At 65.5% G+C, this 82,919-nt stretch carries 61 protein-coding genes and 1 tRNA gene; 30 read left to right on the top strand and 32 right to left on the bottom strand.

What is annotated here, in order from left to right:
* The 4 genes from AC07TU_RS20015 to AC07TU_RS20000 form a co-directional block, all read right to left on the bottom strand.
* Positions 1-78 (bottom strand): hypothetical protein (locus AC07TU_RS20015; RefSeq protein WP_495188374.1); only part of this gene is annotated, 78 nt, incomplete at its 3' end.
* A gap of 36 nt (positions 79-114) precedes the next feature.
* Complete coding sequence (locus AC07TU_RS20010; protein ID WP_495189698.1) at positions 115-1,071, bottom strand: UDP-glucuronic acid decarboxylase family protein; 957 nt, start codon at positions 1,069-1,071, stop codon at positions 115-117.
* 722 nt (positions 1,072-1,793) lie between these two features.
* A complete protein-coding gene (locus AC07TU_RS20005) occupies positions 1,794-2,030 on the bottom strand; it encodes a hypothetical protein (protein ID WP_495189697.1) in 237 nt (78 codons plus the stop codon).
* Positions 2,031-2,149: 119 nt separating this feature from the next.
* On the bottom strand, positions 2,150-3,007 hold the full coding sequence (locus AC07TU_RS20000; protein ID WP_495189696.1) for a metallophosphoesterase family protein: 858 nt from the start codon (positions 3,005-3,007) through the stop codon (positions 2,150-2,152).
* 10 nt (positions 3,008-3,017) lie between these two features.
* On the opposite strand from AC07TU_RS20000, the gene AC07TU_RS19995 reads away from it, so the two are divergent.
* From AC07TU_RS19995 to AC07TU_RS19985, 3 genes are all read left to right on the top strand, one after another.
* Entirely contained in the window at positions 3,018-4,079 is a 1,062-nt protein-coding gene (locus AC07TU_RS19995; protein ID WP_495189695.1) for a M48 family metallopeptidase, read from the top strand.
* A gap of 85 nt (positions 4,080-4,164) precedes the next feature.
* Positions 4,165-4,398, top strand: a complete 234-nt coding sequence (locus AC07TU_RS19990) for a hypothetical protein (protein ID WP_495189694.1) — start codon at positions 4,165-4,167, stop codon at positions 4,396-4,398.
* A 122-nt stretch (positions 4,399-4,520) separates the two neighbouring features.
* Positions 4,521-4,841, top strand: a complete 321-nt coding sequence (locus AC07TU_RS19985) for a hypothetical protein (protein ID WP_495189693.1) — start codon at positions 4,521-4,523, stop codon at positions 4,839-4,841.
* A gap of 77 nt (positions 4,842-4,918) precedes the next feature.
* Here the strand turns inward: AC07TU_RS19985 and AC07TU_RS19980 are convergent, their stop codons facing one another.
* Together AC07TU_RS19980 and rpsU are read right to left on the bottom strand one after the other, a co-directional pair.
* A complete protein-coding gene (locus AC07TU_RS19980; RefSeq protein ID WP_495189692.1) occupies positions 4,919-5,515 on the bottom strand; it encodes an FKBP-type peptidyl-prolyl cis-trans isomerase in 597 nt (198 codons plus the stop codon).
* A gap of 94 nt (positions 5,516-5,609) precedes the next feature.
* Positions 5,610-5,816, bottom strand: coding sequence for a 30S ribosomal protein S21 (rpsU, locus tag AC07TU_RS19975; RefSeq protein ID WP_066573326.1), 207 nt, complete (start codon positions 5,814-5,816; stop codon positions 5,610-5,612).
* A 213-nt stretch (positions 5,817-6,029) separates the two neighbouring features.
* Here rpsU and AC07TU_RS19970 point away from each other — a divergent pair, with 213 nt between their 5' ends.
* The 9 genes from AC07TU_RS19970 (at position 6,030) to AC07TU_RS19930 (ending at position 14,991) form a co-directional block, all read left to right on the top strand.
* Positions 6,030-7,511: a S41 family peptidase gene (locus tag AC07TU_RS19970; protein ID WP_495189691.1), complete on the top strand. Its 1,482-nt coding sequence runs from the start codon at positions 6,030-6,032 to the stop codon at positions 7,509-7,511.
* Positions 7,512-7,638: 127 nt separating this feature from the next.
* Complete coding sequence (locus tag AC07TU_RS19965; RefSeq protein WP_495189690.1) at positions 7,639-8,937, top strand: MFS transporter; 1,299 nt, start codon at positions 7,639-7,641, stop codon at positions 8,935-8,937.
* Between the two features lie 4 nt (positions 8,938-8,941).
* On the top strand, positions 8,942-9,580 hold the full coding sequence (locus tag AC07TU_RS19960; protein ID WP_495189689.1) for a PIG-L deacetylase family protein: 639 nt from the start codon (positions 8,942-8,944) through the stop codon (positions 9,578-9,580).
* Between the two features lie 67 nt (positions 9,581-9,647).
* A complete protein-coding gene (gene recJ, locus AC07TU_RS19955; RefSeq protein WP_495189688.1) occupies positions 9,648-11,402 on the top strand; it encodes a single-stranded-DNA-specific exonuclease RecJ in 1,755 nt (584 codons plus the stop codon).
* Positions 11,403-11,460: 58 nt separating this feature from the next.
* Positions 11,461-11,535 (top strand) — tRNA-Glu (locus AC07TU_RS19950).
* 294 nt (positions 11,536-11,829) lie between these two features.
* Positions 11,830-12,882, top strand: coding sequence for a class I SAM-dependent methyltransferase (locus AC07TU_RS19945; protein WP_495189687.1), 1,053 nt, complete (start codon positions 11,830-11,832; stop codon positions 12,880-12,882).
* A 38-nt stretch (positions 12,883-12,920) separates the two neighbouring features.
* Complete coding sequence (locus AC07TU_RS19940) at positions 12,921-13,487, top strand: acyltransferase (RefSeq protein WP_495189686.1); 567 nt, start codon at positions 12,921-12,923, stop codon at positions 13,485-13,487.
* The gene (locus AC07TU_RS19935) at positions 13,484-14,482 is read left to right on the top strand and encodes a phytanoyl-CoA dioxygenase family protein (RefSeq protein ID WP_495189685.1); all 999 of its coding nucleotides are present in this window, start codon (positions 13,484-13,486) and stop codon (positions 14,480-14,482) included. The genes AC07TU_RS19940 and AC07TU_RS19935 overlap by 4 nt, the downstream gene beginning before the upstream one ends.
* A complete protein-coding gene (locus tag AC07TU_RS19930; RefSeq protein ID WP_495189684.1) occupies positions 14,479-14,991 on the top strand; it encodes a DapH/DapD/GlmU-related protein in 513 nt (170 codons plus the stop codon). Before AC07TU_RS19935 ends, AC07TU_RS19930 begins: the two co-directional genes overlap by 4 nt.
* A gap of 158 nt (positions 14,992-15,149) precedes the next feature.
* Here the strand turns inward: AC07TU_RS19930 and AC07TU_RS19925 are convergent, their stop codons facing one another.
* The 10 genes from AC07TU_RS19925 to AC07TU_RS19880 are packed head-to-tail and all read right to left on the bottom strand — an operon-like array spanning position 15,150 to position 25,721.
* A complete protein-coding gene (locus tag AC07TU_RS19925; protein WP_495189683.1) occupies positions 15,150-16,967 on the bottom strand; it encodes a DUF885 domain-containing protein in 1,818 nt (605 codons plus the stop codon).
* Between the two features lie 60 nt (positions 16,968-17,027).
* A complete protein-coding gene (locus tag AC07TU_RS19920; RefSeq protein ID WP_495189682.1) occupies positions 17,028-18,710 on the bottom strand; it encodes a GMC family oxidoreductase in 1,683 nt (560 codons plus the stop codon).
* Positions 18,711-18,730: 20 nt separating this feature from the next.
* Complete coding sequence (locus AC07TU_RS19915) at positions 18,731-19,561, bottom strand: sugar phosphate isomerase/epimerase family protein (RefSeq protein ID WP_495189681.1); 831 nt, start codon at positions 19,559-19,561, stop codon at positions 18,731-18,733.
* Positions 19,558-20,127, bottom strand: coding sequence for a gluconate 2-dehydrogenase subunit 3 family protein (locus AC07TU_RS19910; protein ID WP_495189680.1), 570 nt, complete (start codon positions 20,125-20,127; stop codon positions 19,558-19,560). Before AC07TU_RS19910 ends, AC07TU_RS19915 begins: the two co-directional genes overlap by 4 nt.
* Entirely contained in the window at positions 20,124-20,939 is an 816-nt protein-coding gene (locus AC07TU_RS19905; RefSeq protein WP_495189679.1) for a 3-keto-disaccharide hydrolase, read from the bottom strand. Before AC07TU_RS19905 ends, AC07TU_RS19910 begins: the two co-directional genes overlap by 4 nt.
* A complete protein-coding gene (locus AC07TU_RS19900) occupies positions 20,936-21,859 on the bottom strand; it encodes a hydroxypyruvate isomerase family protein (protein ID WP_495189678.1) in 924 nt (307 codons plus the stop codon). The genes AC07TU_RS19905 and AC07TU_RS19900 overlap by 4 nt, the downstream gene beginning before the upstream one ends.
* Positions 21,859-22,242, bottom strand: coding sequence for a c-type cytochrome (locus tag AC07TU_RS19895; protein WP_495189677.1), 384 nt, complete (start codon positions 22,240-22,242; stop codon positions 21,859-21,861). Before AC07TU_RS19895 ends, AC07TU_RS19900 begins: the two co-directional genes overlap by 1 nt.
* 43 nt (positions 22,243-22,285) lie before the next feature.
* Positions 22,286-23,428 (bottom strand): Gfo/Idh/MocA family protein, encoded by a 1,143-nt coding sequence (locus AC07TU_RS19890; RefSeq protein WP_495189676.1) that lies wholly within the window; start codon positions 23,426-23,428, stop codon positions 22,286-22,288.
* 2 nt (positions 23,429-23,430) lie between these two features.
* A complete protein-coding gene (locus AC07TU_RS19885) occupies positions 23,431-24,480 on the bottom strand; it encodes a sugar phosphate isomerase/epimerase family protein (protein ID WP_495189675.1) in 1,050 nt (349 codons plus the stop codon).
* Complete coding sequence (locus tag AC07TU_RS19880; RefSeq protein WP_495189674.1) at positions 24,477-25,721, bottom strand: MFS transporter; 1,245 nt, start codon at positions 25,719-25,721, stop codon at positions 24,477-24,479. Before AC07TU_RS19880 ends, AC07TU_RS19885 begins: the two co-directional genes overlap by 4 nt.
* 123 nt (positions 25,722-25,844) lie before the next feature.
* Between AC07TU_RS19880 and AC07TU_RS19875 the strand changes: the two genes are divergently transcribed.
* Positions 25,845-26,846 (top strand): LacI family DNA-binding transcriptional regulator, encoded by a 1,002-nt coding sequence (locus tag AC07TU_RS19875; protein WP_495189673.1) that lies wholly within the window; start codon positions 25,845-25,847, stop codon positions 26,844-26,846.
* Here the strand turns inward: AC07TU_RS19875 and AC07TU_RS19870 are convergent.
* Together AC07TU_RS19870 and AC07TU_RS19865 are read right to left on the bottom strand one after the other, a co-directional pair.
* Positions 26,836-28,245: an amidohydrolase family protein gene (locus AC07TU_RS19870; protein WP_495189672.1), complete on the bottom strand. Its 1,410-nt coding sequence runs from the start codon at positions 28,243-28,245 to the stop codon at positions 26,836-26,838. The genes AC07TU_RS19875 and AC07TU_RS19870 overlap by 11 nt on opposite strands.
* Positions 28,246-28,375: 130 nt before the next feature.
* Complete coding sequence (locus AC07TU_RS19865; protein WP_495189671.1) at positions 28,376-28,690, bottom strand: hypothetical protein; 315 nt, start codon at positions 28,688-28,690, stop codon at positions 28,376-28,378.
* 239 nt (positions 28,691-28,929) lie between these two features.
* Between AC07TU_RS19865 and AC07TU_RS19860 the strand changes: the two genes are divergently transcribed.
* Positions 28,930-29,745: an aldo/keto reductase gene (locus tag AC07TU_RS19860; protein ID WP_495189699.1), complete on the top strand. Its 816-nt coding sequence runs from the start codon at positions 28,930-28,932 to the stop codon at positions 29,743-29,745.
* 24 nt (positions 29,746-29,769) lie between these two features.
* Here AC07TU_RS19860 and AC07TU_RS19855 read toward each other — a convergent pair whose 3' ends face one another.
* Complete coding sequence (locus AC07TU_RS19855) at positions 29,770-32,136, bottom strand: glycoside hydrolase family 95 protein (protein WP_495189670.1); 2,367 nt, start codon at positions 32,134-32,136, stop codon at positions 29,770-29,772.
* Positions 32,136-33,539, bottom strand: a complete 1,404-nt coding sequence (locus AC07TU_RS19850; RefSeq protein WP_495189669.1) for a hypothetical protein — start codon at positions 33,537-33,539, stop codon at positions 32,136-32,138. The genes AC07TU_RS19855 and AC07TU_RS19850 overlap by 1 nt, the downstream gene beginning before the upstream one ends.
* Before the next feature lie 100 nt (positions 33,540-33,639).
* Here AC07TU_RS19850 and AC07TU_RS19845 point away from each other — a divergent pair, with 100 nt between their 5' ends.
* Entirely contained in the window at positions 33,640-34,902 is a 1,263-nt protein-coding gene (locus tag AC07TU_RS19845) for an alpha/beta hydrolase family protein (protein WP_495189668.1), read from the top strand.
* Here the strand turns inward: AC07TU_RS19845 and AC07TU_RS19840 are convergent.
* Together AC07TU_RS19840 and AC07TU_RS19835 are read right to left on the bottom strand one after the other, a co-directional pair.
* On the bottom strand, positions 34,899-36,311 hold the full coding sequence (locus AC07TU_RS19840) for an alpha-L-fucosidase (RefSeq protein WP_495189667.1): 1,413 nt from the start codon (positions 36,309-36,311) through the stop codon (positions 34,899-34,901). The genes AC07TU_RS19845 and AC07TU_RS19840 overlap by 4 nt on opposite strands.
* 79 nt (positions 36,312-36,390) lie before the next feature.
* Positions 36,391-39,282 (bottom strand): TonB-dependent receptor, encoded by a 2,892-nt coding sequence (locus AC07TU_RS19835; RefSeq protein WP_495189666.1) that lies wholly within the window; start codon positions 39,280-39,282, stop codon positions 36,391-36,393.
* Positions 39,283-39,420: 138 nt separating this feature from the next.
* Between AC07TU_RS19835 and AC07TU_RS19830 the strand changes: the two genes are divergently transcribed.
* Positions 39,421-40,788, top strand: coding sequence for a glycoside hydrolase family 28 protein (locus AC07TU_RS19830; RefSeq protein ID WP_495189665.1), 1,368 nt, complete (start codon positions 39,421-39,423; stop codon positions 40,786-40,788).
* A 155-nt stretch (positions 40,789-40,943) separates the two neighbouring features.
* Here AC07TU_RS19830 and uxaC read toward each other — a convergent pair whose 3' ends face one another.
* From uxaC to AC07TU_RS19800, 6 genes are read right to left on the bottom strand one after another with little or no spacing between them, the layout of a single operon-like run.
* The gene (uxaC, locus tag AC07TU_RS19825; protein ID WP_495189664.1) at positions 40,944-42,368 is read right to left on the bottom strand and encodes a glucuronate isomerase; all 1,425 of its coding nucleotides are present in this window, start codon (positions 42,366-42,368) and stop codon (positions 40,944-40,946) included.
* Between the two features lie 6 nt (positions 42,369-42,374).
* Complete coding sequence (locus AC07TU_RS19820) at positions 42,375-43,148, bottom strand: SDR family NAD(P)-dependent oxidoreductase (RefSeq protein ID WP_495189663.1); 774 nt, start codon at positions 43,146-43,148, stop codon at positions 42,375-42,377.
* The gene (locus tag AC07TU_RS19815) at positions 43,138-44,358 is read right to left on the bottom strand and encodes a UxaA family hydrolase (RefSeq protein WP_495189662.1); all 1,221 of its coding nucleotides are present in this window, start codon (positions 44,356-44,358) and stop codon (positions 43,138-43,140) included. The genes AC07TU_RS19820 and AC07TU_RS19815 overlap by 11 nt, the downstream gene beginning before the upstream one ends.
* Positions 44,351-44,665, bottom strand: a complete 315-nt coding sequence (locus AC07TU_RS19810) for a UxaA family hydrolase (protein ID WP_495189661.1) — start codon at positions 44,663-44,665, stop codon at positions 44,351-44,353. Before AC07TU_RS19810 ends, AC07TU_RS19815 begins: the two co-directional genes overlap by 8 nt.
* A 7-nt stretch (positions 44,666-44,672) precedes the next feature.
* Complete coding sequence (locus AC07TU_RS19805) at positions 44,673-45,326, bottom strand: RraA family protein (RefSeq protein ID WP_495189660.1); 654 nt, start codon at positions 45,324-45,326, stop codon at positions 44,673-44,675.
* A complete protein-coding gene (locus AC07TU_RS19800) occupies positions 45,326-46,615 on the bottom strand; it encodes an MFS transporter (protein WP_495189659.1) in 1,290 nt (429 codons plus the stop codon). The genes AC07TU_RS19805 and AC07TU_RS19800 overlap by 1 nt, the downstream gene beginning before the upstream one ends.
* Positions 46,616-46,769: 154 nt before the next feature.
* Between AC07TU_RS19800 and AC07TU_RS19795 the strand changes: the two genes are divergently transcribed.
* Both AC07TU_RS19795 and AC07TU_RS19790 read left to right on the top strand, forming a co-directional pair.
* Complete coding sequence (locus AC07TU_RS19795; RefSeq protein ID WP_495189658.1) at positions 46,770-47,513, top strand: FadR/GntR family transcriptional regulator; 744 nt, start codon at positions 46,770-46,772, stop codon at positions 47,511-47,513.
* A 68-nt stretch (positions 47,514-47,581) separates the two neighbouring features.
* Positions 47,582-48,706 carry an enolase C-terminal domain-like protein gene (locus tag AC07TU_RS19790; protein WP_495189657.1) on the top strand — a complete coding sequence of 375 codons (1,125 nt, stop codon included), beginning with the start codon at positions 47,582-47,584 and terminating at the stop codon, positions 48,704-48,706.
* Positions 48,707-48,880: 174 nt separating this feature from the next.
* Here AC07TU_RS19790 and AC07TU_RS19785 read toward each other — a convergent pair whose 3' ends face one another.
* On the bottom strand, positions 48,881-67,435 hold the full coding sequence (locus tag AC07TU_RS19785; protein WP_495189656.1) for a hypothetical protein: 18,555 nt from the start codon (positions 67,433-67,435) through the stop codon (positions 48,881-48,883).
* A gap of 255 nt (positions 67,436-67,690) precedes the next feature.
* Between AC07TU_RS19785 and AC07TU_RS19780 the strand changes: the two genes are divergently transcribed.
* From AC07TU_RS19780 to AC07TU_RS19765, 4 genes are read left to right on the top strand one after another with little or no spacing between them, the layout of a single operon-like run.
* Positions 67,691-68,209, top strand: a complete 519-nt coding sequence (locus tag AC07TU_RS19780) for a phage tail protein (protein ID WP_495189655.1) — start codon at positions 67,691-67,693, stop codon at positions 68,207-68,209.
* A 12-nt stretch (positions 68,210-68,221) separates the two neighbouring features.
* Positions 68,222-68,737, top strand: a complete 516-nt coding sequence (locus AC07TU_RS19775) for a phage tail protein (protein WP_495189654.1) — start codon at positions 68,222-68,224, stop codon at positions 68,735-68,737.
* A 12-nt stretch (positions 68,738-68,749) separates the two neighbouring features.
* Positions 68,750-69,277 carry a phage tail protein gene (locus tag AC07TU_RS19770; protein WP_495189653.1) on the top strand — a complete coding sequence of 176 codons (528 nt, stop codon included), beginning with the start codon at positions 68,750-68,752 and terminating at the stop codon, positions 69,275-69,277.
* 16 nt (positions 69,278-69,293) lie between these two features.
* Positions 69,294-69,809 (top strand): GNAT family N-acetyltransferase, encoded by a 516-nt coding sequence (locus AC07TU_RS19765; RefSeq protein WP_495189652.1) that lies wholly within the window; start codon positions 69,294-69,296, stop codon positions 69,807-69,809.
* On the opposite strand, the gene AC07TU_RS19760 is transcribed toward AC07TU_RS19765, so the two are convergent.
* Entirely contained in the window at positions 69,806-70,105 is a 300-nt protein-coding gene (locus AC07TU_RS19760; RefSeq protein ID WP_495189651.1) for a DUF6916 family protein, read from the bottom strand. The two genes, AC07TU_RS19765 and AC07TU_RS19760, sit on opposite strands and share 4 nt — an antisense overlap.
* Positions 70,106-70,308: 203 nt before the next feature.
* On the opposite strand from AC07TU_RS19760, the gene AC07TU_RS19755 reads away from it, so the two are divergent.
* Entirely contained in the window at positions 70,309-70,752 is a 444-nt protein-coding gene (locus AC07TU_RS19755; protein ID WP_495189650.1) for a DUF6916 family protein, read from the top strand.
* A 30-nt stretch (positions 70,753-70,782) separates the two neighbouring features.
* Here the strand turns inward: AC07TU_RS19755 and AC07TU_RS19750 are convergent, their stop codons facing one another.
* Positions 70,783-71,658: a LysR substrate-binding domain-containing protein gene (locus AC07TU_RS19750; protein ID WP_495189649.1), complete on the bottom strand. Its 876-nt coding sequence runs from the start codon at positions 71,656-71,658 to the stop codon at positions 70,783-70,785.
* A 78-nt stretch (positions 71,659-71,736) separates the two neighbouring features.
* Here AC07TU_RS19750 and AC07TU_RS19745 point away from each other — a divergent pair, with 78 nt between their 5' ends.
* The 4 genes from AC07TU_RS19745 to AC07TU_RS19730 all read left to right on the top strand — a co-directional run bounded on the left by AC07TU_RS19745 (position 71,737) and on the right by AC07TU_RS19730 (position 76,965).
* The gene (locus tag AC07TU_RS19745) at positions 71,737-72,870 is read left to right on the top strand and encodes a phosphonoacetaldehyde reductase (RefSeq protein ID WP_495189648.1); all 1,134 of its coding nucleotides are present in this window, start codon (positions 71,737-71,739) and stop codon (positions 72,868-72,870) included.
* 12 nt (positions 72,871-72,882) lie between these two features.
* Positions 72,883-74,133, top strand: a complete 1,251-nt coding sequence (gene phnA, locus AC07TU_RS19740) for a phosphonoacetate hydrolase (protein WP_495189647.1) — start codon at positions 72,883-72,885, stop codon at positions 74,131-74,133.
* Between the two features lie 2 nt (positions 74,134-74,135).
* Entirely contained in the window at positions 74,136-75,590 is a 1,455-nt protein-coding gene (gene phnY / locus AC07TU_RS19735) for a phosphonoacetaldehyde dehydrogenase (protein WP_495189646.1), read from the top strand.
* A 70-nt stretch (positions 75,591-75,660) separates the two neighbouring features.
* On the top strand, positions 75,661-76,965 hold the full coding sequence (locus tag AC07TU_RS19730; RefSeq protein ID WP_495189645.1) for an MFS transporter: 1,305 nt from the start codon (positions 75,661-75,663) through the stop codon (positions 76,963-76,965).
* Positions 76,966-77,011: 46 nt separating this feature from the next.
* Here AC07TU_RS19730 and AC07TU_RS19725 read toward each other — a convergent pair whose 3' ends face one another.
* On the bottom strand, positions 77,012-77,896 hold the full coding sequence (locus AC07TU_RS19725) for a LysR substrate-binding domain-containing protein (RefSeq protein ID WP_495189644.1): 885 nt from the start codon (positions 77,894-77,896) through the stop codon (positions 77,012-77,014).
* 191 nt (positions 77,897-78,087) lie between these two features.
* Here AC07TU_RS19725 and AC07TU_RS19720 point away from each other — a divergent pair, with 191 nt between their 5' ends.
* From AC07TU_RS19720 to AC07TU_RS19710, 3 genes are all read left to right on the top strand, one after another.
* A complete protein-coding gene (locus AC07TU_RS19720) occupies positions 78,088-81,324 on the top strand; it encodes a TonB-dependent receptor plug domain-containing protein (RefSeq protein ID WP_495189643.1) in 3,237 nt (1,078 codons plus the stop codon).
* Between the two features lie 42 nt (positions 81,325-81,366).
* Positions 81,367-82,650 (top strand): alkaline phosphatase family protein, encoded by a 1,284-nt coding sequence (locus tag AC07TU_RS19715; RefSeq protein ID WP_495189642.1) that lies wholly within the window; start codon positions 81,367-81,369, stop codon positions 82,648-82,650.
* A gap of 75 nt (positions 82,651-82,725) precedes the next feature.
* Positions 82,726-82,919 (top strand): acetyl-coenzyme A synthetase N-terminal domain-containing protein (locus AC07TU_RS19710; RefSeq protein WP_495189641.1); only part of this gene is annotated, 194 nt, incomplete at its 3' end.

Here is an 82,919-nt window from a genome sequence, read left to right as displayed (position 1 = left end):
CACTTCGTGCCCGAAATCCGAGAAACACGCCCCCGATACCAGACCCACATAGCCCGTGCCGATCATCGCTATTCGCATTTACACTCACATAAGGCTGGAGGTTGCTGAACGAATTCAGCCTTCTTCGCGGAGAAGCTCGTCAAAATAGGCGATGGTCTTTGCCAGACCCTCGCGCAACGGAACCTTGGGCGTCCAGTCCAGCTTCTCCTGCGCCAGATCGATGACGGGCTTCCGCTGCTTGGGGTCGTCCTGCGGGAGCGGCCGATGCTCGATCTTCACCGACGAACCGATCAGTTCCTGGACGATTTCCGCGAGCTCCCGCATCGAGAACTCACCGGGATTCCCCAGATTCACCGGCCCCGTGAAATCAGCAGGGCTGCCCATCATGCGGATGATCCCATCGACCAGGTCATCGACATAGCAGAAGGAACGCGTCTGCAAGCCATCGCCATAGAGCGTGATGGGCTTTCCGGAGAGCGCCTGAACAATGAAGTTGGACACGACCCGGCCGTCCGCCGGATGCATGCGCGGACCATAGGTATTGAAGATCCGGATCACCTTCACTTCAAGCCGGTGCTGCCGGTGATAGTCGAAGAACAGCGTTTCCGCGCAACGCTTGCCTTCGTCATAGCATGACCGCGTGCCGATCGGATTCACATTCCCCCAATAGCTTTCGGGCTGCGGGTGGATTGCGGGGTCGCCGTAAACCTCGCTGGTCGATGCCTGCAAGATCGGCACCTTCAGCCGCTTCGCCAGGCCCAGCATATTGATCGCGCCCATGACGCTCGTCTTGGTCGTCTGGACCGGGTCGAACTGATAATGGACGGGCGACGCCGGACAGGCGAGGTTGAAGATCCGGTCCACCTCGACATAGAGCGGAAAGGTGACGTCGTGCCGCATGATTTCGAACTTGGGATTGCCGAGCAGATGCTCGATATTCCGCCGCCGACCCGTGTAGAAATTATCGACGCAAAGAACTTCCGTGCCGCTCTCTACAAGGCGTTCGCACAAATGCGAGCCGATGAACCCAGCACCGCCAGTAATCAGCGAACGGTTTTCGACGAAATCCATCACTCCCCCAATCGATCAAATTTTCGCTAAGCAGCAACGTCAGCCGAGTGCACACATGCACTGCAAGCAATAGTATCGTTGCTAACGCTCCCAGAATCCTTCGCAGTCGCGAACGGATTATCCACGTTTCCAGGTCGCGTCAATGGAGCCCCAGCGCCGCGCCGGGGCACTCGCGGGAAGCAGAAGGCGACAATATTCTTTTTTATAATCAGTTGCTTAGATGCAGCCCATCTACCGGATGCGAGCGCCGGAAGCAACATCACGGCGAAGCCCGCCATGCGACGAGAGAATAGTTGCACTGCGACACAGCGTCCCGTTCGAAGCCGAGTTGCCGCGTGTGGCAACCGATCAGTTGCAAGCGGGAGAATTGCCAGCCCCTAGCCGGGCAGGCGCCGCGATAGGCAGGCCCCGGCAGCAGGAAGCCACCGTCCCGCACAATCGCCGCCGCTGAGGCGCCACAACTGCCCGGACGCAACCCTCCTCTTCGACGGCCTCAGCCTCACCGATGACCGCCGATGGAAGACAGGTTTGCGCATCTCTGGAGCGACGCCCAGGCGCGGCCGGAACGCGGTCGAAACAGGACAATGCACCGAACACGCGGCATGTTGCAGCAGGGCCCCCAATGCCTGGAATGTTCCACGCAACCGCAATGCGGCGTCCCCAGAAACAAAAACGGCGGCGCCTGCCTGGCACCGCCGAAATTGCTTGCAATCGTCCAGCGATTACGGGCTGTCGGGCGTATCGTCCTCGTCGATCAGGACAAGCGCACCGCCGATGACCGCGACGACTGCGAGCAGCGGAACCAGGAAACCGCCAACGGCTTCGTTCGATTCACCCGCCTCAGTCGAAACGCGCGCCTGTGCGCTCGAGAGCGACAGCTTCGAGGCCGAATTGGCCAGCGCCGGCGCGGTTGCGAGCGAGCACGCCGCAACAGCCATCAAAGTTTTCGCGAAACGCATCTGGTCAACTCCCTTTTTTCATCACGTTCTACAATCGACCGGTCATCGGAAGACGCCCGGATTATGGCGAGCGTCAAACTTCGGAGTTTCTATCCTACGCCCCCAAAGGTGGCAAGGCGTTAAAAACCCGTCTCTGCCCCGCCTGTCTGCAGGACCCACCGCGTGTTGCCCTCAAAGCCCATCGCTGTAAGCCTGCCACTCGCAAACGCACCGGTATCGATTCCGATCCGCCAGCGCTGCTCTTCGACTTCGTCGGTGATCGTATGGCCGTGGACGATGATCTTCTCCAGCTCGCCACGATGGTTGATGAACTCGTCCCGGATCCAGCGAAGCGTCCCGGGGACCTGAGCCGCCAGCGGCACACCCGGACGAATGCCCGCATGCACAAAGGCGAAATCGCCGATCTCGATCATGTCCTCGAACCCGTTGAGAAAGTCGATGTGCGATTGCGGCACCCGCTCCCGCAGCAATGCGGTCAGCGCATCATAATCGGTATCGCGATACTTTTCCTCGCTGACGCCGTAGCTGAGGACGGTCTGCTTGCCGCCGATCCGGATGAAGAAGGGCATCGCACCCTTCTCGCCGGCAAGCGCCTTGAGGAAGACCTCCTCGTGGTTGCCGAGCAGGAAACGCACGCGATCGGTCCGATGCGAAAGCTCCAGAAGCCGCTCGATGACCTGCGCTGAAGCCGGCCCGCGATCGACCAGGTCACCCAGGAAGATGACGACGGTTTCCGCTGATGTACGGGCCGCGTCATCGTCTTCGATCTGCCTGAGGATGTCGTCGAGCAGGTCCAGCCGGCCATGAATGTCGCCCACGGCATAGACGCGCGCGCCGGCCGGAACCGACCCGCTCGGCGCGAGCGCGTGACCGCGCGAGAAAGCTGAAAGAAGACGACGCAGCATTTGGACCGGGGCCGTTAACGAGTTGGCGCGCTTAGCCCGTCCATGCTTCCGCTTGCAACCGAGATCGTCCATAGACGATGCGATGATACGACGGTTTGGCAGCGTTGGCTGGTGTCTCATGTGGTGCGTAACCGCAATTCAGGCACCTCAGGTCGCGGCCCAGACCGATTCAGGTCCGGCCTGGGAGGCGCTGCGCGCAGCGGATCTCCAGCTCGCATCGATCGGATTCCGGCTTAGCGCAGCCGCCGCCCCTCTGTGCGACCAGCTTGAGCCGGGTATCGGCGTCCAGTTCCACACGCTGGCCCAATACACGCCGGCGACGCAGGAGCAGGTTCGCGCGCATTTCCGTTTCGCGGGGCCGGTCGCCGTCGAAGGCGTGATCGCGGGCAGCCCTGCCGCCATCGCCGGCGTAAGACCCGACGACACCCTTGCCGCGATCAACGGCGCCCCGGTTGTGGTTGACGCTCGCGAAGCCGGCTCGACGGCTCCGCTGGTTGCATTGCACGGGCAGTTTGCCCGCCTGCCGCCCGGCGCACCGGTCGAGCTGACACTGATCCGGGCGGGGCACGAAATCCGGACGCGTATCACCCCCACCCCCATCTGCCTGACGCGTTACGAGCTGCGCATCGACGATAATTACGACGCCCGCGCCAATGGCGAACTTGTCCAGATCACGTCGAAATATCTCGAATCGGTCGATGCCGAACTGCTTCCGGCCGTGATCGCACATGAGCTGTCGCACAATATCCTGCGGCATCGGGTCCGCCTGTCGGCTGCCGGCGCGGACTTCGGCTTCGCGTCCGGCTTTGGACGCAATCTGGGATTGTTCCGTCAGACCGAGATCGAAGCCGATATTCTGGCGGTCCACCTGCTTGCCCGCGCCGGATACGCGCCGGATCTGGCCGCACGCTTCTGGCGGAAAGCGGGCCCGGGCTTGCTCGGCGGCATGATGCGCAGCCGTTCGCACCCGTCGCTGCGCGACCGGATCGCGATCGCGACAGCCGAGGCGGCACGCGTCGCGTCCGACCCCGCGCCGCCACCTTTTTTCGCGACACGAAACGCGCCGCTCGACGGGAACTGGCGTCAGTACCTCCAGACCGCCAAGCGACCGGACGGGGCCCGCGCGCGTCCAACCACCAATTGACACCTTGCCTTTTTGCTGCACTGCAATATTCTGCTGAAGAGCTGTGATGGCGGCTCTTCCCAATCCATCAGGCAGGGAGTTCAACATGCGTTTCACGAAAATTGTGACGGCCCTTGCGGCAGGCGCGATGACGGTCAGCCCGACGCTCGCCGCATCGCCGGCGTCGAAGCTCTCCATCTCGGGTGTGGCGGGACAGCGCGCCTCGACCGTTGCCGGGGAGACGAACGAAGCTGTCAGCGGCTTCCTCATTCCGGCGATCGCGATCCTCGCGGTCATCGGTGGCGTTCTGCTGATCACCGACGATTCGGACAGCGACTGATTTAGGCTGTCGCCAGGATCAACCAGGGGACGGCGGCCCGATCGGCCGCCGTTTTCATTTTCCCGCGTCCAGCCGTCGTCAGAGCAACGGCCGCTGCAGGCCCGGTGCATCGGACGCAAGTCATGCTTTTCTACGCCACGTTCAAAGAGGCGATCGCCAACGACACCGGCCTCGCCAACACAATCCTGCATATCCATGCCGGAATGCTGATCCTGATGACCGCACGCTTCGTCACCCGGCGATCGCTCGGCACCTTCATCCCCTTTGCCGCGGTCCTCGCCCTGGAACTGGCCAACGAGATCATCGACCGGATCAATCACGGCAGCTGGCGATGGGACGACACGACCAGCGACATTCTCAACACGCTGTTCTGGCCATTCCTGCTCAGCCTTGCGATCCGGCTGCGGCCGATGACGCCGCAGGCCCCCGCCGCCACATCATAGGAATGACGGCACAAAAGAAACGGGCGGGACCGACGGCCCCGCCCGTTTCTTGTTTCCTGCGGTCCCGGTGGATCCGCTCAGCGGCCTGACGGCGGCGGACCGCCCTGGGGGCCGCCCTGTTGCTGCATCATCTGCTGCATCATCATCTGCTGGAGAATCGCCGCAGGAACCAGGTTCTTCATCTCGATGTCGAACACCAGCACTTGTCCCGCCAGCTCGTTCTCCGGGCTCGGCTCGGCGCCATAGCCCAGGCTCGGCGGCACCCAGAGACGATAGCGCGCGCCCTTGCGCATCAGCTTCACGCCCTCGGTGAAACCAGGGATCATCGGCTGCTGGGAGACCTGGAACCGCATCGGCGCGCGCGGCTGGAATTCCTTGCCGTCGCGCTTGATGCCGTGGATCTCGAGTTCAACGCCGTCATTGTCGGCTGCGACCGGGCCTTCGCCTGCCTCGATCACCTTGTACTGCAGGCCCGACGCGGTCGTCTGCACCCCGGACTGGTTCTTGTTCCAGGCCAGAAAGTCCTCGGTCGAATAGCCCGCGACAACTGCCGTACGCGTTCCCGCCCAGGCCAGCGCCAGCGCACCGGCCACCGCAATGGCGACCCCGACCCAGAGCCAGACGAGATAGCTGCGCTTGGTCGGCGGAATCGGCACGGCGGTGACGGACGACATGGATCAGCTATCCCGGGTTGCCGCGCGACCCGCGCGGCGGAAAGTCACAAGAGTCACGCCATCCGCGATGACGCGGATGGCGATCCGGACAGCCTTACCGGCCGCCGTCGCGCTCCATGCGCTTACGCTCGAGCTTGCGCGCGCGGCGGACCGCAGCCGCACGCTCGCGGGCGCGCTTCTCGCTCGGCTTCTCATAGTGGCGGCGCAGCTTCATCTCGCGATACACGCCCTCACGCTGCAGCTTCTTCTTGAGCGCACGAAGGGCCTGATCGACGTTATTGTCGCGAACGATGATCTGCATAAAGCCGTCTCAACTCCGAATCATATTCAATAGAAATGGGTTCGCCGAGACATCTGCCCCGGGCGTCAGGAGGCGGCCCCTAGCAGGGGGAGGCTGGAAACACAAGTGCAAGCGCGCCGATCCCGCTTGCCTTTTCCTGCCCGGTGGCGATGATCGTGCGAGAGACTTGGTGCAGGCCCGCCATACGCAGCGGCTCAAGATAAGGTACTGACGATGCAGCGCGTATCCCGCAAGTCCGTCCGCCGCCTGACGGCAATGACCGCGAGCCTGGCCCTGCTCGCGGGCTGTGGCGGAGGCGGTGGCTCCGGCAGCATCGGCGGAGGCGGGACCGGAGGAACCGGCGTCACCCCGACGCCGAGTCCCACAGGCACCTGTTCGCTGCGTTCGCGGCAGGACTGGGTCGCGGCGCAGATGAACGAATGGTACCTCTTCCCCGACACGCTGCCCACGGGCCTGAACCCGGCGGCCTATTCGACGGTCGATGCCTATCTCGACGCGCTGACTGCAGGCGCGCGGGCGCAGAACAAGGATCGCTATTTCACCTACATCACCTCGATCGCCGAGGAGAACGCCTATTACAATTCGGGGTCGAGCGCCGGATATGGCGTCCGCCTCGCACTCGACGGGTCGAATCGGCTGATCATCACCGAATCGTTCGAGGATGCGCCCGCGCTGGCGGCGGGAATCGATCGCGGCGCAGAGATCGTCGCGATCGGCACGAACGCGTCCAGCTTGCGCACGGTTTCCTCGATCCTGACGAGCGAGGGCACTGCAGGGCTGAACAACGCGCTCGGCCCGTCCACCGCGGGCACCACCCGCACCTTCCAGATCCGCGACGCCGCGGGTACCCGCAACGTCGCCGTCACGATGACGAACTTCAGCCTGACGCCCGTCTCCTCGCGCTATGGCGCGAAGGTGATCGACGATGGCGGGAAGAAGGTCGGCTACATCAACCTGCGCACCTTCATCAACACGGCCGAAACCCCGCTGCGCAACGCCTTTGCCAATTTCCGCGCGCAGGGAATCACCGACGTGATCATCGATGTGCGCTACAATGGCGGCGGGCTGATCTCGATCGCGGATCTCGTCAACAATCTGCTCGGTGCGGACCGGACCAGTTCGACCGTCGCCAGCTATGTGACCTTCCGCCCCTCCAAGGCATCCAACAACGAAACCACCTATTTCGCGCCGCAGCCGCAATCGATCGCGCCGACCCGGATCGCGTTCATCGGCACCGGCGGATCGGCCTCGGCGAGCGAGCTGGTAATGAACACCTTCATCCCCTATCTCGGCATCCGCTCCGCGCTGATCGGCACCAACACCTATGGCAAGCCGGTCGGCCAGATCGCGATCGACCAGGCCGCATGCGACGACCGGCTGCGCGTCATCGCCTTTGCGCTGGAGAACAGCGCCCACCAAGGGGCCTATTATAATGGCCTCGCCGGGTTCATGGGCGCGACCTGCCAAGCCAGCGACGACGTCAGCCGCCAGCTCGGCGATCCGCAGGAACAATCGACTCGCCGCGCGCTCGACTTCCTCGCCGGACGCAGCTGCACGCCGATCAGCGCCTCGGTTGCGGCGGGCAGCCCCGGCCTCAGCCCGCAAGCAGCCGGCGCACAGGTGACCAAGCCAATGGAGCTGGTGACCCCCGACCGCCCGACCACCCCGCAGCGCGAAGTGCCGGGACTGTACTAACCCTTTTCGCGCCCCGGCCTTGTGCCGGGGTCCACCGGACGGCTAGCTGGCACAACGAGGCTTGAAGTCAGCCCGCCGGGAGCGGTGGGCCCCGGCACAAGGCCGGGGTGACGGTTGAGGAGCGGGGATGACGGTTACAGCTGCGAACGAACCCATACCTACGCGCCAGCGTCTCAAATCGATCCTGGGCGGGTCGGCGGGCAATCTGGTCGAATGGTATGACTGGTACGCCTATGCCGCCTTCACCCTCTATTTCGCGCCGCACTTCTTCCCCAAGGGGGATCAGACGACCCAGCTGCTGAACACCGCAGCGGTGTTCGCGGTCGGCTTCCTGATGCGCCCGATCGGCGGGTGGCTGATGGGAGTCTATGCCGACAAATATGGGCGCAAGGCCGGGCTGACGCTGTCGGTTTCGTTGATGTGTGCGGGATCGCTGCTGATCGCGGTCACCCCCGGCTATGCGGCGATCGGCTGGGCGGCGCCTGCGTTGCTGGTGTTCGCACGGCTGATGCAGGGGCTGTCGATCGGCGGCGAATATGGGGCGAGCGCCACCTACCTCTCAGAGATGGCCGGCAAGAAGCGCCGCGGTTTCTTCTCCAGCTTCCAATATGTCACGCTGATCTCGGGTCAGCTCATCGCGCTCACCGTGCTGCTGGTCCTGCAGGCGTCGATGAGCGAGGCGGCGCTCGAGAGCTGGGGCTGGCGCATCCCCTTCTTCATCGGCGGGGCGCTGGCGGTGATCGTCTTCTGGCTGCGGCGCGGCCTTGCCGAAACCGAAAGCTTCCACAATGCCAAGGCTGAGGGGCGCAAGACCGGAGCGCTGGCGCTGCTCAGGGAGCATCCGGGCGAGTTCCTGCTGGTGATGGCGCTGACCGCGGGCGGCACGCTCGCCTTCTATGCCTATTCGATCTACCTCCAGAAGTTCCTGGTCAACACATCGGGCTTCGATCGCGAAACCGCGTCGGAGATCAATGCCGCGGCCCTGTTCGTCTTCATGTGCATCCAGCCGCTCGCCGGCGCGCTCTCCGACCGGATCGGACGCAAGCCGCTGATGGTCGGGTTCGGCGTGTTGGGCGTGCTCTGTACCTACCCGATCTTCACGGCGCTGGAGCAGGTGAGCAGCGCCTGGGCGGCGTTCGCGCTGATGCTCGGCGCGCTGGTGATCGTCACCGGCTACACCTCGATCAATGCGGTGGTGAAGGCCGAGCTGTTCCCCGCGCATATCCGCACGCTCGGCGTCGCCCTGCCCTATGCGCTCGCCAATGCGATCTTCGGCGGCACCGCCGAATATGTCGCGCTGTGGTTCAAGAATCAGGGGATCGAGCGTGGCTTCTACTGGTATGTGACCGGAATGATCGGCGTGTCGCTGATCGTCTATCTGCGGATGCGCGACACGCAGGCGCACAGCAGGATCCTGGAGGATTGATGGCGTGAGGCCGCATATCGGCCATCCGCGCGCGGCACTCATCGTCGCGCCGCATCCCGACGACGAGCTGATCGGCGCAGCCGGACTGATCGCCCATCTCCTGCGCCGGGGCACCGCTGTGCATGTCGCCGTCGCGACCGACGGCGCAGCGTCGCACCCGAACAGCCGCAAATGGCCGCGCCGCCGGCTGATCGCGGCGCGCCAGATGGAAACGCGCCGCGCGTTGCATCGACTGGGGGTGATGCCTGCATCGATCCATTTTCTGGGCCTGCCCGATGGCGGAACGACCGTGGCCGATTGCCGCCGCGTCCTCACCCGGCAGATCCGCCGCCTGCCCCGGCTCGACCTGATCGTCGGCCCCACACGCGACGATGCGCATCTGGATCACCAGGCGGTGGCGATCGCCCTCGAATCGGCCGCGAGGCATGTGCACTTGCTGGGCTACCGCGTCTGGCCGCCGCAACCGCTTCGGCGGGGCCGCCTCTCGGCGCTGCCGGTCAGCTCCGCGGCAAAGCGCTCGCTGATCCGGCTTCATCATACCCAGCTCGGTCACATCCGCGACGATCCCGAGGGATTCCAGATCATGCCCCGCGAGCTCGATGCATTTTCGCGGCCGCTGGAACGCTATGTGTCGCTGCGATGATCCCTGATTAGGGAGCCGGGTGGCGGCGGCGATTCCCCTGCCCGCCGATCCGCGCTAAGACCCTCGAATGACTCCCGTGCTCAACGTCCACAGCTCGATCCTCGGCCAGCCCTGGCGCTGGCGCGGACTGGCGGCGGATGCGCGCGACCCGGGCTTCGCGCCCGACGATCTGGTGACCCAGCTCCTCCTCACCCGCGGCTGCGCGCGCGAGGAGCTGGAAGCGCATCGCAGCCCCAGCATCCGCGCCTTCATGCCCGACCCGTCGATCTTTCGCGACATGGACCGGGCGGCGGAGCGGCTCGCCGATTCGGTCCAGCGGGGCGAGGCGGTAACGGTCTTCGGCGACTATGACGTCGACGGCGCGACCTCTGCGGCACTGCTGATCCGGCTGCTGCGCGACCTGGGGCTCGATCCCCGCGCCTATATCCCCGACCGGCTGATGGAAGGCTACGGCCCGTCGGGCGAGGCGCTGGTGCGGCTGAAGCGCGAGGGCGCGGACCTGATCGTCACGGTCGACTGCGGCGCAATGGCGTTCGACGCGCTCGCCGAAGCACGCGATGCGGGCGCCGAAGTGATCGTCGTCGATCATCACAAATGCGCCTCAGAGCTGCCCGCCGCGCTGGCGCTGGTGAACCCCAACCGGCTCGACGAGGATGAAGGACGCCAGCACGGCCATCTCGCCGCGGTCGGAGTCGCCTGGCTGCTCGGCGCCGCGCTGGTACGCGTGCTGCGCGGGCGCGGCTTCTTCGCGGACCGGGCGGAGCCCAAGCTGCTCGACCTGCTCGACATCGTGGCGCTGGGTACCGTGGCGGACGTCGCCGCGCTCAAGGGGCTCAACCGCGCCTTCGTGGCGCAGGGCCTCAAGGTGATGGCACAGCGCCGCAACATCGGCATGAACGCGCTGATCGAGGCAAGCCGCCTCACCCGCGCGCCGACCGCAACCGATCTCGGCTTCGCGCTGGGCCCGCGGATCAATGCCGGCGGCCGCGTCGGCAAATCCGACCTCGGCGTGCGGCTGCTCACCACCGACGACGCCGACGAGGCACGCGGGATCGCCGAGGAGCTCAACCGGCTCAATGAGGAACGCCGCGCAATCGAGGCCGAGGTGCAGCAATCGGCCGAAGCGATCGAGGCCGAAGGCGCGGTCGCGGTGGTCGCCGCGCGGGGCTGGCATCCGGGCGTGATCGGGATCGTCGCCGGGCGGCTCAAGGAACGGCACGGCCGCCCTGCCATCGTCATTGCGATCGGCGAAGACGGGATCGGCAAGGGCTCCGGCCGCTCGATCGCAGGCGTCGATCTGGGCGCGGCGATCCTGGCGGCAAAGGAAGCCGGACTGCTCATCGCGGGCGGCGGGCATGCCATGGCGGCCGGCGTCACGATCGCCGAGGACCAGATTCCCGCGCTCACCGCTTTTCTCGACGAAAAGCTCGCCGAGACGGTCGAGCGCGCTGCCGGCGAGCGCGCGCTGCTGCTCGACGCGGTGCTCGCACCCGGCGGGGTCAATCCGGATCTGGTCAATGCGATGGAAGCGGGCGGCCCCTATGGCATGGGCTGGCCCGCACCCCGCGTCGCCGCCGGCCCCGTGCGCATCATCAAATGCGATATCGTAGGCAACGGCCATGTCAGGGCGATCGTCGCCGGGGAGGACGGACGCAGCATCAAGTGCGTCGCCTTCCGATCCGCCGACACGCCGCTCGGCCTCGCGCTGCTGGGCGCGTCGCGCGACCGGCGGCTGTGGATCGCCGGCCGGGCCAAGATCGACGACTGGGGCGCTCGTCCTGCGGCGGAAATCCACATCGAAGATGCTGCCTGGGCCGATTAGCGGTAATTGACCCTTGACCAGCCGCACAGCTTTGCCTAACCGGCGCCCTCGCCTTCACGGCCCCTTCGTCTAGCGGTTAGGACGCGGCCCTTTCACGGCTGAAACACGGGTTCGATTCCCGTAGGGGTCACCACCCGCAGAAGTCCGCCGTTTCTGGCACTTCGCGGGCGGCGGTTTTCCCACATAGCTCGCGATTTTTCCCGCATGGCTGTTCTGGTCAGGTTTCGTTCTGCGTGCCCTTTCCATCACAGAAGATCATCCATCTTTCCACCGCCGAAAAGCCGCTTCGCCGCCGCCGCGCCTGACATCGTTGCGTCCGATGCCGCTCTTGCCAGTGACCCGCGGATCACAGGGTCGGCGGGTTATCGCCGTTGGTGAGATGCGAATTGGGTAGGCGGGGAGTCGGGCGTGGTGTAACGTTGGAGAGATGCTGCATTCGCCGCCGCTGGAGGGTAGCGCCCGCCCCCTCGCTGCACTTCGCAAGTGTCCGATCTGCGAATCGTTTTCGGCAGCGGTAGAGCTTGAGGTCACGGCTAGGCAGGCTGCGCAACACTTCGTTCTCCGCGAATGCCAAGAGGACCGTCACAACCGTCTTGTTGAACGCATCTCGGCACTATGGGGCCGAGAGGACGCCGTGATCTGCATTTGCGACGGTTGCGGCTTTGGTTTCGCGGATCCGCATGTCGCCGGAGATGCCCGGTTTTACGACTTGGCATTTGGCGCGTCGGCTTATCCGTCGTGGAAGTGGGAGTTCAAACGGACGCTCCGCGCGCTTCGGGGACGAACTTTTGAGTCAGCAATCGAGGTTGGTGCTGGACAGGGCCTCTTCCTGGACAACCTCAGCCCGAAGGCAGTTCCGCGCCATCGAATTCATGCGCTCGAGCATAATACCGATGCGCGGGCCCGACTGCTCGCAAAGGGGTACAAATCAAGCGGAGGTACACTCGATGATATCGAGCAGCCCGTCGATGTAATCTTCATGTTTCAGATTCTGGAACACATGGACGATCCGCATAGCGTCTTCGCTAACATTGCGCGCCTTTTGAAGCGCGGCGGCAGCGCGTTCATCGCCGTTCCCAATCCGCGCCGCGTAGAGTTCGAACACGCCAATGGCGGCCTGATCGACATGCCCCCAAATCATATCGGTCGCTGGACAGAAGGCGCACTGCGCTTCGTAACCGAGACTCATGGGCTGAGAGTGGCCGAGTGCGAGACGTCCCCATTCGAGCCGCTGGAGTTCCTCAAGAGCGACCTGATCCATGCCACCCTGCGGGCATCGCATCAGTCTGGGAGCAGGGCGAACGACCTGTTCCGCCGCGGGCGTAAGGTGCAGGCGATTCTGGAGATAGCAGTGCGCCGGGTCCCCACATGGCGCAAGGCCAACCGTCGCCTCGGACAAAGCCTATGGGCAAGGATCGACCATGGCAGAATAGCAGAAACGCCAATCCGGTTCAGCGACCGCCATAGGCATCAAAATTGAGTTGGTCGAAAAATCGACCGCAGTATATATCTCGCAGCATGCTGCTGCGGAAAATCTTCGTTCGCGGTCTGGACAATATCCAGCGCCTCAACATCTGGCCCCACCAATGGCGCCGCGTCATGCTGCGCTGGATGGGCATTCCCCTTGCCCGAGATACTATTGTTTCTCCGGCGTGTCACTTCGGCAGCGGCAATGTTCACTTCGGAAAACGCGTGTTCCTTAACATTGGATGTCACGTCGACACCAACGCGACAGTCACATTCGGCGATGATGTTGCGTGCGCGCCGGGGGTAATGTTCGTGACTTCCAATCACGAAATGGACGATCCGCTCAATCGGGCCGGGTCTGACATCCACCTTCCGATTACAATTGGCCGAGGTTGCTGGCTCGGCACCCGCTGCATGATCCTGCCAGGTGTCACGATTGCTCCAGGCTGTGTTATTGCAGCGGGCGCGGTGCTGACCAAGGACACGACACCGAATGGCATTTACGCTGGTGCCCCAGCGCGCAGGATCAGAGACATGGCACCAGATCTGCGCGCCATCTCCCCATCGGCCGGAGCCGCTTGCGGCATGCTTCCACAAATCCAGGCTGGGGCTGCATGATCCAAGCCGAAACTCCAAGCGGACTGCCGGTCCACGTACCGGAGAATGTGTCGGAAGATACCACTCGACGCTTCCAGCCTCAGGACACTCGCGAAGCCCGCAAACACCTGAAAACTGAGGGCTTCTGCGTCGTTTCCGGCATCTTCTCCGCCGAACAATGCGATACGGCCCGTAGGTTATGGGCATCCGAGGTGAAGCCCTTTGGCGGCCCGATCTACCGCCAGACGACAGGTCGCGCCGAGCGTCATCGGTTCAACGATCAAGGTTGGGTGATGAACCCAATGCTCAATGTGCAGAGCATCGACCCTCGCCGGATGGGGGGATTCCGCTCTCATGCGCGCGGACTGCTCGCAGACGAACGTCTCGGCATGCTTCTCACCGTGCTACTCGACGGGCCGCCAACGATTATCCAGTCGATGTACTTTGAGGGCAATTCGGCGACTTGGGAACATCAGGACAGCTACTATCTCGACTCCGAGAGAGCTGGGACGATGGTGGCGGCATGGATAGCACTTGAGGATATCGCAGAAGACGCCGGACGCTTCTTCGTATGCCCGGGCAGTCACCTGTTTGCGCTGGATCATGCCAAGGACAACAACTACGCAGAGCATCACGATCGATACATTGCCGGCATCGTCGAGACGATCCGCGAGCAAGGTTCATCGGTTTGTGCGCCTGCGCTGAGCAAGGGCGATGTCCTGTTTTGGCATGCCCACACCGTCCACGGGTCGCTCAAAAGCAGCAGCGCCACAAATACGCGGTCCTCAATCACATGCCACGCCATCCGCACTGGCGATCGAATGCTCCAGTTTCAAAGCCGAACCTATTCAGTCCCGGGTCACTCCTCAGGCCAAACGACGATTTACGCGCCCAAGGATCTCAGACATTTCCGCAATCAGGTCGCGCTTCGAGCCGACGCACACTTTCCACGGGCATTCGGCGCGGTGAAGCGGCACATGATCAAGCGCCTGATTTTGCGGAATGAGCAACCATGAATCGTCGCCTATTCCTGCTGCTCAATCAACTTCAACAGATCGATGTTTGGCCCCACACTTGGCGGGCCAAGATTCTGCGAGCAATGGGTATCTCGGTGCACCCGGATACCGATATCGGCGTGCAGTGCTCTTTCGGGGGCGCAAGATCATTCTTTGGGCAACGTGTGGTTGTGAGCATCGGATGCCACTTCGATGCCAGCGCGGATATTCGTATCGGCGACGATGTATGGATCGGTCCGCATGTGTCATTCATCACCGGCACCCATCATATCGGGGCAAGAGAAAGACGGGCGGGAGAAACCTTTGCTCTCCCTATCTCCGTTGGTAGCGGAACGTGGATTGGCACGCGCGCACTCATCCTGCCGGGCGTGACCATCGCACCAGGCTGCGTCATTGCCGCAGGAACGGTCGTCACGAAGGACACAATGCCTGACGCCGTCTACGCTGGCGTGCCGGCGAAGCGAGTGCGCGGCCTTGAAGGACGAAGTCCGGTTCGGAAACTAGATTGAGCTTCGAGATAAGCGAAGCGCACGATCAGCGGGCCCTTCTGGCTCATTCCAATCTTATGTCCCGGAGTTGCTGCGCCGCGTCCGAACCCTCATGGGCGTTGTGTCACGACCAAGCGGGCTGCGGTGGCGCTTCGAATTCACCGGAGCCCGCCGATCGATCAGCTTCGCTTTGCGGCGATGTAGCGCTCGACCTGCTCCTCGAGGATATCGAGCGGCAACGCGCCTTGGCTCAGGACGGCCTCGTGAAAATCGCGAATATCGAACCGCGGCCCAAGTTCCTTTTCGGCCTTCGCGCGGAGCGCTGCGATCCGGAGTTGCCCGACCATGTAGCTGGTCGCCTGTCCCGGCCAGTTGAAGTACCGGTCGACCTCACGCGCGATATCCGTGTCCGACACCGAGCTGTTGGCGCGGAAATAGGCGATCGCCTGTTCGCGCGTCCACCGCTTCGAGTGGATGCCGGTATCGAGCACCAGCCGGATCGCGCGCCACACCTGAAGTGAGAGCATGCCGAAACGGGCATAGGGATCCTTGTACACCCCCATCTCGCCCGCCAGCCGCTCGGAATACAGGCCCCAGCCCTCCATATAGGCGCCATAGCCGCCGAACTTGCGGAATTTGGGGATGCCGGCCAGTTCCTGTTGGCGCGCAATCTGGAAATGGTGGCCGGGCGCGCCTTCGTGCGCGGCGATCCCGGCAACCTGGATCTTCTGCGTCTGGTTCATATCGACCAGATTGACATAATAAATGCCGGGGCGGGTGCCGTCGGCCGAAGGCGGGTTGTAGAACGCAGTCGAAGCAGTTGCCTCCCGCCACTTCTCGACCGCGCGCACCTCCAATGGCGCCTTGGGCAGGACGTGGAAGTAGCGCGGTGCCGCAGCCATCGCCGACGCGATCACGGCACGTGCGTCGCGGAGATATTCCTCGCGCCCCGCCTCCGTGTTCGCATATTTGAACTTCGGATCGGTGCGAATATGGTCGAAGAACTGCTCCAGCGTGCCGTCGAACCCGACCTCGCGCCTGATCGCGTCCATCTCCTGCCGGATCGCCGCGACCTGCTCCAGGCCGAGCTGATGGATCTGGTCTGCGGTAAGGCTGGTGGTCGTCGAAGCCTTGAGGCGATCGGCGTAATAGGCCGCGCCATCCGGCAGATTCCAGGCGCCGAAATTGCCTTTGGACTTGGGCTCGATCTCGTCCAGCGCTGCGATCAGCACGTCATAGCCAGTCCGGAACGGCCCGGTGAGCGCGGCACGCGCCTTGCCAAGCAACGCTTCCTTCGTTGCGGCCGGCGCGTCGAGCGCGGTTACCTTCTTGGTGAAGTCGGCCATCAGCGTCGAATCCGGGCCGCTGTCGAAGGGCGCACCCGTGATCACCTTGCGCGCATCGGCCCGCGCCGGCGCGAAGTTGACCTTGTTGGGGATAATTCCCGCGGCCGCCTGCCGCCGCATCGTCGCAGCGACTTCCCGCATCACGCGGTCGGTGTCGCGCAGGCGCGCAATATAGGCCTCGGCGTCCGCAACGCTGTCGACCTTGTGGTTGTTGATCAGCAGGACCGGGATGGCGCCGGCAGGGCTGCCGTTGGTCGATACCGGAAAGCGCAGCTGACGGTACCGGAACGCCTCACGGCCCCGCTCGACTTCATACTCGAAAAGCCGGAAGCTGACCCGCGCGCTTTCGCCGAGCTGCTCGGGCTTGAACCGGGCGCGCATCTCGCTGAGCTGCCGCTCGGCCAGGTCGCGTCCGCGAACCGCGGCCGCATCGGTACGATCATCCAGCCGGTCGTAATCCGTCTTGAAGCCGAGCTGGGTTTGCGCCTCAGGGCTGAGCTTGATCTGCGCATCGAACGCCTGATCGAGAAACTGCAGCAACGCGGCGTCCTGCGTCTGGGCCTGCGCGGTCGCGACCGATGCGGGCCCCGGCGCATTTGCCTGAACGAGGGGCAAGGCAAGCAGCAGCGCAAGCGTACGACGCATCATCATCTCCTTATCGATGTATGCTTCTTGCCAGCTCTCAGGCCCAAAGCAATCGCGTTCCTTTGCTCAACCGGAACTGCCGCGCAGCGTACGGACCGCGTGATCGGCTGCCCGGACGGTAAGCGCCATGAAGGTGAGCGAGGGGTTCACGCATGACACCGACGCCATCTGTGCGCCGTCGGTCACGTACAGGTTCGAGGCATCGTGCGCCTGGCTCCAGCTGTTGAGCACCGAGCTGCGCGGATCGGCGCCCATGCGCGCGCCCCCCATTTCGTGGATGGCGTCGCCGGGTACATGCTCGGCCTCCGAACTGCTGACGTTGCTCAGCCCCGCCCCCTTCAGCATCGCCTCGCCCTGCGCCCGCGCGTCCGCCATCATCCGCAGTTCATTGTCGCGGAAGCGGACGTCGAAGCGCATCAGCGGAACCCCGAAGCGGTCGACCTTGTCGGCGTGCAGCGAGACGCTGTTGTCGCGATAGGGAAGGCATTCGCCGAACGCGCCGATGTGGAATTTCCACGGCGCATATTTGCGCATCCCGTGCTTCATCGACGCGCCGAAACCGACCGGCGGCGCGACGTCGCGATTGGCGCCGCCCTGATAGCCATAGCCGCGCTTGAAGCCGAGATTCTCGTCGCCCCCGATGTTGCGGAAGCGCGGAATGTAGATCCCGCCCGGGCGGCGGCCATATTCGATATATTCGCTCATCCCGGGGATCTCGCCCTCGATCCAGACGCGGAAGATGTGGTCCATCACATATTTGCCGAGCGTCCCGCTCGAATCGAAGTGGCTGCGGCCGCTGCCTTCCGCACGCGAGTTCATCAGGATCTGCGTCGAGGCCATCGCCGACGCGCAGAGGAAGACGAGGTCGGCGTTGACCACTTCCGCCTGACGCGTCCTGGCATCAATGAAGCGCACGCCGGTCACGCGCTTCTTCACCGGATCATATTCAAGGTTGGTGACGACCGCGTCCGACCGCAGCGTCAGCCGCCCGGTCGCGCGTGCCGCCGGCAGCGTCACCGCCTGGGTCGAGAAATAGGCCCCGAACGAGCAGCCATTGCCGCACTGATTGCGCATCTGGCATTTCGTCCGGTTCTGCTCGGGCTTGTCCTCGGTCAGGTTGGACAGCCGCGCATTGATCAGCTTGCGTCCCGGGAACTGGGCCTCGAGCCGCTGCTTGACCCATTTCTCCGCGATGTTCATCGGCATCGGCGGCTGGAATTCGCTGTCGGGGAGCTGGGGCAGGTTCTCGCGCGAGCCGGAGACGCCGATATATTTCTCGACCTGGCTGTACCAGGGCGCGATATCGTCATAGCGGATCGGCCAATCGCCATCGATGCCGTCGCGCTTGTTCGCCTCGAAATCCTCCGCGCTCCAGCGAAAGCTCCAGCGCCCCCAGATCAGCGACTTGCCGCCAACCGCGCCGGGGCGGATCCAGAAGAACTTTTCGCCCTCGCCATAGGCATAGGGATTGAGCCGGTCGTCATTGTAGAACTTCCGGTTGCTGGGTGCGACATAACCGTTCTTGGCGATGAAATAATCGCTGTTGATCAACGGCTTGGGCATCATGTTGCGCGCCGGAACCTCATAGGCCGGCTTGCCGTCATAGGTGTAATCCTCGCCATGCTCGACCATCACGCCGCGGTCGAGCATCAGCACGCGCAGGCCCTTCTCGGTGAGCTCCTTCGCCGCGAACCCGCCGCTGATGCCGGAGCCGATGACGATCGCATCAAACCTGTTGGTCGAAGCCATAACCTTACTCTCCTGTCCGGTCAGAAGCGCAGCGCGCTCAGCGTCTGGAAACTCGTCGTGACGTCGGGAAGATAGGGCGCGGGCGCCTGGTCGTTCTCGACATAGAAATGGCGGACGCCGGCACTGCCCTTGCGCTTGAACAGCGCAGCGAAATCGATCGTGCCCGCGCCGACCGCGACCATGCCGCCATCGGCACGCATATCCTTGACGTGATAGGCGTAGAGGCGGCTCGACAGGCGGTCGATCAGCGCGCCCGCGTCCTCGCCGGCCTTCACCCCCCAGAACAGGTCGAGCTCGATCTTCACCAGTGCCGGATCGGTTTCCTTGAGCAGCTGCTCGAACAGGCTGACCCCGCCCGGCTTCTGGGTGAACTCGAAATCGTGATTGTGATAGGCGAAGCCGAGCCCGGCCTCTTTGAGGTCCGCGGCGAAGCGTCCGATGTTCGGGAGGGCGGCCTGCCATCCCGGCCCCGTGCGATGCTCGTCGGTCATGTAGGGCAGGATGATCGTGTCGGCGCCGAGCGCCTTGGCCAGCGTCACCTGCCGGTCGAACTGGCCCAGCAGCGCGTCATAGCCGACATGGATCGACGGTGCCTTCAGGCCCAGCCGGTCGAGCGTTCCGCGCAGCATCGCGGCGTCCATGGCGTCATATCCGCCGCCGCCGAACTCGACCTCGCGATAACCGATCGCCGCGACCTGCTCGAGCGTCTTCACCGGGTCCTTCGCGAAGATCTCGCGCAGCGTGTAGAGCTGGAGGCCGATCGCACGGCGCTTCGCCGCAGCGGCCGCCGGGAAGCAGGCAAGAGCGGCGGCACCCGCGGCGCCCGCGAGCAAAGTTCTGCGTGCGATCATGCCGAATACACCTTGTTGACCTGAGAATAGAGAAACTCGCCGTTATACTCGCCCGGCACCGGGAGATATTCGCGCTCCTGCGTCATCCCGATCTCCGACGTGTAGTAACCGGCGATGACGAGCTGCCGGAACGGCTCGAAGAACGCATCAGCGCCGGGCAGCTGCTTGTTCATCGCCAGCGTCAGCAGCGCATCCTGCTGCTCCGGCGTTGCCTTGGCCGTCGACACGCCATGGTCGCGCATGCTGCGCGCCTCGATCGCGTCGAGCCCGGCGATGATCGGCACCCGATCGCCCGGCAGCGCCCAGTCAGCCAGCATCTTCTCGATGAAATCCGGCACTCCGGCGGCGATCGCGCCCGGCGTGTCGGTCGTCGGGATGACGCGGTCGCTCAGCGCGGACATCGCCGCGCGCTGCGCAGGCGTGAAGACCTGAACGCTCGGCGGCCCTTCGGAAATGGCGGGGATATCGGTCCCGCGCGGCGCCCCCGCTGCACGCGCGAGCGGCGCGAACAGCGAGGCGCCGAACATGGCCGCGACACCCGCCAGAGCGGTTCTGCGGTTGATCATTTGGCTTCTCCGGGCAGATCATGGTCGACAGCGGCTTCGGGCAACGGGCGCACCCAGATGTTGCGGAACGAAACCGGCGATCCGTGGTCCTGCAGCTGCAGCGGCGCAGCGTCGGGATGCGCCTGATAGGCGGCAACCTTGCGCCACACCGTGGTGCCGAGCAGCGCCTGCCGGTTCTGCACCAGCACGCCGTTGAGGAAGGCCGTGACATAGGCGGGGCGCAACAGCTTGCCGTCGGCCGCGAAGCGGGGCCTTTCGAACACGATGTCGTAGCTTTGCCACTCGCCCGGCCTGCGCGCGGCGTTCACCAGCGGCGGCTTCCAGCCATAGGCCGCGCCGACCGTGCCGTCGGCATAGGTCGGGTTCTGATAGCCGTCGAGGATCTGGACCTCGTAGCGCTGCATGAACCAGACGCCGCTGTTGCCGCGATCCTGCGATTTGTCCTTGGGCGGGTTGGGCGAGCGGAATTCGAGATGGAGCTGGACGTCGCCGAAGCTCTGGCGCGAAACCAGGTTGTTGTCGCCGCCCCCCGGCGGACGCGGCGGCACCGTCATCACGCCGCCGGCGACAGTCCATGGCGCCAGCTGGCCTTGCCACGCATCCGCGGGCAGGACGATCGCGTCGGAGGGCGCCCCGCCCGGAGCCGTCGCCGGCGTCACCACCACCGGTGCCGGGCGGTCCGCATCATGGACGCGCCATTTGCCGTCGGGCAGCATCGGCGTGTCCCTGAACCCCGGCTTCTCCTGCGCAGATGCGCTGGTGATCGCGATTGATCCGGCGATTACGCAACTGGCCATGCGCATGCGCGTCATGCCTCTCCTCCTTGTCGATCGATGCTGCGATAAGCGGCGATCAGCCGGTCTTCACCGGCGCGGCCCGCTATCGAATTGCCATGCTCCATGCCGATCACACCGGTGTAGTTCCGTGCACGGAGCCAGCGGACGATCGTCGCATAGTTGATCTCGCCGGTCCCCGGCTCCTTGCGGCCGGGATTGTCGCCGAACTGGAGATAGGCGATCTCGGACCAGCAGGTCTCGAGCGCGGGGATCAGATTCCCCGACTGGATCTGCTCATGATAGAGATCGGCGAGGATCTTCACCGCCGGGCTGTTGACGCCGCGCGCCACGGCATAGCCCTGCGCGATCGTCTGCATGTACACGCCGGGGTGATTGGTGCGCGTGTTGAGCGGCTCCATCACCAGGGTCAGCTTGTGCGGCGCCATGATGTCCCCGGCGCGACGCATGACGTCGATGATCCGCGCGGTCTGGATATCGACCGGCACGCGCGGGTCGAGGAACCCCGTCACCACCGTCATCTGCGTCGCATTGAGCCGCTTGGCGACATCGACCGCATTGCGGATATCGGCGAGGAACGCCTCGCGCTCGGCATCGTCATTGCCGCCGAGCAGCGGGCGCGACTGCGCCCATTTCGGCATGCTCGCGACGAACACGCCCATCCGCATGCCGCGCTGGGCGAGCGCCTTCGCCATCTGCTCCTGCTCGGCGACCGGGCGGCTCGCCGCCTCATTGTCTTCCCAGGCGCGGAAACCCTGATCGGCGGCGAATGCGATCTGTTCGATCCGGCCGCCCCGGCTCGCGAAGCTGCCTTCGTGCGGCGCATAGGCGAGCGAGAAATAGGCGGCGTTGGACGCGGAATCACGCACGCCCGCCAGCGCGGCGAGCGGCAGTGCGGCCCCTCCCGCAAGCAAGCTTCGGCGCGCGATCGGCGGCATCACTTCGCGCTCTCGGCCTTCAGGAACGCGATGATCGCGGCGCGCTTCGCCGGGTCGGGCGTACCGATCGGCATGCGGGTTCCGGGAACCTTCTTCGACGGATTGGCGAGAAACGCGTCCAGCGTCTTCTCGTCCCATTTCAGCTTCGATCCCTTGAGCGCCGCGGAATAGCTGACGCCCGGCACCGACGCGGCCGGCTTGCCGATGATCCCGTAGAGATTGGGGCCGAGCCCGTTCTTGCCGCCCTTGCTGGTCGTGTGGCAGGCGCGGCACGCGGCAAAGGCCGCCGGTGCTGCGCCGGTCTGCGCAAAGCTTGGCGCGAGCGCTGCGCCCAATCCTGTGAGCGCTACCGCTCCGGTTGCCAGACCCGCTACAAACTTCATCTCGTCTCTCCCAATCTTTTGTCTCTTTCGGCGAAGACCCGCGTCATCCGCCCCCGATCGCGGTCCACTTCTCGTCCGACGCCGCGTTGGCGGCGACGGTCTCCACGAAGTGCATCGTGCGCAGCCCGTCGGTGAGACCGGGGAACCGGCCTTGCGTATCGCCGTCCCGGACCGCGGCCGCGAAGGCGCGGTAGATATTGGCGAAGGCCTCGACATAGCCCTCCGGATGCCCCGCCGGGGTCCGGGTCAGCGCAAGCGTGTGCGGGTCGAGGCCGGGGCCGCCGGTCCGCACGATTTCTGCTGGCCGGTCGAGCCAGCGCAGGATCAGCGTGTTCGGCTCCATCTGCGACCATTCGAGCCCGCCAAGCTCGCCATGGATGCGCAGCTTCAGCCCATTCTCCTCGCCCGCCGCGACTTGGCTGGCCTTGAGCATGCCGCGCGCACCGCCGTCAAAGCGCAGCAGCGCGCTCACGTCATCGTCCAGCAGCCGGCCCGGCACATGCGCCGTCAGATCCGCACAGACGGCCTCCGTCCGCAGGCCGGAAACGTGCTCGGCGAGTTGGAAGGCGTGCGTGCCGATATCGCCCAGGCAGCCGCCGATCCCGGCTCGCGCCGGATCGGTGCGCCATTCGGCCTGCTTCTGCCCGTCGCGATCGATCGGCCGGCTGAGCCAGCCCTGAAGATATTCGGCCTGCACCAGCCGGATCGCACCGAAATCGCCGCGCGCGACGCGGATGCGTGCCTCTTCGATCAGCGGATAAGCGGCATAGGTGAAAGCCAGCCCGAACAGCCGACCGCTTGCCTTCACAGCCTGCGCGATCGCCTCGGCCTCCGCCACGCTCATCGCCATCGGCTTTTCGCACAGCACGTGGAAGCCAGCGTCGAGCGCGGCGATCGCCACCGGCGCGTGGAGGTGGTTTGGCGTGACGATCGCAATCGCATCGACCCGCTCTTCCGGCGGCAGCGCGCGCTCGCCTTCAACCAGCTGCTCGAACGTGTTGTAGACGCGTTGCGGATCGAGCCCGAGTGCATCGCCGGTCCGTGCGTTGCGCCCGGCATCAGTGCTGAAGGCGCCCGCAGTCATCCGCCAATCGCCGTCGATTGCGGCAGCCATGCGGTGGACGGCGCCAATGAACGCACCCTCACCGCCCCCTACCATGCCGAGCCGAAGCGGATGCCGCGCCATCCTCAAAGCCCCAGCAGCTCGCGGATCGCGGTCCGGTCGGCGCCGCTTGCGGCGAAATCGTCGAACGGCCGCTCGGTCAGGCGGATGATGTGGTCGCGGATGAAGGGTGCGCCTTCGCGCGCGCCATCCTCGGGATGCTTGAGCGCGCATTCCCATTCAAGCACCGCCCAGCCGGTATAGCCATATTGCGCAAGCTTGCTGAAGATGCCGACGAAATCGACCTGGCCGTCGCCGAGCGAGCGGAAGCGGCCGGCGCGGTCGACCCAGCTTTCATAGCCGCCATAGACGCCCGTGCGCCCGGTCGGGTTGAACTCGGCATCCTTCACATGGAAGCACGAGATGCGGTCATGATAGCGATCGATGAAGTCGAGATAGTCGAGCTGCTGCAGCACATAGTGCGACGGGTCGAACAGGATGCGCGCGCGCGGGTGGTTGTTCACCGCCGTGAGGAAACGCTCCCAGGTCGCACCGTCGAAAATGTCCTCACCCGGATGGATCTCGAACGCGCAATCGACGCCTGCCTCCTCGAACACGTCGAGGATCGGCAGCCAGCGGCGAGCGAGCTCGGCGAAAGCTTCCTCGATCAATCCGGCCGGGCGCTGCGGCCAGGGATAGACATAGGGCCAGGCGAGCGCGCCGGAGAAGGTGGCGTGCGCGTTGAGCCCGAGATTGGCGCTGGCCTTGGCGGCGAGCTTGACCTGCTCGACCGCCCAGGCCTGACGCTCGGCGGGCTTGCCGTGCAGCTCGGCCGGGGCGAAGCCGTCGAACAGCTGGTCATAGGCCGGATGCACCGCGACGAGCTGGCCCTGAAGATGCGTCGAAAGCTCGGTCGGCTCGACACCATGATCCGCAAGCCGGCCGCGCAGATCGTCGCAATAGGCCTGGCTTTCCGCAGCCAGATTGAGATCGATCAGCCGCGGATCGCAGGGGATCTGGACACCCTTATAGCCAAGATCGCCGGCCCATTTGGCGAGCCCGTCCAGCGTATCGAACGGCGCGGTGTCGCCCATGAACTGGGCAAGGAAGATCGCGGGTCCCTTCATCGCAGTCATGCGGCGGCTCCCTTCCTGCTGTCGTCGCGGAAGAGGAGCTGGAACAGCAACGTGATGACCGCAGCCGCGATCGCCGGATACCACCACATCTGCTGCCAGTCGGCGATCGTCGGCGCCGCGGGCAGCTGGGCATAGAGCAGCCCGCCGATCTGCGAGCCGAGCAGCATGCCGACGCCATAGGTGAACAGGGTCAGCATCCCCTGCGCCTGGGCGTTCACGCCCTTGGGCGTCGCGATGGTGCCGGTATAGATCGCGCCGGCGACGAAGAAGAAATCGTAGCACACCCCGTGCAGCGCCACGCCGAGATAGACCGCCCAGAGCGAGCCACTGCCGTCACCGATCGCGAACAGCGCATAGCGCAGCGCCCAAGCCGCCATGCCCACCAGCAGCAGCGGCTTCACGCCGAAGCGGCGGTAGAGCCACGGCATCGAGAACATGAAGGCCAGCTCGGACATCTGGCCGATCGCGAGCGTGCCGCTGACATTGGTGATGCCGGCCGCGCCGATATAAGGCGAGGCATAGGCGTAATACATGGCGAGCGGGATCGAGATCAGCGTCGCGCAGATCACGAAGATCAGATAGGAGCGCTGCCGCATCAGGCCGAACGCCTCGACGCACAGCACCTGTCGCACCAGGCTCTCGCCGCTCGGCGCGTCGGGCTCGATCGCCGGAAGCGTCAGGCTGTAGAGACCGAGCGCGATCGACACGACCGCCGCGACGCGGAAGATCTCGGGGCTGGCCGACAGCGCCGCCCAGCCGATGATCAGCCCGGCGACGATCCAGCCGAGCGTGCCGAAGGCACGAACGAACGGGAAGCGATCGTCGCGCTTGCCCAGGCTCTTGAGCGCGATCGTGTTCGCGAGGCCGACGGTCGGCATGTAGAGAATCATGTAACCGAACAGCACCCAGACGAAGGTGCCGCCCGTCTCCGGCGTCAGCAGCGCGGGCAGCGCCAGCAGGATCGCGCCGCCGAGCAGGTGAAGGATCACCATCAGCGCCTTGGGACTGAAATAGCGGGTCGCGGCCATGCCGAGCAGGAAGGATCCGGCGATCGAGGCGATCGGGCCGACCGAAAAGGCGTTGCCGATCAGCGCGCCGATTCCGACCGTCTGCATGACCAGCCCGAGCGTGACGGCCCATGCACCCCAGACAAAGAACTGCATGAACATGAGCGCGCTGAGCCGCCCCATGAGCATGGCGGATACCGGACGTGCATCCAGCGTCTCTGTGGTTGTGGCCATGCGCCCCTCCCCCCTCGATGTTGTTCGTCTTCTTGCGACTCAGGCTACGCAGGTCGATGGCTGATGTAAAGGATTACATCGAATTTTGTCGACAGGCCGCACGGCAGGCGACATGAAGCCGTGATGCCAACGATTATCGACGTTGCCGCGGTCGCGGGCGTCTCCACTGCCACGGTTTCGCGCGTATTGAGCCAGCCCGAACGTGTGGCGGAAGCGACGCGCAAACGCGTGCTCGAGGTCGTTCAATCGCTGGGCTATGCGCCGAATGTCGCCGCACGGACGCTGCGCACCCTGCGCGCCGCCAAGATCCTGCTGACGGTACCCGACATCTCCAACCCCTTCTTCGCGAGCATCATCCGCGGCGCGGAAGAAGCCGCACGCGACGCCGGCTATGCCGTGGTGGTCGGCGATACCCGGCACGACCCGCAGGTCGAGGATCAATATGCCGAGATGCTCTCGCGCCGCGAGGTCGACGGACTGATCTTTCTCGGCCATCGCCTGCCCGATAATCTGAGCCCGCTCCTCTCCCGGCCGGGCGTCGCGGCACCGGTCGTGAACGGCTGCGAATACAGCCCCGACCTTGGCGTCCCCAGCGTGCATATCGACAATGCCGCCGCAAGCGGCGATGCGGTCGAGCATCTGATCGGCCTTGGCCATCGCGATATCGGCATCGTCACCGGCCCGCTCATCAGTCCGATCAGTCGGGACCGCCTTTCGGGCGCGATGGAGGTCGCAGAACGGTACGGGCTGAAGGATCGCCTGCAGGTCCGGAATGGCGACTATTCGGCGGAGCTGGCCTTCGAGCTGGCTGCCGACCTGCTCAAGCGGAACGTCACCGCGATTTTCTGCTTCAGCGACGAGATGGCGATGGGCGCGATCAGCGCGATCAGTGCGGCCGGCCTGACCTGCCCCGGACATGTTTCGGTCGTCGGCTTCGACGACCTTCCCACCGCCCGCTTCTTCCAGCCCGCGCTCACCACGATCGCCCAGCCCAAGGGGCTGATTGGTCAAAGGACGGTCGAATTGCTGGTCGAGATCCTGCGCGACCCGGAAAGCCCGATCCGGCAGATCACCCTGCCCCATGAGCTCGTCGTCCGCGACAGCACCCGCGCGGTCAGTCCCTAGCTGCCGCGATCCTCTCCAGACGCGCCTGGATCTCGCTTTCAGGGAACCAGCGGCCGCGCACCATCACACCGGCGCGGCGCTCGACATTCGCGAGATTCTCGAGCGGATTGGCAGTCAACAGGATCAGATCCGCACGCTGCCCCGTTGCGATCGTGCCGAAGCCAGCCTTCCACCCGAAATAGCGAGCCGCCTCGCGCGTGCCGGTCGCGAGTACCTGATAGGGCGTCAGCCCCGCCACCTGCATCATCCGCATCTCATGATGGATCGAAAAGCCGGGCACATTGAAGAATTGCGGTGCATCCGATCCGAGCGCGATCGGTGCGCTGGCGGCATGAAGGTCGCGCACCAGACGGCGCCGCAGCTCGACCAGCCGCCGCGCCGCATCCGGCTGGAAATCGGGACGCGCGGCGAAGTCCCGCTTTGCCTTCACCCAGCCGTCCAGCACGCGCTTGGGCATGTAGCGCATTTCCGGCCGGGCGATCATCGCCTCGGGCGTTTCGGACGAAGCCAGATGCTCGACCAGGCTCAGCGTCGGCACGTTCCAGGTGCCTGCCGTGATCGTGCGCCGCACGGCATCGGGGATGCGACGTTCATCGACGAACTGCACCCAGCCGCTGCCGAAGAAGCCGGCCGGGCGTCCGGCGGTATCGGTGCCTTGCGGAACCAGAAACTCGACATAGCGGTCGAGATGGTCGATCGAGGCCTGCCGGCTTCCGAGCGCATCGGTGAGCCGGACTCCCTCGGGGATATGGCCGCCGAACGGCATTCCGATCGCGTTCGCGGTCTCCGCCATCGCGAGATAGGCGTCCCGCGGCACGCTGCCGATCTTGATCAGGTCATATCCGGCCGCACGATAGTCGCGCACCGCCCCGCGCGCCTTGTCGGGCGTTCCGGCGGCCGCTGCGCTCAGCCAGGGGCTCGCCGTATGGAGCGTCGGGCCAATCACATCCCCCGCGGCGATCCGGTCGCGCAGGGCAAGATGCGATGCGTTTCCGGCTATGTTGCGGACGGTCGTGACGCCATTCGCGACATAGAGGAACAGCATGTTGTCGCGATAGGCCGGATCCTCGGGGCCGGGCACATGGCCGTGCATTTCAGCCAGTCCGGGCATCAGCCAGCGCCCTGCTCCGTCGATCCGCCGGGCACCCGCGGGAATGCGCGCAGCAGATGCGGAGGCCACCGACACGATCCGCCCGTCCTGCACCACAACCGTCTGGTTCGCGAGCACATGCTCACGGTCCATCGGCACGATATTGACGCCGACAAAGGCAATCGTCCCGCCGGACGGGTTCGTGTCGGCTACCGCGCCTCTCGCCGCGACAAACGCCGCAGCGACCAGCAGCGTGAGCGCGAGAAGAAGCAGCGGAAAACGCGTCTCGCGAGAGGCAAAGCGTGGCACCGGAACGCTCTCCTTTCAGCCGGATCGGGTCACGATCCGCTGCCGGAAGCTACCACCCCCCCGCCAGCTTGTCAGGCCTGCCGTCCCGGACAGACGGACACCATGCCCTGCTGCCCGCTTCGTCAGCCACTCAATCGCTGAAGGTCACGAGTGACATGCCCTGGTTCACGGCCCTTTCGAGAAGCCGCCGTACGGCGGCGAACGGTTCGCCCGCCTCCGCTTCCGGGACATTTGTCATGAAGATCTGCAGCAAGATCCTCACCTGCGCAGGATTCAGCAGGGAATCCCCGAAATATTGGAGATCGGCGCCAGCCTGCCGGCCCCTTTCGAACAAAACCGCCAGCGAGCGGTGGGCATCCAAATCAAGGGAGCCCGCAAGCTCCAGGCTGCCGGGGTCAGCGGGTACAAACTCCGTCGATGGCGACGCGAAATAGATATCCAGCATCGTCTCAGTCTAGGCATATCCGGGCGAGAACCAAGCACCGCCGACGGCCGAACTGCATCCTTCCGGCGCTGCTCGCTACATCCGCAAAACTGTCCTGATCCTATTGACGAGCCCGCGGCAAATCGGCTTCTCGATTGCAGACCTGTTCCTCTTGCCAAGGGTCCCCAGTGCAACCTCTCTCCTCCGCGCCGCGCCCGCTGGGCAAGACCGATATCCTCGTACCCCCCGTCGCCTGGGGCATGTGGCGCTTCGCCGGCAGCGACGTGGCCACCGCCCGCGCCCTGATCGAGGCGGCGCTGGCCGAGGGGATAAATTTGTTCGACACCGCCGATATCTACGGCGCCGACACGCCCGGCGGCTTCGGCTCGGCCGAGGCCTTGCTTGGCCGCGTCCTCGCCGAGGCACCGGCACTCAGCACCCACATGGTGCTTGCCACCAAGGGTGGGATCATCCCCGGCACCCCCTATGATTCGAGCGCTGACTATCTGACGGCGGCGCTCGATGCTTCGCTCGCCCGGCTCGGCGTCGACCATGTCGACCTCTGGCAAGTGCACCGTCCCGATCTGATGACCCATCCGGAGGAGCTTGCAAGAACGCTCACGCGCATGATCGAAAGCGGCAAGACGCGCGCGGTTGGCGTATCGAATTTCTCGCCTTCGCAGACCCGCGCGCTCCAGGCCTGGCTTCCCTTTCCCCTCGCAAGCCATCAGCCCGAATTCTCGGCGTTTCACACGCAACCCTTGTGGGACGGGATTCTCGATCAGGCGATGGAACGCGGCATGGCGGTGCTCGCCTGGTCACCGCTTGGCGGCGGCCGGCTGAACGGCGGCGGCGCGGTCGCCACGCTGCTCGATGCGAAGGCACAGGAAAGCGGTGCTTCGCGCGCCGCCGCTGCGCTTGCATGGATCATGGCGCATCCGGCACGCCCGATCCCGATCATCGGCACGCAGACGCCCGCGCGCATCGCTGAAGCATCGCAAGCCTATGACGTCCTGTGGACGCGTGCCGAATGGTATGCGGTGCTTGAAGCCTCGACGGGCGAAAAGCTGCCGTAACCGGCGCGGCCGCCATCGCGCGCGCTACCCGGCCGGGCGGCTCGCGCGCAATCCGCCGGGATAGGGCGTGAGCCTGACGCGCTCTCCCTTGCGCAGCGCAAGGTCGACAATGACGTCACCGCTTCGCACGCGCGCCGGGCCGCCACTGTCCGCAGTCAGCACCGCCTCTGCCAGCTTTCCACCGGTCCAGCGCAGGTCGACACCGATATTCCCCCGCGCACGCAGGCCCGAAATATGGCCGCTCGGCCATCTGCGCGGCAGCGCCGGCAGCAGATGGATGGTTCCCGAATGGCTCTGCATCAGCATCTGGCCGATGCCGGCCGCGCCGCCCAGATTGCCGTCGATCTGAAACGGCGGATGCGCGTCGAACATGTTGGGATAGGTGCGGCTGGGTTGCAGCAGCATCTGCAACACCTTGTACGCGCGCTCCCGCTGTTCGAGCCGAGCCCACAGGTTGATCCGCCAGCCGATGCCCCATCCCGTCGCATCGTCGCCGCGGATCTCGAGCGTCCGGCGCGCCGCCGCTGCAAGCTCGGGCGTTCGCTGCAACGTGATCTGCTCGCCCGGATAGAGCGCGTAGAGGTGGCTGACATGACGATGGTTGATCTCGGGCGCATCCATGTCCCAATCGTCGAACCATTCCTGCAACTGCCCCGCCTTGCCGATCCGGTCCGGCGGCAGCTTGTTGAGCTTCACGGCGATCTCGGCCCGCAGCGCCGCGTCACGTCCCAGCAGTTGCGACGCCGCGATCGTGTGCGCGAACAGATCGCGCAGCAACTGGCTGTCCATCGCCGGCCCGGCACAGATCGACACACCCGGGCGGTGCGAATTCTCCGGCGAATTGGACGGGTTCATCACCAGCTCGCCGGTCCGTGGATGCGGTACCAGCGCGTCGAGGTAGAATTGGCAGGACGAGGCCATCAGCGGATAGAGCTCGGCCAGGAAGGCACGGTCGCGGCTATAGTCCCAATGGTCCCACAGCGTGTTGAGCAGCCAGGCGCCGCCCATCGGCCACATGCCGTAGATCGCCGATGAATTGACCGTCGCCTGCCGCCACAGATCGGTGTTGTGATAGGCGACCCAGCCGCGTGCGCCCCAGTCGTTGCGCGCGGTACGCTGGCCGGTGATCGCCAGCTCCCGGGTCATGCGCAAGAGCGGCTCGACCAGTTCGCCGAGGTTGGCGGCATCGGCCAGCCAGTAGTTCATCTCCGCATTGATGTTCAGCGTCCATTTGGACTCCCAGGGCGGCGCGGTGCGTTCGTTCCAGATGCCCTGGAGATTGGCGGGCTGCGTGCCCGGGCGCGAGGAGGCGATCAGCAGATAGCGCCCGAACTGGTAATAGAGCGCCGCCAGCGCCGGATCATCGAGCTCGCCCGAACTGGCGATACGCCGATCCGTCGGCAAGTCTGCGGCCGGGCTTCGCCCCAGATCGATCGCGACGCGGCGGAACAATCTCCGATGATCGGCTTGATGCGCGGCGAGCAGCGCCTCCCAGTTCTTGGTGCTTGCTGCCTCGATGTCGGCACGAACGATCGCCGAGGGATCGCCGCCTATGTCGTCGAACCGGCGATAGCTGGTCGCGGTCGCCACCAGCAGCACGACCTCCTGCGCATCCTCGATGCGGATGCCGTCGCGGCCATTGGTCTGCCGCCCCCCGGTGCGGCGTATCTTCACGCGCGTCTCGAACCGGATCCCGCCCGGAACGCCATGCTGCGCCGGACCGATGCCGCGCATCACCAGCGTGTCGTCGCCCTCGACCGCGACCTCGGCGTCCTGCGGCGTGGTGAGGGAAATGTTGACGGTCACCGATCCAGCGGGCGCATCGGTCGACAGGCGGATCGCGATGACGCCGTCGGGCGCGGAGGCGATCACCTCGCGCAGATGGGTGACAGTGCGCACCTTGAACCGCGTCGCGGCGATCGCGCCATCGAGGTCGAGGCTGCGCCGGTAGCTCTGGCTGTTCTCGATCCCCTGGAACAGCAGCATGAGGTCGCCGATCGGCTGATACGACATCTGCCGCTGCGGCCGCGCGACGAGCACCTCGTCGGCAAGATCCTGCGCTTCCTTGTACTTGCCCGCCCAGATCAGCTCACGGACGCGCGGCAGCCCGGCGCCGGCCTTGGGATTGGTGCCGTCATAGGGAGAGCCGGCGAAGAAACTGTCTTCATTGAGCTGGATGCGTTCATTGGCGATCCCGCCGAACACCATCGCGCCCAGCCGGCCATTGCCGAGCGGGAGCGCCTGTACCCATTCGTCCGCGGGGCTGTCGTACCACAGGGTGGTACCGGTCTCGCTTTCCTCGCCCGCCTGCGCGGGAAGCGCGGTCGCAAGTGCGAGGCCTGCGCTCCCCTTCATCACGCCGCGGCGCGAAACGCGTGTGGAGTCGGCCATCAGCCGCGCCGCGCCGGACGGGCAAGCGTGAACAGCATCGCGGTCACCGGCGGCACCGTCACCGCGCGGCTGGGCTTGCGGGAGACCGTCGTCAGGGTCGTCGCATCCTTCGCCGCCGCGGACGGGCCCGTCAGCATCACCACCCGCGCGTCCGGCAGCGCCGGAAGCTCGACCGTCACCGGCGCGTCCCCCTGATTGATCAGCGCGATCCGGTCGCGGCCGTTCTGGCGCAGCGCGTAATAGCCGAGATAGGGGTCGGGCACCGCAGTCGTTTCGAGGAAGGTCGCGCCGTCGAGCAGCTGCGCGAACTGCGTGCCGTAGTAAAGCGGGCGGCGCGAATAGCCCTTGGACGGCGTGCCGACGATCGGCGAATAATTACCATAGCCCCCACCATGCCAGTTGACTCCGATCCAGCCGCGCCGGGCCCAGTCGAGCATGCGGTTGGCGCCCCAGACCGATGCCGCGTGGACGTCGGACACACCGACCTTGCCGCCGTCCCAGCAGCTGTTCCCCTCCGACATGCGATAGGGGAGCCCCGACACGCGCCGGGCATCCTCGACCACCGCATAGCCGGCCTGCTTGAACGTCGCCGTCTTCGCCTCGGGCAGCTTGAGCTGGTCGAGCGTCGCTTCGGGCGATCCTGCCGGCCCCATCGCATAATAATGGCCGGTCAGCATGACGACGTCGGGATAGCGCGGCGCGGCACCGGCAAAGGCGGTCAGATATTCCAGCTTGTTCGAGATGCCCGGGCCGGCGAATCGCAGCCCCGGCGCGGCAGCGGTGATCGCTGCGTGGAAACGATCCCACTCGGCAACATAGTCGGCGGCAGTCCAGGTCGCCGGGCGATAGCGGTTGCGGAAGACGTCGGGCTCGTTGCCGATCTGGATCGCCGACAGCCGCGGCCCGAGGATGCGCTGGACGTCCGCCGCCTCGCGCGCTGCCTGTTCGGGCGTGGCGTGCGCCATGTTGAGGCCGTAGAGGCAGCTCCATCCGGTCGCGTCGAGGAAGCCGCGCAGGTTGCGCAACGCCAGGGTAGAGACATTCAGCCCCTCGCGATTGAGCTTGTTGTGCTCGGGTCCGTGAATCTCGAATGCCGGTGCGATCACCTGGTCGCCGACATAGGCGGTATGCTCGCCCGACGATCCGCCGAGCCGGATGCTGCCCGACGGGGAGAGGCCGCGGACCAGCTGAACGAACGCCTTGTTCTCCGCCGAGAAATAGCCGGGGTTGGAGAGCTGCGCGCGCTCGAACGACAGGCCGACATAGTCGCGCGGGATCGTCGCGCCGGCCCGCGATGCATCGTAGCTCAACGTCACGATCCGGTTGGTCGCCGCCGCGATCCGGGGAAGCGCTGCAACGCCCCCTGCCAACGCCAGCATCTCAACGAAATCACGGCGCTTCATGCAGCACTCTCCCCAACATCCGCCGCACATCTTGCGCGATCATATGATTATCATATGTTTGCAAAACCTGTATGACAACAATGATCGGTGAGGAAGGCAAATGCGGCGCGGCGTCAGGGCGATCATCAGCTTCGCAACGGCCGTCCTCGCTTGCGCGGTTCCCGCCGCCGCACAGCTCGACGGCAATTCGGACGAAGCGAAGGTCGCCCCCTACCGGCTCCCCGATCCGCTGGTCGCGGCCAATGGCCATCGCGTGCAGAACGCGCGGGACTGGCGCAAGCGGCGCGCCGAGCTGATCGGATTGTTCGAGACCAACATCTACGGCGTCGCCCCTCGCCCCCTGCGCCAGCGCTACGTCGTCGATGAAGAGGACCATGCCGCGCTGGGCAGCCTCGCGATCCGGCGGCAGGTGACGATCCTGCTCGACGGGCGGCGCGACGGGCCGCAGATGCGCGTGTTGCTCTATCTGCCCGCAGGCGCGCGTGGTCCCGTTCCGGTGTTCGTCGGCCCGAACTTCCACGGCAATCAGGCGATCCATCCCGATCCGGCCATCCACATCACGCCCGGCTGGGTCACCCCGGCCACCGGCATCCGCAAGGGCAGCGCCACGCTGCATTCGCGCGGCATCGACGCGCCGGAATGGCCGGTCGAGGCGATCCTGAAAGCGGGCTATGGCATCGCCACCTACTTCACGGGCGACCTCTATCCCGACAACGAGAGCAAAATCGCGGACAGCATCCAGCCCTTCTTCGGCGCCAGCCCCTCCGACCCGCAGCATTGGGGAGCGATCGCGACCTGGGCCTGGGGTCTCAGCCGCGTCTATGATTACCTCGCGACCGACCGCGCCGTCGATGCGCGCCGCGTCATCGTCTTCGGTCACTCGCGTTACGGCAAGGCCGCGCTCTGGGCGGGCGCGCGCGACGAGCGCTTCGCGATGGTCATCTCGAACAATTCGGGCGAAGGCGGCGCTGCGCTCTACCGCCGCAATTTCGGCGAGACGATCCGCGTCATGAACAACTACTGGTTCGCGCCTCGGTTCAAGACCTTTGCCGAGCGCGAGAGCGAGTTGCCCGTCGACGCGCACATGCTGATCGCGCTCGCCGCCCCCCGCCCCGTCTATGTCGCCAGCGCGACCGAGGACTGGTGGGCTGATCCCAAAGGCGAATTCCTCGCCGCGAAAGGCGCCGACCCGGTCTATCGCCTGCTCGGTGCGGGCGGGCTGGATGCACAGGAAATGCCGCTGCCCGATCGGCCGGTCCAGTCGCGGATCGGCTATCACCTCCGCACCGGACCCCATGCCCTGACGGCAAGCGACTGGAACCATTTCATCGCCTTTGCCGACCGCTGGCTCAAACCCCGCTAACTGCTCCGCTTGCCCCCGATATTGACGCCATAGCGCGGCCATTCGGGCCGGATCAGGTGGTGGCGGACATAAGGCGTTCCCTCGCAGGTCAGCTCGATCACCGTCGTCGGATCGTCCGGCGCTTCGTCGGGCAGTCCGGTGAGCCGCAATGCAATCGCGTCCTGCGTGAACTGCACCGGCTGCCCGGTCTTGAGCAGCCGCGCCGACAGCACCTTGGTCCGCACGCCCCCGACCGCGACGACGGTCTGCGGCTTCAGAACGCCCAGCACCGCCGCCGCCGGGCTCTTCGACGGCCAGAAATAGACATGGACGTAGAGCTTGTCCTTCGCCTTGGTGAAGTTGGTATAGTTGCCGAACGCCCCCGCCGCGCGCCCGTCCGCATCGTAGATCGCGGCGCCATTGGTGCGCAGCCACGCCCCCACCTGCTCCAGCGTCTCGACCGATGCGCGCGGCACCGATCCATCGGCTTCGGGGCCGATGTTGAGCAGGTAATTGCCGCCTTGCTGCACGCATAAAGTCAGGTCGTTGACCAGCCGCCGCGCCGGCTTCCATTCCTCGTCGGTGCGCTGATAGCCCCAGCCATAGTTCATCGTCGCGCAGGATTCCCACGCGCGGTCGGCGGCGGTGATACGATGCTCGGGAGTCGCGAAATCGCCGTCGAGGCCGTTGCGGTTGTTGGTGATGATTTCGGGCTGGAGGTCGAACACCATGCGGTTCATTTCGTCCGCCCGCCATTGCTGCGGGGTCAGCGGCCAATCGACATCGTACCAGAGGATGTCGATCTTACCGTAGTGGGTCAGCAGCTCGCGGAGCTGCGCATGGGCATAAGCGACGAAGCGTTCGCGCGCGGCGGGATCGTCCTTGCACCGCGCGCCGTCGGGATGGTGCCAGTCCATCAGCGAGAAATAGAGACCGACCCGCAGCCCCTCCGCGCGCGCCGCCTCGACAAACTCGCGCACGATGTCGCGCTTCGCCCCCTGCTTCGCCGAGTTATAGTCGGTCGTCGCCGTGTCCCACAGGCAGAAGCCCTCGTGATGCTTGGTCGTCAGCACCATGTATTTCTGCCCCGCCCGCTTCGCGAGGCGCGCCCATTCGCGCGCGGCCCCCGGCTTGGGCCTGAACTCAGCCGCCAGCCGCTCATAGTCGGGGATCGGAATCCCCTCCGATTCCATCACCCATTCCTGATGCCCGATGATGCTGTAGAGGCCGTAATGGATGAACATCCCGAACTTCGCCTCATGCCACCAGCGCATGCGGCGCGCGCGGCTTTCCTCCTGATAGGCGAGCTTGAGGTTCGCGGTGGCCGTGCTGCTGCCGTCCGCCTCCTGCGCCGCCGCGGCAGTCGCGAGCAGCGCACCGGCACCACCCGCCGCGCCCAGAAATGCGCGCCGGTCGATCGAATGGGTCATCTTCCGTCCCTTGCTTGCGGACACAGAAAAGCCCGGCCTGTCGCCAGACCGGGCTTTCCCGTTCAAATCACATGCCGCGTCAGAACTTGAACGCGACGCCGGCGGAGAATTTCCGGCCCGTGAACGAGGTGTAATAGGGATCCTGGCGGACCGAGTCGTAGTAGAACTCCAGCGCCTCGTTGGTCAGGTTCTGCGCCTCGAGCCGGAGCTGGATCTGCGGCGTGATCTGATAGGAAGCCGCCATGTCGACGAAGAGCGTCGAGCGCGCGCCCTGCACGTCGCTGGGCAGGCGCGAGGTCGGCACGGTCAGCAGATATTTGTCGCGCCAGGTCGCGGTGCCGCGGATGCTGAACTTGTCGTCCTCATAATAGAGCGTGCCGCTCACCGTATGCTTGGACAGGTTCACCAGATCGCGGACGATGGTGTTGGTGCCGGTGCAGGGCGAGCTCGAGGTCAGGCAATAGGTGATCTGCGAGTCGACGAAGGTGTAGTTCGCCAGCATGCCGAAGTTGCGGAACGTGTCGCCCAGGAAATCGAAGCCGCTCTGGATGTTGACCTCGACGCCCTTGAGCGGGCCGCCCGGGGTGTTCTGCCGGCCGCTGACCGTGAACTCGGTGTTCACGTCCCAGGGTGAGCCCTGGATCAGGGAGAGCGGCAGCCCGGTCTGGCCGAACGTCATCGTCTCGGACAGCGACTGGATGTAGCTGTCGATGTCCTTGTAGAAGCCGCCCACCGAGATCAGCCCGCGCCGGCCGAAATAATATTCGAGGCTGGCATCCACCGTCTTGGCGCGGATCGGGTCGAGATAGAAGTTCGGCCCCGAGATGGTGCGCGTGTTGAGCGCGATGTTCACGCCGGCCGGCAGGATGTGGTTCAGCTCTGGCCGCGCCATCACCTTCGCCGCGGCGAAGCGCAGGATCAGCTTGTCGGTGAGATCCATGGTGAGCGTCGCCGAGGGCAGCCAGTCGTCATAGGAACGCGACAGCACGCGCGATACGCCCGCTACCGTGCCCTGACCGCTCTGCTCGGTATGGACGTAGCGCACGCCGATATTGCCGCGCAGGCCGATGCCGAGCGCATCGGTGTTGAAGTCGATCATGCCATAGGCACCGGTGACCGCTTCGTTGAGGCGATCGCGCACCGGGATCGCCGCGAGCGCATAGTCGCCGCTGTCGTCGTTGGTGAAGTTGATCAGCTTGTCGATCGCGTCATAGTCCGGCGCCAGCCACGACCCGCCGACATCGCCCGGCATCGACTTTCCGAAATTGTCGATCAGCGTCATGACCGAGCTCATCGCAGTGCCGGCGGGAAGCGCACCCGTGGTCAAATTGCCCGCGCGGCTGCGCGTGTAGCGCTTGTAATTGCCTTCGCGATACTGGACGCCCGCGCGCACCTTGAACCCGTCGAACAACGCGTAGGTGGCGTTGAACTCGGTGGTCAGGTTCTCGGTGTCTTCCTTGTTGTCGCCCTTGTTGAGCAGGTTGCGGAAGATGGTCACCCCGCCCGCCGCGACGTTGGGCGCGAACAGATAGTTGGACGCGTTGGTGGTGTCGAAACCCCAGTCGATCTTCGGAACGCTGCCGCCGTCGCGGAAGTCATAGGAGAAGTTGTTGACGTCATTGGCGAAGAAGCTGATCTGCGTCGACACCGGGTTGTGCATGGTCGAGAGCGACAGGCCGACAAAGCCGTCGATCGTCAGCTTGCCCAGCTCCTGCGAGAAGGTCGCATTGATCTGGCGGAAGGTGGTCGTGTATTTCCGCAGCGCGATATCGTTGGAGATATCGATCCCGTTGAACTTGCCATACTGGATGCTGCCCAGCGAATCGACGGCGATATCGGTGACCGAGGTCATCGGCTGGCCGTGGTTGCCGGTACCGCGCGCGAAGGAGTTGGCCGCGAAGCTGTAGTCGCGCCGGGTCACGTCATAGCGGGAATAGAGGCCGTCGATCGCGAACTTGGTGCCATCGGCCGGCTCGGCCTCGATCGTGACCGTCGCGCCGAGCCGCGAATAATCCTGATCCGAACGGAGCCAGCGCGGGCTGCGATAGATGAACGCGTTGCGCGCGGTCTCGTAATTGGCGACATTCTGGGCCGTATTGGGCAGGCGCGGCATGCCGGTCGCGCAGTTCAGCGCATCGGTGCCGATCGCGGCATTGTTGCCCGGATTCTGCGTGGCGTAGCCGACCGGCGAGCAGAAGCCGCCCTGCTGGGTGCCGCGATAGACCTCGACCGCCGACCATGCCTCTTCGCGCGTATAGCGCTTGGTGTAGGCGATCGACGCCGCAACGCCGAAGGTGCCGTCGAGGAACTTCTTGGAGACAAGGCCGGTGACGCGCGGGCTGAACTTGCCGCGCAGATCGTCATAGGTGCCCTGCGCGCTCGCCGCGAAGGTAAAGTCGTCGGCATAGGAAAGCGGGCGCGGGGTCTTGAGGTCGACGGTCGCGCCGAGCGAGCCTTCCTCGACATCCGCCGAATAGGTCTTGCGAACGGTCAGCTCGCTGAACAACTCCGACGCGAACACGCTGAAGTCGAACGAGCGCGAGGAGTTGAAGCCGGCGCGGATATCCGACGAGTTGGTCGAGCTCGACCCCTGCATGCCGTTGAGGCGGACGCGGGTGAACTGGGCGCCGAGGCCGCGGACCGAAATCGTCTTGCCTTCGCCACCGTCGCCGCGGGCCAGCGCGACGCCCGGCAGGCGCTGCATCGATTCGGCGAGGTTCGAGTCGGGGAACTTGCCGACGTCTTCGGCCGAGATCGAATCGACCACGCCGGTCTCGTTGCGCTTGGTCGCGAGCGATTTCTCGAGCGATCCGCGGAAGCCGGTGACGGTGATGTCCATCACATCGTCGCTCGTCTCCTGCGCAGGCGGCGCAGACGCTTCCTGCGCAGCGGCGGGCGCCACCCAGGACAGGCCGACCGCCAATGCGACGACCGACAGATTCAATCCGCGATTCCGAAACCTGCTCGCCATTCAAACCTCCCCAATTCGCAGCTTTCCAGCTTGCTTGACGCCAAACCTGTAAGACAGATATGCTTGTATGACAAGTGATGAATCGCATGGCCGATCGGGCCGAATTCACTAAAATCGATCGAGAGAGGGGAGCCAGAGATGGGAACACGCCGGGACTTCTTGACGCACGGAACGACGCTCGGGCTGCTGGCGCTGCCCGCGGCGCCGGCCTTCGCCCGCGGCCGTGTCGTCGATATCCGCAGCCATGGCGCGGTCGGCGACGGGCGGACGATGAACACGCGCGCGATCCAGAACGCGATCGACGCCTGCGCAAAGGCGGGCGGCGGGATGATCGCGGTGCCCGCCGGGGTGTTCGTCAGCGGATCGATCTGGCTCAAGCCCGGCGTCGGGCTCGAGCTGCGCAAGGGCGCGGTGCTGCGCGGCTCGCCCAATTTGTCGGACTATCCGCTGGTGCTGCGCCGCTTCGTCGAGGCGTTTCCGGAAGCGTTGCGACTCGGCCTGATCAACGCCCAGCATAATCACGGGCTGCGCATCGTCGGTCCGGGCACGGTCGACGGCGGCGGCGATCCGTTCTGGCGGATGTTCTTCAGCGCGCCGGACGAGAGCGTCCAGGGCGTGAAGGTCCATTACCACTTCCCCCAGCTCTGCTCGATCGAGGATTGCGACGACGTGCTGGTCAGCGGCGTGACGTTCAAGGACGCCGCCTTCTGGAACCTGCACATGTATCGTTGCCGCCGGTCGGTGATCGAGGATTGCAGCTTCGAGGTGCCGCACGAGATCCGTGCGCCGAGCTCGGATGCGATCGATCTCGACAGCTGCCAGGACATCGTCGTGCGCCGCTGCTGCTTCTCGGTCGATGACGATTGCATCGCGCTCAAGGGCACGCAGGGGCCGGGCGCGGCCGCGTACAAGGAAGCGCCGCCGGTCGAGCGCATCCATATCCATGACTGCGTGTTCGAGCATGGCCTGGGCTGCGTCACCTATGGCAGCAACGCGACCGTGGTGCGCGATGTCCGGGTGGAGCGGATCACCAATGTCGGCGACATCCCGACGATCCGCTTCAAGGTGCGCCCCGACACGCCGGGACAGGTCTACGAGAAGCTTCGCGTCAAGGGCGTGCGCCTCGCCGAGGCCCCGACGCCCTATGGCCCCAGCTGGCACAATGGCGAGGTGTTCTACGGTTACGGCAAGCCCAATTTCGGCGCCGACGATCCCGCGGTCGGGCTGATCGTCAACGCCCGGCTGGTCCATGGCACCAAGGTCGAGCCGCGCATGCCCGGCGCGATCATTCGCGACGTGGTGATCGAGGATGTGAAGGGCACGACCCGCCGCTTCGGCAACATATCGGGCAACCCGACCACGGCGATCTCGGACTTCCTGCTCAAGGACATCGACGTGCGGCTGACCGACGGCGGCGAGCGCACCAAGCTGATCGCGCGCGACACGCGCAACATCCGGATGGAGAATGTCCGGGTGAACGGCGCCCCGGGCGAGATCGTGACTTAGCCCTTCCCTCTCGTCACCCCGGCCTCGTGCCGGGGTCCACCGGGCGGCAAGCGCTGCGAGCCAGGCGCGAGAGCATTGCGTGCGGCGGGGTGGACCCCGGCACGAGGCCGGGGTGACGATGGTATTGGCTTAGGGCGCTATGCCTCCCTTGCCACTCAGAGCCGGTAGGCCTGCCGCACCAGATTATACGCCAGGTCCTGGGCGACCACGAATGCCTCGTCCTTCTCCAGCCGGTGTTCGGCCACCAGCCGCGCGAGGAAGGAGCAATCGACCCGCCGGCTCATGTCGTGCCGCGACGGGATCGACAGGAAGGCGCGGGTGTCGTCGTTGAAGCCGACGGTGTTGTAGAATCCGCCGGTCTCGGTCACCTGCTCGCGGAAGCGGCGCATCCCCTCAGGGCTGTCGTGGAACCACCAGGCCGGCCCAATGCGCAGCGCCGGATAGTGACCGGCGAGCGGCGCGATCTCACGCGCGTAATTGCTCTCGTCGAGCGTGAAGAGGATGATCGTCAGGTCGGGATTGTTGCCATAGGCGTTGAGCAGCGGCTTGAGCGCATTGACGTACTCGGTGCGCGACGGCCAGTCGTCGCCCTTGGCCTCACCGAACACATTGGTCACCGCCGGGTTCTGGCTGCGCAGCGCGCCGGGATGGATCTGCATGACGAGTCCGTCGTCCAGGCTCATCCGCGCCATCTCGGTCAGCATCTGACCGCGGAAGCGTTCGGCGTCATTGGCATCGCCCTCGCCGCGGACGATCCTGCCGAACAGCGCCGCCGCCTCTTCCTGGGGCAGATTCTCGGTATGCGCGGTCGGATGGCCGTGATCGGTCGAGGTGCAGCCGCCATGCTCGATGAAATAGCGGCGGCGGTTGCGCAGTGCGGCGAGATAGCCGTCCCAGCTCGTCACATCCTCGCCGGTGATCCGGCCGAGTTCGGGCAGCGACTCGCGGAAGCGCGGATGCTCGGGATCGGTGACGTTATCGGGGCGGAAGGCGGTGACGACGCGGCCCTTCCACCCGCTCGCCGCGATCGCGCGGTGGTGGCGCAGATCGTCGAGCGGGTCCTCGGTCGTCGCCAGCAGCTCGATCCCGAACCGCTCGAACAGCGCGCGCGGACGGAATTCGTCGGTCTTCAGCTTCGCGTCGATCTGGTCGTAGATGCGGTCGGCATTGGCGGGCGAGAGCCGCTCGGTGATGCCGAGGATCGCGTGGAACGCATGGTCGAGCCACATCCGGCTCGGCGTGCCGCGCAGCAGATGGAAATTCTCGGCGAAGCGGTGCCAGATCTTGCGCGGATCGGTCTGCGTCCAGCCGCCGTCGATCCGCGGCACGCCCAGCTCCTCGAGCGGCACGCCCTGCGAATAGAGCATGCGGAAGACATAGTGGTCGGGGATGATGAACAGCTCGGCCGGGTTGGCGAAGGGCTCGTCGCTCGCGAACCAGGACGGGTCGGTATGGCCGTGCGGGCTGACGATCGGCAGGTCCTTGACCGACTCATACAGCTCACGCGCGATGGCGCGGGTCTCGGGATCGGCGGGGAACAGGCGGTCGGGGTGCAGCGAAAGCGGCATGGTATCGGTCATTGGAGATCAGAACCCTTGGGAAGCGCCGCCATCGACGGGCAGCAGGACGCCGGTGACGAAGCGCGCGGCGGGGGAACAGAGATAGACAGCGGCGAGCCCGATATCCTCGGCCTCGCCGAAACGGCCCATCGGGGTGCGCTGGAGGATACGGTTGGAGCGTGCCGGATCGCCGTCGAGCGCCTTGCGCAGCATCGGCGATTCGATCCAGCCGGGCGCGATCGCGTTGACCCGCACGCCCTGCCCCGACACTTCGGTCGCCAGCGCGCGGACCATGCCGACATAGGCCGACTTGGCGGCGGAATAGGCGATCACCTGCGGCATGCCGAGCATCGAGGTCATCGACGCGGTGAACAGGATGCTGCCATGCTGCGCGGCGAGCATTTCGGGCAGCACCAGCCGGGTGAGGTTGTGCGCGGCAAGGACATGCGTGTCGAGCATGCCGGCGAAGTCCTCGACACTGGTGTCGACCGCGAGCTTCTTGAAGTTGTGCCCGGCGTTGTTGGCGAGGATGGTGATGTTCCCGCCGACCTTCGCGCGCACGCGATCGAGCATTGCCGGCATCGTGTCGAAGGCAGTGACGTCGGCGGCTTCCCAATAGGCACCCACACCCAGCTCGGCCGCGGCCGCTTCGACCATGTCGGGGCGGCGGCCGACCAGCACGACCTTCGCGCCGGCATCGTGCATCGCCCTGGCCATGCCGAGGCCGAGGCCGCTGCCGCCGCCGGTAATCAGCGCGACTTCGCCGTCGAGGCGGAACGCCTTTGCCGGATCAAGCGTCATTGCGGCACCCCCGATCGAGATCCGGCGTGTCCTGGTGCTTGTACATCACGAAATACTCCCGATGCCCGAGCGCCTCGGGCTTGCTTGCTTGTCCCGCGGCGACATCGGCGACCATTGCCCCGAGCTCGTCCGCGCACTGGTCGAGCGTCATCTGCCCCGCCAGCACGCGGCCCGCGTCGAAATCCATGTCCTCTTCCATCCGCGCGTAGGTGCGGCTGTTGCCGGTGACCTTGACCAAAGGCGCGACCGGCGATCCGATCACGCTGCCGCGCCCGGTGACGAACAGCACGATCTGGCTGCCGCCCGAGATCAGGTCCATGATCCCCTCGGTATCGTTGGGGTTGGTGTAGCCGAACTGCATGAAGTGCGGATCGGGCACCGAATCCATCACCCACAGACCGGGCCAGGGCGGTGCCTCGCCGACCTTGATCACCCCCTGGATCGGGCGCGACCCGCTCTTGGCAAACGCGCCCATGCTCTTCTCTTCGATCGTCGTCAGCCCGCCCGCGAAATTGCCCGGCGAGACCGAATATTGCCGCACCTCGCGACAATAATGCTCGGCCTTGGCATAGGCTGCTGCAAGCTCGCCGCGCGCGCGATCGTCGGCGGCGCGGGCGAGGATGATGTCCTCCAGCCCGATCATCTCGACGATCTCCTCGACGATCGCCGCCCCTCCGGCATCGACCACCCGGTCGAACAGCCGCCCGACCGCCGGGTTGCCGACCAGCCCGCTGGTGCCGTCCGATCCGCCGCATTCGGCGCCCAATGTCAGGTCGGCAAAGCCCATCGGTACACGCGGGGTCTCGCGATGGATGCGGTCGCGCAGCGCGCGGACGATCGCCTTGCCCTTCTCGGTGGACGAACGCGTGCCGCCGACATCCTGGATGAAGAAGGACGCCGACGGCCGCCCGCTCTTCTCCACCGCCTCGGCGATCTTTGCGGGCTGGGTATATTCGCAGCCGAGCCCGACCGAGAGCACCGCCCCGACATTGGGATGACGGGCAAGGCTCAGCACCAGCCGGATCGCATACTGGTTATCGTAGCAGCCGGGGAAGCCGATGACCTGCACGTCCTCCTCGCCCGCAGCGATGGCGTGCGCGACATGCGCGGCGCACTGGACGGTGTAGATGACGAGGACGAGATTGCGGATGCCCTTGCGCCCGTCGGGCCGCAGCCATCCGCTCCATTCGCGGCTGAAGGTCTCAGTCATAGGCCATGTCCTTGGCCGCGCCGGTGACGACGTCGAACCCGCCCGACCGCTCGTCGAAGCGGCTCGTGCAATTGTGGAGATGCACCCAGTCGCCCGCGCGAATCGCGGTGCTGGCGGTGCCGATCGGAATTCCGAACTTCACGACCGCCTCACCGTCTGCAATGTCCGCCAACGCGACCTTGTGCCCCATCGCGACCGGTTCGTTCAGTGCGACCGCATCGCCGCCAATCAACGTCACCACGCCCTCGCCATCGCCCAGCAGCGTCGCGACATTGTCGTCGGGGTGGATACGGAATGCGGTCGTCATCTGCGCCTCAGAGGATCCCGTATTTGGCAAAGGCCTGGGTGCTCGACATCCCCGCCTCGATCTCCATGCGCACCAGCTTCTCGCCGCGCGCCTTTTCCAACGCACGTTCGATCACTTCGGCTTCATGCGCACGCGGAATGACGACAACGCCGTCGAGATCGCCGAACACCAGATCGCCCGGCTGCACCGTCACCGGCCCCACCTCGATCGGGCAGCGATAGTCGATCACCTTGGTCCGCACGCTCGAATCCTGCGCAAAGCGGCCGCGGCTGAACACCGGCCAGTCCTGCGACAATACCTGCGGCGTATCGCGGTGATAGCCGTTGACCACCGCGCCATTGGCGCCGCGCGACCGCGCGGTCGCGGTGAGGATTTCGCCCCAATAGGCACAGCGCATCTCGCCGCCGCTGGCCAGGTAGATGTCGCCCGGCTCGAGCTGGTCAAGCGCCTCGGTCAGCTTGCCGAAGGGTTGCGCCTGCTCGCCATAGACGTCGATCATCAGCACCGGCATCGCCCGCCCGACCAGCTTCATGTCCGTGAGCATCGGCTGGATCGGCTGGGGCAGGAACTGGTGGACGCAGCCCAAAGTGTCGAGGATGTCGCCGACCACCGGCGTGTACAGCTCGGCACGGAACAGGTCGAAGATATCGTTGTCGGTCATCATGACTCCAGGGTGGTTGCGGCGCGCGAGCGGCGCAGGATCAGCGCCATCGCCAGTACGGCGAGCGGATAGGCGAGCGCGGCGCCGAGGAAGAGCACGGCATAGTTGCCGCCAGTGGCGTCGAGGATGCGGCCCACCGCCATCGCGACGAACATCCCCATGATCCCCGCGGCGAACCCGCCGATCCCGATCACCGAGCTGATCCCGCGCGGCGGCACCGTATCCGACGCCAGCGTGTAGAGATTGGCGGACATGCCCTGATGCCCCGCCGCGGCAAGCGCGATCAGCATCACCGCCGGCCACAGGCTCGACACGCCGGCGATGAATGCCACGGGAATCGGGCACAGGGCCATCAGCAGCATCGTCGCGAGCCGCGCGGGCACCGGCCGCATCCCGCGCTGGATCATCCGCGACGACAGCCAGCCGCCCGCAATGCTGCCCACGTCCGCGATCAGGTAGATCGCCACCAGCGGCCCGATCGAACCCATCATGTCGATCCCGAAGCGGTCGTGCAGAAAACCCGGAACCCAGTTGAGGTAGAACCACCACACCGGGCTGGTCATCAGCATGCCGGCGACATAGGCCCAGGTGCCGCGATAGCGGAGCAACGACAGCCACTTGACCGGTTCGGCCGGCGCATCGTCGTCCTGCTTGATATAGGCCAGCTCGTCTGCCGAAAGGCGCTTCTGCCGCTCAGGGACTTCGTAGAAGCGCAGCCACAGCACCAGCCAGATCAGGCCAAGGCAGCCGGCGATCAGGAACGCCGCGCGCCAGCCGACCAGCGCAACGATGAACGGCAGCGAGACCGGCGTGACGATCGCGCCGATATTGCTGCCCGCATTGAAGATGCCGGTGGCGAAGGCCCGTTCCTGCGGCGGGAACCATTCGCGCACCGCCTTGATCGACGCAGGGAAGTTGCCGCCTTCGGTGATACCGAGCGCACCGCGCGCGATCTTGAAGCCGAGTATGGTGGACATCAGGCCATGCGCCGCCGCGGCAAGGCTCCAGCCGAAAACCGCGACGCCAAGCCCCGCGCGCACGCCGATCCGGTCCATCAGACGCCCGCCGAGCAGATAGCCAAAGGCATACATCAGCGAGAAGGTGGCGATGATGTCGCCATAGGCGGTTTCGGACCAGCCGAACTCCCCGTCGAGCGTCGGCTTGAGCAACCCAAAGATCTGCCGGTCGATGTAGCAGATGGTGGTCGATGCGAAGAGCAGCGCGCAGACGATCCAGCGATAGCGGCCGCGGGATACCGCAAGAGGTGCGGATGGGGCTGTGGTCGTCATTCGTCCGGCATCCTCGCGGCACACCTTGACGGCGGCTCATTCGCAAAATCCTGTATGACAGGTTAGTAGCGGTTTGCATCGCGAAGGCAAGCGTGATTTTGCTAGGATTCGGGCGCAGCTGCCGTGGCGGTTGCACGATCACAGGGGAATCGGGTTGGAAACGAAGGTGGACGAAGCGGCGGGCGGCAACGCGAAGACGAGCGGCCTGGTCGATCACGTCATCGACTATATCTATCGCCACGTGGCCGACGAAGGGCTGCGCCCCGGCGCGCGCCTGCCAAGCGAAACCACGATCAGCCTGACGCTGGGCGTCAGCCGCCCGGTAGTGCGCGAGGCGATGCGCACGCTCGCCGCGACGGGGCTGGTCGAGATGGCGGTCGGCAAGCGCGCGACGATCATCCCGGTCGATGGCGAGATGCTGTCGCGCGTGATCGGCAATGCGCTGCTGACCGGGCAGGCCGATACGCGCAACATCCTAGAGATGCGGCGCGGGGTCGAGATCACGATGGTCGCGCTCGCCGCCGAACGGCGCAGCGACGCCGATGCCGCCGAGCTGCAGGAAATCGTACGCGAGATGGCCACCAGGCTCGGCAACGCCAAACGCTATGCCGAGCTCGATCTCGCGCTCCATGCCCGGCTGGCACGCGCGACCGGCAACCCGCTCTATACGCTGCTGATCGACGCCTTCCGCCAGCTCATCGCCGCGTCGATGCAGGAGGGGATCGAGCGCTGGTCGGCAAGCCCGGAGCTCAAGCGTGTGCAGGACCTGCACGAGAATATCGTCGCCGCCGTGGTCGCCCGCGATCCGGGCGCCGCGGCAGGCGCGATGGCGCAGCATTTCGACGATGCGCTGATCAAGATCCTGGCCCCCATCGTCGCGGGCGAAGCCACGAGTTGAGCTTGCCACGCGCATCGCCGCCGCCTATCCTGTAAGACAAGTTTACATTGCGAGGAGAGGGCGCGGCGATGCGCATCGAGACGTTCGAAACCTGGATGTGCAAGCGCCCCAAGGGGCTGTTCGACGAGGAGCGCGAGGGCGCGGCACCGATGCCCTGGGCCTATGGCGTGGGCCGCATCACCACATCGGACGGGGTCGAGGGAATCGCGACCTTCTGGGCCGCGCGATCGGCCGCGGTGACCGACGCCTATCTTTCCGACGTCATCGCGCCGGTGATCCTGGGCCGCAGCATCCATGACCGCGAACGGATCTGGCAGGATTTCTGGAATATCGACCGCCACGGCGCCTTCTTCCCGGTGTTCCTGCCCGGGCCGATCGACGTCGCGCTGTGGGATGCCGCGGCACGCACCGCGGAGCTGCCGCTGCATCAATATCTCGGCAGCTACCGCACCAGCCTGCCCGTCTATGCCAGCAGCCTGTGGCTCCCCGATATCGACGCCTATGTGCGCGAGGCGCTCGCCTACAAGGAACGCGGGTTCAAGGCGTACAAGGTCCATCCGTGCGGCCCCAGCGCGCTCGACATGGAGATCCATCAGGCGGTGCGCGACGCGGTCGGCCCCGACATGATCCTGATGACCGATCCGGTCGCCGAATATTCGCTGCACGAGGCGATCAAGGTCGCGCGGCATCTCGAGCAGTTGAACTATTATTGGTTCGAGGAGCCGTTCCGCGATTACGAGCTCGACAAATATGCCAAGCTCAGCGCCGCAGTGGACATCCCAATCGTCGGGACCGAGACGACGCGCGGCGGCCCGTGGGGCGTGGCGCAGGCGATCAAGGCCGACGCGCTCGACATGGTCCGCGCCGACGTGTCGTGGAAGGGCGGGATCACCGGCACGCTCAAGGTCTGCCACCTCGCCGAAGCGCATGGCATGAATTGCGAGCTTCACACCACGACGATGGGGCCGATGGACGTCGCCAACATCCATGTCGCCTGCGCAGTGCGGAACTCGGAATATTTCGAGCTGTTCGTACCCGAGGACACGTTCCAGCTGCCGATGAAGCAGAGCCTGCGCGACCTGATGGACGCCGACGGCAATATCCATGCGCCCGAAGGCCCTGGCCTCGGGATCGATATCGACTGGGATCTGGTCGAGGATAATTGCACCTCGAAACGCACTTTCCGCGCCTGAGCGCGCAGGGCCGCGCGCATGGCGGACGCGATGCGCGATGACCTGACCCGGGATTGATCCGGGCCCGGATCGCCGGGATTGGCTATCCTTTCGGGCAGCGCAAGCGCGCGCCAGGCCGTTCGGCCTCTTCGACATGACGGGAGCCCGGCGCACCGGCGCCGGGCTCTCCGCCGATCAGGGCAGCGGTACCGATGCCGGCGGCAGCGTCGGCGCAGGCTGGCCGTAGTTGAACGTGCCGGTGCCGATGCTGATCTTGGTCGTGTCGTTGAAGCCGTTGGCGTCGTCGAGCTCGCTGGCGATGGCGCTTGCCGTGGCCTGGCCCTGGGTGATGTTGATCGTGCCGCCGCCACTCGCCGCGAAGCGCATATACTGTCCGTTGCCCGCCTGGCCGGCGATGCCCGAGAAGCTGTTGCCCGAAACGCTGACGTTCACCGTCGGGAAGCCACCCGTGTTCTGATTGTTGTTGATCAGAAGTCCGCGGCTGCCGTTGATGTTGCGGATCGTGTTGTTGAGGATCGTGAGGTTGGTGGTGCCGTTGCCCGTCGCCTGGCCGACCAGGCCGACATTGACCACAATGCCCTGCGACGTCTGGATCTGCTGGATCGTGTTGCCGCTGATCAGATAGTTGGCATTCACCCCGCCTTCGTTGCCGATGCTGATGCCGGCACCATTGGTCGAACCCGAATTGGTGACCGCGTTGTTGCCGATGATGTTGTTGGTGATCCGGCCGTTGACGAGCCGGGTGAACGGCGAGTTGCCGTTCTGGAAGTCGTTGATCGCCGTTGCGCGGGTACCGGTGAAGGTGTTGCCGTCGATATTGTAGGTCAGCGTCGTCGAGCCCGGGCCGGTCGAGACGTTGATGCCGTTATTGGTGTTGGTGAAGAACGAGCCGCTGACCTGCACGGTCATGCTGGTGCCCGTGCTGTCGGTAAACAGGCCGCTGCCGACGATCGTGGCCGGCGGGCTCGACGCGTTCCAGTTGCCGGTGAAGTTGCTGCCCGAGACGCTGATCCCCATCGACGACGTGCCCGTGCCGAGGAAGTTGAAGATGTTGCCGTGCGGGCTGGTGCCGTTGCCGTTGATGCCCACGCCGTTCGACGCGAAGGTCGAGTTGACCACCTGGAAGTTGGTCAGCGTGCCGGTCGAGTTGGTGATCTGCACCTCGAACTCGTTGTTGTTCTGGATCGTCGAGTTGAAGATGCCGGTCGGCCGCGCACCGTTCGACGCGGTGCCGCTCAGGTTGGTGAGGTTGATGCCCGATTCATCGGTCCCGGCGTCGTTGCCGTTGCCGCTGATCAGCATGTTGTCGATCAGGAAGCCGTTGACGGTCGAGCCGCCGATACCGTCACCCAGATTGTTGGTGACGTTCATATAGGCGAGGCGGACATTCTCGGTGCTGGTCAGGCTGATGCCGTCGCCGGCCGAGTTCTGGATCGTGCCGCCCGAGCCTGCAGCGCCGGTGCCGGTGACGTTGATGCCGCCCGAGGTCCCGGTGTTGTTGAGGATGATGCCGCTCGACGCGCCGTTCGACGAGATGCTCTGGAAGCGCAGGCCCGACGAGCCGATCGTGGTGTTGACGACGTTGAGCGCGGTGCCCGTGGTCGAGGTGATCGTGTTGCCGCTGCCCGCCGTGCTGACGGTGCCGCCGCCGGTGGCACTGAAGCCGGTGCCGGCATTGGTGGTGATCGCCAGCCCGCCGTTCGGGAAGCTGATCGTGCCGCCCGTGTTGTTCAGCAGGTTCACCGCGGTGTTCGCGCCGGTGGACAGCGTCGTGTTGCCCAGGAAGCTGACCGTGCCCGAATTGACGTTCTGGACGACGATGCCGCTGTTGAAGCCGCCCGTGGCGCTGATGTTGCCCGAGAAGGTGACGTTGCCCGTCTCATGGTTGTCGACGAACACCACGTTGCCGTTGGTGGTCTTGGTGACCGAGGCCGCGACGTTGACCGTGCCGGTACCGTTCAGGACGTAGACGCCGAAGCCGTCCGGATCGAAGAGCGCGCCGATTGCGCCGCCATTGATATTCACGGTGTTGGTGGCGCCGTTGATCTCCACGCCGTTGCCGCCGATGCTGTTCATCGTGACGCTGCCGGCGGTGAAGCTGCCGTTGCCCGCGCCGTTGATCTCGATCCCTTCGTCGCCGGTGCTGTTGATCGTCACGGTGCCGAGATTGACGTTCATCGTCGATCCGCCGCCGTAGAAGATGCCGTCGGCCGTCGCGCCGGTGGTGCCGGCGATAGAGACGGTGGTGGCACTCAGCGTGCCGGTGCCATCGACATTGCTGATGTTGATCGCGCTGCCGTTGGTCGAGCCGGTGCTGGTCAGCGAGTCGAAGACCAGGCCGAGCGAGCCGATATTGCCGTTGACCAGGTTGAGGATCTGGCCGGTGGCGGTCTGGATCGAGTTGCCGGTGCTGTAGACGGTCAGCGAGCCGCCACCGGTATAGTCGATACCATTGCCGGTGCCTGAGGCCGTGATGTCGACACCGTTGCCGCCGGCCGCCGACGAGAAGGTGATATTCGCACCGGTGTTGCTGGCCAGGGTGACCGCATTGACGTTGGCCACGGTGTTGAGCGTGATGCTCTGGCCGTAGAAGTTGATCGAGCCGCCGGTATTGTTGGCGATGTTGATGCCCAGCGCATTGTCGGTGAGGTTGCCCGAAACCGTGATGGCGCCGCCGGTGATGTTGGTCACCTCGACCGAACGCGCCAGCGTGCCGCTGGTGGCGACGGTGCCGGCATAGTTGAGCGACAGCGTGCCGCCGTCGACATCGACGCCGCGCGTGGTGGCGGTGATCGACCCGGCGTTGATGGTGACACTGCCGGTGAGCGTGCCCGCCGTCCGGCTGATCAGGATGCCGTTGGCACCCAGCGTGTTGCTGGCGCTCGCAAAGTTCAGGTTCAGCGTCGACGTCACCGCCGAGGCGCTGCTGATGTCAAGGATCGTGCCCGAACCGGTGGCGATGGTGCTGTTCGGACCCTGCACGTTGATCGTGCCGCCGCCGGCGATCGTGAAGGCGGTGCCGCTGGTGGTGGTGACGCCAAGGCTGCTGCCGACCGAGCTGAACCCGACGGTGCTGCCCGCATTGTTGGTCAGCGTGATCGCGTTGTTGGCCTGGGTCGACAGCGTGGTCGTGCCGTTGAAGCTGACCGAGCCGCCACCGTTGTTGCTCACGCTCAGGCCCAGCGCGCTGGCGCCGCTCGAGGTGATCGCGCTGCCGCCGTCGAACGTCACCGTGCCGGCATCGTGGTTGTCGATGCGGACGGCATAGCCATTGCTGTCGCTGATGCTGCCCGAATAGGTCAGGTTGCTGTTGCTGTCGGTGAGGACGAAGGCGTCGCCCGCCGCGGCATGGGTGATCGCCGTGCTGCTGCCGAAGCCGAAGGTGCCGTCCGAGCCAGTGACGATGTCGATGCCGGCATCGCCGCCGTTCAGCGTCGTCGTGCCGGTGAAATTGTAGGTGCCATCGGCATTGTTGAACTGCAGGCCGGTGCCGTTGGTGGCGCTCAGCGTGCCGGTCTGGAAGGTGATCGTCCCGGCCGAATGGTTGAGGATCGAGGCCAAGGCCGCGTTGTTCGCCTGGGTGATGCTGCCGCTATAGGTGACAGCGGCAGTGCTGCCCGAGAGGTTGAACGCGGTGCCCGAAGGGCTGGTGATCGACGTGTTCGCGCCGAAGCCGAAGGTGCCGCCCGAACCGTTGAGGATGTCGATCCCGGCGTCGCCGCCATTCAGCGTCGTCGTACCGTTGAAATTGTAGGTGGCATCGGCATTGTCGAACTGCACGCCGGTGCCGTTGGTGGCGCTCAGCGTGCCGGTCTGGAAGGTGACCGTCCCGCCCGAATGGTTGAGGAACGAGACCAGGGCCGCGTTGTTCGCCTGGGTGATGCTGCCGCTATAGGTGATCGCGGCGGTGCTGCCCGACACGTTGAACGCCGTGCCCGACGGACTGGTGATCGAGGTGTTCGCGCCGAAGCTGAACGTGCCGCCCGAACCGTTGAGGATGTCGATGCCCGCATCGCCGCCGGCCAGCGTCGTTGTGCCGGTGAAGTTATAGGTACCGTCCGCATTGTCGAACTGCAGCCCGGTGCCGCCGGTGATGTTGAGCGTGCCGGCGTAAGCGAAGGTACCGGTGGCGTGGCCGCCGCCGATGCTCAGCGCCGCACCAGCTGCGCTCTTGGTCACCGAGCTGGTCGAATCGAAGTTGAACGCCGCCGTGCCGCCCGAGATCGTGAGTGCCGCAGCCAGAGGATTGGTGATGTCGACATTCGTGGCGTTGATCACGCCAGCCGCATTGGTGAAGATCAGGCCAGCACCGCCGGTCAGGCCCACATTGGTCAGCGTCGTGGTGCCCGTGGCGTTGTTGAGCGTGATCCCACCGCCGTTGCTGGTGATATTAGTCAACACCGAGTTCGCGGCGTTGAGCAGGATGTCGCCGCCGGGGTTGCCCGAGAAGACGACATTGTCGATCGTCGTGCTGGTCGACGGGGTGATCTCGATACCCATCGTCCCGAAGTTGCGGACCGTCAGATAGTCGAGGATCGTATTGGTCGCGCCGGCACCATTGTCCTTGATGCCGCGCGATACCGCACCGCCGCCATCGAGGATGAAGCCCGACAGACGGTTGCCCGTCGCGCCCAGCGTGATCGCATTCGCGCCCGCCGCGCTGGTGAGCGTCGCCGCGCCGTTGCCGGTCGGATCGGCGATGCTGACCGAGCTGCCACCCGAAAGCAGGATCGTCGAAGGCACGGTAAGCGCGATGACGATCGGCGCACTGCCGCTGCCCGCGCCGCCACCCACGCCGTTGCCGAAGCCGCGAACCTGGACGTTGGACGACAGCACCAGCGAATCATTGCCGTTCGAACCGGCCGCGCTGATCGCGCTGCCATTGTTGATCAGGACGATCATGTCCTGCGAAGCTGCCAGCAGCTCAGCCGCGGCCAGCGTCATCGGGTTGCTGCCGTCCGAGCCACTGCCGTCGCCGCCGCCGGTCGCACCGTTCGAATCGACGAAGTAGATCTTGTTGAGGCCGAAGCCCGAGCCCGGGCTTCCGGAGAAGGCCACGTCGCGGAAGTCGTAGGTGCCGACCGTCGGTGCGGCGGTCGCGTCGATCGCGGTGCCGGCCGAAATGGTCGAGCCCGTATCGATGACCGCCTCGCCGTCGCCATAGCGGAACAGCGCATTGGTGGCGGCGTTGAGATAGATGCCGGTGCCCACGCCCGAAATCGAGCTGGAAGCACCCGCCACATAGCCCAGCATGATGTTGGCGCCGCCCAGCGTGCCGCGCAGATCGACCGCAATGCTGGTGCCCGCGCCACCCGAATTGGTGACATCGAAGTCGCCGAACATGATCGGCGCCGACAGCGTCGCGCCGTTGAAGTCGAGCGCGACCGCGCTGTTGCTGTTCAGGCCGATGTCGAGATCGGTGATCGTCAGGCCGACCGGCACGATGCCGGTGATGTCGATGCCGCGCGAGGTGATGCCCTGGAGGTTGACCGTACCGAGACCGATCGCGGGCGCCACCGTACCGACACCGTTGATCAGGATACCGGTCGCCGCGCCGTTGGCGCTGACACTGTCGAAGTTGAAGCCACTGGTGCCGATGGTCACGTTCTGCAGGCTGAGCGCCGTGCCGGCGCCGGTGGTGCTGATCGAGTTGCCGGTACCGCGCACGATGACAGCACCGCCCGAGCCGGCAGTGAAGCCCGAACCGGAGCTGACGATGTCGAGGCCATTGCCGCCCGCCGTCAGGTTGAAATCGATCGTGCCCCCGCTGTTGCCGGCCAGCGTGACGCCGGCGCTGGTGGCGTTCAGCGCAAGCGTCTGGCCGGTGAAGCGGATCAGGCCCGAATTGACGTTGGTGACCGAGATGCCGCTCACGGTCGACGCCATGTCGCCGCCGAAGGTGACGGTGCCAGTCTCGTGATCAACGATCTGGACCATGTTGGTGCCGACGAGCGCCGAGCCCACCGAAACGTCGCCGGTGCCGCCGGTGACCGAAACCGCATAATTGGCCGCACCGGTGGCAGCGATCGTGCCGGTGCCCAGCGTGACCGCGCCGGTCGAGCCGGCGATGACGACGGTGCTGCCGTTGGCGCCCGCGAGGTTCATCATGCCGAAGGTCACCGCCGAACCGCTGTTGAGCAGTTCGATGGCGTTGCTGCCGGCCAGACCGATCGTGGTGTTGCCGAAGGTGATCGCCGCCGTGCCGGTGCTCACCTTGATGCCGTCATTGGCGGCGCCGCTGGTGCCGTTGGCGATGCTGACCGTGCCGCCGTTGAAAGCAGCGCCGCCGAGGTTGCTCAGCAGGATGCCGTTGTTGGCGACGGTTCCCGTGGCAGTCAGCGATGCGAAGTTGATGCCGCCGGTGCCGCCGGTCACCCCGCTCAGGCCGAGGATCTGGCCGGTGGTCGTATCGATCCGGTTGTTCGCGCCGGTGACGACGACCGTACCGCCGCTCGCGCTGAAGCCGGTGCCGCTGGTCGTGTCGATATCGAGCCCGCCGCCGGTGAAGGACAGCGTACCGGTGCCCGCCATGCTGATCGCAGTGCCGGTGCCGGAGCTGAACGCCTTGCTCGCGTTCGAGAAGGTGATCGCGCCGCCGCTCGCCGAATCGACGGCAACACCCGCGCCACCATTGTGGCTGACCGAGCCGGTCACGGAATAGGTGCCATCGGCATTGACGAAGTCGAACAGCGTATTGGCGCTGGTCGAGGTGATTGCGCCGGCCAACTCGACCAGCGAGCTGCTGCTGGCCACCGAAAGCGCCGCGCCGGCCGTCGCGCGGATCGTGCCGCCATAGGTCAGCAGGCCGCCGGTGCCGCCGCTCATGCCGATCGCCGCCGTGGTGGAGCTTGTCGTCGCGCCGATCGAGGCACTGCCGCCGGAGAGGCCGACATTCACGTTGCCGCTGGTCACGCCGTTGAACAGGATCGCCGTCGATGCACCGTCGATGGTCAGCGTCGAACCGGCCCCGTTGGCGATGCTGATCGTGCCCAGCGTGCCGGTGAATTCAAAGCCGGTGCCGCCATCGATGTCGATCGTGCCGGTCAGGTTGACGCCGGCACCGCCGGTCAGGTTGGCGAAACGCGCGGCTGTGCCCGTACCGGAAACGGTGAGGCCACCGATCGAGAGCGCACCGTTCAGCGCCACCGTATCGATGTTGACGGCAATGGCTGCCGCCGGCGTCGCGCTGATGTTCTGGAAGGTCACCCCGCCTGCGGCAAGGGCGACACCGTTGAGCGACAGCGCGGTCGCGTTGCCCGAAGCGATCGTGTTGTTGGCGCCGTGGACCAGCACCGTGCCGCCGCCGGTGGCGGTGAAGCCGGTGCCCGTGGTGGTGGTGATGCCGAGTCCGCCGCCGGTGAACGACAGCGAGCCGGTGCCCGTGGTGGTGATCGCGGTGTTGGCACCGGTGCTGAAGGTCTTCGACGCGCCGGAGAAGGTGATCCCGCCCGCGCTCGCCGCATTGATCGCGACGCCGGCTCCGCCCGTATGGCTCACATTCCCGGAGATGGCGTAGGTGCCGTCCGCGTTGCCGAAGCGGAATGCGGTACCGGCACTGGTCGAGGTCATCGCGCCCGACAAGGTGACATCGGCAACGCTGTTCGCCACGTTCAGGATCGAGCCCTGGGTCGCGTTGATCGTACCGCCATAGTTCAGCGTGCCGCCGGTGTCGCCGCTGAGGTCGATCGCGGAAGCGGTCGAGCCATTGATCGCGGCGCTGCCGGCCGCGCTTGCGACATTCACGGTACCGCTGGTCATGCCGACAGAGCGGATTGCACTCTGGCCGCCGTCGATGGTCAGCGACGAGCCCGCGGTATTGGCGATGTTGATCGTTCCGACCGAACCCGCGAAGGTGAAGCCGAAGCCGCTGTCGATATCGAGCGTGCCGGTCAGGTTGACGCCGCCGGTACCGGTCAGGTTGTTGAACACGACTGCCGAATTGACGGCATCGATGTCGAGCCCGCGGATATTGAGCGCGCCGGTCAGGTTGGTGTTGACCAAGCTGACCGCGGTGGCCAATCCCGGCGCGGCAGTGATCTGGTCGAACGTTACCCCGCCGATCGCCACGGTCACGCCATTGAGCGCCAGCGCGCCTGCATCGCCTGTGGTGATCGTGTTGCCGCTGCCGGCCACGCTGATCGTGCCGCCGCCGCTCGCAGCAAAACCGGTACCGGTGGTGGTGGTGATCCCAAGGCCGCCCGTGAAGTCCACCGTCGCGCCGCTATTGTTGGTGAGCGAGACGCCCGCGCCGGTCGTGTTGTTGATTGCGACCGCGCCCTGGAACTGCACGCCCAGCGCTGTGTTGTCGCGCACCACGATCGCGGTGTTGGTCGCGCCGGTGACGTTGACCGCGCCGGTGACGGTGAAGTTGCCGAGCAGCTGATCGAGCAGGATGCCATAGGTGCCGCCGCTCGCGTTGACCGAATTCAGCACCATGTTGATGGTCAGCGGATCGAGGTTGATCGCCGTGCCGTTGGTCGTGTCGATCGCGCCGCCGGTGGTGCCGAGGGTGAAGTTGTTCGTCTTGGAGTTGGCGACGATCAGGCCGGTGCCGCCGGTGTTGGCGATATTGAGGTCGCTGAAGTTCAGCGTGCCGGTCACGTTGGTCAGGCGGAGGCCGTCGCCGGTGATGCGCGCGCCGGTGGTTCCAAGCGTCAGCACGCCGGCGTTCACCGCCTGGAGGCCGGCGGTGACGGTGTCGGCATCGAACGTCACATCGGAGATGACGAAGCCGCCGGTCTCCGTGCTGTGGTTGACGGTGAGGTTGGCCAGCTGCGTGAGCGTGAAGCTTCCGGCCCCGGTACCGTCGAGGTTCAGGATGTTGCCGCCGTTCGCGGCGAGGGTGAGATTGCTCAGTCCGAGTACGACGTTCGCGGCGTTGTCGTAGATGCGCAGCGCACCCGCCGCGCCACCCGAGATGGTGCTGTTGCGGATCGTCAGCGTGCCGCCGACGCCGTTGCCGAGGATACCGGCGCCAGTTCCGCTATTGGTGACGATCACGCCGTCGAGGATATTGCCGCCGCCCAGCGTGATGGTTGCATTGGCGCCGCTCGCAGTCAGGATCGGTGCGCCCGAACCCGCAAACGGGTTGGAGATCACGCCGGTCTGGACATTGTAGAGCACGATATTGGCCGGGGCACCGCCGCCCACGATGAAGCTGTCGGTATCCCGGAAGCTGAACAGGATCTGGCCGCCGTCGAGATCGAGCGAACCGCCCGCCCCCGCCGTCGCATCCAGGATGTCGGTGCCGCCCGCCGGATTGTTGAGCAGCACGATATAGGTGGCGTTCGCCGCTTCGGCGCCGGCCAGGCTGCCCGGGTCGCTGCGCGTGCCGCTGCCGGTCGCGCCTTCGAGGACGAAATAGGCTGAAACGGACAGATTCGTGGTGTCGCCGACCATGTTCACATCGGCGAAATTATAGTTGCCGGTGCCGCCGTTCAGACCCGCGATCACCAGCGGTGTGACCGCCGAGATGGTGGACGCCGCGCCGTTCGCGTCGGTGTTCGAACCGTCGCCATAACGGAAGTTGCCAGTGATCGCCGCGTTGGTCAGATCCACGCCGATGCCGAGGCCGGTCATGGTGCTGCTGCCATTGACGATCACATTGGCGGCAGTCGTGCTGCCGGTCATGTCGATACCGCGCGTGCCGGTAGCCGAAACGGCAGCGATGTCGAGCGTCGCGAAGGTGACGTTGCCGCTCGCGCCGGTCAGGTTGACCGCAGTGGTGTTGGCCAGCAGCCCGGTGATGTCGACATTGCCGAAGGTGAAGGCGCCTGCCGAGCCGTTGATGATCCTGAGGCTTGCACCGCCGTCGAGCGCCACGTTGCCGAAATTATAGGTGCCGTCGGCGTCATTGAACGTCAGGCCGTGTCCGCCGGTTACGTTCAGGGTCGCGCCGCTGAAATCGAGCGTTCCGGTGGAATGTGTCGAGACGGAGAGTGCCAGCGACGTCGCGTCAGCCTGGTTCACCGTGCCCAGATAGATCACCCCCGCGGTCGAATTGGAAATGGCGAACGCCGGGCCGAATGGATTGGTGATCGTCGTATTGGAACCGAAGGCGAAGCTGCCCGCGGAGTTGGCGAGGATGGAGATGCCGGCGCTGCCACCGTTCAGCGTCGTCGTGCCGTTGAAGAGATAGGTGCCGTCAGCATTGCTGAACCGCAGCCCCGTGCCGTTGGTCGCACCCAGCGTGCCGCCCTGGAAGGCGATTGTGCCGCCCGAATGGTTGAGGACCGAGAGAAGAGCAGCGTTGTTCGCCTGGGTGACGTTGCCGGAATAGCTCAGGCTGGCCGTGCTGTCCGCGATGTTGATCGCCGCGCCCGTCGGGCTGGTGATCGTCGTGCCCGCGCCAAAGGTGAAACCGCCGGCCGAACCGTTCAGGATATCGATGCCGGCATCGCCGCCGTTCAGCGTCGTCGTGCCGTTGAACGCATAGGTGCCGTCGGCGTTGTCGAACTGGAGACCTGTACCGTTGGTCGCCCCCAGCGTGCCGCTCAGGAAACTGATCGTGCCGCCCGAATGGTTCAGGACCGAGAGCAGGGCCGCGTTGTTCGCCTGGCTGACGCTGCCGGTATAGCTCAGGCTCGCCGTGCTGTCGGCGATGGTGATCGCGGTGCCGGTCGGGCTGGTGATCGACGCGTTGGCGAAGGTGAAGCTGCCGCTCGACCCGTTCAGGATGTCGATGCCGGCATCACCACCGTTCAGCGTGGTCGTACCGTTGAAGGCGTAGGTGCCGTCGGCGTTGCTGAACTGCAGGCCGGTGCCGTTGGTCGCACCCAGCGTGCCACCCTGGAAGGTGATCGTGCCGCCCGAATGGTTCAGGACCGAGAGCAGGGCCGCGTTGGTCGCCTGGGTAACGCTGCCGGTATAGCTCAGGCCTGCCGTGCTGTCGGCGATGGTGATCGCGGTGCCGGTCGGGCTGGTGATCGACGCGTTGGCGAAGGTGAAGCTGCCGCTCGATCCGTTCAGGATGTCGATGCCGGCGTCCCCGCCGTTTAGCGTCGTCGTGCCGTTGAAGAGATAGGTGCCGTCGGCATTGTCGAACTGCAGGCCCGTGCCGTTGGTCGCCGACAGGCTGCTGCCTGCGCCGAAGGTGATCGTGCCGTTATGGCCCGCGACGCTGAGCAGCGCCGCATTGTTCGTCTGACTGACGCTGCCGTTGTAGGTGAAGTCGAGCGTGCCGGTGCCGCTGGCGATCGAGATCGCCGAACCCAGCGTGCCCGCAATGCTCGAGCCCGCGCCGAAGCTCATCGTGCCGTTGACGTTGCCGCCGATCGAGATGCCGTTGGTGCTTGCCGAAATGACGTTGAGCGCGCCGACCTGAAGCGCGCGGCCGCCTGTGCCGATGCCGGTGAGACCGTTGGTGACGGCAACGCCCGCGCCCGTGCCCGAATGGACGACACTGTCGAGCACCAGGTCGGTCTGCGATCCGTTGATCGACAGAGTGGTGCCATTCACCGTGTCCACCGTGCCGGCGATGCTGCTGAGCGCCAGCCCCATGCCTCCGACGCTCAGGCCGTTGCTGCTCTGGTTGTAGATGCCCAGATTGGTGAAGTTCAGCGCCCCGATCGCGTTGATGAGGGTGACGCCCTGGCCATTGATCCGCGCAGCCGCGGTCCCGGCCGTCAGCGAGGCGTTGACCGTCTGGTAGCCCGCCGTCGCCAGATCGGCGTCGAAGGTCGCGCCGAAGAAATAGGCGCCGCCCGCCTCGCCATGCCCGCCCTCGACCGTGATGTTCGAGAGTTCGGTGATGGTGGTCGAGCCGGCGCCGCCCTTATAGACCGCAAACGCGATCGAATTGTTGCTGGCCCAAAGACGCAGATTGCTGAGCGCAATGCTTGCCGCCGCACCATTGTCGCTGAAGTCGATCGCGCTGTCCCGGCCCGAGATCTGGCTGTTGCGGATCGTCACGTTCGATGCGCCAAGGCCGACCACGCCGGTCCCGTTGCCGCCATTGGCGATGATCACGCCGTCGATCAGCGCGTTGCTGTTGACGCGAACCGTATCCGCGCCGCCGCCCGCCGTCGTCGTCAGCGTCGGCGCGCCCGATCCGGCGAAGGGATTGGTCGCGATGCCGGTCGCGACATTGTAGAGCGTCACGTTCGCCGGAGCGCCGCCCGGCAGCGCGATCGAGTTGCCGTTCAGGAAGCCGCGCAGCTGCTGGCCGGTCAGCAGCGTGAAGGTGCCGCCGGTGCCATGGGTCGCGTCGTTGGCGTCGAGCGTGTCGTTGCCGCCGACCGGATTGTTGAGCAGGATGATGATGTCGGCGCCCGACGCCGCCGCCCCGCTCAGGCTGCCCGGATTGCTGCGTGTGCCCGCGCCGCTGGCGCCCGCCAGCACCCAATAGACCGTCGCCGAAGTGGCGAGTGCGCTGGTGTCGCCAACCAGGTTCACATCGGCGAAATTATAGGTTCCGACGGCGCTGTTCAGGCCGGTGACGACGAGCGGAACCGTGGCGTTGATCGTCGATGCCGCACCGTTCGCATCGGTGTTCGATCCGTCGCCGTAACGGAAGCTGCCTGTGATCGCCGCATTGGTGAGATCCACACCGGTACCGACGCCGGTGATCGTGCTGCTACCCGCGATCGTCAGATTGCCGCCGAACGTCGCGCCGGTCAGATCGATGCCGCGCGTGCCGGTGGCCGATACGCCGGTGATGTCGAGCGTGCCAAAAGTGATGTTGCCCGAGGCAATCCGCGCGTCGAGACCCGTCTTTCCAGCCACCAGGCCAATGATATCGACATCGGCGAAGCTGATCGTGCCGCTACTGAAGCGCCCGAGGGTGATCCCGGTGCTACCCGGATTAGTGATGGTCACGCCGCCGGTGAAGGTCGCCGATCCGTCGATACCGGCGATCGCAATACCCATCGCGCCGCTGTTGGTGACGGTGCCGCCCGCCGCCGTGAAGCTGCCCGGCAGGCCGTACGCCAGCAGGCCGACCATGCCGGTGTTGCTGATATTGAAGGTGCCGAGCGTCACATTGCCCGGGTTGTTCGCGATCTCGATGCCGTGGCTGGCAGTGTTGGCCACGGTCACGTCGCCGAGGTTGATCGCGGCGCTGTTGCCGCTGAGCGAAACGCCGACACCTGCGCTGGTTCCGGCGACATTGATGCTGGCGAAGCTCAGCCCGCCGGCGCCCCCGACATTGTTGAGCGCGACGCCCGCGCCAGCCGCGGTCTGCGTCGAAACAGCCCCGAAGCCCAGATTGGCGGCCAGCGTGACCGAGTCCATCGCCAGACCGCGTGCATTGCCGGTGGCCGCGATCGAAATGCCCGATCCGCGAACGTTGAGCGACCCGCCATTGGTGCCGAGCAGGTCAAGTACCGTGCCACCGGTGCCCGACAGCGCCAGATTGGTGAGCGTCGCCGAAGCCGCCGCGCCGCCGTCGCGCAGCAGGATCGCGCCGTTGCCGCCCGAGATGATCGAATTGGTGATCGAGATGTTCGAGACGCCGACGCCCGAAACGCCGATGCCGGTGCCCCCGATGCGGATGCCGTCGATCGACGCGCCGTTCGCCAGCGTGACGGTGGTGCCGCCGCCGGTGTGGGTCAGCAGCCCCGCGCCAGATCCGGCATAGGGGTTGGTGACGACGCTCTGCGTCAGGCCGTAGAGGAGCATGTTCACCGGCGTGCCGCCGCCGACATTCTGGCTGTCGCCGTTCAGGAAGCCGATCAGCCGCTGATTGGCATCGAGCGCGAAGGTACCGAGCCCCGCCACGTCGAGCGTGTCGTTGCCGCCCGTCGGGTTGTTGAGCAGCACGATCACCGTCGCATTCGAAGCGAGCGCGGCGGCGAGGCTGCCCGGATCGGTCTTGGTGCCCGCGCCGGTGCGGCCCTGCTCGACGAAGAACAGGCGGACCGGGTTGGTCACAAGGCCCGTCGTGTCGCCGTTCAGCACGACATCGGCGAAATTGTAGCTGCCGACGGCCTCGTTGATGCCGGTCACGGTGATCGGCGTGACCGCGTTGATCGTCGATGCCGCGCCATCGGCGTCGGTGTTCGACCCGTCGCCATAGCGGAAGCTGCCGGTGATCGCCGCATTGGTCAGATCGATGCCCGTGCCGACCCCTGTGATCGTGCTGCTTTCGGCGACGGTGACGTTTCCGGCGAAGGTCGCGCCGGTCATGTCGATACCGCGCGTGCCGCTGGTCGAGGCACCGCTGATGTCGAGCGTCGCGAAGCTGATCGTGCCGGACGCATTGCGGGCGTCAACGCCGGTCATCCCCGCGCCCAGGCCGGTGATGTCGACATCGCCGAAGCTGATCGTACCGGCGCTGCCGGTGCCGAAGCGGATGCCGTTGCTGTTCGCGATCGTGGTGGCGCCGGTGAAGGTCGCGGTGCCATCGATATCGTCGAGCACGATTCCGGTGCCGCCGCCGCTCAGGCTGAGCGCGCCGATCGAGATGGCGCTCGATGCCGATGCGCCCTGCACCGTCACGCCGCCGCCCGCGGCGTTGCTGATCGTCGCCCCGGCAATGTTCAGATTGCCCGACACGGTCTGCGCGAACAGGCCGGTGCCGCCGAGATTGGCGAGCGTCAGCTGGCCGAGCGATGCCGATCCGTTGCCGACCAGCCGCACGCCGTCGCCGGTGCTGTTCGAAACCGTCACGGCGCCGAGTGTCAGAATCCCGGTGTTGTTCAGCAGCGAAACGCCATGGCTCGCGCTGTTCGCAACCGTGATCGCGCCGAGCGTCACTGCACCGCTATTGCCGGAAACGCTGAGGCCCGCGCCTCCGCTGTTCGCGACCGAGACGGGTCCAAAGGTGACCGCGCCGCTGTTGTTCTGGATGGTCACGCCGGCGCCGGCGGTGTTTGCGACGCTGGCCGCGCCGATGTTCACCGCTGCCGCGCTGTTCGCGACGGTGATGCCCGCGCCCGCGCTCGCGCCGCCCACGGTGACGCTGCCGACATTGACCGTGCCGCCGGCGACCTGGTTGAGATAGACTGCGCCATTCGCGCCGCCCGCGGTCCCGGTCGTGACCGAACCGATGTCGAGCGTGCCGACCGTGGCATCGTTGATCGCGAGGCCCTGGCCGGTGCCGGTGGCGGCGATGTTGATGCCGGTGCCCGAGACGTTGACCGTGCCCGCACCCGTGCCGTTGAGATTCAGCACCGTGCCGCCGCTGGCCGACAGGTTGAGGTTGGTCAGCGTGACCGAACTGGCCGCGCCGCCGTCGGTGATGCTGATCGCGCCGCCGGTGCCGGAGATCGTCGAGTTGCGGATGATGACGTTGGACACGCCCGATCCGACGACGCCGATGCCCAGCGCATCGTTGTTGATGATGACGCCGTCGATCCGCGTGCCGGTTGCGAGGTTGACCGTCGACGCGCCGAGGCTGCTGGTCAGGATCGCGGCGCCCGAGCCTGCAAAGGTGTTGACGATGCCGGTCGGACCGAGATTCGAGACGATCAGATTGGCCGGCACGGTGGCGCCGGTGACCGCGAAGAAATCGGTATTGAGGAAGCTGACCAGCGACTGCCCTGCCGTCAGGCTCAGCGCGCCGCCGGCGAGGCTGCCGGTGTCGATCACATCCTGCCCGCCATTCGGGTTGTTGAGCAGCACGATGTACTGCGCGCCCGACGCCGCGGCGCCCGCGATGCTGCCGGGATCGAGCGCCGTGCCCGTACCGGTCGCGCCCGCAAGGACATAGTAAGTGGTGAAGCTGCCACCGGTGATGTTGTTGGTGTTGCCGTCGAGCTGGACGTCGGCGAAATCATAGGTGCCCTGGGTCGCGTTCATGCCCGCGACGACGATCACCGTGTTGGCCGTGATCCGGCTCTCCAGCCCGTCCGCGGCATTGCCGTCGCCGAAGCGGAAGCTGCCGGTGATGTGCGCGTTGGTCAGGTTCGCACCGATATCGACGCCCTGGATCACGCTCGGGTTGGCGATGGTGACCGCGCCCGCATTCGCCGCGTTGGTCAGGTCGATGCCGGTCGAACCGGCAGCGCCGGTGCCCGTGATATCGAGCGTGCCGAAGGTGACGTTGCCCGAGGTGCCGGTAAGGTCGAGGCCGGTGGCCGCGCCGAGGCCGGTGATATCGACATCGCCGAACGTCACGCCGCCCGGCACCGCGCCGATCACGATGGCGGTGCCTGCCGGGTTGATGATGCTGAGCGTGCCGGTGAAGGCGGTGGCGCCCGCCAGATTGTTGAGCGAAAGCGCAGGCGCACCGGCCCCGGTGATCGTGGTGGCACCGGTAAAGGCCACGGTCGAACCGGCGGCGCTGTTGCCGATGACGATCCCGCTGCCGGTCGGATTGGCGATATTGAGCGTACCGGTGAAGCCCACGGTACCGGCGACGTTGTTGATCGACAGCGCATTGCCGGTTGCGCCGTTGATTGCGACATTGCCCGCGAAGACGATGCTCGATCCCGCGGCCGTGCCGTCGATGGTGATCGGGCCCGCGCCGGTGACCGCGCCGGTGAAGCGGATCGCGCCGCCGGTGTTGAAGAGCGAGACCAGCGGCCCTGCGCCGCTATCGGTGATCGTCGCGCCGAAATTGAGTCCGATCGTGCCGCCGCTGCCCGCCACGCCGGTCTCGCCGACCTGAACCGACGCGCCGCCGCTGTTGGTGATCGTGCCGCCGCCGATCGTCACCAGGCCGGTCGAACCGCCGGTGATGAACAGGCCCTGCTGACCGCTGTTGGTGATCGTCAGCGTGCCGATGTTCAGCGCACTGCCGCCGGTGCCCGCACCCTGGACATTGTCGAGGATGATGCCCGCGCCCGCCGCGCCGGTCGAACTGACGGTCGCGAAGTTCAGGTTGATCAGCAGCGGATCGAGGTTGAGCGCGGTGCCCGCGGTGGTGTCGACCACGCCCGCAGTGTTGGTCAGGGTGAAGGTGCCGGTCTTGGTATTGTTGACCGTCAGGCCGGTGCCGGCATTGTTGGCGATGTTGAGCGAGGCGAAGCTCAGCGCGCCATCGACTTCGGTCAGCGTTACGCCCGCGCCGTTCACGCGCGCAGCGGTGGTGCCGACCTGCATCGTGCCGGCGTTGACGGCCTGAATGCCCGCCGCGGTGCTCGAATCGAAGGTGACGTTGCGCGCGGCGAAGCCGCCGGTCTCGCCATTGCCGCCCGCGATGAAGATGCCGGAGAGCCCGGCGATCTGCACCGTGCCCGCGCCCGAACCGTCGATATCGAGCACCGTGCCGCCGGTCGCCGACAGCGTGAGGCTCGACAGCGATGCCGTCAGGTTGCCGCCGGCATCGTTGATGTCGATCGCGCCCGCGCCGCCGCCAATGACCGAGTTGCGCACCACCAGCCCGCTGCCGCCATTGACGAGCAGGCCCGCCCCGCCACCGCCGCGGATCGTGATTCCGTCGACCACCACCGTACCGGTCGTGTTGTTGAGCGTCAGGCCCGCCCCGCCGGTGTTCTCGATGGTCACGCGATCGAGCGAGAATCCGCCCACGCCGTTCGCCAGGATACCCGATCCGGCGCCGCGGATGGTGACGTCGCGTACGACCGAGCCCTGGCCCAGCGTGACGGTCGCGGCCGCGGCATTGCTGCCCACGATCGTGCCGTTGGTGCTGCCGAAGCTGAACGCGCTGACCGTTCCGTTCGAATGGCGCACGCTGACGCTGCTCGCGCCGCCGAGCAGATACTGGTTGCTGGCCAGCGTCACGCCGCCGGTGGTGATGTTGCCGGCATTGCCCATCGCGACGACGACGCCGTTCGAACCAGCGCGCGCGACCGCATCGGCCAGCGTCGTCGGGCTGGCGCTCGTCCCCGCCCCCGCTGCGGTGGCCCCGCCATTGACATAGTAGACGCCGCCGAACTCGGCGCCGGTGCGCGCGTCGATCGCGAAGCTGTTCGCGGTCAGATCGGTGTAGCGCGTACCCGAAGGCGTCACATAGTCGCGGCGAATCCGGTCGCCCATCTGGCGATCGAGACCGGTGTTGCCCGCGCCGCGGTCGCGCGAGCCGCGGCCGAACGGAATCGACAGGCGCACCGTACCGCGTGCCTGGGTACCCCAGCGATTGTCGTTCTGCAGCTCGGCGCCGACCGTGAAGCGGCCGCCGGTACCCAGCGGATCCTCGACGCCGAGTTCCAGCGCGCCGCGAACGCCGCGATACGCCTTGCTCGCCGCATCGTCGCGATAGTCGAAGCCTGCCGCCGAAGCGCGCACGCTGAGGCTCTTGCCGACCGGAATCGTCGCGCCGACTTCGGCATTGGCGCCGCCCAGCGGTACGTCTTCGAGCCGCCAGCCGCTCTTGCGTTCGATCAGCCGGTTATTCTCGACCAGCAGCACGCCCACCGGGCTGGCATTGGGGTCGAGATAGCCGATGGTCCGGCGATTTGTGACCGGCAGACGGTAGTTGAGCCGCACGTCGAAAACCGAGGTGAAGGCTTCGAGCCCGAAGGAAACCGCGGTCTGGTCGCGCTTCGAGAGGTTGGACTTGTAGAAATCGACGCCGGCATTGACGCCGATCGCGAGATCATCACCAACCTTGCCACGCCCGCCGATGGTGACCGATCCATTGCGGTCGAATTCCTCATCATAACCGATCCGGCCACTGACGAACATGAGGTTCGAGTCGTTCTGCGCGACCGGAGCGAAAAGCTCGAACGAGACCTGACTGCTGCCATCGGCAGCGCGGGCGTCCACTTCGGCGCGCGGCTGCCAGTTGGGATCCTTGTCCTGCGCCAGTGCGCCAGGTGCGGATGCGAGGGCAATGCCCGTCAGGCACGTCGACAGCAGCAGGCGGCCACGATGCAGCTTCTTCACGGACAATTCTCCCCCGGGCGGTGCCAACCCTGGCATTGGCCAAATGGTTAATGACTCGGCAATGGATTGGTACGCCCCACCAACGATTATCATTCCAGCGCCATTGTCTCAAGGCGGCAGTGACTTACGCACGGATGCACATAAATGAGCGACGGGTGATCGCTCCGAAACCGGGCGGTCTGGCCCCAAGCACTATAGTCAGCCCTGCCCGTTTCGGCTACGATTTGAATTGGGGCACTTTGGGGGAATACGGCGATGGCGAATCCATTCCTGTCGGAAATCCGACTGATGTCGTTCAACTTCGCGCCAAAGGACTGGGCGATGTGCAACGGCCAGTTCCTGCCGATCAACCAGAATCAGGCGCTGTTCTCGCTGCTGGGCACCACCTATGGCGGCAATGGCCAGACGACCTTTGCGCTGCCCGATCTGCGCGGCCGCGTGCCGATCCATGTCGGCGGCGGCTTTTTCCTCGGCCAGCGGGGCGGTGAGGCAGCGCATACGCTCAGCATCAGCGAAATACCTACCCATGTGCACCTGCTGCAGTCCTCCAATTCGACGGGCAATGCGACGAACCCCAATTTCGGCGGCACCGGCTATGTGCTCGCGACCGAACCCGGCAATCCCTATTCGCCCGGCTTCACGCCCGCGGCGGTCGCACTCAATCCCGGGACGGTCGCGAACAATGGTGGCAGCCAGGCGCATCAGAACATGCAGCCCTTTCTGACGCTGACCTATTGCATTGCCCTTGCGGGCATTTTCCCGTCCCCGAACTGAGGAGAGGCCCCGATGGCACAACCTTATGTCGGCGAGCTTCGCATTTTCGCCGGAAACTTCGCTCCGGCGGGATGGATGTTCTGTGAGGGACAGCTTCTGCCGATCTCGGAGAACGAGACGCTATTCCAGCTGATCGGTACCACCTACGGTGGCGACGGCCAGAGCACCTTCGGGCTGCCCGATCTGCGCGGACGGCTGCCCCTGCATCAGGGCACGAGCGGCGGCTCCACCTACATGATCGCCGAGACCGGCGGCACCGAGGAAGTGACGCTGTCGATCAGCCAGATCCCCTCCCATTCGCATCCCATGCTGGGCGCATCGGGCAACGGGTCGCAGACGAACCCAAAGAACAACGTGCTCGCCAGTTCGACGCTGGTGAAACTCTATTCAGGCGAGGCGCCGGACACCGCGATGGCCGCCACGGCGATCACCGCGGTCGGCGGCAACCAGCCGCATACCAATTTCCAGCCCTATCTCTGCCTGAACTACATCATCTCGCTGTTCGGCATCTTTCCGAGCCAGAACTGACAGGAACGCACCATGGCCGATCCCTTCGTCGCCGAGATCCGCATCTTCCCGTTCAACTTCGCGCCCAGGGGCTGGGCGTGGTGCGACGGCCAGTTGCTGCCGCTCTCGCAGAACACGGCGCTCTTTTCGCTGCTTGGCACCACCTATGGCGGCAACGGCAAGAGCAATTTCTCGCTGCCTGACATGCAGGGCCGCGCGCCGATGCATCCAGGCCAGGGCCCCGGACTCTCGCTGCACTCTCTGGGCGAGACCGGCGGCAGTGAAAACGTCACGCTGCTCGAGTCGGAAATCCCGAACCATTCGCACACGCTGCGCAGTTCGGTGGAGGACGCTACCCAGGGCACGCTCTCCAATGGCGTCACGCTCTCGACCTCGACTGGCGGATCGCTTTACCAGAGCACGACCAACGCCAATCTGGTCACCATGTCGCCCCAGGCGCTCTCCCCCGCTGGCGGCAGCGCACCGCACAACAACATGCAGCCCTATCTGACCTTCTATTTCTGCATCGCGTTGCAGGGCGTGTTCCCGCCGCGCAGCTGACGTCACCCGAAACGCCATGCCGCCGCCCCTTCGTACCGCCGCGCCCCATGCGCTCGCCTATCGCCCCTATACGGACGGGGACTTCGATTTCATCGAAGCGCTCTATCTGTCGACGCGCGATACGGAGCTTGCGCTGAGCGGCTGGCCTGAAGCTGAGAAGAAGACCTTCCTCACGCAGCAGCATCGCGCGCAGCATCACCATTATCAGACCTACTACCCGAATGCCGAGCGGCTGATCCTCGAGCGCGACGACGCCCCGATCGGCCGCCTCTATGTCGATGTCTGGCCGCTGGAATTGCGCATCGTCGATATATCGCTGGTGCCGGCCGCGCGCGGCCAGGGAATCGGCGGGGCCGTCCTGCGCGACATCATCGCATGGGCCGGCGGCCAGGCCAAAGGCGTCTCGATCCATGTCGAGAAATTCAATCCGGCACGGCGCCTCTATCACCGTCTCGGCTTCGTGGTGACCGAGGACAAGGGCGTGTACGAGCTGATGGAATATGGAACGCCCAGCGCAGCCGGAACGGCCTAGAAAAAGATCGCTTCGTATCGTATCCCGCCCTGGGGCCGGTAGCCGGTCGCAACGATGAAGATGTCGTGCGCGGTGCCGTCGATCACGAAACGATAGATCGACTGCGGCAGCCGGGGCTCAGACGGCCCCGCGAATTCGAGCCTGAACCCGCCCTCGGGACGGGTCGATTGCGGCATGGATTCGGCGGCGACGAGTTCGAGCGTCTGCGTGCCGACTTCCGTTTCGATCGCGAACTCGGCGCCGATGCGCCCCTCGAAATCGCCAAGCGTCAGCCCCCGAACCGCATCCGCCGCCATTGTGCAACCTTCCCCAGCCGCACCCAGCGCGCGGCAATCCCGCTATAGGCAGACCAGACCCGTGGAGCCAATCCCGCGTTGAACCGCAACCATAACGATTCATGGGATGCAGTCCGGCAAAGCAGATGATAAAGGTCCATATTGGGGGAAAGGCCGTACGCAATCGCCGTATTCCGGTCTGGCCATTTGAAAAGTACGAAACAATGACTGACAGCTCACGTCGTCGGTTCGTGGTTGGGGGACTGGTCATCGTGGCCGGCGCCGGTGTTGCAGGCTGTGGCGGCGGCGGCGCACCTGGCAGTGTCACCGCACCCGCCACGGGCGCCACCCCGGCTGGCCCGCCGCTCATCGCCTCGGAAGCAGGCGAGTGGGACAAGCTGGTCGGCACCTCGTTCCAGATCTCCACGCCAACCGGCAAGGTGGCAGCGGTACTCGCCAGTCTGGAACGGATCGCCGATCCGACCCGGCCGGTGAGCCTGGCACGGCAACAGCCCTTCTACGCCAATTTTCAGATGGATCTGCGTCAGGTGCCGGCGGGCGGCGCGACCTACCAGCTCTCGCATGCCACCAAGGGAAGTTTCGAACTCTTCCTTGGCATGCCGGGCGAGCTTCAGGGCAGAGGCATGATCTCCGCACTGCTCAACTGAGCATCCGCGCGGGGCATGCGCCCCGCGCGCTCAAGCGCCCCGCAGTCCGCCGGTCACCTCGAGAAACGCAGAGATCAACCGCGACTGCAGCCGGTCCCGCCGGCATACGATATGCGCATAGTTGAAGATTTCCGCATCGACGACGGGCAGCGCACGGATGCGCTCGTCACCGATATATTCGGCGCTTGAGACGAAGCCGAACCCGACTCCACTTGCCACCGCCTCGCGCACGGCCTCGCGGCTGCCGATCTCCATGACGATCTTCGGCTGGACATGCGCCCTGGCCAGCGCCTCATCGCTGGCGCGGCGGGTGTTCGAGCCATGTTCGCGCGCGACCATCGGCTGGCCGTGAAGCTCGGCGATGCGCACCCCGTCGCGATCGGCGGCGAACAGCGGATGATCGCGGCGCCCGAACACGACGATCGCATCCTGGCTGTACTGCGAGAGCCAGAGCCGTTCGTCATTCTCGACATAGGCGAGCACCGCGACGTCTGCCTGGAAATCCAGCAGGTTGCGCAGCACCGCGTTGGAGTTACCGATCGACACCGAGATATCGATCTGCGGGTAGCGCGCATGGAATGCGACGAGCATCTCGGTCGCGTGGAACGGGCCGACCGCACTGACACGCAGATGCCCGGTCCGCAGCTCGCGGCTCTCGGCCAGGAAGTGGCGGGCATCGGCTTCGTCGGCCAGCATCCGCCGCGTGATCTGTTGCAACTGGCGCCCGGCATCGGTCAGCCGCACGCGCCGGCCGGTCCGGACGAACAGTTCGACCGAATATTCCTCCTCCAGCTGGCGGATCTGCGTGGTCAGCGTCGGCTGGCTGACATTGAGCTGGTTCGCGGCAGCGGTGACGCTTTCGGCTTCGGCCACCGCGTGGAACGATCGGAGCTGGGTGTATCTCATAGCTTTTTTATATAGATGATCACCAAACTATCAATTTGATACTCGGCCGTCCTTCGTCTTCAAGCGTCGCACAGCAAAATGCAGACGGAGGGGACCGAGCAGATGGCCGCAGCGTGGAAATACGCAAACCCGGTTGAAGTGACGCTTTGCGAGGACGCCGTGGCGGCGATCCGCGCGAAGGTCGCGGGCCGCAGCTATTGCCTCGTCACCTATAACGACCACCCCTATTTCGATGAGATGGCCGCGGCGATCACCGCCGGGGTCGGCGCGCCCGCGGTCGTTGTGCGCGACATCGAAGCTAATCCCAGCTTCAACGGCCTGCGCGTCGCCTGCCGTACCTTCGGTGCCGCGGTCACGCCACCCCAGGTGATCGTCGCCTTTGGCGGCGGATCGGTGATCGATTCAGCCAAGGCGCTGGCCGTTTCGAACGGCGACTTCGCGAACGTCCAGGATTTCCTCGAAGGCCGAACCGGCGCGGATGCGGTACAGGCGCTGCCGATCATTGCAGTGCCCACCACCTTCGGCACCGGCAGCGAGGTAACGAGCTGGGCGACGATCTGGGACACCGATGCCCGCAAGAAATATTCGCTCAACCGCCCGGACCTGTATCCTGAGCACGCGATCCTCGACCCCACGACCTCGCTCGGCGTGCCGCGCGGGCTGACGCTGGCAACCGGCCTCGACGCGCTGTCGCATGCGCTCGAGAGCATCTGGAACGTCAACGCCAACCCGGTCTCGGCCAACCACGCCGTGTTCGCTGCGACCGAGCTGCTCGACGCGCTCCCCAAGCTGGTCGACGATCTCGGCAATCTCGATCTGCGCACCCGCGTGGCGCGGGCAAGCCTGTTCGCAGGCCTTGCCTTTTCGAACACCAAGACCGCGCTGGCGCACTCGCTTTCCTACTACCTCACGCTGCACCACGGCACCGTGCACGGCATAGCCTGTTCGTTCAGCCTGCCCGCAGTGATGCGCAGCGTGATCGGCCAGAATGCAGAGTGCGACCGCGCGCTCAAGCAGATCTTCGGGGCGGATCTCGCTGCCGGCGCCGACCGGCTCGAAGCATTGCTCAACCGGCTCGGCATTTCGACCGACGCAACCGACTATGGCGTGACCAGGGAGAACTGGCTCGCCGCGATCGACGACGCGCTCGCCGGAGAGCGCGGACGCAATTTCATCGGCACCCGCGAAGCCTTTCTGGCCAGCGCCGCCTGAGGAGAAGTCCCAATGAACATTTCCACGCCCATCGCGACCGACCTGTCCGTCAATGGCCGCACCTACAAACGCCCGGATCGTCCGGTCGTGGTCGTCTGCCTCGACGGTTCGGAACCGGGCTATATCGAGGCCGCGATCGAAGCGGGCCTTGCCCCGAACCTCGAGCGCGTACTCAAGACCGGGACCAACAGGACGGCGCTGTCGGTGGTCCCGACCTTCACCAATCCCAACAATCTCTCGATCGTCACGGGCCGCCCGCCCGCCGTCCACGGCATCTCGGGCAATTTCTTCTATGACCGCGAAGCGGGCATCGAAGTGATGATGAACGACGCGAAGTTCCTGCGCGTCCCCACGATCTTCGCCACCGCGCAACAGGCCGGCCTCAAGATCGCGGTGGTCACCGCCAAGGACAAGCTGCGCACCTTGCTCGGCAAGGGGCTGGACTTCGCCAGCGGCACCGCGATCGCCTTCTCCTCCGAAAAGGCGGATCAGGCGACCAAGGCCGACAACGGCATCGAGGACGTGCTCGATTTCGTCGGCCTGCCCCTGCCCAGCGTCTATTCCGCCGACCTGTCGGAATTCATCTTCGCGGCGGGCGTCAAGCTGGTCGACACCTTCCGCCCCGACCTCATGTACCTGTCGACCACCGACTATGTGCAGCACAAGTCGGCACCGGGAGCGTCGGCGGCCAACAGCTTCTACGCGATGTTCGACCGCTATATCGGCGAGCTCGACGCGCGCGGCTGCACCATCGTCATCACCGCCGATCACGGCATGAACGACAAGCACGACGCCAACCAGCAGCCCGACGTCATCTATCTTCAGGATGTGCTCGACGCGGCGCTCGGTGCCGGGGTGGCTCGCGTGATCCTGCCGATCACTGATCCCTATGTCGCGCATCACGGCGCACTCGGTTCGTTCGCGACGGTCTATGTCGATGCGGACAAGGTCCAGCCGGTCATCGACGCCGCGAACGCGGTCGATGGCATCACCGTCGCGATCGGGGCTTCGGAAGCGAGTGAGCGCTTCGAACTGCCGATCGACCGGATCGGCGACGTCGTTATCCTGTGCGGCAAGAACAAGGTGCTCGGCACCACCGCCGCGCGGCACGATTTCTCGGGCCTCACCGAACCGCTGCGCAGCCATGGCGGCCTTACCGAACAGACCGTGCCGCTGATCTCGAACCGCGTGACCGACATCGAGCCCGGCCGCGTCCTCCGCAACTTCGACGCCTTCGACGTCGCTCTCAACCTGGTGCGCTGACCATGAACGCCAACGCGAATATCCAGCCGGTCCGCCTCGAATCGATGCGGATCGCCGGCAAGCTCGTCCAGACCGACGAGGTGATCGAGGTCCGCAATCCCTATGACGGGTCGCTGGTCGGAACCGTCCCGATGGCCCGACCAGAGCATGTCCGCGAGGCTTTCCAGGCTGCCAAGGCGTTCAAGCCCGCGCTGACCCGTTACGAGCGCCAGCAGATCCTGCAGCGCACCGCCGAACTGCTGCGCGAGCGGCGCGAGAAGTTCGCCCGGCTGATCGTCGCGGAGACAGGCCTGTGCTGGAAGGACGGGCTGTACGAGGCGAGCCGCGCCTATGACGTCTGGTCGTTCGCGGCGCAGCTGACGATCAAGGACGATGGCGAGATCTATGCCTGCGACATCTCGCCGATGGGCAAGCCGCGCAAGATCTTCACGACGCGCGTGCCGCTGCTCGGCGTGGTGTCGGCGATCACGCCGTTCAACCACCCGCTCAACATGGTCAGCCACAAGCTCGCCCCGGCGATCGCGACCAACAACCGCGTGGTGCTCAAGCCGACCGAGCTGACCCCGCTCACTGCGCTCGCACTGGCCGACGTACTGTACGAGGCGGGGCTTCCGCCCGAGATGCTGTCGGTCGTCACCGGCAATCCATCGACCATGGGCGACGCGATGATCACCGATCCCGATGCGGACCTGGTGACCTTCACCGGATCGGTCCGCGTCGGCAAACACATCGCCCATACCGCGGGCTACAAGCGCAAGGTGCTTGAGCTTGGCGGCAACGATCCGCTGATCGTGATGGAGGACGCCGATCTCGACAAGGCGGCCGAGCTGGCGGTGGCGGGCGCGACCAAGAATTCGGGCCAGCGCTGCACCGCGGTCAAGCGCATCCTGGCGGTTGAGGCGATCGCCGACGACTTCTCGAAGCTGGTCGTCGAGAAGGCAAAGAAGCTCAAGAGCGGCGACCCGATGGACCCGTCCACCGATGTCGGTACGGTCATCAACGAGCGCTCGGCGATCCTGTTCGAAAGCCGCGTCAACGACGCGGTCGCGCGCGGTGCGGACGTGCTTCATGGCGAAGCACGCAAGGGCGCGTTGTTCGCCCCCACCGTGGTCGATCATGTCCCCGCCGATTGCGAGCTGGTGTTCGAGGAGACGTTCGGCCCCGTGATCCCGATCATCCGCTGTCCGAACGACATCTCCGAAGTCATCCGCATCTCGAATTCGACCGCATACGGCCTGTCATCAGGCGTCTGCACCAACCGTCTCGACTATGTCGAACGTTTCGTCGCCGAGCTTGAGGTCGGCACGGTCAATATCTGGGAAGTCCCCGGCTACCGGATCGAGATGTCGCCGTTCGGCGGGATCAAGGACTCCGGGCTCGGCGACAAGGAAGGCGTGGTCGAGGCGATGAAGGGCTTCACCAACGTGCGCACCTGGTCGATGCCCTGGAGCGTCTGACGATCAGCCAAGATATTGTAATAAAACGATAATAATAGTGCGCTGTGGCAATGCCACCGGAGGGATGCGTATGAACTATGTTCAACAAGGCGGCATGGCTGGCCAGGTTTCGACCGGCGAGAAGCCGGGATTCCGCAGCGCCCAGCGGCGCATGCTGCTCGCCGCGATGTTCTGCTACCTGTTCTTCTATACGGGCCGGCAGACCTTCGGCTTCGCCATCCCCGGCATCCAGGCCGAGTTCGGCGTGTCGAAGGAGACGTTGGGCTGGGTGAGCGCCGCATTGCTGTGGTGCTATGCCATCGGACAGGCGATCAACGGCAATATCGGCGATAAGTTCGGCGGCCGCCGCGTGATGAGCGCCGGCGCGATCCTATCGTGCATCGCCAACTGGGCGGCGAGCTTCGCAACCGGCGTCGTCAGCCTCGGCGCGCTGTGGGGGCTCAACGGCTATTTCCAAGCCTTGGGCTGGGCACCGGGCAGCCGGTTGTTGTCCAACTGGTTCGGTAAGCACGAACGCGGCAAGATCTTCGGCTTCTACGTCTTCGCGGCCGGCATGGCGTCGGTGCTGTCGTTCGTCACCTCAATCATCGTCGTCCACACGCTCGCGCTGGACTGGCGCTGGATCTTCCGTCTGCCCGTGCTGCTGATGCTGGTCGGCGGCATCTCCTTCTACTTCATCGCGCGCGAGCGTCCCGAGGATCTGGGCTTCCCGTCTCCGCATGACGATGCCGACGACAGTGCGGCCGATGCTGCGGTAGCGGATGATGAAGGGTCATGGCAGCGCTACAAGGCGGTGCTCTCCAACTGGCGGCTGCTGCTGGGTGGCCTCGCCATCGGGTTCCAGAATGCCGCGCGCTACGGCCTGATCGTCTGGGTGCCGGTGCATTTCCTGGGCGGCAGCGGCGACGCGGCCCCAGCGAACAGCTTCATCGATCCGCAATGGATTGCGGTCGCGCTTCCCGTCGGCATGGCGATCGGCGCGGCGACCAATGGCTGGGTGTCGGACAATGTCTTCGGGTCGAAGCGCTATCTTGCGATCGTCCTCTACATGGTGCTCGCGACGATCACCTCGCTGTTCATGTACACCATCCCGACCAGCCAAGTGTATCTCGGCCTCGCCACACTCTTCCTGTGCGGCTTCTTCGTCTACGGCCCGCAATCTTCGTTCTGGGCGCTCTGCCCCGATCTGGTCGGCAACAAGCGGTCGGGTACCGCGGTCGGGATCATGAACTTCTTCGCCTATCTCTTCGCCGGGCTGGGCGAGCCGCTGATCGGCGGGTTCATGGATACGCACCACGACACGTCGCTGGTGTTCCTGATCGTCGCCGCGGCCAGCGCCGCCAGCGCGACAGTGGCGATGTTCATCCGCCGATGAACCGCCCGGGCGGACCGGGTTTCCCGGCCCGGTTCGCCCCTCCGGCTCAGGCCCGGGCCGCGCGTCCAGCCTTGGTCGCTCGCAAGGTTTCGAAGAACGACGCGATGATCCGGCTGCGCCGCCGCTCGCGCAGGCAGCAGACATAGATATGGGTCAGGACGGGTGAGCCCGCGATCGGCAGCGGGTGGAGCTGCTCGTCGGGGATATACTCGGATTCCGACACCGTCCCGATCCCCAGCCCGCGGATCACCGCCTCGCGGATCGCCTCGCGGCTGCCGATCTCCATCGCCACGCGCGGCGCGGCGCCGATCGTCGCGAACCCGTCCTCCAAGGCCCGGCGCGTGGTCGATCCCCGCTCGCGCATCAACAGTTTCTCTTCGGCCAAGCTGGTCAGCTCGATCGTCTTGAGCGCGGCCAGCCGATGGTCGCGGCGGACGAAGGCGATCACCGGATAGCTGGCATAATGCTGCACATGGTAGCGGTCGTCATCGGTGTCGCGCGCCATGATCCCGACATCGCAGCCATAGCTGGCGAGCTCGCGCAGCACCGATTCGGAATTGCCCAGTGCCATCGACAGAAACACCTCAGGGTAGCTGGCATTGTACGTCTCGATCATCTCGATGACGTGGAAGGGGCTGACCGCGCCGATCTTGAGCGACCCGCTGCGCATCTGCGCGCTGTCCTTCAGCATCATCCCTGCATCGTCCTCCAGCCCCGTCATCCGGCGCGCCAGGTCGAGGAACTCGCGCCCGATCTCGGTCAGCTCGATTCGACGGCCCCGCCGTTCGAACAGGCGGATGCCGTGTTCTTCTTCGAGTGCCTGGATCTGCGAGGTGATCGTGGTCTGGCTCATGTTGAGCGCGCGCGCCGCGGCTGTGAAGCCATTGTAGCGGGCGACGGCTACGAAGGCGCGAAGCTGGATCAGGGTCATGCAGTTCCATCCATCGAAATTCTCGTTCGATATATCGGTAATGCACGTCTATTTCGACATAAATGAGCCATGCTAGCTTCCTAGAAACATCGACGAAGCAGGACGCTGGAGCCCGCCAATTCCCACGCCCAAGCGGCAGGGAGATGACGCTCCTACCGGGCTGAATTTGTCGAGATTACAGGAGGGGACAAATGGCAATTCGTCATTCGATTCGTTGCGGCACCGCGATTCTCGCCGCTCTGGCCGCGACGGCGGGCGCGCATGCGCAAACCGTTGATCAGCCTGCGGATCTTGAGGCACCGGCCCAGGAAGAAGACACCCGAGAAGTCGTCGTCACCGGCTCCAACCTCCGCCAGGCACAGGAAGGCGCATTGCCGGTCACGGTCATCGACCAGTCGGAGATCGACCTGCGCGGCGGCTCGACCGGCGCCGACCTCTACGAGACGCTGCCCTCGGCAGCCCCGCCCGAAATCAACGAAGGCACGATCGCGTCGCAGGGCGCGCGCGGCGACGTTTCCTCCCCCGATCTTCGCGGCATCGGCGCGGGCAGCACCTTGCTGCTCGTCAACGGCCGCCGCATGGCGCCGCATCCGCTCACCGGTACCGACCAGGGTGTGCCGTCGCTCTCGGCCAACGCCAACGTCATTCCCACCGCACTGATCTCTCGGGTCGAGGTGCTGCGCGACGGCGCCTCCGCCATCTACGGCGCCGATGCCGCCGCCGGCGTGATCAACAACATCATCAACCCGGGCAAGGAACGCGGCCGCATCGCAATCGAAAGCGCGATCGCCGATGGCGGCGGCGCGGACGAATTCCGAATCACCGCCGCCAAGACCTTCCAGCTCGGCAGCCGGACCTCGCTCGGCATCTCGCTCGACTATTTCGATCGCACCAAGCTGATGTTCGGCGATCGAAAATGGGGCAGCCAGTCCGACCTGCGCCGCACGCGCGAGCTGCCCGCGCCATGGAACGGCCTGCCGATCGTCAATCCCGCGACGGGCACCAATTTCTCGCTCGACAACGATCTCGATAACGGCAGCACGATCACCCATTACGGCCAGTATCGTCGCGGCTTCATCCAGTCCGACTATGTGACTTTCAACGGCGGGCGCCCGGACGGCAATCGCGGCATCTCGACCTCGACCGCACCGACCGGCGGCGTTGCCACCGTCGCGACCGACGGGACCTTCTTCCTCTATCCCGGCGCCGACGGCGCGGTGAACTTCAAGCAGACCGCGCCCTCGCGCAACCTTGGCAGCCCCGAGGACGAATATTACGACAACCGCCTGCCGCACCGCACCCTGGTGCCCGCACTCAAGCGCATCAACGCCGCAGCGTTCATCGAGCATGAGCTGAGCGACAAGGTCACGCTGTTCGGCGACGTCCTCTATTCGGGCTCGCGCGCGAACAGCCAACGCGAATCCGCGAACATGCAGAACGTCAACGAGCCCGGGCTCTATGTCCCGGCCTCCAACCCCTACAACCCGTTCGGCAGCCGCTTCTACCATCCGACCGGCGCGCCCAATCCCGACGGCACCCCGCGCATCCTCGGCACACCGGCCGACGTCACCATCGTCTCCGGCTTGATCCCGCCCGGCACCAAGGACCGCTACATCCAGGTGAATTCGAGCTTCTACCGCGCGCTCGCCGGTGCGCGGGGCGAGTTCGGGAGCAACTGGTCGTGGGAGACAGGCGTGCTCGTCTCGGGCGCATACAGCCACGAGACCGAATCCAACATCTATCGTGAATCGCTGCTGCGCATGGCGCTCAACCGCACCGACGCGACCGCCTACAACCCCTTCCCCACCACCTTCAAGGTGGTGAACAACCGCGTCGTCGTCGACCAGCCCTATGTCAATCCATCGTCGGTCACCGAACCGATGTACGATACCGACAACCGCTTCGGCAAAACGCAGATCGTCGTCTGGGACGCCAAGATAGCGGGCGAGCTGTGGAAGCTGCCATTCGGCGGCGGGCGGATCCAGGTGGCGGCGGGCGCCGAGGCGCGCTGGGAACGCTATGACGCGTGGAAAGCGCCGTTCGCCGGCCTCAACCCGCCGGGGTCGGGCGCCTATTTCCCGTATCTGCGCGAGGACGACAACGACTTCATCGCGATGAGCCCCAATTCGGACATCCACGCCCGGCAGAACATCCAGGCCGGCTATGCCGAAATCGCACTCCCGATCGTCACTCGCGACAATGCCTTCTTCGCGTTCCAGCATCTTGAGCTGAGCGCCGCGGTCCGGCACGAGCGGTTCTCGATCCATGGGTCGAGCACCACGCCCAAGTTCAGCCTGCTCTGGGCGCCGACGCCCTGGCTCAAGCTGCGCACCTCCTACAATGAATCCTTCCGCGCGCCGAACCTGGCACAGACAAACACCACGCCGTTGTTGCGCGTGAACTATACCGAGGACCCCTACCGGTCGCAGGTCACCAATTCGGCGGCCGACGACAATGCGCCGCGCCGCACCTTCCGCCAGGGCAATGACCGGCTGAATCCCGAGCGTGCGAAGAATTTCGGTGCTGGCCTGGTGCTCGACGTGCCGGGGATCCGCGGCCTGTCGGTGACGGTCGATTACTGGAACCTCTACCAGCGCGACGCGATCACCGCGCTGGGCAATGCCGAGGTGCTGGCGACCGACGAACTGCTGCTCGACCTCGCGACGCAGGCAGCGCTCGCTTCGGGCACGCCGATCGGTCAGATCAACCTCGGTTCGGGCACGCCGGGCTATGCCGGCAACAGCCGCGTCACCCGCCGCGCGCCGACCGCGGCCGACATCGCCGCCTTCGCCGCCTACAACGCTGCCCAGCCGACCAACGCCACCAAGCGCGCCACGGTCGGTGAGATCACCAGCCTGATCAACGACTATATCAACCTCGGCTCGCGCAAGCTCGAGGGCATCGACTTTGCGCTCAACTGGCGCGTGCCCGACTTCGGTCTCGGCCAGTTCACGCTCAAGGCCGAGGCGACCAACTATCTCAAGCGCGACGAAGAGCTCGCCGACGACGGCATCGTCACCGACGAACTCGGCAAGAACCGCCGCCCCAAATGGAAGGGCAATTTCTCGCTAGGCTGGAAGAGCGGCCGCTGGTCGATCAACTGGTTCACCAGCTATTTCGGCGCCTATGCCGACAGTTCGGCCTCGACCACCCAGGCGATCTACGAGGCGCTGGGCAAGCCCAAGACCATCACCGTGTTCAACGACAACGGCATCAATCGCTATTATATGCGCGTGAAGCCCGCGGTGCTGCACAATGTGCGCGTCACCCACGCCTTTGGCCGGGACAAGGACACCCGCCTCACCTTCGGCGTCAACAATCTGTTCGACGCCTGGCCGCCGGTCGCGGATGAGGACGAGGGCTTCTTCGTCGGCACGGTCAACCCGCGCGGCCGCCAGTTCAAGGTCCGGCTGGAGCACCGCTTCTAACCGGCCCGCCCGTCCAGCCCGCCAGATCAATTGGAGTCAATGATGAAGCGACGGCGCATTCTTCTGGTCACGATCGCGGCAGCCACGATCGCCGGCCTCCCCGCGGGACCGGCGACGGCACAGCCCGGCACCCAGCAAGCGGAGGCGCAGGCGCGTCATCCAGTGCTGCTGATCTCGGTCGACGGCATGCGCCCGGACACGGTGCTTGAGGCGGACAAGCACCAGCTCAAGCTCCCGGTGCTGCGCAGCTTCCTCAAGGAAGGCAGCTATGCGCAGCAGGTGATCAATGTGAACCCCACCGTCACCAACCCCAATCACACGACCCTGGTGACCGGGCTGCTGCCGCTTGAACACGGCATCTACAACAACCGCCCCTTCGCGGCGACGGCGAAGCTACCCAAGAGCTACAGTGCCTATGCGGAGATCAAGGCGCAGACGCTTTGGGGCGCGGCGAAGAAGGCGAAGCTGCGGACCGCCAGCATCTTCTGGCCGGTGACGAAGAAAGCGCACGACATCGACTTCAACCTGGTCGAGGGCAATGACGAGGACGACGTGAAGATCGCGGACGATGCGATCGCGCTGATCGAGCAGGAACGCCCGGATCTCCTCACGGTCCATTTCGTGGCGGGTGACCATGCCCAGCATGAACATGGCCCGTTCAGTGCCGAAGGGAATGCCGCGCTCGAGCGGATCGACACCCAGATCGGCCGGGTCGTCGCAGCGCACCGCAAGGCCTTCCCGGACTCAGTTGTCGCGGTCGTCTCCGACCACGGTTTCGATACGGTGACGCATCAGGTGAACCTCAATGCCGGACTGGCCGAGGCGGGCTTCATCAAGCTGACCGGCGAAGGCGAGGAACGGGTGGTCACGTCGTGGAAGGCCTTTGCCTGGTATGTTGGCGGCTCGGCGATGATCGTGTTCGAGAATCCGAAGGACCAGCAGGTCCGCGCCGAAGCCCTCGCCTATCTTCAGAAGCTCGCCGCCGATCCGGCGAACGGGATCGAGAAGATCTATGCGCGGGAAGACTATGCGAACCGCGGCCTGCCGCCGGGCGCCGCCTATATCGTCGCGTTCAAGCCCGGCTACCGGATGGGCAATTCGATGTCCGGCACGCTGGTGAAGAAGTCCAAGGGCGGCGCCCACGGTGCCTTCTCGACCCGTGCGATCCGGCCGGACATGCATTCGTCCTTCTTCATCACGGGTCCGGGGATCGCCGCAGGCAAGGACCTTGGAACCATCGACATGCGCCAGATCGCGCCCACGCTGGCGGGAGAGCTCAAGATCGCGCTTCCAGCCGCGAAGGCACCGCCGCTGCCGGTACGCTGATAATTGCGAACAATCTGGGGGCCGCCGCCGTGCCAGCGATGCTGCACGGTGGCGGTAAAATACAGGGAGAAGCGCGTGTCCGAAATCTATCCGGTCGCGGCAGAATGGAAAGAAACTGCGATCGTCGGAGCGGCAGCGCGTGCAGCGATCTATGAGATATCGATATCGCAGCCCGACAGCTTCTGGCTGGACCAGTCGCGCCGGTTGGACTGGGTGAAGCGACCTGAGCTGGCTGGAGACTGGTCGTTCGACGAGGGTGATTTCCGGAT

It is taken from the genome of Sphingomonas sp. GW821-FHT03E12, assembly GCF_059420685.1.
This window is presented reverse-complemented; position numbering and strand designations above follow the sequence as displayed.

Coding starts and splice junctions, on each gene's coding strand:
- AC07TU_RS20010 (WP_495189698.1), bottom strand. CDS start 1,071: ATGGATTTCGTCGAAAACCGTTCGCTGATTACTGGCGGTGCTGGGTTC.
- AC07TU_RS20005 (WP_495189697.1), bottom strand. CDS start 2,030: ATGCGTTTCGCGAAAACTTTGATGGCTGTTGCGGCGTGCTCGCTCGCA.
- AC07TU_RS20000 (WP_495189696.1), bottom strand. CDS start 3,007: ATGGACGATCTCGGTTGCAAGCGGAAGCATGGACGGGCTAAGCGCGCC.
- AC07TU_RS19995 (WP_495189695.1), top strand. CDS start 3,018: ATGATACGACGGTTTGGCAGCGTTGGCTGGTGTCTCATGTGGTGCGTA.
- AC07TU_RS19990 (WP_495189694.1), top strand. CDS start 4,165: ATGCGTTTCACGAAAATTGTGACGGCCCTTGCGGCAGGCGCGATGACG.
- AC07TU_RS19985 (WP_495189693.1), top strand. CDS start 4,521: ATGCTTTTCTACGCCACGTTCAAAGAGGCGATCGCCAACGACACCGGC.
- AC07TU_RS19980 (WP_495189692.1), bottom strand. CDS start 5,515: ATGTCGTCCGTCACCGCCGTGCCGATTCCGCCGACCAAGCGCAGCTAT.
- rpsU (WP_066573326.1), bottom strand. CDS start 5,816: ATGCAGATCATCGTTCGCGACAATAACGTCGATCAGGCCCTTCGTGCG.
- AC07TU_RS19970 (WP_495189691.1), top strand. CDS start 6,030: ATGCAGCGCGTATCCCGCAAGTCCGTCCGCCGCCTGACGGCAATGACC.
- AC07TU_RS19965 (WP_495189690.1), top strand. CDS start 7,639: ATGACGGTTACAGCTGCGAACGAACCCATACCTACGCGCCAGCGTCTC.
- recJ (WP_495189688.1), top strand. CDS start 9,648: ATGACTCCCGTGCTCAACGTCCACAGCTCGATCCTCGGCCAGCCCTGG.
- AC07TU_RS19945 (WP_495189687.1), top strand. CDS start 11,830: ATGCTGCATTCGCCGCCGCTGGAGGGTAGCGCCCGCCCCCTCGCTGCA.
- AC07TU_RS19940 (WP_495189686.1), top strand. CDS start 12,921: ATGCTGCTGCGGAAAATCTTCGTTCGCGGTCTGGACAATATCCAGCGC.
- AC07TU_RS19935 (WP_495189685.1), top strand. CDS start 13,484: ATGATCCAAGCCGAAACTCCAAGCGGACTGCCGGTCCACGTACCGGAG.
- AC07TU_RS19930 (WP_495189684.1), top strand. CDS start 14,479: ATGAATCGTCGCCTATTCCTGCTGCTCAATCAACTTCAACAGATCGAT.
- AC07TU_RS19925 (WP_495189683.1), bottom strand. CDS start 16,967: ATGATGATGCGTCGTACGCTTGCGCTGCTGCTTGCCTTGCCCCTCGTT.
- AC07TU_RS19920 (WP_495189682.1), bottom strand. CDS start 18,710: ATGGCTTCGACCAACAGGTTTGATGCGATCGTCATCGGCTCCGGCATC.
- AC07TU_RS19915 (WP_495189681.1), bottom strand. CDS start 19,561: ATGATCGCACGCAGAACTTTGCTCGCGGGCGCCGCGGGTGCCGCCGCT.
- AC07TU_RS19910 (WP_495189680.1), bottom strand. CDS start 20,127: ATGATCAACCGCAGAACCGCTCTGGCGGGTGTCGCGGCCATGTTCGGC.
- AC07TU_RS19905 (WP_495189679.1), bottom strand. CDS start 20,939: ATGACGCGCATGCGCATGGCCAGTTGCGTAATCGCCGGATCAATCGCG.
- AC07TU_RS19900 (WP_495189678.1), bottom strand. CDS start 21,859: ATGCCGCCGATCGCGCGCCGAAGCTTGCTTGCGGGAGGGGCCGCACTG.
- AC07TU_RS19895 (WP_495189677.1), bottom strand. CDS start 22,242: ATGAAGTTTGTAGCGGGTCTGGCAACCGGAGCGGTAGCGCTCACAGGA.
- AC07TU_RS19890 (WP_495189676.1), bottom strand. CDS start 23,428: ATGGCGCGGCATCCGCTTCGGCTCGGCATGGTAGGGGGCGGTGAGGGT.
- AC07TU_RS19885 (WP_495189675.1), bottom strand. CDS start 24,480: ATGACTGCGATGAAGGGACCCGCGATCTTCCTTGCCCAGTTCATGGGC.
- AC07TU_RS19880 (WP_495189674.1), bottom strand. CDS start 25,721: ATGGCCACAACCACAGAGACGCTGGATGCACGTCCGGTATCCGCCATG.
- AC07TU_RS19875 (WP_495189673.1), top strand. CDS start 25,845: ATGCCAACGATTATCGACGTTGCCGCGGTCGCGGGCGTCTCCACTGCC.
- AC07TU_RS19865 (WP_495189671.1), bottom strand. CDS start 28,690: ATGCTGGATATCTATTTCGCGTCGCCATCGACGGAGTTTGTACCCGCT.
- AC07TU_RS19860 (WP_495189699.1), top strand. CDS start 28,930: ATGTGGCGCTTCGCCGGCAGCGACGTGGCCACCGCCCGCGCCCTGATC.
- AC07TU_RS19855 (WP_495189670.1), bottom strand. CDS start 32,136: ATGGCCGACTCCACACGCGTTTCGCGCCGCGGCGTGATGAAGGGGAGC.
- AC07TU_RS19850 (WP_495189669.1), bottom strand. CDS start 33,539: ATGAAGCGCCGTGATTTCGTTGAGATGCTGGCGTTGGCAGGGGGCGTT.
- AC07TU_RS19845 (WP_495189668.1), top strand. CDS start 33,640: ATGCGGCGCGGCGTCAGGGCGATCATCAGCTTCGCAACGGCCGTCCTC.
- AC07TU_RS19840 (WP_495189667.1), bottom strand. CDS start 36,311: ATGACCCATTCGATCGACCGGCGCGCATTTCTGGGCGCGGCGGGTGGT.
- AC07TU_RS19835 (WP_495189666.1), bottom strand. CDS start 39,282: ATGGCGAGCAGGTTTCGGAATCGCGGATTGAATCTGTCGGTCGTCGCA.
- AC07TU_RS19830 (WP_495189665.1), top strand. CDS start 39,421: ATGGGAACACGCCGGGACTTCTTGACGCACGGAACGACGCTCGGGCTG.
- uxaC (WP_495189664.1), bottom strand. CDS start 42,368: ATGACCGATACCATGCCGCTTTCGCTGCACCCCGACCGCCTGTTCCCC.
- AC07TU_RS19820 (WP_495189663.1), bottom strand. CDS start 43,148: ATGACGCTTGATCCGGCAAAGGCGTTCCGCCTCGACGGCGAAGTCGCG.
- AC07TU_RS19815 (WP_495189662.1), bottom strand. CDS start 44,358: ATGACTGAGACCTTCAGCCGCGAATGGAGCGGATGGCTGCGGCCCGAC.
- AC07TU_RS19810 (WP_495189661.1), bottom strand. CDS start 44,665: ATGACGACCGCATTCCGTATCCACCCCGACGACAATGTCGCGACGCTG.
- AC07TU_RS19805 (WP_495189660.1), bottom strand. CDS start 45,326: ATGACCGACAACGATATCTTCGACCTGTTCCGTGCCGAGCTGTACACG.
- AC07TU_RS19800 (WP_495189659.1), bottom strand. CDS start 46,615: ATGACGACCACAGCCCCATCCGCACCTCTTGCGGTATCCCGCGGCCGC.
- AC07TU_RS19790 (WP_495189657.1), top strand. CDS start 47,582: ATGCGCATCGAGACGTTCGAAACCTGGATGTGCAAGCGCCCCAAGGGG.
- AC07TU_RS19780 (WP_495189655.1), top strand. CDS start 67,691: ATGGCGAATCCATTCCTGTCGGAAATCCGACTGATGTCGTTCAACTTC.
- AC07TU_RS19775 (WP_495189654.1), top strand. CDS start 68,222: ATGGCACAACCTTATGTCGGCGAGCTTCGCATTTTCGCCGGAAACTTC.
- AC07TU_RS19770 (WP_495189653.1), top strand. CDS start 68,750: ATGGCCGATCCCTTCGTCGCCGAGATCCGCATCTTCCCGTTCAACTTC.
- AC07TU_RS19765 (WP_495189652.1), top strand. CDS start 69,294: ATGCCGCCGCCCCTTCGTACCGCCGCGCCCCATGCGCTCGCCTATCGC.
- AC07TU_RS19760 (WP_495189651.1), bottom strand. CDS start 70,105: ATGGCGGCGGATGCGGTTCGGGGGCTGACGCTTGGCGATTTCGAGGGG.
- AC07TU_RS19755 (WP_495189650.1), top strand. CDS start 70,309: ATGACTGACAGCTCACGTCGTCGGTTCGTGGTTGGGGGACTGGTCATC.
- AC07TU_RS19750 (WP_495189649.1), bottom strand. CDS start 71,658: ATGAGATACACCCAGCTCCGATCGTTCCACGCGGTGGCCGAAGCCGAA.
- AC07TU_RS19745 (WP_495189648.1), top strand. CDS start 71,737: ATGCAGACGGAGGGGACCGAGCAGATGGCCGCAGCGTGGAAATACGCA.
- phnA (WP_495189647.1), top strand. CDS start 72,883: ATGAACATTTCCACGCCCATCGCGACCGACCTGTCCGTCAATGGCCGC.
- phnY (WP_495189646.1), top strand. CDS start 74,136: ATGAACGCCAACGCGAATATCCAGCCGGTCCGCCTCGAATCGATGCGG.
- AC07TU_RS19730 (WP_495189645.1), top strand. CDS start 75,661: ATGAACTATGTTCAACAAGGCGGCATGGCTGGCCAGGTTTCGACCGGC.
- AC07TU_RS19725 (WP_495189644.1), bottom strand. CDS start 77,896: ATGACCCTGATCCAGCTTCGCGCCTTCGTAGCCGTCGCCCGCTACAAT.
- AC07TU_RS19720 (WP_495189643.1), top strand. CDS start 78,088: ATGGCAATTCGTCATTCGATTCGTTGCGGCACCGCGATTCTCGCCGCT.
- AC07TU_RS19715 (WP_495189642.1), top strand. CDS start 81,367: ATGAAGCGACGGCGCATTCTTCTGGTCACGATCGCGGCAGCCACGATC.